Here is a 115,343-nt window from a genome sequence, read left to right as displayed (position 1 = left end):
TTTGAGAAAACAGAAGATTCTTCAATAAAAACACTCCCTATAGAAAAAATATCAAATGGGAGCTTAGAAACTAAAGGCCATATCTCTTTAGATTTAATTACGCTAGAAAAATATGGCTTGGAAGAATCAACAACAACAGTTGTAGAGCAAGATCATAATTTCTATTTTGTGAATACATTTGAGACTAATCCGACATCAGGTAGATACTTAATCGATATAGATGGTTCACTATCGATTAACCATCTTCAGCGCTTACCCGGAAAAAAACTGGCTATGGATTTAGGAAGCTCAACAATTGAGGTTGCACAAGAAGATATTAAAGTAATTGGTCGTGTTGCAATAATAATAAATAAAGAATAGAAATATAAAATGAGTTAGTCGATGATGGCTAACTCATAAATGGACAAAAACTACTTAGTTTATTTGCTCTATTTTAACTGATAGATATTAGTCAAATATGGATAACACCTTGCTAAAGTGCCGCTAACCACAACGAAGTCCAAGCAAAATCACCGTAATCACTGAACCCAACCGAACCAAAAATGCCAAAGGTTAGCTGTCACTCTTTAGCAATTTGTTATGCCTCTGAACTTAAGAAGCTTGATCCATCTTTCAATTGAACAAAGTAATCAAACTCTTTACATACAGTGTCATCATGCTTTGCCCCGTAATCAAAAAGCTGAGCTACCAACTGCAAGTGATACTGCAAATTTTCTTTAAACTGCTCAGGAGAATCCATAGGTTTGAGTGCTTGATTTAACTCGGCAATCTTACCTTCGAGATCTGGAAGCTTTGCCCAAATAGTCGCTCGCATTTCATTAAGCATGGGAATGTTCTCGGGATCGGTGCATTTCATATACCCTAAACGACACTGAAGCCCTGACGATGTGTTAGCTACATAACTAAACATCCAGTTAGTAGTGCTTCTCCAATATTCTGGCTGATCAGCGGAGCTTTCAGAAATTTCTTTTGCCAAATCCAATATCTGATCCGAAGAGGTAATATTGGTTCGACTAAGTTTAGATTTGAGCTCACTTAGCAATGGAACATATCCACTTCCCGTAACAATACCTGCTCCCCAATTAACCAATTTATTCACGCTATCACTTATAACTGAGACAACCTGTCCATTCACAATGTACGTTTCACGTTTATCAGCAGCAACTAGGACATAATCGCCCAGATGAAGCCCTGCTATCATTGTCATTAACTAATTCTCTTTAAATTCATAGTTACTGGGAGGCATAACGCCTTGTTAAGGTAATGAGCAACGCAATACTAAAGCCGTTGCAAACTACCTTAATCACTTAAACTAACGTATTGCGAATCCCTATTGAACAGTTATAACTGCCCATCAACCTGCGCGATATACTTAACTGCACTTCTTGTTACGCGAAACATTCGACTTCCTGATCCGTTGAAATCGAGTATCAGCAAACCAAGTGAGCACAAAAGATTGAAATCATCGTCCACAAAACGGTACTCGGTAATACCTAGTGAACGACTGTCACCATCATAAACACGATAATCTGTTCCGGAGAGAGTTTTTGACTCCAAGATAAAACTACCTTGAGACTTAACTAAGTTCCTTAAAATTGTTATTGCTTGGTCAGATATTTCCGCATTTGGGTTAATAGCGCTAGCAATTTCATGAAAGCCCTCTATACCTGAAGCTAGTTGAAGTAAAGACTCATCTAAATGATTAAGTTTACTCAGTACTAAATCGTGATTTTGCTTAAGTAAACCTTTAATACTTAAGCCTAGAAGCTGATTTGTATTAAGTTCTTCAATAACATTTTTGTGCCTTTTATCGCTAAGCCAATTTATAAATTCCTGATACTCATCGTCGGATGCTGACTTTCTATCTGATTTAAAGTTATAAATAAGACCAATTATCATCGCTAAAGAACTGAATACTTCCATTTGACCTCATTAGGTTATAACAGCTTATTAATCAGCATTCTTACTTTCACGCAAAAACACACTCATAAATTTCGTCGATCATATTCCATTTAACTCATAAATATCATGATCTTGATTGCAATTTTTTGTTTCAACGTGTTTTTTGAAGATGTAGAAAGTAAGAAATGTATTAAATAAGTCTGATGAACTACAAATTGAAACTTAAAATCATTTTATTTTCATATAGTGATAAATATACCTTCGTTTTTAATAAGAAAAATTTCTTATTAAAAATGAAACCAAAGCGATAAAATCACCATTCTTTGTTATAACAGGTCAAATACACAGTAAATAAAACTAATGCAAAATCACGTAAACAAGATATGAATGAGTAATTGGTCTAACTCTTTTTGGGGCAGAAATTAGTTACATACTGTAAGTGTATAAAAACACACTAGGTGGTTAAGTGTGTTCTTATTTATGAGCGTTAAGAGAATGACGATATGTCTGTTTCCATAGATTTCACTTCTCTATTGATGATATTCCAAAATTTATTTTCTATATCTTGTTCTGATAATTTTAATTTGTGTACTGGAATTCCTTTATCGTATGAAATTACTTCTTTCATATTTTTATAATTATATGTATCAAAGTTTGGGAAGTAGTTATTATTCCATTTATTATGCTTAATTTCATGTATAGCTCTGGTTAATTTTTTTACGCCTTTGTACTCAACATGATGTCTTATGCATAGTTTTTTTATCATGTTATCCAAATTAAAGAGCATTAGCATATCGTCAATTTCTGAAAAGAAGAATAACCATCCTTTACATTTCTTGTTGGCAATACAACCTGTGATTCTTAAGTTTAGTTTCCAGAAGAGCAAAGCTTTTGAACGTTGCTTTCCAGCATTGGAATATGAGGTGAACAGCGCTGCTATAGCATCTTGAAATTTTTTTCTACTAGAATGCCTAATTGAAGTAGTAATCTTACTAGAAGATTTAATTGGTATGGTTTTCTTACTGTCATCCATCTTCGGATTATATATATACCCCAGATAAGAAAATTCATCATTTATAGGTTGCATTATAGTTTTATCAGAGTTGTCGCTTACTTCATGCGTTTTAAGTTTTAGTGCGTTAACTTCTTTTATAAAATGACTGTAAATATTTGTATCTTCATTTTTTTTACAGAATATAAGTACATCATCAACATACCTTTTATAAAAAATGTTGTATTTACTTATTTTTTCATCTATTTCATTCATGTATATTTCAGCAAGTATATTTGAAATAGATAATCCCTGTGGGATACCGATAATATTTTTTTTATCTTTTTCGAAACCGGTTGAAATTGCATTTCTAATTAAAGTAATAGCAGTATTTTCAATCCCTAGCGTTTTTAGTTTTTCTTCTAAAATTTGGTGGGAAATTGTTGGATAAAAGTCTTTTATATCTATTTTTATTACAGTTTCAAACTTACCTGTTTTTAAAGCAGACTTAACATCTCTTGTCGCTTGTTGTGGTACTTGAATGTTTAGGTGATCAGAAAGTTTTTTTTGGAGATAATTATTCAATGCCTTTAAGGCTATCCTATCTCTCAATGTAGGTATGGCAATTTGTCTTGGGTATTTATTAGCGCCTTTAGATATTAGTTTTTCTTTGTATCTAGTAAATTCATATTCTTCAAAAAACACTTTTGTGACTATAGTATTAATATCTTTACTTTGATTTTTAGCGAAGTGCCTTGGTTGTATACTATCAATACCAGTCACTTTAGATAAAGCAAAGTTGGAAATATATATTTTTCTTAGGTTATCAGGTGTGAATGTAGAGTTCATAGTTTTACTATTTGTATGAGAAGTAAATTATTAATACTGGTATAGATAATATTGCAATTATTAGAATTACATTAATGACTTTGATTGAATAATATAATACAAAATCGTACCATCGAGCTTTTATGGTTAAGTCATCTTTATTATTAGTATTATTGTAAACATTAACTTTTGCATTAAGAAAATCAATCCAAGAGTGGTTTTCACAAGATTCAAGTATTTTACTATATTTTTTTGAATCCTCGATACTCAAACAGTTTTGATCTTTAACTTTGATATAAAGAGATTGTAATTCAATATATCCACATTTAAATTTATTGGCTCTTTCGTTATGACGGCCTAGAGAAATAAATAAAGACATACAGAAAACAAAAACTGAAAAGCAAATAAATACCTTTGATATTACATCAGGTTGTGTTTCCCCCAGTAGTAATACAGATGCAAAAACTCCGCAAAGAGAATACCAAAATAAATACTTATTAGACCAATCAGCATAGCGGAGGAGTCTACTTTCGGCATTTATCCACGATTTTCTTGTCCACCAAATACTATCTTTATCCATTACATCTCCAAATTAGTTGCCCTGCGGGAAAATTTTAAGACTATTAACGCCCTTTTTAGGAGGCTACTTCACAAAAGAAGTAAGTGAGTAGATCACTTCATGATTAGAATCACCTCTACGAGGCTTGTATATAACACACCGACAGGGCATAACAAAGATAGCACTTCACCTTATGGCATATCATTAACTTTATAAGCAATCGATACAATCAATTACAAAAAACACTTAATTAAAACAATCAACTAACACCAATAAAACATAAGAGTAGGCAGTTCTCCACTAACTGTGAAAATATCTTTGTTATTAACGTTTCACTATACAGGTGATAGTGGATAAACCTTTATTAAGTAGTTTCCATTTTAGGTATGCTGTTAAATACTAAAGGTGAAGCTATCGCTTTTGAACGTTTTACTATGCGGGAAATTGAAGATAATTAAACGACAGGTATAAAAATGCTGACTATAGTCAGCATTTTTCACTTAGGAACCACTTTACTTTTATGTGTTAATTAGTATAATCGGCACATAAAGTGTTGCGTTATGTAGTAAGACTCTTAGTTTAAGAGTGTTAAACGAAAAAATATGGTGTTGAGATCATAATATCCATATTAATATTAACATTTACAGTACAACCAACTAACAATATACAAAAAAAGATGTTATTAAACATTTATAATCCTGTTTATTTCATTTTACAAAGTAATAATAAGAAATGTAAACTTGCAGGTCGAATTTCTTATCATGCGATAATAGCTCTGAGACTTATGTCTACAGGGCATTTTCTATTGTTAATCATGTCACATATAGAAGCAAGATTTATTTCCCAAAAGTAAACTCAATCGTTTGTTTATAAATCAATAACCATACTCTCCCTCCTTGTTTTATTCATCACAAACAAACATTGCTTTTTCCCAAAAAAATAATACTGTATATACAAACAGTATTATTGGCTTTGTTATGGCGATCCGAAATCTAAAAGACGACAACAAAAAACCATGGCTTTGTGAGTGTTATCCTCAAGGACGAGAAGGTAAACGCATACGAAAGCGGTTCTCCACTAAAGGTGAAGCTATCGCTTTTGAACGATTCACAATGCGAGAAATTGAGGATAAGCCTTGGCTTGGTCAAAAAGAAGATAATCGACGTTTAAGCGATTTAATTAAATATTGGCAACTTTCTCACGGCATGACGCTTTCTAATGGTGAGAAAATATATAGCTTATTAATGCTTATTGCTGAGGCGATGAATGACCCAATAGCCTCTCGATTAACTAGTAAACACTTTTCAGATTTTAGAAAAAAACGCTTATCTGGTGAGATTTCATTTGTTGAAGATAAATGGAATAGAGGCATAGCGAGCATTGCAACGTGTAATCTAGATTTAGCCTACCTTCGCTCAGTCTTTAATAAACTCATAGAGCTGGGCGAATGGCACTCCCCTAACCCGCTTAAAGATATAAAGCCTTTTCGTAAAAAAGATAATGTAATGGCTTTTCTTACTAAAGAACAAATTACTATCCTATTAGACAACCTAGCTACTCGTCAAAACCCCGACATAATTAAAGTAGTTAAGCTATGCCTATCTACAGGAGCGCGTTGGAATGAAGCGGCTCAACTGAAAGGTAGTCAACTAAGTAAATACAAAGTGACCTTTACCAAAACAAAAAGTGGTAAGAATAGATCGGTACCTATCAGTAAAGAACTGTATGACGAAATATATCAACCAACTTCAGGGGCTTTATTTTCGCCATGTTATAATTCATTTTGGAATCTACTTAAAACAATGGACTTTGATTTACCATCAGGACAAGCATCACATGTATTACGCCATTCATTCGCAAGCCACTTCATGATGAATGGCGGCAATATCTTGGTGTTGAAAGAAATCTTAGGGCATTCTGATATTACAATGACCATGCGTTATGCTCACTTCTCACCAGATCACTTATCAGAAGCACTCACCAAAAACCCCCTATTTAGCCTATAAAAAATGGCGACAGAATGGCGACGAACATCATTAAACGTCGCCTAATATCGCAAAAAGTCATATTTACAATCAATACAAGTCATTGATTAAAAACTTAACTCATTGTTTATAAGTGATTTTATTTTTAATCACTAACTTCTTCCATTTAACTTCGTTGCAGGTTCTGAAGGTATTCCATCATACGATGCGCGCCTTGAAAATCTTGAAAATAAATTCAAACAAGCACTATTAACAGTAACGCCAGAATTCCAAGACGAACACGGCTACGGCAAAGATAAGCCAGGCGAAGCGAATCTAACTGTGGCATCAAATTGGGTTGCAGAGCAATTTAACTGCCTGTCTTACACTGTTGAAATGCCATTTAAAGATCATAATAAACATCCAGATAGCCTATACGGCTGGTCTCCAGAGCGTAGTGTTGGCTTTGGCCATGACACCCTAGCAGCAGTACTTGCTGTTGCTGATGAGCTTCGTTAAGACTGATTATTACTACTTATAATATTAACGGCTGCCTTTGGGTAGCCGTTTTTTTAGTCGGTGATTGGGGATTTATAGCTGTCCTAGCTTTATTTTAAGCACATACCATTGATTTTAGGTGTAACGTATTGAGAAATAACCTTGGGTCGGCAATCTTATTTAATATTGATTGGGGCGGTAAGCAATCATCATCAACGTAATCAACATAATCCGCCGCTGAATCAAAGATCAAAATATCCAATGCTAAACGATCTAAGCCATACAATCCGCGGTGGATCATATCGGCTGAAAACACTAACAAATCACCCGCAGCTAACCCAATCTGTTTACCGCCAGAGATGCTGTCATTGCTCACTTTACCATTTTCTTCTTGGCGAACATTATGCTCTTCTTCATTGTCCCATCGCTTGTGCGTTCCGGGAATGATTTCCATACCTAGCTCATCAAATAAAGGCACGCGAAGATGTAACACTTGCGTTTCTAATATAACTTTCATTTGATCTTCAAGATCATAGTCATATTGACAGTCACGATGCCAAAAGTCTTTTTGTTGTGGATTTACAGGGTTGAAGAACAGTTGTGTATTCATAAATGCCGGATTTTCAGGTATCACCGCATCAACAACATCCATGATTTTCTTTGAGCTGATAAAATCAAAAAGTACGCTTCTATCATCAATCGCTAAATATTCACTCCCCGTAATTAAAGACGAGTTAAACGCTTCTTCATGATAGAACTCTTTATTGTCGGCTTTCCACAATTCATGGAATTTTAATACGACCTTTCTAAGCAATGAAATCTGAGCTGTATCGAAATAATTTCTAATCACAAAGTAACCGTGTTCATTATAACTGTTACTTAATTGTTGGCTATTTTTTATCACTGACGACCTTTACACTCTCGTACCGTTTACTGATGACGGTATTCTTTAGCGCATAATGCCAGATAGCAGATAGTCAACCAAGCAATAAAACAAACTGTCGATTTAGATCTCTATTCATCTATCTTTAACCATCTATTAAATATATTTTAATTAAATAAAGCATATTATACGAGTAACCTAATTAAACAGATTAAAACTAGAGACATTTAATAATGAAAAATATAATTTTAGAAGACAATTACTTTAAGTGTCGCTTGAATAACATAGGTTTATATTCAATATACTGTCATTTGCCGGTAAATAAGACAATCAATAAACTAGAGTCTATATTAATGAAAAACAATATGACTATTTTTAATAGTATAGATCATGCCGCAGGAGCAAAAAAGGTAGATATCATGATGCAACCTACTGAGGTTATTATTTTTGGTAACCCTAATGTAGGCTCATTATTAATGGCAGATAATCCAACCATTGCCATTGATTTACCTCAAAAAATATTAGTCACACAAAATAGAAATAACAAAGAAGAATCAATTATTTACTTCAATGATCCTTTTTACATTGCCAAACGACATAATATTTCCGATAAAAAAGACGTTTTAGTACATTTAAGAAGCATTTTATTATCATTGGTTTTATCACTATTTAAGATAAAGACGCGCATTCTATAATAGTTATTCTTTTATTATCACAGGGGAAATATAAATAATGACGACTAATATTGCCGTCATTATTTAATATTATAAAAGTAATGTATATTATTTCAAATTCTGCTCAATCAGCATTTTTGTATTATCTAACCACTCATAGCGTCGACGATACATAGCACGTTTAGGGCGCGAAATATCTTCAGGATTTCGACGAATATCTTCAAGCGTTAACTGATATAAATGTTGATCAAATTCAGTCGCGCCAAGTGCTAACCAATGCTTATCGTAATCCATCTTAATTTTGCCAGTAGCGTAACGCTTAGCAGAATAGGTATGCGCACTGTTCTTGATAGCAAGCAGTGTATCAACCTTCCAAGCATTAGCGAGCAGTGTAACCATTTTAATCATTAAATCTTTTGGACGTTGTCCGAATAATGCTTTAGTCAGTAATTTTATTTTTTGATTATTTTCAGGGCTACTTGCAGGACCTTGTAAGCCACCAATAATCAATTGACGCTGCCCTTCTACTTCTCGAATCGCAAATGTAAGTGTATAAAAGTTTGCATCAACATCATTAAAGAGCGTTAAGCTCATGTCACCCTCTTTTTGATAACGTGCGTAGAATGCTAATTTAAAGCAATACTCAACATCATCAACAGTAAAGTTACACAGCGTTAATCCATCACTATTTTTATAGATAGCATCACGGATATGGGCTGGCAATTGAGAGACAAACTTAAAATGCTCTACAACAAATTTTGCACGCTCGGTAGAATTCGTGCCATAAATTACATACGGACGAAATGGTTTTTCTAAAAAACGAGGGTTCTGTTGGCATAAAGTATCAAGCAAAGAAGGATCAATTTCAGAAGTGATATGCTTGAAAGCTTTATGATAGTACATAGCGCGAAGAATAAATTTTACGCGATAACGCCATAATGGTGAGTATTTTTTTGCTTGACTATCTGGGTAAATAATTTTTGCATGATTACTAAGAGAGATATTTGACTTTATCATACCGTTAATTCTTATGTGGTATATTGAATATGCCATTATCGAGTAGTTATATTTTTTATCAATAAATTTATCCTTTATAAAAATAATTTGATTAAATTTCGACACTTTTGATTAAAACAACCACAAAATAAGCAAGAGATTTTATATAATTTAATTTTTACACACAAAAAATCGATATATACACACCAATTTATCCGTAATAGACATGCTTGATTCGCCATAGCCATGGTATGATAACGGAATAATGTTTTTCTTTTTGGTTATTTATATGGCTGAGCAACTTCATTTTCCAAAACTACATCGCTTAATTCACTGGCTATTAGCATTTTCTATTCTGTTTATTTTATTCACTATTTTTTTACGTTCTACATGGATGGATAAAACGCACATAGCCGCTATTATCCAATCTGGACTGAATAGTGATAGCCTTACCATTACCCAGCAGCAAGCCATTACTATTGCTAAATCAATCCGTAATGAGATGTTTCAATGGCATTATATTGTCGGTTATTTAGTTGGCATATTAGTGATTTTACGGGTGTTTTATACTAAAAAAGTAGGCGTATTTATGCCTAACCCATTTAAAAAGAATAGCTTACATGATCGTCTTCAAGGATTATTATATATTGCATTCTATTTATTCCTTGCCAGCGTCGTAATAACCGGATTAGTTATTCACTTCTTAGGCCATGACTTTATTTTTTACGCGCAATGCAAAGCATTCCATAAACTATCATGGTGGGGTATTTTAGGTTTTATGCTTATCCATATTGGTGGGGTTATTTTTGCTAATGGCCGTGGTAATAAAGATACCATCACTAAAATAATTAATGGCTAGCATATCATAAAAAATAACCGCCATGACTATACAGCCAAGTATACTTTTAACTAGAAAGAGTGTGGATACTTGGCTTTTTAACGTTAAAAACCTTGTTAACATTATACCAATCACAATTAATTTCTAAGCTAATTTAATGATCTCTTTTGTCATGCCTTACTATAAATACCCACGAGAGTGATAGAGTCTAATGCTTTTAATAAATTATTACTTAATTAATGGCATTAGGATCACTCGTATTTCAATATTATTAGCTGATAATGGTCTGTTATTTAGAGGCTCATGAATCATTTCCATGATGGTGCAATTTATTAAACCATTGGAACGAAATAAGAAGCTACAACAGAAAACATGTCAAAATTAGCATATTATTCCAAATTCACCCATTTCATTTGCTAAATTACAGCCATTTCATTATCTATTTCACAAAAAATCATTTTTATTGACGGCTTTGCGACATTTATAGTGTAACTATGCTCTATCTTTTTTTTATGGTGCCTATCTATAGTGATAATTGAATTTTTAAGAAACCCTAAAAATACTGGTTCTGTTATATCAAGCAGTCAATTTTTAGTTCAAGAAATGATTTCACACATATCACCAGAAAATACGATTATTGAGTTGGGGGCAGGCTCTGGAGTGATCACTCGTAAACTTGCTGAAATTCAAGCCATTGATACGATTTATACCTATGAAAATAACCCTATATTTCACAAATCATTAGTAAAAATAGATAAAACAATCTGTGTGTCAGATCTATTTACTATGAAACAACGGCATAAAAATCAGAAAGTTAAAACCGTTATTTCTAGTATTCCTTTCGTGAATTTTTCAACGGAGACAAAAACAAAGGCACTGAATGATATTAGTACCGTGTTAGATCATGGTGGGAAATTAATTCAATATACTTATTTAAATCGTTGTCCATTTGGGAAAGATAATCTTCACCAAAACAAGCTGATGTTAACTGCCACAAAAAAAGTATGGCTTAACTTTCCTCCCGCAACTGTTTTTGTCTATGAAAAAAATGATAACTTATAATATTGTCTAGATATGATACTGAAAGGCTATCAATATATAGATAGCCTTTTTATTATTACATTTAATCTCTATTTTTTAACTTGTGAGCGAAATCAATAAGCGTTTTTTGATATAAATCTAATAATTGTGCAGCATCAACACGAATACCCACTTCTTGAGCTGGCATTGATGACCATTCATCAGTTTGATACCGTCTTTGATCCAATTTCTGAAGTGTCATACCGCTCGCTGCTCCTTCACAAACAACCCGCACTGCCCCTTTTCTTGTTATGAATAATTCCGGATTAATCACATAAGCAATTGCTGATGGATCATGCACATGGCAACCATCAAGCCCAACTTTCTGTGAATAAAAGCGTAAGTAATAACGGCTAATATCAAAAATAAATTCGCCAACATCCGCAGCATCATGACGTAATTGGTCGAGATAATGAGCACTAAAGAAACTCTCTTCAGTTACATCAAGCCCTATAATAGTCACCGGCCAAGGCGCACAAAATACCTGATCTGCCGCATGAGGATCATCATGAATATTGGCTTCAGCATAAGGTGTTACATTACCTCGATGACCATTCTCACCAAATGCACCTCCCATAATCACAACTTGAGCAACTAATGATGCTATTTCTGGTGCCGCTTGTAAGGCTAAAGCAAGGTTTGTTAGTGGACCGACAGCCACCAGCGTAATTTCATGAGGATATGCTTTTACTGTGTCAATAATATATTGATAAGCCGGACGTGGATCTGGCTGACTCACAAAGTCATTTGGTACGCGAAAATCACCTAGCCCAGTAATACCATGAACAACTTCAGTAGGACCAACAGGGGCGCGAACCAATGGCTGGCTCGCACCTTGCGCAATATCTGCCATCATCTTAAACCGTTGTTTTAGATATAAAGCATTACGAGTGCCATTTTCAATAGTTGCATTACCAAAAACCGTTGTCAGCGCAACTAATTCAATATCAGGGTGTGCTTCAGCAAATAAAATCGCCATTGCATCATCAATTCCAGGATCGGTATCTAGTATAATTTTCTTTACCATGATTTATTCTATCCACTCTTTTTTATCAACCACTACAGATTGATACAACCACATTGATATAGCTGCGGTTATGTTGTTATTTGCGAATAGGATAAATGACTACCAATATTGTTACTGTGATAATTGTAGATAAATAAGTATGGCTGTGAGCTTTCTTTTTTAACAACAGTTAGTTATATTTCGATAATAACGGAAATAAATATTATAACAAAAGGCCAGTTTTGATATGACAAATCATCAAATTGATATCAACCAAATCGCCAAATCACTTAAAGAATTAGGCCATCCGACCCGTTTAGCCATTTTTAAACGCGTTATTAAAGCCGGCTATCAAGGTATTGCTGTTGGAGATATTCAACAACAATTGACCATTCCAGGTTCAACCCTCTCCCACCATATTTCTAGTCTTGCTTCGGCTGGATTACTCACTCAACGGCGTGAAGGACGGACACTCTTTTGCGTCGCACAATATCAAGCTTTAGCCTCTGTGATCAGCTTTTTACAAGATGAATGCTGTATTGATGAACAATAATTACGTTTAATATCATTAATTTCAATAAATTAGGTTTTTTATGGTTTTTTTGATATAGATATTTCCATAAATATAGAAATATTACTTTGACTTTTATCTTGCTTGAGCTTATATTTCGACAATACTAGAAATATAGAGATTTTAGATGTTTACAATTACATCAGAGATGATAACCAATACCTTACATATGTTTGGTTTTCTTGCCGTTGAACTTACGGTTCTGTTTATTGCTATTAGTTATTTAGTTGGCCTATTACAGGTGTATATTCCACCCGCTAAAATTCAAGCCATTCTTAGTGGTAAAAACGGTAAAGGCTATTTTATTGCCGGATTACTGGGTGCGATTACGCCTTTTTGCTCATGTTCAACGATTCCATTTTTAAAAGGATTACTACGCGCTAAAGCTGGATTTGGTACTATGATGGTATTTTTATTTGCCAGCCCACTGCTTAACCCGATTATTATTGGTTTATTTGCGGTTACCTTTGGCATAAAAGTGACGGTGTTTTATTTTGTGATAGCAATGGGGGTCTCAATTATTGCAGGGTATATGCTGGAAAAATTGGGGTTTGAAAAATACATCAAAGCCGAAGCCTATAGCGAGCCTAAACCATCCTGTTGCGGATCAAGCTGTAATTCAATGTTAAAACCAACTAATAAGTGGCTTAAAATCTGGCAATCAACATGGATAGATTTTAAAAAAGTATTGCCCTATTTAATTGGCGGTATCGCATTAGGTTCGATGATTTATGGTTTTATGCCGACTGAATTTGTAGCGAAAGTTGCCAGTGAAAATAACCCATTTGCGATTCCTGTGGCAGCAGTAATTGGTATTCCGCTTTATATTCGAGCTGAAGCTGTTATTCCATTAAGTGCTGCATTGGCTGCTAAAGGTATGGGATTAGGTGCGGTAATGGCGTTAATCATTGGCAGTGCAGGTGCAAGTTTAACTGAAGTAATTTTACTTAAATCAATCTTTAAGAATCAAATGATCATCGCCTTTTTAGTGGTTATTCTTGGTATGGCGATCAGTGCTGGTTTTCTGTATCAATTTATTTTTTAAAATTATGAGCTAAAAAAAACCCTCAATCTTTATTGCTGGTTGAGGGTTTTAATATATTAAAGTTAATTATTTAACAATAGTTATTGGTAGCTATATTGCCCATGACCACTAGAGAATGTCCAGTGATTACCATTTGACCATTTTATGCCCGGTACTTGTGTACATTGACCACTCGCATTAATAAAGCCGGCTCCATAAAAACCACTGCGAGTTATACTACATAAATTAGCATCATTACCTTCAACAGCTTTTGCTCGTTGTCCAACTTGCTTGGGATTATTTAGAGATAACCACTCAAAGTGATTAATGACTGATGCTAATGGATGTTCTCCTTGTGCGTCACTTACTGTAATTTCGGTGCCACCAGTACATTGGAAATCGCCGTTACCAAAGTTTTCAACATAACCGTGCACTGTTTGCTCAACCCCATTAATGGTTAGAGGGAAACGGCAAACATTGGGTCTTTCACTGCCCACGCTTAAAGTCGCTAATGAGTTATGATCTCGAATCGACAATGTGGCAGGATCAAACCCTTCAGTGTGCGCAAACCAACCAGCAGGCATTGTCGACTCAAGTGCTTTATAGCCATACTCTTGCCCAACAATTACAGGACCTCTTAGATTAGCTACAGCAGGATTACGTGGCGTTACAACACTGTCCAGGACTGATTCTGTTCCTGACACTGATGCACATTGAATGCTCATACGTGCAGGATGGTTATTCATGGGTAAATTGATATGGAATTTATTACTTTCACCACTATTATGTCGATAGCCACTTAATGCAATATTACTAATATCACCGTTTTCACCTTCAACGATCAATTGGCACTGCTTTTGTGAAGCCAAGCTATATTGCTTAATACTACCTTGGTGAGTTGCATATGCCCAGTTCGCGCCATTAGTATGTTTAACGTTGGCAATCTGCATACACTTATTATTTTCAATAAATCCAGCACCATCATGTGATGTTCCTGACTTATCTAAGCTACACAATGTCTTCTCGCCTAATTCAGCCGTTGGAATATAGGTTACGTTACCGACAGCTTCACCTTTAGAGGCTAAAAGTTGATAATCATTAACGGCAGAAACAGGTACTTCACGAACATTATTTACCGACCAGAACATATCAGATGATACACGACACATTGCCGTTGTCATGTCTTCATAACCCACAAAATTGGCTATTTCACCATTCGTGTTAGTGTAGCTAAATTGACATAATGGTAGCCACTCGTTATCTATTTTGATGGTTTGCCATTCTGTTTGATCTCGATCTGCATCATTAATATCGGTGATCGCAACCCACCCTTCACGCTGAGGTGAAATAACACTTGGCGTTGGTAAATCAAACAAATTGCCGTAATTTGAATAGATTAATGGATAAATCTGACTCGGGTTATTTTCTGTTGGATCATAAATACCAAGTACAGTGATAACAGGAACACCTTGCTGATCAGCCGCGGAAAAACCTGTCTCTGATTCTACATAACGCTGACTAATTTGATCCCATTTAACGTAACCAGTGGTGCTATTAGTATCAATATTATTAGAACGATTAAACCAATCTTGAGTCACTCGCGTTGCTATTGGATGCTCTAGGGTATAATGACTAATTAAACCTGTTAGTGCATTTTCACCGCCGCCCATTGCTTCTCGCATAAAACGGAATTCATTCGCAAATGGCGGTACACTTTCACCGCTGTGTTCATTGGTCATTGTAATTGCAGCATTCGACCAATGGATATTACCGATGAAACGTTTATAACGCGCATCCCAACCCCAGCCAGATTCCATATCATGAATCGAAGCATTTTTAGGATGATGACCACGACCAAAGTTATGTCCCAGTTCATGTGACCATTCGTTACCACGCGTACCACTTAAGGTTACAATGCCGCCACCACCACTTAAACCATGGTTCACAACAGTCGATGTAACAACTCCTGTATCTTTATCTTTAGCTAAATAACGACCGCGGCTATTATGTGCCGTGATATGGCTAAATGGACGCGGCCAACTAGCGTCACCACCAGCAGTATCAACAATACCAAAGTTTGCATTATTAATACCAAGAGAGACTAAACGCTTACCAATGAATTCGCGCATATCACCCGCATACACTCCCGGCGTTTCATATTCACTCGCTTTGGTATAAACCTTACCATTCGGTAGCGTCACTTTGCGAAGGTGTAACGGGGTATAATCAGCCATAACCATTTTAGAAACAGGAATTTTCTGGAAATAATCAGTGGCTAACTGTTCCATATTATTGATCATGTCATATTGATTGCGAGGCTCAACTAACATGCCAATATCAATATTTTGAATCACTAACTCTGGCGCACCACCAAAGATCAACATATCTTGGCTTAATTCACCTTCACGATTGCGATTATCGCTAAACTGCAGTGATAAGCCAGGTTTCATCCATTCCCAGTTTAGTGGTAAGCTCCATGCGTAGTGAGAGAACATCACTTTACTTTTGCTCGTTTCACGCTGATCTGTATCAGGTAATGCACTTGGAGGCTGCATTGGGAAACGTCCCATGCTCACACCATCTAATGCCACATCAACCCATAATTGATTAACATTGCGTGATTGAGGTGTTACTAATAATAAGCTCTCACGATTCATCACTAAATTAGGATGTTTAAGCTCATCATTACCATAAGGTGCTACGCTGGTATGTGTTTGTGCTAATGCTACATTCGCCTTTAAATTGCCCACTAAATGGTTAACGGCTTTACGGCTATCGTTATAACTTAAACGTGATGATAATGTAGTAAAAGAAAAGGTTTTTTTATCACATCCAAGTTGATTACATTCAATCAACTTGACATCATATTGGGTATTTGGCTCAAGATCAGCAATATAATAACTTGAGTTTTTAGCTGTGTAATTATACGTAATTGAAGATTCACCTTCTCGATATGAGGTTAATTCAATCTTATAGCTATTACCTTCTACCGTATCGTTCCAAACCAATTCAACACCAATGTCAGACACTGATTTGGTTTTAAATTCTGAAATAGCAGGCATGACTAAATCACCACAGTCAGACGTTACTGCGCGCTGTACCAATTCACTTTCCCAAATGTAACTGCCGTCATCATGCTGAGAACCACGAGCGGCTGGAATATATTCAACAAAGCATCCAGTATCATCAGGATTCATGACACCAAATTGACGGTGAAGCAAATAAAAACCCCCATTATAAGCAATGTATTCCCAATCAAGACCAACAAATGGAAAAGCGGTCTTATATTCGCCATTAGCATCATTTAAAGGAAACATAGGTGACTGTTCATGATTTAGCCAATATTCTTTGCCTTTATATTGCAAATATTGTCGACCATCGCGCTCAATAACATTGCCGGGTTGCTGCGCTAATGCTTGCATCTTATTAAGTGCTTCAAAGGTATTTGTCGCCATTTCAGTTAATAAGCTTTCTGTTGCCACAACTCCTGTGCTAAACAAACTTCCACTAATAAGTACAGCCAACAGTTTAATTTTCATTTTATAACTCCCAGATATCAAGAAAGAGCAATATATCGCTTGTAATAAAATATATTACACACGCCACTCATACAAGTTTTATATATGGATATCATTAAAAATTGTTATTACAAAAACATTAAAAATTTATTGACGCAAACGTTTGCTTTAATTACATTACGCGCTGTTTTTATCTTTCATCATTCAAAGGTTCTCAATGTCTTTACTTAAACGTGGTTTTATTCTTTGCTGTCTCGTTTTATCTCCAATGAGCATTGCATCTACACCAACTTCAGCACCAATATTGATTCAAGGTGCGATGGATATTGAAACCACTACCCTTGTTAATACCCTTAAAAATAAATCACAAACAACAATAGGTGCATGGTCATTTTGGCAAGGAACCATTAACGACTACCCTGTTATCATTTCAAGAACAGAAGTCGGAATTGCCAATGCTGCCGCAGCAACAACACTTGCCATTGAACGCTTTAAACCTGCTTTAATCATTAACCAAGGCACTGCGGGCGGTCATGATCCACAGTTACAACGTGGTGATATCGTAATTGGTAAAATCAGTTTTAATATGGGCGCGTATAAATCAGAATTTACCGAAAAAGGGAAAGGTATTGCGCCAACAAAATGGCAGAATTTTGACGTCACAATGCGTTTACGTGACCAAGGTAAGCTAGTTGAGCATAATAATTTTGCTGCCGACAAAGGTTTACTGCATATAGCGACCACCATGGCGAACAGTTACACGAAAGGCAAGGTTGTGACGGGTGTCATTGGTACCGCAGATGAATGGAATCGCGAAGTTGATCGTATTAACTGGCTGCATAAAACATACAAGACCTCGGTTGAAGAAATGGAAACATCATCAGCAGCATTAGTAGCTCACGCTTATAAAGTACCTTTTATAGGTATTCGTATCTTGTCTAATACTGATCTGCACAACCAAGATTTTGATCCACAAACAGCTGTTGATTGTCAGCAATTTGTGATTGATTACACTAAAAAAATTATCATGATGCGTAATTAAAAAACATAAAAAAAACTAGCAAGGGTGATATCAATACCCTTGCTAATCTATTCATCATAATAAATTAATAAACCGTAATAAAAATTAACCTAGCATCACGCCCACACTTAACAACGCCATCACCATTGCCGTTAGAAATCCTAACAATGGTCCAATAAAGCGTAGCCATGTTGAGTAACCTATACGCCCAATCGCCAAGCCCCCCATCACAACACCCGATGTCGGCGTTACTAAATTAGGCAAACCAGAAGCTGATTGAAAAGCGGTGACAACTAACTCACGACCAACCCCTGCAAAATCTGCTAATGGTGCCAAGATTGGCATTGATAATACAGCAAGCCCAGACGATGAAGGCACCACTAAACACAATACCGCTTCTATCCAATAAATAGCGTTAATAAATAAGATTTGTGGTAAGCCAACTAATAAACCTTCTGCAAAATTTAAGATAGTATGGGTGATATTACCGTCGTCCATCACCACCACTAATCCACGAGCAATGGCAATAATTAAAGCAACACCTAATAAATCTCGCGCACCATTAATAAAGCTATCGGTAATTTCAACTTCTGATAATTTACCCACTAAACCTGCAACAATACTTGAACCAATAAATAATGCAGAAAGCTCTGCCATCCACCAGCCTTCAGCTGCAACACCCCACATCATAATCGCAAAGGTTAATCCAAAAATAGCTAACACAATTTTACGGGTTAACGTCAGTTCAGGCGCACTTTCACCACTGCCATGTAAAAAATATTCTTTATTAGCTTCACCTTGCTCTGCAACTAAAGATAATGATGGATCGCGTTTTACTTTATCTGCGTAACGCATTACATAAATAACACACGCTAGCCAACCAATAATAAGAATCGCAAGGCGTAGTCCAATGCCATCAACAAAGTTAATTTCAGCAGCATTAGACGCAATAACCGTTGCAAAAGGATTAATGGTAGAACCGAGACAACCAATCCCTGCACCCACCATAATAATCGCAACTCCCACAACGGAATCATAACCAGCCGCAATCATTACGGGGATCAGTAAGGCATAAAATGGAATTGTCTCTTCAGCCATACCATACACAGTGCCACCAAGCGCAAATAAACCCATTAAAATAGGAATCATCCAACGCTCTTTGCCCCCTAAGCGCACCATTGTTTTCGCAATACCCGCATCAATTGCACCAGTACGGGTCACAACAGCAAGATAACCACCTATTACCAATACAAATAAAGCAACATCCACCGCTCGCGCCATATAATTAGCAGGATCATAAAACCCTTGAATCGGTGCCATTAATATATCAAGAAAACCTTGAGGATTCGCTTCAACTGTTTGGTAAGAACCAACTAGTGGCACCATTTTTCCCAAGGTTTCATTATTAACCATTTGATACTGACCCGCAGGGATCAACCATGTTAATGCAGCCATTAAGACAGTAAGTAGCATTAAAATCGTGTAGGCTGACGGAAATTTAAGCGTTTTCATACAGATATCCTTAAATATTGGGACACTATTCTTAGCGTCCCATTAGAGATGGTGAATCCATCTTCTTGTTATGCAACGAAAGTCATCATGTCAGTAACCAGCATTCCGTCGAGCCCCATTTGTTTTAATGTACGCCCTTCTTTAAAATAATCCGCGTTGTTATAAGCATTATCAATATGCAGACAGGCGGTAATGATCGGTGTTTGAACTCCTGTTAATTGTGCAAATTCATAGCATGGAACCAATAAATAAGCCGCGTCCTCAGTGATATAACGATTACTTGAACAATTAGGAGCACTGTTTAATTTACCGTGAGTTTCAGAAGTCCGATTAACGTCATATACCGTTTTGCACTCCATGTCATACAGCGCATTCATCGCATCCAATTCTGTCGTTAAATGCAACCCTAATGCTTGACCAATGGCTAATCGCTCTGTTTCCATTACCGCAGCAGCGCGTGCTGTTGATACCGAACAACAGTCTTTGTAATAATTAAATTGACCGTCAAAATTCTCTAATAAACCCATATTTAAGGTAGTGAGTAATGGATGACCACCAAAATTAATATTTTCTAACCCCGCCATAATTACATTATCTAAAGCAGTTAATGGCAATGGCATCAATGGTTGTAAACGAGCAATTGCGGCTAGTGTGCGAGTGCCTGGTAAAGCCGCCACTGGAAGGTGAGTTTTCATGCCTAAAATAGCTAATTCAGCAGGACCAACAATACGGGTCGCCCATGGAATAGAAATTGCGTCAACGAAGGTAATATCGATATCCTGATAGCCTTCATCACACTTGATTTTATTTAACACTAACGACCCGTAATTGCCGGGCATAAGCATAATTAGCTGTCCGCTTTTTAAATGCGGTAACATTGAACGAAACAACGGTTCTTGAGCAAAAGAAGGGACAGGCAAAATCAATATATCAGCATAATCAACCGCTTGTTTTAAATCACGCGTGATAGTATCAATAGCTTGAAAACCTGCAAAAGATAATTCAACGTCATTACAAGAGGCTAATGCTGTGATTCCACCTTGCGCTTCTATGTCTGTTAATGGCTGATCAAATCCTGTTGCTCCATACAAGCATACTTCAGCCCCTTGCCGTGTCAGATGGTATGCAGCTGTTAGCCCTGCGTTACCTGATCCAATAATAGAAACACGCGTTGTCATGGTTATTCCTTAAGATGATGTTATAAGACAAAATCACATTAAGAAAAATAACGCCTAAAAAATAATACTATAATCAAAATAGGCTATGTCTTTAGGTTATAGACCAATCAAAAAAATAAATTTAAATATATTAAATACAAACAGTTAAAACAATAAAGAGAGTAACCATAATCAACAATACAATGTGATCTACTCCTCGATCGCTTTATGCCAAGCTATGCATAGGACCTATTTTTAGATAAATATCCATACTATCGGCCGTTAGCATAAACTGTTCAATAAACCGTTCAGCATGACGGTGAATTGGTCTTAACCCTGGATACAAGATAGTAAATTCAAACGCTAAATTAAAGGCTAACGGTCGCATCACCACATCACGAGTTTCATTAGCTAAATACGCGGTAAACGGATCAGTAATAGCGATCCCAACCCCTTCTGCGACTAAAGCGGCAGCAGTACTAGCCAATGAAACTTCAATTTGCTTATTAATTTTAATATCGTGACGGCGTAATAAATTATCAATACAACGCTGAATCATGTCTTTTTCATGCCTGATAACACATTCATTACCAAGATCGGTCACAGATATTGTTGCTTTTTGTGCTAATGGTGATGCCGCAGGAATTAATGCAACACACTCACATGTCACCGTTTGGCTATTAACCCCAGCAACATCTTCAGTCGTAAACGCAAAGCCAATATCCGTTGTTTGTGCTTGAATTTGACGCACTACATCTTCAGAACGAAAGGTCTTTAAACCAATTTTAGTTTGGCAATTATGTTGTAAAAAATTGGCTAATATCCGCGGTAAAAAAGCATGAGATAGCACAGGCATAGCCGCAATGGTTAATGAGCCTAAATGATGGGTTCGAATCGCTTCAGCGGCACTGTCTAACCCATTAACAGCATCAAAAACTTTGGCAACCTCTAAATAAAAGGCTTGGCCTTCATCACTTAATATCAACCGACTACGCTGACGAATAAATAACTTAAATTTTAATTGTTCTTCCAAACTGGATAATAAGCGGCTTACCGCAGGTTGACTAAGATTCAATAATTCTGCCGCAGCAGTAACCGTTTGACATTCAACCACAGCACGAAAAGCGTGCAAATAAGATAACTTCATAAGCATTAACACACATATTAATAACGGTGCGTCATAATAAACATTGTTATTAATAAAAACCTTGATGTGTAATGCAAACTGGAAGTTCAAATCGTTGCTAGTATAAAAAACACAATTCGATTACACTCTAATGACTTACATTAGTGCTTATTTTGTTTTTTAAAAGGAATCATTCATGGGATTTTTTAATGCTATCTTAGGTAATGCTGGCGAGATGGATCTTGCTGATGCAACTGAAGAATTATCAACGATTCTTGGTCAAGATGAGCGCATCGAATTAGCGTATAAACTTATTCGCGATATGATTGTTTTAACAGATCGTCGTCTAATTTTGATTGATAAACAAGGCATGACGGGAAGAAAAGTGGAATACCGCTCAATACCTTATAAATCTATTACCATGTATACCGTTGAGACAACCGGTCACTTTGATCTCGACGCTGAGTTAAAACTATGGATTTCAGGTCAACATGATCCAATGACTCTTGAGTTTAACGGTTCAACCAATGTTTATACCTTACAAGGTCTCTTAGCCGCTAAAATAGCAGGAAAATAGCCGTTATTGGTAATAAAAACTAAGGGCGCTTGTTGATACAAACATAAGTTATATCTATCAACAGCAATATTATGCGCCCTTCTATTATGACTTATATATTTGCTCTCTTATATATTCACGCTAGCATTATTAAGCAACTGTGATTAACGCGGTCGCTAGAGCATCTATCTGTTGTTCTTGTAGCCCTGCTACATTAATACGGCCATCACCCACCGCATAAATAGCAAATTCATCACGTAATCGCATAATTTTCTCAGGCGATAAACCTGTCATTGAAAACATACCTTTATGATCAGCAATAAAGTTAAACTGATCACAACCTTTAGCGATTAATGTTTGAACTAGATTTTGGCGTAAACCAATAATGCGTTGTTGCATCATGATCAGTTCTTGTTTCCACACCGCAGTTAACATACTTGATGTTAATATATCTGCCACTAACGCTGCACCGTGATCTGGTGGCATGGTATAGCTGGCTCGTGCTAACGTCAAAATTCGACCTTTAGCTTTTTGCGCATTTGGCAATGTATCACCCACCAATAAGGCAGCGCCGGTACGCTCGCGATATAATCCAAAGTTTTTAGAACATGAAGTGGCGATCATCATTTCTTCAATGTTATCAGCCATGAATTTCAAACCAGCACTGTCTTTCTCAAGACCATCACCAAACCCAAGATACGCCATATCAACAAACGGCAGAAAACCATTCTTATTTGCTAATGCGGTGATCGCTTGCCAAGCTTCAAAACTGATGTCAGCTCCGGTGGGGTTATGACAACACCCATGCAGTAATACCACATCATTGGCTCCTGCTTGCGCTAACGCTGATAACATCGCATCAGTATTTACTTGTTTAGTATCACGATCAAAGTAAGGATAATATTTAACTTTTAATCCAGCGGCTTCCATCACAGGTCGATGGTTAACGTAACTTAAATCAGTTAACCATACAGTTGTATTGGCATTTGCAACATGCATTAGATCAGCCAGCATGCGTAATGCACCACTACCACCAGGAGTTTGAACCCCCGCAGTGCGGCTATGCGCGGAAGTATCGGCTAATAGCAGATCAATCATGCATTGATTAAAAACTTCACTCCCCGCAAGACCCACATAAGATTTTGTGGTTTGGGTTTGAAGTAAACGTTGTTCAGCTTGAGAAATAGCGGCCATAATGGGAGTCTGGCCGTGATTATTACGATAAACACCAATACCTAGATCCATTTTATGATCGCGCTGATCAGCATTATAAATTAACGATAATGACAATATGGGATCAGGTTGTGCAGGAGAAAGTTGTGAAAACATTAAGCAAATTCCGTTTATAGAGGCATGAATTTAAATTAGCATTTCAACTTCATGGCGTCATTAGAAAAATGCCATCACACACTTTAATTATTGCGAGTAGATAAAAATTGATTAAGCTAATCCCTATAACTTAATCAATGAACAATCAATAGCAGCTATGATTACCAAATGGTCTTATTATTGGGTAAATGTAGCAATGCTTGTAATGATGGTGCTGCTTCAAGTAGACGATATAAACGTTCACTGTGTTCTTCTAATAACTGACATGATAATTCAGTATCACGTGCTAATACTGCTTTCATCAGAGCTTCATGTTCTCCATTATCATGGTACTGTTTCTCAGGCGACAAACGAGCATTTAATAAAAAATGACGATAACGTTCTTGTTGATCGTAAATATGTGAAATCATATTCCTAATAAATTCAGAACCTTCACACGAAATTAAAGATAAATGAAACTCTTTATGGCGTAATTCCCATTCATCATAATCAAATAATGCTGATTCTGGATCTAAGCGATTTAGTTTATGAAAAGCAGTTAGAATCTGTAATTCCCAAGCCTCATCCCCTTTTTTAATAGCATCTTGCAAAGCCACATGACCTAATGCTAATCGAGTTTTTAAAATTCCTCGTAATTCATCAAGCGATACTTTCGCAACCCAAAAACCTTTTTGTGGCTTCATTGTTACGTATTTTTGCCACGATAGTTGCACCATCGCTTCTCGCAAAGGTGTACCACCTACTTGGTAGCGTTCTTTTAATTCACTCAGAATAAGTTTCTGTCCAGCTTCAAATTCACCACATAAAATGTCATGCCGAATTTGATACATTACTCGATCACTTATGGTTGCAAAGTTATCTTTATCAATATCAATCACTTAATCTTTACCCCATAACGAAAACACAAGTTAATACTATAAAAGTATATTAATATACCTCACATAGATATAAACACTCTTAATCTTATACTTATGACCACAATCTTTAGAAATTGTTACTTTTATGCTTTTTTATGAGTGATATAGCGTTATTTCTACCACATAAAAAATATAATACTCGACATTGATGTCTAACTTATCATTTATTTATGACTTATCGTGTTTATTCTATTGTTAGTATATTTATTATTAATCTCATCCTATTTAATTGGCATAGCCAGCAAGGTATATTTAGTTTAGCTATCATCTTATGGGCATTAGTCCCTCTGTTTGGACTGCATTATATAATTAAACAATATGAATGTTGTCATAATAAGCCACTGACTATGATTAAGTCATATTCCGCATGGATATTATTTTTTGCGTGGGTAACCTGTCTATGTTTTTCTACAATATATCCTTATTTTCTAAATATTATTAGTGATACTAATAGTCATTATATTTCCCTCTACATTTTTTTCCCTGCTGTTACACTATTTATCACCGCGATTGCTGCGTTCATCGCAAGTATGATGATGATTATTATCACCCACTTAATACGTTAATATTGACACTTTCTATATGACAAACAAGATACTGAACGAATATTATCATGACGACAACGTTACAATTATTGATAATAGATGATTAACGAGCCATTTTTTTAAGCTTTGATTAGCATATGTTACTATTATATTAACCCATCAAAGATAATACATTTAGATGCATTAAGACAAACTAACATGACTATGTAATAGCATTGTTATTCGCAATTTAATCGCTCACATTGATTTTTCCTTATATTATTAACTGGTGATTTTTACAACGACTCCGTTACAACAATTATTTTTAATATGTTGCATCACACTGTAAAAGTGTTGACATTATGAGTCAAAAAAATGACTAGCCCCTCAAAAAAAATAACATTAATTATCTAATTGATGGTTTCTTATCCACATCACGATCCCTTGCCTATCTATACGTTTAATTAGGATTATTTGATTCATTGGCAAGCCCCTTTAAACATGGTAAAAATACCGCAGCAATTTTCTTAACAATCCTAGCCATTAATTTCTTGTCGTTACCCTTAGAAAACTTCCGTGGTAAACAACATTAAATTGAATATAATATGGCAACAAATAATATGGCATTATTTGTGGTAGAATTTATTAGTCTACAAATTATTAATAAACCAGATACTGACATTGAATAATGCCGTACCTATAAATTAAACGTAAATAAAATGATTATTGGAGAATACATGAATCATTTGAATTTAATTCAAGAGCTTAAAGATCGCGGTCTGATCGCTCAAATTACGGATGAAGAAGCTTTAAGCGAGCGTTTAGCAAAAGGTCCGATTACATTATATTGCGGCTTTGATCCAACGGCAGATAGTTTACACCTAGGTCATCTGGTACCTCTACTTTGCCTTAAGCGCTTTCAAGAAGCGGGCCATAATCCAGTAGCTTTGGTTGGCGGTGCTACCGGTATGATTGGTGATCCAAGCTTTAAAGCGACTGAGCGTTCACTTAACACTTTAGATATTGTTGCTGATTGGGTTACGAAAATCCAACGTCAAGTTTCGCCTTTCTTAGATTTTGACAACGCAACTAACCCTGCTCGCATGGTAAACAACCATGACTGGTTTGGTAATATGGATGTATTAACATTCTTACGTGACATTGGTAAGCACTTCTCTGTAAACCAAATGATCAGCAAAGAATCTGTTAAGCAACGTATTAACCGTGACGAAGTAGGTATCTCTTTTACTGAGTTCGCTTACAGCCTGTTACAGTCTTACGACTTTGCAAGCATGAATAAAGACATGGGTATGGAACTTCAAATTGGTGGTTCTGACCAATGGGGTAACATCACAGCAGGTATCGACCTAACTCGTCGTATGAACCAACAGCAAGTATTCGGTATGACTGTACCGCTAATCACGAAGTCTGATGGTACTAAGTTTGGTAAAACTGAAGGCGGCGCTGTTTGGTTAGACCCAAGCAAAACTAGCCCATACAAGTTCTACCAATTCTGGATGAATACAGCAGATGCTGACGTATACCGTTTCTTACGTTTCTTTACTTTCCTTTCTGAAGAAGAAATTCAACAGATCGAAGAAGATGATCGTAACAGCGGTAAAGCACCTCAAGCACAACGTATTCTTGCAGAAAAAGCAACAGCACTAGTACACGGTCAAGCACAATTAGAAGCAGCACAAAACATTACACGCTGTTTATTTGAAAATGACCTTGAGCACCTATCTGAATCTGATTTTGCTCAACTAGCGCAAGATGGAATGCCAACAGCACAAGCATCTGGTGAAGACGATCTTCAGCAAGTACTTGTTAACGCTGAACTTGCAACATCTCGTAGCCAAGCTAAAACACACATTACATCAAACGCTATTATGGTTAATGGCGAGAAAGTAAGTGATGCTTACTACGCATTCCAAGATGCTGACAAACTGTTTGGTCGTTACACACTTATCCGTCGTGGTAAGAAAAACTACAGCCTTATCGTTTGGGGTTAATCCTTAACGCATAATCGCTGGCTATTTATATAGGTAACCACTTATATAGCTAGAAATAAAACCATCGCTACTAATAACAGCGGTGGTTTTTTATTATCAATGGCAATCTAATTTTATCATTCCGCATCCACTCACCTCTTTTACGCTCTCCATCGCACCTAAATCCTTTCCCATAAACACGATACCGCTAACACAATTTGATATTTTTATTAATAAATCCCCATTTAATTTGATTTAGCCCCAAGTCTTAGTCAACTGTTTACGTTTACAGTCATGGTATCCAATGACAACTTAAAGCTAAAATTATGTCTACAATTAATCAGCAACGCCTTATTAACCACTTTATTGAACTGATAAAAATCAACAGCGAATCACGCAATGAGAAAGCCATTGCTGAAACGCTTGTTGAACAATTAGGCGAGTTAGGTTTTAGTGTTCATCGCCTTCCCGTACCAGAAGCTATCTCTAATGGCTTTAATATCTATGCGCGTTTAGACGGCAACATCAATGATACTATTGCACTTAGTTGCCATATGGACACCGTTAACCCAGGTAATGATATTGAACCTATTATTGAAAATGGTGTGATTCGCTCTAAAGGTGATACTATTTTAGGTGGTGATGATAAATCAGGTATTGCAGCAATAATGGAAGCAGTACGTTGTATTCAAGCTGACAACCGTGATCATAAAACAATTGAATTGGCTTTCACGGTTCATGAAGAAGGTGGCTTACAAGGCTCTAAACTGTTTGATATGAGCTACATTACAGCAAACAAGGCGATTGTATTAGATTCAGGCGGTGCAATTGGGGCAATTGTAACAACAGCACCTGGTCAGCAAAGCTTAAAAATCACTATTACAGGTAAACCTGCCCATGCGGGTTTAGCACCAGAAGAAGGCATTAATGCGTTAACTGTTGCTGCTGACGCTATTACTTCGATGCGTTTATCACGTATTGACGAAGAAACTACGGCTAACATTGGCGTTGTTCAAGGTGGACAAGTTACTAATATTGTAATGCCTTCACTATATCTTGCTGCAGAAGCGCGCTCTTTAAATGATACTAAGCTTGAACGTCAAACTGCACATATGATTGAAACCTTTGAGCAAGCAGCAACGAAACACGGTGCTCAGATCAATATCGAATCTCATCGTGCTTATAATGCTTATCATATTGAAGATACTGATCCACACGTACAAAGTATTATGGCGGCATTTAAATCTAACGGTTTAACGCCATTCACCAAATCAACGGGTGGTGGCAGTGATGCCAATGTATTTAATGGTAAAGGTTTAAAAACAGTCAATGTATCAACGGGAATGAGTAAAGTTCATACGACGGAAGAATTTATTACTGTTGATGATATGACAAAAATAACTGAATTTATGTACACTTATTTATGCAGCAATAACTAATACTTATACAAAAAAACAATAACAAACAAAATAACAACAATGTCTTACTTGTTTTTATCAATTATAATAACAGGTGAGGCATTGTATTTTAAATTATACTTATTAAGCTAAATAATAACGTTATGTACTTAACAATTAATACTATCGTGCTGCAAAAATAAGTCTCTATCAGAATAGATTTAAATAGCATATACTTCTAAAGCCAGTTTGTTATTATACTTGTTGAATAGTAAATACTATAGATAAACTCTATATTTACTATAAGAATTACTTTAGATATAGATTGCAATACTCTAAATAGAAGATTTAACGATGGATATTCAAAAGCTTACACCTACAGAAAAAGATCTATTTATTCAAATATTATCTGAGTGTTATCAGCGATTAACAGCCGCTAAAATAGAAGCAAATGAACTCACAAAAGAAGGGTTTCAATTACTCTTTCAATCTGTTTATAAAAATATTAATAGGAATTATAACTATGAGTAAGATTATTATAAACTGCTGGTTCGATATTGAGGCGTAACTACTTCTCTTGCTTGTTAAAAGTATATACGCCTTAATAAAAATTGATTATTTACCGCGATAATAATGTTGAGCAATAAAAGGCATTTGTGTCACTATCATCGGTAATCGTTTACCCCGTACCTCTGCAAATAAAACCGTATTAAGCTCACTATGCATTAGTGCAACATAGCCCATCGCTACAGGCATTGCTATTGATGGTCCAAATGTTCCACTCGTTACAACCCCCACTTGGTTATTATTACCATCAAATAATAAACTCCCTTCTCGCACTGGCGCTTTAGTTTGCCCAACTAACCCCACCCGCTTACGACTTATTTCTTTAGTTTCTATCTGAGCTAAAATAATATCGGCACCAATAAACCCCCCCGCACGATCACCATCGGTTCGACGATTTTTACTTACTCCCCATAATAAACTCGCCTCAACAGGTGTAGTGGTCTTATCAAGATCATGGCCATATAAACACAAGCCACACTCTAAACGCAGTGAGTCACGAGCGCCAAGTCCAATCCATTCAACATCGTGATCGTCAAGTAATATGGTGGCTAACGTAACAGCATGTGAATTCGGTACTGAAATTTCAAAACCATCTTCACCAGTATACCCAGAGCGGCTAACATAACACTCTTGTCCTAATAGCTCGAGACGAACAGCGTCCATAAATACCATATCACGTACATGAGGATTTATTTGAGCCAGTACATCAACCGCTTTAGGTCCTTGCAATGCTAACAACGCTCGATCATGTATCACTTCAAGTTCCACATCTGCTAATAAATGAGCCTGTAAGTGAGCAATATCTTTCGTTTTACACGCGGCATTAACCACCACAAATAGATGATCCCCGAAATTTGTCACCATTAGATCATCTTCAATACCACCACTATCATTGGTAAAAAAAGCATAACGCTGTTTTCCTTCAGGCAAATCAACAATATCAACAGGTACTAATGTTTCTAGCATTTTAGCTGCATTTTTACCACGTAACCGTAATTGTCCCATATGAGAAACATCAAATAATCCCACTGCATTGCGACAATGAAGATGCTCTTTTTTAACGCCTAATGTGTACTGTACTGGCATTTCATAACCAGCAAATGGCACCATTTTAGCGCCCATATTGACATGCATAGAATACAACGGAGTTTGTAATAAATGTTGAGACATGATGATCTACTCCCAGTAGCAACAAAGGTTATCCAATGATTGTTTTACCCTACCAAAAGCACTATAGGAACGGAAAAGCCAAAGACTTATATCTTGATCAGATCCGCAATATTGTTAAATAGCCATGACAACAAGCAAACGCTTACGTAGAATTTAAATCAATGAAATAACATTTACCCTTTAAAAATAAATAATAACAATATTAATTAACATAATGTCTCAACAATCTGCAACTAAGGAGTATAGATATGGAAATGACACTAAAATTTACAGCCAGCCATGAGTGGATTCGTGATAACGGTGACGGCACGATTACAATGGGCATTTCAGATCATGCGCAGAAATTATTAGGTGATGTCGTTTTTGTTGATCTTCCTGATATTGGTGATGTCACTGATGCAGGAAAGACCTTTTCATTGGTAGAATCGGTTAAAGCCGCCTCTGATATTTATGCTCCCGTTACTGGACAAATTCTAGAAACCAATAGCTCATTAGATGATAACCCTGAGCTAATTAATGAAGATCCTTACAATAGCGGTTGGATTGCAACCATTAAATTAGATGATCTATCGCAGCTCAACGAGTTAATCGACAGTGATACTTACCTTGCTTCCATCGTTGAAGAATAATGCCACCGCCAAGGAAAGAAAGATGACTTCGACCACACTGCTCAATACTCTCAGTGATGATACTCGTTTTGCTCAGCGCCATAATGGTCCTAGCGTATCGCAACAACAAAATATGCTAGCAAAAATTGGCGCATTGAGTATTGAACAGCTCATCCAACAAACAATTCCGGCTTCTATTGCATTACCGCAACCCATGTCGTTACCACCAGCACAAAGTGAAGCGAATATGCTCGCCTCACTCAAAAAAATAGCAGCAAAAAATATCATCAATAAAAGTTATATTGGGCAAGGATATTATAATACTCATACTCCAAATGTTATTTTACGTAATATCTTGGAAAATCCGGGGTGGTATACCGCCTACACTCCTTATCAACCTGAAATATCACAAGGTCGTTTAGAATCATTGCTTAATTTTCAGCAAGTGATTATCGATATGACAGGTATGGATCTGGCTAATGCGTCATTACTTGATGAAGCAACTGCAGCCGCAGAAGCGATGACGCTATGTCTACGTGCAGGTAAAAACAAAAGTTCACAGTTCTTTATCGCAGCCAATGTTCACCCACAAACCATTGATGTCGTTAAAACTCGTGCTCACTTTATTGATGTCGAGGTTATTGTTGGTGAACCTCAACAACTCAACGATCACCACGTCTTTGGTGCATTATTACAATACCCAGCAACTAACGGTCAGATTGATGATTTAACGGATATTATTACCAGTGCACACAATAACAAAGCCTTAGTCATCGTTGCCAGTGACCTATTAGCCCTCACTTTACTAACACCACCAAGTGAAATGGGGGCAGATGTAGTGATTGGTAGCGCACAACGGTTTGGTGTTCCAATGGGGTTTGGTGGACCACATGCTGGTTTTATGGCAACTAAAGATCAATACAAGCGCACTATGCCAGGGCGAGTCATTGGCGTATCAAAAGATACCAAAGGTAACCGCGCTCTACGCATGGCAATGCAAACTCGTGAACAACATATTCGTCGAGAAAAAGCGACCTCTAATATTTGTACAGCTCAAGCATTACTGGCTAATATGGCGGCTTTTTATGCGTTATATCATGGTGCTGAAGGCCTTAAAAAAATTGCTCGTCGAGTGCATCACCTCACGGCAATATTAGCCGCAGGTTTACGTGATAATGGCTTCATTATTGAAAATAACACCTTCTTTGATACCCTCACATTACTGACAGCTGAGCATACTGATAGCCTCTATCAACAAGCATTAGATGCAGGCATTAACCTTCGTAAATATAATCATAAACTTGGCATTAGTATTGATGAAACCACATCAACCGATGACATTGAAGTGTTATTGACCTTATTAACTGGCAAGGTTTTATCAATTGATCATTACAGCACGCTAATTGCGACAGCTGAATTTGCCGCAATTCCTCTCCGTTGCCAACGTCAAAGTGATTACCTAACGCACCCTGTTTTTCATCGCTACCATAGCGAAACCAACATGATGCGTTATATGAAACAACTTGAAAATAAAGATTATTCACTGACTCATGGCATGATCCCTCTTGGTAGTTGCACCATGAAACTCAATGCAGCTACTGAAATGATCCCTGTGACATGGCCTGAATTTGGTCAATTACACCCTTTTGCACCTGATTGTCAAACGTTGGGTTATCAAGAGTTAGCTCAAAAGCTCTCAGCGATGTTATGCACTATTACAGGTTACGATGCCATCTCACTGCAACCTAACTCAGGCGCACAAGGTGAATACGCGGGTCTAATTGCCATTCAACGTTACCACCAAGCAAATGGTGATAATCACCGTAATGTATGCTTAATTCCAAGCTCAGCACATGGCACCAACCCAGCCTCTGCAGCGATGGTGTCAATGCAAGTGGTGGTGGTAGGCTGTGATGAGAAAGGCAATATTGATCTCAATGATTTGCAAGAAAAAATAGATCAACACCGTGATAATTTATCCTGCATTATGATCACTTACCCTTCAACCCATGGTGTCTATGAAGAAGGTGTTCAACAAGTTTGTGAACGTGTCCATGCAGCGGGCGGTCAAGTCTATCTTGATGGGGCTAACATGAATGCACAAGTGGGATTAACAAGCCCGGGGTTTATCGGTTCAGATGTCTCCCATCTCAATCTTCATAAAACCTTCTGTATTCCTCATGGTGGTGGTGGCCCAGGAGTTGGTCCTATCGGAGTTAAATCACATCTAAGTCCATTTTTACCCGGACATATTGATAATCAACAATCACAGAATAATCAATATGCGGTATCAGCAGCAGCATTGGGTTCTGCCTCAATTTTACCGATTTCATACGCTTATATTTCGATGATGGGTGAAGCTGGACTAAAACAAGCTACTGAGCTAGCAATTTTAAATGCTAACTATGTCATGGAACGTTTACGACCACATTACCCTATTTTATATCGAGGAACACAAGGTCGCGTCGCCCACGAATGCATTATTGATATTCGTTCAATTAAAGCTGCCTCTGGTATTTCAGAAGAAGACATCGCTAAACGATTAATGGACTATGGCTTCCATGCACCAACAATGTCATTCCCTGTAGCTGGCACATTAATGATTGAGCCTACAGAGTCTGAAGACATTACTGAATTAGATCGTTTCTGTGAGGCGATGATCGCTATTCGCAAAGAGATTCATCAAGTACAGACAGGTGAATGGCCTTTAGATGATAATCCATTAGTGAATGCTCCCCATACTCAAGCAGATCTTCGAGTTAGTGAATGGGGACATTGTTATAGCCGTGATATTGCTTGTTTCCCATCAATACATACTCAAAATACCAAGTATTGGCCAAGTGTTAATCGAGTTGATAATGTTTTTGGGGACCGTAATTTAATTTGCTCATGTGTAAGTATTGATGCATATATGAATAAGTAATGCAACGACTCAATACCGTCATCACATTATAATAATAAAGGCGAATCTATCTTTTGATTCGCTTTGGTTATATTTAAACTGATATTTTGATAAAAACATCAAAAACCCCCCTGACAACACATATCAAACAACGTAAATATTACTCATAAATATTAATGCCAAAAGCAAACAAATCACTATACAAGTCATTCTCTTTGATCAAATATAAAGCAATATGCATATGATCATAAAAGGACTTATTGATGTATTCATTTTTAAACTCCACACATTCACTAAATGAACGATTAAATCTGTTTGTTGCTTCTACTCAAAAGCTCTATCCAGAAATTATTGGGATTGCAGTTACACGAATAGATGACTACGATAATTTATATTCTGTTTATCGCAGTCCTGATTATGGCAATAATTTTCCGACCTTTATTTCATCAATTAGCCTATCACCGCGATTAAATAATATACGTTTATCATTAGAGCCAAGTATTATTGATAACATGCTGTCTCATCAATCATCGGTGAAAGAGATCCATTTGCGATTATTACAAAGCAATTGTATTTCAAGTATGGCATGTCCAATTTATACTAATGATACTTTTATTGGGGTCTTATTCATCAATGCTAAAGTGAAGGATTTCTTTAGTGAAAAAATGGATTATTTCACTACCTTTTCAATTCTACTCACGTTACTTATCACTGATAATTTTAACAATAAAAAAGCATTCCACTCTATTGTTAAAACTGTTTTATTATTAAGTCACCATAAAGATCCAGAAACTCAAAATCATTTAAAAAGAGTGGCTGAATATAGTCGCTTAATCGGCCTTTTTTTAGCCAAAAAAGGTCAATGTCGCGGTGATTTTGTTGAGTCTGTTTATCACTTTTCAGACATGCATGATATTGGAAAATCTTTAATTCCAGAAGAGATCTTATATTCAACTGAAATATATACAGATAAAGAAAGAGCAATAATGAATCAACACACAGATTTAGGTTGCCAATTATTATCTAATATATTAACCACATTTAAATATGAAAATAATCAAGAACTTAATATTATTCTTAATATTATTCGTCATCACCATGAGCGTTATGATGGTAAAGGTTACCCTGACAAGTTGAAAGGATCAGATATTCCACTAGAAGCACGTATTGTAACCGTTGCCGATGTTATTGATGCATTATTAAGTCATCGACCATATAAAAAACCATGGTCAATTGAAGATGTCGAATTGTATTTGATTAATGGCTCAGGAACGCTATTTGATCCCCTTTGTATTGATGCAATTTTACATTCACTTGATAAAATCACACAGATCCAAAAACGCTACCCTGACATTATTAAAGAAACCCCCTCCATCTAATATTTTTTAAAAATGCTATTTACCTTACCTCAAGCTGATGATTAACAAATAGTCGAACTAAACATAGGGTTCACTATCAATCACAGCTTGAGCTGTAATTTTATCCCTGCAGCTATCACAAAACTCAATGATTATTTCCAATCTCTTTTGCCCCCTCCTACAGACTGTTACTGCTCTCACATTTTTAACTTACCAAAGACCATCAATACGTTGAATATCATTGCGACAGATAACATTTATCTATGTGATATGCATTTCATCTATGGCTACCTAAGATAAATAGTATTTCACCATATACAACCAAAGACCTATGATTATCTCAATAACATTCGCCTTATAAATGGGCAAATCTGTATCGCAGGAAACACTCGAGAGAGACTGCTTAATAACAAACATAAGCTATTGATACTAATAAGATTATATAACAACATAATTTTATTAGTTTAAACCTCTCCCCCTATTTAGGAGCAATAAAATGATTAAGAAATTATCACTTGCCGTTTCAGCAGCCCTATTACTTAGTAACACAGCAATAGCTGCAGAAAACATCGTTATTGGCGTTGAAAAAAGCTATGTTCCTTACTTCACCGAACTTGCAAAGCAGTTCAATAAAGGCAAAGACTTTAAGGTTGAAGTAGCAGCAACAAGCATGTTTGATTTACTGGCAGCGCTACCAACTCAAAAAGGCAACATTGCTGATATTTTCATGATCCCAAATGACCGTATTGGTGAACTAGCGGATCAACATTTAATTGCTCCAACCAACTTTACCGTTAATGGTTATACAGATGCTGCAACCAACGCATCAACCTATAACGGTCAAACCTACATGCTTCCAATGTCTACAGATACAACTTTGTTTCTGTATAACAAAGACATGATAAAAGAGGCACCCAAAACACTGAAAGAAATTCCACCGTCAGAATGGGCTGCAAAATTTACTGATTTCTACTTCACTGGCGGTCTATTTATGTCTAATGGCGGCTATATTTTCAAAGACAATAATCCACAAGACATTGGTTTAAATACACCAGATTCAATCAAAGCAGGTTTAGCGGCTCAAAGTTTATATAACAGCGGCGTAAGTCACTGGACACTCATGCAAGATGATACCGTTGCTTATGACATCATGATGAAATACTTCATGGAAGGAAAAGTAAAAGCCATTATCAACGGCCCATGGGCAATTGCTGATATCGAAAAAGCCGGTATTAATGTTGGTGCAGCACCGATTCCAAGTTGGGATGGCAGCCATCCATATAAAGCCTTAACCGGTACAAAAGGAATGACCGTTAACGGTTACAGTGATAACAAAGAAGGTGCTCGTGCTTTCATCAAGTTCTTAGCAACACCTGAGAATGCAAACAAATGGTACACCGACACTCGCGAAGTATCACCTAACCTATCTGTTAATTACAAAGAAGGCTCTCTACACAAAGCTATCTTTGATGCGACAAATATCGGCCAGCCTATGCCAAGTATTCCTGAGTTCATGAAGGTATGGGGACCAATGAAAACAGGTCTTGCTCAAATCGCACAAGGTCAAAATGTAAAAGCAGTACTCAATGCAACCGTTGATACTATCGAAATTGATATCGAAGACATGTAATTCACGCCACTTTAATTCTTGATCTATTTGCACGATGCGGAACCACTCAGCATCGTGCAATACAAAGACATGGCATATCTACACAACATTAATAAATAAGTAGGTTATTTACATGAGTCAACCGTTTATATTCTGGCTCTCTATGCTGATTCCAGGTAGTGGCCATTTTGCACTACATCGAACACGAGAAGCACTATTTGGATTCTCTATATTGGCTTTAGAGATATTGGTTTTTATTCAATTTACCCTGCCTAATTTCCGTCTATTGGCTGTCAAACAACCTAATGGGAAAATCACCATCGGTGCAGAGCGCTTTGTCGATGATTCTTTCCTTATTATGGTAGGTTCAACCGTTGGCGCAATGATGATCTTGGTCTTTTTCGCATTACATTACGCTTTTGCTCGTGATGCAAAAGATGTAAAAAGACAGATAGATGAATCTGGTTTTGCGATTACCTTTACTGAAAAAGTACGTGGGTTATCACACGAAATCGTACCTAATCTCATTACTGCACCTAAGTTTATCTTACTGTTTGTTTTTGCTTTATTACCTGCAATTGTTTCTATTGTCGTTGCTTTTACTAACTTTAAACGCCCTGTTTTACCACCAGCATTTCTTATTGAATGGAAAGGCTTTACCAACTTTGAACGTCTGTTCACTAATGAGCGAACAGCGGCAGCATTTCAAGAAACGTTATCTTGGACTCTTACATGGACTTTCTGTGCTTCAGCACTCACCATCGTTCTCGGTACTGTTCTTGCAGTTGTTGCAAACAATAAGCACATCAGAGGAAAGAAGTTCTTTCGCACTGTGTACATTTTACCTTGGGCGGTTCCTGCTTTTTTAACCATTCTTGTTTTCCAACTTTTCTTCTCAAAGATTGGTGGCATGAACACCATGGTTATTCCATTTTTCACAGGTAATGAATACGATGTAAGCACTGCTATTGGCTTTTTCCTAAACGCTGATTACGCCAAAATTACCATTATCTTAATCCAAGCGTGGTTAGGCTTCCCTTATGTATTTATTCTAGTAACGGGCGTATTACAAACCATTCCTGATGATTTATATGAAGCGAGTGCAATCGATGGCGGTAACGCATGGACCAATTTCTTCGATATCACTCTCCCCTTGATATTAATAAGTGTTGCTCCGGTATTTATTACCCAATTTACCTTCAACTTTAATAACGTCACCATTGTATACATGTTGGGTGAAGCGACAGTTCAAACCGTTGGGTCAATCTACAAACCGCTCGATACCATTTCATCTTTAGGTTTCCGTTTAATGATGGATGCGAAATACAACGAAGCGGCGGTATACACCTTAATCACCAGTACTGTTGTCGGTGCCGTAGTCTTGTATTCATGGCTAAAAGCAGGTGCCTTTAAAAATGAGGAGGTTATGTAATGGACAGTGCAATCCCTTTAGCGCGCCAAATCAAAGTGAAACGTTTAAACCGCCACGTTATTACTAAAAATATGGGTGTTATCTTTAGTTATGCGTTTCTAATTTCTATGGCAGTGATCATTCTGTACCCGATTTTAGTGACATTAATGAGTGCGTTTAACGTCAGTAACTCGCTCTACTCTACCTCGTTCTTTCCTGAGAATTTCAGTTTAACTGAGAATTTTATCCATCTTTTCAATAATACGCCTTATTTAAGTTGGTATCGCAATACCTTCTTAGTATCGATAATTACCATGATCCTCTCTACGTTTATCGTGACCATTTCGGGGTTTGTTTACTCTCGTTATCGTTACCAATCACGTAAGAGTGCATTAATGTCATTGCTGATCATTCAAATCATTCCATCAGGCAGTGGCTTAATTGCTCTGTATGCAATTGCGAATTCTATCGGTATTTACAGCTCAGCCAACGCCACACTATATACGTATATCTTTATGATCCTCATCTACACCACAGGTGGCATCACAATGAATACGATTTTAATGAAAGGTTATTACGATTCGATTCCTCGTGCGTTAGATGAATCCGCAAAAATTGATGGTGCAACTCAACTGCAGATCTTCAAAGAGATCCTATTACCATTAGTTAAACCAATGATCATGGTTATCGCCATCTTCTGCTTCTTAGGTCCAATTGGCGACATCATCATGCCTAAGTTCCTGATTGCAAGTATGGATTCAGAAGCGAAAACACTGGCAGTTGGTCTTATGGGTCTTATCAATAACATCAAAGAATCTAGCTACAACGTATTCGCAGCAGGCGCGGTCTTAGCAGCAATTCCGCCTGTTCTCGTTTTCTATAAATTTCAAGATTATATCGTGGGCGGCTTAACGTCTGGTGGAGTAAAAGGCTAATGAGCAAAATTTCATTAAGAAACATCAATAAAAAATACCCAAATTCTGATACCTGCTCGGTACGGGATTTCAATCTCGATATTGAAGAAGGGGAATTCATTGTTCTTGTCGGGCCATCAGGCTGTGGTAAATCCACCACCCTACGTATGATTGCTGGCTTAGAAGACATTACCGATGGCGAATTCATTATCGATGGCAAAGTAGTCAATGATGTCAGCTCAAAAGATCGTGATATTGCGATGGTATTCCAAAGCTACGCGCTGTACCCACACATGTCGGTACGAGACAACATTGGTTACGGCTTAAAATTACGTAATTACCCAAGTGATGAGATTAAAAACTCGGTTGATAATATTTCTGACGATTTATTTTTAAAAGAGTACCTAGAGCGTAAACCAAAAGAGTTGTCAGGCGGACAGCGTCAACGTGTGGCTTTAGGCCGTGCCATGGTTCGTACCCCTAAACTGTACCTAATGGATGAACCGTTAAGTAACTTGGATGCGAAGTTACGTACTACAACCCGTACTGAAATTTCTCGTATGCACAGAGCTAAGGGCGCAATCACCATTTACGTAACTCATGATCAAGTTGAAGCAATGACCATGGCGGATCGCATCGTATTAATGTCGATGGGTGAAGTTCAGCAAATTGGTTCTCCAAAAGAGCTATTTACTAACCCTAAAAACTGTTTTGTTGCGACTTTCATGGGTATGCCATCAATGAACCTTATTGAAGGAATGTACGAAGGTGGCCAGTTCATGTGTCCTTCTTTCACGATTACCTTAAATGAAAGTGACCAACAGATCTTAAACGACACAGGCTACAACGGAAAATCAGTGACGTTAGGCGCACGCTCTAGTGCCATTCGTTCTGGCAAGAAATACCGCGATGCGTTCCCTGATTGTTGTTTTGAAGTCACCGCACTTAACAGCGAATACTTAGGCGATGCGATCAACGTGTTCTTTAATGCCGCACCAATGAACATGTTTGTAGGCACACTGGGCACCGGTGAACCAGATGTAGAGATCGATGAAAAAATCACCTTAGTTATCGATAACACCAAGCTGCATTTCTTTGATACTGAGACGGAAGAGTCCATCAAGTACTCAATCAAATCTGCTGAATTTAAGAAATAGAACATAACCACTTTTATTGCCCTCTCTCCATTGAGGGCAATAAACCGTACTTGATAGCACATATTTACACCGTAAAGAAAGGAATCACATTTTGAATTTTCGCGGCCAACTTCAACGCATTCACGACTATATGCTTCATATTGCTGTCGCTGTCGTTATTTTCATTACCGGCTTTATCATTGCTTACAGCAGCCTTCCTAAGCCATCTTTTGACTACTCAACCTTTACTGAGCAGCAGCAAAATTTTAAACAATGCGTAAATAATGATGAGTTATTTGCCTCAGCACAACGGTTTGAAAATAACTATTTAAGCCTGCCGCTAGAAACCATTAATACCCAATACAAAGCCCTGCGTGATCAAATCCCAAGTGATTGCGGTTCGTTTCATGTAGAAAGCAGTTATGAACAATTGCAAGAAATGGCATTACCTGTATTAGCCGAAGCCCAGCGCTTTTATGGCACTCAAAACGTCAAAGCCGTGAATGCCGTATATACCACGCCTTCTCAATACAATGCACTGCTTACCCAGCCTCAACCTTATCTGTTTTTCATTTCTGATAGTAAGCAAGAACGCATTGCGGCATTCAAAGTAACACCAACCAAAAATGACGTCCAAATTACCTCGCTGTGGGGATATGAACAGAGCCAAGATCTCGCGTATACCCAAGGTGAAGTGCAAAAACTGTTACTCGTTTATAACGAAATTAAAAGCTAACTATAAACTCCCTCGTTAATTTAACACCTAGAGCGTGAATAAAATAAACACGGGATAACATTTGATATTTAATTGTAAGGTTCACATGAAAATCTCTCTTTCTAAAGCAAATTTTCGCGACATGGATCGCCTTGAAGAATCGAACTACCTGCTAACAAATGGACTAGGTGGTTATTCTTCTCTTACTCTTGCAGGCTCTTGCAGTCGAAGTGATCATGCGTTGTTTATGGCAAGCCTTGTTGCACCAAACAATCGCTTTAATTTTATACGTCATTTAGATGATCGCATTACATTAGCGAGTGGCGAAGCTCACCCACTGTCTTCACAAGCCAATGTCAACCCGTATGACACTGTCGATTCAACGCTATTATTTGATAATTTCAGTCAAACTTATCTTCCTGAATTTACTTATGGTATTCGCGGTATTGAAATCACCAAAACCATTGTGATGGCTCAAGGGGTAAACCGTCTTGCAGTTAAATATCAAATATTCAATCCATTGAAACAAGCATTTACGTTGAATGTAACACCAAAATACCACTTCTGTGCAAAAGGGCAGAACCTATCAAGACAGCAAGAATTTACCCATCAAGAAGGTAAAATCAGCAGTAATGGTCAGACATTAGCGTATCGTCACAACGGTGCTGATTCAGCATTAGAGAATCCTCGTTATGAAGCGGGTCTTTACTTCTCTTATGATGCTCGAGATGGTCGTCCTGCAACAGATGCTCAAATAGCGCTTCATACCATTGCCTTTGTAGGCACTGAAACGCACGAACAATTCTCGATTGTGTTTGAAGCACAAGAAGATCGCGCCGTTTCTCTAGAAGCGCAGACTGCCGATGAAATGATTAACGCAGAAATTAAGCGTCAACAAACCTACATTGAACACTCAAAACTACACAGTATTTTTGGCAAGCAATTAGTTCGTGCCAGTGAGCAATTTGTGGTAGATCGTGACTCGACTGAATCAAAATCAATCATTGCAGGCTACCCATTCTTTGCCGATTGGGGTCGTGACACCATGATTGCATTATGGGGCTGTAATTTATCGACCAATCAATTTGAAGACGCAAGACAGATCTTCCGTACCTTTATCCGTTACGAACGCCGTGGCGTTTTACCAAATCTTTTCCCTGAAGCTGGGGTTGAGCCAATGTATAACACCATTGATGCCTCGCTACTCTTCATTGTTAGCTTATATGAATATTACCAAGCGAGCGGCGATCTGGAGTTTATCCGTGATGAAGCATACGAGTGCATGACTAACATTTATCAGCATTATCGTAACGGTACTGACTTTGAGATTAAGATGCTTGATAACGGCTTGATCAGCGGCGGCAGCGGTTTTGATCAGCTTACTTGGATGGACATTCGTTACGGCGATATCGTACCAACCCCAAGACACGGATGTGCAGTAGAAATTAACGCGCTTTGGTTTAATGCGCTCTCTATTTTGAATTTCTTTAATCAAAAGCTGAATAAGCCGATGCCAGAATTACCTGCACTGGTAGAGCAAGTAAAAACCACCTTTAACGATGAGTTTTACAATGATGCAGGATACTTAAATGATTGGATTAAAGAGGGCGAAGTTAATCAACAAATCCGCCCAAATCAAGCCTATGCCGTTGGTTTACCTTTCCCTATTTTAAGCCAAGAAAGAGCACGTTCAGTCATTCTTACCATTTATAAAGAGTTGTATTCACCGTTAGGTTTACGCTCGCTTGCAATGAGTGATCCTGAATTTAAAGCAGTATGTACAGGCTCGCATTTTGACCGAGACATGGCCTACCACCAAGGCACAGTTTGGGGCTTTATGATTGGTCAATTCTTAATGGGGATCTTACGTCAATTCCCACAAGATAAAGACTTAGTTCGTATTGTGGAGCAGTTTATTGCACATAACCAAGATGGCCTATATGAAGGGTGTATTGGTCAATTGGCTGAAATCTATGATGGTTACGCACCAAGTCAATCTCGTGGTTGTTTTGCTCAAGCGTGGAGCGTCAGTGAAGTATTACGCGTTGTGAAATATTACGAACAAACGATTCAAAAGTAACATTGATTATCCATCACGTACTTATACCAATCTAGATAAATACTTGCTTAACGCTTATTTAGATTGGTTTTTTATTAAACGGAATTAGTTATGATCACAAAAGCCGCAATTTATCATCGTTCTCACTCTAGCTACTCATACATGTATGATAAAGAAACTCTTCATTTACGCATTCGTACCGCAAAAGGCGAAGTCGATAACGCCACATTACGAATTGGTGATCCATACGATTGGACATTCGGTGGCGGTGGCGGCAACCTCAATGCAGAAGATGCGATGGGTTGGAGTGGCGGCGAAAACTTTGTCATGAAAAAAGAGTGTGAAACAGAATTGTTTGATTACTGGTTCTGCGAAGCGCAACCGCGATTTTCCCGCGCTCGCTATGCTTTTCTTCTAGAAGGTAAAGACAACGAAACACTGCTCGTTACTGAAAAACAAATTTTCACTATCACCGATGATGCAGATCCTGTATTAAGCCAATTACTCAATTTTTACTGCTTCCCATACATGAACCCAACAGATGTATTTAGCCCACCACATTGGGTAAAAGAGACAGTTTGGTATCAAATATTCCCTGAGCGTTTTGCCAATGGTGATCCCTCAATCTCCCCAAGCAATGCACTTCCTTGGGGCTCTGAAGATCCAAAAATCGACAGCTTCTTTGGTGGTGATTTACAAGGCGTTATTGACCATCTTGATTACTTGCAAGATCTTGGTATTACCGGTTTATATTTCACCCCAATTACTGAAGGCAAAACCAATCACAAATACGATACTGTTGATTATTTAAAAGTTGACCCAGCCTTTGGTTACGACGACACGGTAAGAGCGCTAATTACAGAAGCTCATAAACGTGGCATGAAAGTCATGCTAGATGCCGTATTCAATCATATTGGTGCCGATTCTCTTCAATGGCAAGATGTCATTAAAAACGGTAAAGATTCAAAATACATTGATTGGTTCTATATCGATAAATTCCCTCTTGTAGACGAGTCTAAAAAAGATCAACACAGTAAAGAATATCTCAACTATCGCGCCTTTGCCTTTGCGCAAAACATGCCAAAGTTAAATACCGAAAACCCAGAAGTGATGGAATACTTACTTGAAGTTGGTCGCTACTGGGTACGTAACTTTGATATTGATGCGTGGCGTTTAGACGTCGCCAACGAAGTTGACCAACGCTTCTGGCGACGCTTTCGTAATGAGTTAAAAGCGATTAAACCTGAGATCTACATCTTAGGTGAAGCGTGGCATGATTCAATGAATTGGCTTGCTGGTGACCAATTTGATGCCGTGATGAATTACCCATTATCAGATGCAATGATAGGATTCTTTGCTCACGGAAATCTCAATGCGAGTCAATTCAAATATGCAGTCAATGATGTTAATACAAGCTACCCTATTGCAGTCAATGAAGTGGCGTTTTCATTGTTAGATAGTCATGATACAGCTCGTATTCTTCATCGTTGTAATGGCAATAAAGAGAAAGTAAAACTGGCCTATTTATTCCAATTTACCCACAGTGGCACACCGTGTATTTATTATGGCAGTGAAATTGGTTTAGATGGCGGAGCCGATCCCTTAAATCGTAAATGCATGATTTGGGATGAAAGCAAACATGATATGGGCATGAAACACCATATTATGCAGATCATCAAATTACGCAAACAACACCCTGCATTACGTGTTCATAATATTAATTGGCTAATGAGTGATGATGAGCAGCAATGCCTTATCTACCAAAAAATCTTAAAAGACGAATGCATTACGGTGGTTATCAATAACAGTGCTAATGCGGTTGATATTACACTTCCTGATGGATTATCGAATCATAATGTCTTTGATATTTATAACGAAATCGCTTGCAAATTAGAAGAAACACTAACATTGGCTCCCTTTAGCTTCGCCATGTATCAAAACGAGAAGTAATCGCTAGATATCAAATAGTAAGCCACATAAAATAGCTCTTTCTTATTCAAGCAAAGAGCTATTATGTTTAAATTAATGATTCAATTCATTCAAGTAGCTAAAACTCAAAACGTCACTCAAGCTGCTAATAATCTCTGTTTAAGTCAACCGACATTAAGTCACAACATGCAGAAGTTAGAAGAGAAGCTGGGCAGTAAATTGTTTAATCGTAACTCAAAAGGGATCACCCTAACCTCTAGTGGTGAATTACTTTACGAACAAGCAAAAATGATGCAAAACCTCTATGAGAACACCCTTAATAAACTAGAAAAGAATAAGCTTCGACATCAAACCGAACTCAAAATTGGCTGTGGTGATGCATGGTGGCAGCTGTTTATTCGAGATTGTGTGCAAGAGTTTAGAGATACCTATCCTCACAGTAATATCTCTGTTGATGTAGGTAATCACCTGCAATTAATGAACTTATTACTTAGTGATGAAATCAGCATTTTTGTCGGTCATGAAATATTAGGCCTAGCGCAATATGAAGACATACTATTCCACCCTCTTTTTCAATGCAGTGAAGAAGTCTATGTAAGAAAAGGGCATCCTTTACTTGAAATCACCTGTAGCAATGAAGATATTGCTCGCTTTCCATCGGTTGATTTAGGGGCATCTAAAAAACGATATTCACATTTAGTTCAAAAACAAAATGAAGAATTAAACACATTTCAAAAACGCCACTATTTGCAAGAAAAGGTTATCTACAATACCAACTCACTGCTAACGGCCATTGATTTACTGCAAAACAGTGATGCTATTTTGCCTTACCCAATGACAATGAGAGATTACTTCGCTGAATTTAATCTTGTTCCACTACAAATGAAAGAATGTTTTAGTAAAGCTACGATTGGCGCGTATTTACACAAAGATGGTCAGCAAAATAAACAAAGTACTGCGCTATTAGAACAATTCAAAGAAGCAATTAAAAAAGCGCCTCAAATTAATAGTAAAATTTAACGTTATATGTACTGATTATATCAATCAAAGAAAACATAAGAGCAAGATAATAAACAAAAGTAATATTGCTCTTCTTGATTCGTTTTTTTTGTTTTTAATACTAATTGTTATGCAATATTACTTATCATGACAACAAGAAAATCAAATTGATAATAATCGAATAATAATTGATATTTTATGCATACAACATCAATTAATAGTGGGTTATATTTTGCAAAATTCTATAGAACACCCAACAACAGCCGATACTAACAAATCATGGCAAGTTCCTGATACGTTAATTATTATTTTTATCGTGGGTGTGTTAGCAACCATCCTCACTTATCTCATTCCCGCGGGTAGTTTTTCACAACATGCAGTAAGCTTTATTGCCGATGGTGTAGAAAAAACACGAAATGTCATTGATCCCGCATCTTTCAAATATGCCATTGATGCTAATGGTGAAAAAATCTATAACACGGTCGGATTCTTTAGTGCTGGCGGTGGTATAGGCTTAATGAACTTTATGTTCGAGGGCTTGGTTTCTGGTAGCAAATGGGGATCAGCCGTTGGCGTCATTATGTTCATGCTGGTTATCGGTGGAGCCTTTGGTGTCGTTATGCGTACTGGAGCCATTGATGCGGGTATTTTAGCACTGATTCATAAAACAAAAGGCAATGACTTTTTATTCATTCCCGTTCTCTTTGTCTTGTTTTCATTGGGTGGTGCTGTTTTTGGTATGGGTGAAGAAGCAATAGCCTTTGCGATTATTATTGCCCCACTCATGCTGCGTCTTGGTTATGACGGTATTACAACGGTCATGGTGACTTATGTTGCAACCCAAGTTGGTTTTGCATCATCATGGATGAACCCTTTCTCAGTCGCTATTGCACAAGGTATTGCAGGCATCCCTGTACTTTCAGGCATGACAGTTCGTATTCCATTATGGGTAGGTTTCACTTTAATGGGTGTGATCTTTACCATGCGTTATGCCGCTAAAATAAAACGTAACCCTGAATTATCTTATAGTTTTAAAACCGATCAGTTTTTACGTGATAAAACAGCTGAGGTTAAACAATCACAGTGGAATATCGGTTATACCTTAGTGATCATTACTGTTGCAATCACAACAGGTTGGGTTGTTTGGGGCGTAGTTGCACACGCATGGTATATTCCTGAAATCGCATCCCAATTTTTCACGATGGGTTTTATTGCCGGTATTATTGGTATTATTTTCAAACTCAATAATATGACATTAAATGATATTGCGAGTTCATTTAAAGAAGGAGCGGGAGTCATGCTTGCTCCTGCCCTACTGGTTGGTTGTGCTAAGGGCGTCTTATTAATACTAGGTGATGGCTCTGCTGATGAACCGAGCGTACTCAATAGCATTTTAAACAGTGCTGGCGGTGCAATTAGTGGTATTCCAGATGTCGCTGCAGTATGGATCATGTACCTCTTCCAATCCGTGTTTAATTTCTTTGTAACATCAGGTTCTGGTCAAGCTGCACTTACAATGCCTTTACTCGCACCTTTAGGTGATATTGCTGGTGTTTCTCGTCAAGTAACAGTGCTTGCGTTCCAGTTAGGCGATGGTTTTACCAATATCGTGGTACCAACATCAGCATCATTAATGGGAACATTAGGAGTATGTCGTATTGACTGGGGTGATTGGATTCGTTTTAGCTGGCGCTTTATGTTGCTACTGTTCATTACTTCAAGTGTGACAGTGGTTTGTGCTCACCTAGCAGGATTTAATTAATTACATGATAACTCCGATCACGACCCAATTCACAGGCGATACTATTAATAATATTGCGGTGATTTCAGCATTGAATGTAGACGATCTCGCTATTGGTCAGCACCAATTTTGGTTTAATGTTGCAACTAATGCATTAAATCAAGATCAACATTTACCCGTGTGGGTATTTAAAGGTCAGCAAGCGGGTAAAAAAGTGATGATCACCGCTGGTATTCATGGCGATGAACTTAATGGTATTTTAACTGCGCAACAACTGGCTCGTCAGCTACAACAGACTGATATTTGTGGCTGTGTGATTATTGTTCCTGCAATTAATTTATCGGGGATTGTTCATCATCGTGATTTTCATGGCGCTGATCACGATTTATCTACCGTGAATCTTAACCGCTATTTTCCTGGTAACAACCAAGGAAATGCCGCTGAACGTTATCTTGCTCAACTATGGCAGCATTTATTGTTACCTAATGCTGACATTGCGATAGATCTTCATACTCAAACCACGGGAACCTGTTACCCGCTCTATGTATTTGCTGATTTCCGGATTGAATCAGCACTGGCGATGGCAAGGTTAATGACACCTGACGCAATTTTAAATGATCCAGGCGATCAGGGAGTATTAGAAACCGTTTGGAATCAGCATGGCGTTAGCGCGATCACTGTTGAAGTAGGTAGTGGCAAGATTACTCAACCGACGTTAATTAATCGTGCTGTCATTGGAATTATGCAAGTTATTAAAAACCAACACCATTTAACAGCTGCGACCTTAACACCTTGTGCAATAGAAGCGGATAACGTGACATCTATTCGCGCTGATGTCGGTGGACTAACACTCACAAATGTTGAGATGCTAGCAACTGTAAGCAAGGGCGATATTATCGCAACACAATATGACCTGTTTGGTAATGAGGTTAAACATTATATTGCTCCTCGTGATGGCATTGTATTAAGCCACAATACTGATGCTTTACGAGATGCAGGAGCATTAATTGTCCGTCTTATTCACGATTAATCATTAAGCCTCAAACCTCTGCTAATTTTTTAATAGAATTGAAAGAATGCTATAAACATGATAACCGTTTATAGCTTTTAATCTGATACTAAACAGTCAAAAATAATATCTAATTAGGGTGTAATGGGTAACTTTACAAATTGCCTTTACACCAATATCCACCAGCATACTATTTAAATGAATACCTTGATGATCTACAGCTCAACAAAAAACCACCGTATTAATAGCAACACCGTGGCTTTTAACAAATTGAAATTACTGCAAGTATTCTGGAATACCATTGTTTTCAAACTTGGCAAGGATCTTAGTAATAAAATCACCGCCTTCGTTATCAAAGTCTTTCATTCCAAACGGTAATGCATCATTTTGGGGTAACCATTGCGCCATCTTAATTTTAATCGCTTGATATTGTTTATCAGACGCTAAATTATGGTGTTCATCAGCATCAACGCTGCGATCATAAAGTTCTTCGCCACCATCACGATAACGAATATAAGTATAACGTTGATCACGAATCGCATGACATTGATAGCCATAAGTAGTTAGAACGGGAATTTTACGGTCAAAGTTTGGGTTTCGAAGTAACGGCACCAGTGAAATACCTTCATTAGTGGCGACTTTTGGTAAACCGCACATCTCAACAAGTGTGGGATAAACATCAAGTAAACTTACCGCTTGACGACATATCTGCCCTTGTTTCTGCCCTGCTTCACTGATTAATAATGGCACTCGCGTTGATTCTCCCCATAAGGTTTGCTTACGATAATTCATATGCTCACCAAAGTTCTGCCCGTGATCGCCCCAAAAGATAACCGTGGTATTGTGAGCATGAGGACTGGCATCTAAAGTATCAAGTAATTTACCCACTTGTGCATCAACAAAGGCAATACAAGCAAGATAGGCTTGAACTAACTCTTTTCGCATATTAATTTTTTCAACCGCAGCTGCATCACCATTAGGAATGATCCCCAATGCTAACGCTTTACCATATAATGGAATATCTGCCATTTCTTTGCTTATTATTTCTGGCACAATCACATCATCAAGCGGGAATAAATCAAAATACTCTTTTGGAGCAGTGTAAGGAACATGCGGTCGAATAAAGCCACACGCCATAAAAAACGGTTTATCATAGGTTTTCTTTAGCCGTTCAACGGTCCAATCAGCAAAATATTCATCAGGCATAACACCACCGTTGGGTATATCTCGTCGCTCTAATGCGCCACTGCACAAAGACATTCCCGGTGTACCTGGACCATAATGCTCAGATTGAATAATTTGTCCACCACCGACAGGAAACGGATAGTATTTATGATCATCTTTACCATATGATCCATAACCATAGCCATTGGCAAAAATATGCGCATCACGAGAACCAATAACATAGAGTGGTATCTCTTCATGCCACTGCTCTGCATGACGAAAGTCTGCCGTACCATGGTGAGATATTTTCCCAGATGCCATGGTGTAATAACCATTATTTTTAAAATGTTGTGGTAAAACGGGTGAGCGGCCTAAAACCGACTCAGCAACAGGTGCAAAGGGTTTAATACCTAATTCTTTATTAGTGTATAGCCCCGTAGTGGTTGGACTCATTCCCGTTAATAAAGCAGTACGTGAAGGTCCACACACTGGTACTTGGCAATGGGCATTGATAAATGCGGTCGAGCGATGAAACAAACGATCAATATTAGGTGTTTTTGCCTGTGGGTGTGCGCCTAATGCACCGATCCAATCATTGAGATCATCAATAGCAATAAACAACACATTATTTTTTTTAGGTGCTATCGGTTGCCCCATAACTCCCATGCTAGTTAATGCAGCAGCTGATACCGACGCTGAAGCAGCGTAATGAATAAATGAACGTCTAGTTACTTTCATATACTTTCTTTTGAGTTAAAATAAAAAGTAACTGAAAGTATCTATGGTCTTTAAAAACAAACAATCATAAAATTTCAAAATCCAGCAACCGTCACAAATTTGCCTGTAATCATTTTTTATCATTGCTTTATTAACATCACTCTATCGTGAATCTACTATTTTATAAAATTATAACTATGATTAAATGTCTGTTGTGTTTTATTTTTATAGCGTTGTACTAACTCAATAATATCATTAAATTGTAACTCATCATTCACACTATAATTTACAGTCACAATATCTAACGGCACTGAAATCGCCGCATAATGTTGAGCGTTGTAAGTTACTTTCGTTGATAAATGAAGAGTAATATCAGTATCAAAATAAGCTGTCGATAACTGCATTTTGGTGCCAACAGAAAGTTCGTTATTAACCTTATTAACTTCATCGCTGAGTATAGCTGTGACTTGTTTAACTATCGATGACGTCGGTGCTGTAACGGTTAACAATGTTTCGCCATCACCTGTAATAACAACAGTAGATAATAAATGTTGAGAATATACCTGCCCTAAATGTAGTGTTTTTCCATTAACATGAATCATATCGTATGGAAATAACACTCGATATAGATTCCAAGATCCAATTATTCCCACTAAAACAAGAATACTGACTGCAATAACTGTTCTTTTTTTCATTTAATTACAATTAATTAACCTATGATTTCATTCTATAATAAATAATTACTCCGTATTTTTTGTGACACCAGTCACACTTAATCAGCCATTAATATTCATTCCCGTCACCTAAGAATGCTACTATAGCCCTATTTTATAAATATGATAAAAACCAATAACTTCAGATAGATAACTCAATAATGCAATCATCAATTACGGTTCTAGTCGCTATTGCTAATTCTCACTCTCAGTCGGTGTAATCACTACCCCTTTGGTTTTATAAAACTAAGGATTGAAAAAACAATATTCGCCCCAAGATTGTTATTATCAAAGCAAATAATATTGCTGTATCTATTGGCATTACTGAGCTATTTATCTCACTCAGTAGCCACAAAAGGATCACACTTTGAATAACACAACATCAGCAACACCTCATGATAAAAATAACATTCAAGCCGTTATAGCACCCGTAGCCAAGAAGGTGCCTCATGAGATGAGCATCCATAATAATACCCGTATTGATGATTACTATTGGATGAGAGATGACAGTCGTACAGATCCTGAGATTATTGCGCACCTGAATGCCGAAAATAGTTACACTGATGCAGTAATGGCACACACCACAGCATTGCAGCAGACATTATTTGATGAACTAAAAGGACGTATTGTTAAAGATGATAATACTGTTCCTGTAAAACAAGGCAGTTATTACTATTCAAGTGAAGTTTCTGGTGATAATGAATACCCAATTTCAGTACGTGCAACTGATTTTGCTGGCACCAATAAGCAAGTATTGCTCGATCTAAACCAACTTGCTGCACAACACGATTATTATGATGTATCAAATTTAAGCATCAGCCTTGATGAAAATTTATTAGCTTATGGTGAAGACACTGTAAGTCGTCGTATTTACACCATCAAAATTAAAAATCTTACTACTGGCCAATATCTTGCTGATGAAATCACAGGTACAAGTGGCTCAGTTGCTTGGCAAAATGATAACCAAGCGTTGTACTATATCCATAAAGATCCTCAAACACTACTTGGCTATAAAGTTTATCGTCACCGCTTAGGAACACCTCAAGCTGATGATCAGTTGATTTTTGAAGAAAATGATCCAACTTTTTATACGTCAATAAGTAAAAGTAAAGACAACTCACTGATCTATATTTGGCATTCAAGCACTGAAACCAGTGCTGTCTCTTTTATTGACGCTAACGATGCTAATGCACAAGCGATCTCATTCTTAGATCGTGAAGTGGGTTTGGAATACAGTATTTCTAAGCTTGATAACTGGTTCTATATTTTAACCAACTATCAAGCCGTTAACTTCCGCTTAATGAAAGTTGCTACTACAGATATTGGCAATAAAGATCATTGGCAAGATGTGATCCCTGCTCAAGAAGGGGCAATGCTGGAAGATTATGAGATATTTAATGATTATCTAGTATATCAGCAGCGTGAAAATGGTTTAACTCGCGTCACTGTATGTGATCTTCATACTCAACAACAACAGCAATTACACTTCAATGATGAGGCATTCACGCTTTACCTATACGGTAATAAAGAGATTAATACAGATAAATTACGTCTGTATTACTCAAGCATGACTACTCCTGGTACTCACTATGATTTTAATCTTAGTGATGGCAGTAAAATTGTATTAAAACAAGCACAAGTTTTAGGTGATTTTGATGCGAACAATTACCGCTCTGAACGCATAATGGTGCCTGCTCGTGATGGTAAATCTGTTCCAGTCTCATTAGTTTATCGTAAAGATTGCTTCAAAAAAGATGGCACTAACCCGCTATATCAATACGGTTATGGTTCGTACGGCGCTATCATTGATCCCTGCTTTTCATCAACCCGTTTAAGTTTACTAGATCGTGGTTTTGTATATGCGATTGCGCATATTCGTGGCTCAGAAATGCTAGGACGTCCATGGTATGACGACGGTAAGAAACTCACCAAACAAAACACCTTTAATGACTTTATTGATGTTACCCGATCATTAGTCGAACAAGGCTATGGCGCGAAAGATAAGATCTTTGCTGTTGGTGGCTCTGCAGGCGGTTTATTAATGGGGGCAATTATCAACCAAGCACCTGAACTTTACTGTGGTGTTGCAGCCCACGTACCGTTTGTTGATATTGTTACAACAATGCTGGATGAATCAATTCCACTAACAACTAACGAGTATGACGAATGGGGTAATCCAAATTACAAAGAATACTACGACTATATGTTGAGCTATTCACCTTACGATAATATTACCGCGCATGACTACCCTCACCTATTGGTGACAACAGGATTACATGACTCACAAGTGCAGTATTTTGAGCCAATGAAATGGGTTGCTAAGCTGCGTGATATGAAGACCAATGATAACCGCTTGTTGTTTAAGGTTGATATGGAAGCAGGTCACGGCGGCGCATCAGGTCGCTTTAAAGCGCTTCATGAAGACGCACTAGAATACGCGTTCTTTATTGATCTATTGGCTGAACAGAAATAATTTATTAACCCATAACATTAGCGTTATACAAACCATGGTGGCTGTATCCGTCGCCATGGTTATTATAAAACGAATAAAATACACAACTTACGACAATTCATAATCCTCAAAATGATCCACAAACTTCTGTAGCCCAGTCAGATCCACAATAATAAGCTCTATGCCTTTTTTCTCGACTAATCCTTGTTGAATCAATGTCTTTAATGCGCGTCGATAAACACGACTTGATGTACCAAAACGTTCAGCTTCTTTATCCGCTTTATTAAAGCGCCCAAGTGTCATCGAATTACGGGCATGCTGAAGTAAATCAAAGGCAATATTGTAAGTAATTGGATGTAATAATCGATAGGTGTAAATATCAAGCGAGTCTTGGTAATCAAGCGCCAATGCAGAAGCAAAAAACAAACTAAACTCAGGCCGTTCTAGCAGTAATTTTTCTACTTTCTTTATATCAAGAATATCAATCTCTATCGCTTCTTCAACAACAACTGACCATTGGCAGGGAGTTTTAGTAAAGAACTCCATTTCACCAAAAATATTATAATTACAGTCCATCTCCCCTAATTGAAAACGACGACCATTAACGGCACAGATATGCATTGATACTCGTCCAACAGGCACTATTATTAACTGAGTAATATTCTGACCTTGTTGCATAATCGCATCGCCGATTTGGTAGCGTTTACTGCCGATTTGACAACAATATAATGCTTGACGAAAGCTCGCATAATGTTGAGTTAGATAATCACTAAAACGTGTTGAGGGAGAAGGCGTTAATTGCATTGTGCATATCACTATTATTTCATTTTGAATCAAGATAGCGGGTTTTTATGGCACTGAATAGGGGAAATTTATAGTATGCATTAAAAAAGCCCAATTTATAAAAATTGGGCTTTTTATGATATTACTAAAAAGGGTTAAGCAGCATTGATAAGAGCATTCAATGCAGTATGAGCTGCTAACTGTTCCCCTTTAATCATTTCTTCAGCTTCATTGACATAAGCACTGATCCCTTCACTTACATTCTGCTGATAAAGCACCACATTATTTAGAATTGCGGCGGTTTTTAACTGTCGTAAACGCCCTACCGTTAATAAGGCAGACGTTTCCATATCAGCCCCTAACACACCTTTTTTATGCCAATATTCGCAAATATTATCTTCATCATCGGTATAAAAACTATCGTGAGAACGTACAATACCACTATGATAATTAATATTTTGTTGTGATAAATCTGTTTTTAATAAGTGAACCAATTGATGATCCGCAATGGCCGGAAATTCACTTGGAATATACGCTTTAGAGCCACCTTCATCTCGCACCGCGCCTTCAGCAATAATTAATTCACCTAATCCAATATTTGATTGTAATGCTCCCGCAGAGCCAACACGGATAATATGTTCAGCACCACAACGTTTGAGCTCTTCTAAAGCAATAATCATTGATGGTGCCCCCATCCCCGTACTACACAATGTGACAGGTTTACCTTGATAGTCACCATTAATAATACGGTATTCACGATTTTCAGCAATTAACACACTATTTGTTAAGAAACATTCCGCAATGCGATTTACTCTATCAGGCTCACCGCAGACTAAAATATTCGTGGCAATTTGACCGTGACTAATTAATAAATGAGGTTGTTGATTCATGCGATAACCTTCTTAGCTTGTGGTTTATTTCTGTTAGCAATTGCAATCCAGCAACGCGCACCATTTGCAGCAACAAAGAGTAGAATCGCATACTGAATAGACATCGCATACACGCCTTGTACCGCATATAAACCAACACTGATGATATTAATAACTACCCACACAATCCAGTTTTCAACATATTTACGTGTCATCAGAATTTGAGCAACAATAGACAATACCGTCATAGTTGCATCCCAAAATGGGAACGCACCCGGTTGCAATGCTGGAGCCGCTAAATTAGCACCAAAAACATTCAATATATCAACGGCGAAATTAGCTAGTGCAAAAAATACTGGGTTGATATAAACCGTGAGTAAACCAATCGCAATCACACTTAATGTCACCGTCATGGCTAATTTTTGCTTACTTAACCATCGAACTTCTAAGTGGTCTCCCTCACTGGTTGGTCTTGTCCATGCGAACCAACCATAAATATTGGCAACAAAGAAGAATACTTGCAGTAACAACAATCCATACAATTGAATTTGGAAGAAAATAATACAAAATAAGGTGACATTAATAAGACCAAAAAAGAAATTTATCGTTTTTTCTTTACTGGCAAACCAAATACATAGCAGACCAAAAACAGTACCAATTGCTTCAATCCATGACATTGCATAACCGTCACCGATTGGAAAATTGACAAGGGTGTTATTGATATCAAACCAAGAAAGAAAATCCATCAGTTAATCCTTTTGTTCTTATTAATAATTTGAAGTAATTGTAAAAGGTATATTTACTAAAGATGAGGACATTTGTCCCATCGCACGTGAGGGGGATCAACTTTTAAATAATTACCCTATCAGTTTCTAACTCAAGTACGAAATTATGTAATGACGTTAGGGTTATTCCCAGAGAAAGCAGTTCCGCATTAGTTAGAAGCAACTAACGCGGACAATAAGGAGGAATTTAGCGTAATAAAACAATCAAGTCCAAATCGCCACTACAGCCATTAATAGAAAGCCAACCACAACGAAAGTAAAATTCTTTAAATCACAGCATTTATCAACCATGGTTGACTGTTTTAAACCATGCAATGTACCGAGATATAAAAAGGTACCTGCAGCTAACGAATAAAAGATAGGCTCTAATAACGGATAACTGTTGGTGTATTCTAAAATACCTGAGCCTAACGCAACCCCGAGTGGCAACATTAACGTAAATAACCCAAACATTAATAACGATTGACGTAATGATAAACGGCTTTTGCTTAATTGGACTGCCAGTGAAAAACTTGCGGCCCATTTATGCGCTAAAATAGCAATGAGGATCATGACCATCATTGTAATTGAACCACTTAATCCAAGTACTGTACCCGCAAGTAACGAATGGATAGATAAAATAACCATCGCTAAAATAGCAAACGCTGGGCTATTACTATCACCATGTTCGTCTAAGCGACGACCTAAGTGTTCAAACCATAATAATAATAAAAATACACAACCAGCCAATACAAAAGCTATCGGGTATTCAATACCATGATCTAAGAATGATTTTGAAGCATCACCCAGCATATGAATAAGACCCGCCCCAAGAAAAACACCCGATGCTAAAGCTTCTGCCGCGGGTGATTCTAATGGTCGTGTCGTTTTAAATTTACGTAGAAACGGATACAATCCAGCAAGAACAGTAGTCACAAAAATAAGCACTACTGATAATATTTTAAATTCATCGAGATTCATGGTGTATTCCGCATCGTTAAACAGCCGACTTTATAGCACTTACTGTGTGACTCTGCGAACGATTTGAATGTAAAACATTAATTCCATATAGCAATAATATTCACCATTTCTCATTTTTACGCTTCATCAACGTAACCGCAGTACATTACTCATTAGTGAAACCAACAAAAAAAAACATATTAATCATATAATTAACAAAAAATAGATTCTTATATAAATCTTAACAGCCAGAACAATCCCCATCATTACAATAATCAATGATGATAATTTAAAATCCTAAAATATACTGATAACATTCTGTCTTATTAAAGTATGTTCGCATTTTTATTTTTGTTCATTACCCTTTCATAACAAGATATTAATTGTCATTTCATTTATAATCTTCATTTTACAAATTATTATTTAAAGCACTCTTATTATATGAACCAGTTTATTATTACATGTCTATTTTGTTTATCATTAGTCGGATGTGTAACTGAAAGTATACGTACGATTCCAACAAGAGTAAGTGTCGATGCCGGAGTTGGGTTTAATCCCTGTGGTAGCGACGTTGAAGGTTATCATTTTGAACCAAATGGTGTTATTTCAATTAATTGCACTAATGGCAATATTTATTCTGTCCGTGATCATACCGAACTCAACCAAATGAAAAAGAATGTGATTGAATGCCAACAAAAAGGCTTTAAGAATTACACTGACTGCTTATCCAGTAAAAATACAGCGAAAAAATAATAATTACCGTTCTTCTCATTCTAATATTATCTAGCCATAACTATTAAAATAAAAACGGCTGCAAATATGCAGCCGTTAATGATTAATTTTTAGTATAGATAGTCCACTTATAATCTATTTTTTTATCAAGCCCACTAACAGCAGCGACAATACGTCTATTTTTTTGATGAGCTAGTTCTGTTGTGCCATTATCTAATAAATGTGCATAGCCATAGCCAATAGCCTTAATGCGATTAGCCGTAATACCAAAATGGTTTTCTAAATCAGAGGCAACATTATTTGCTCGTCGTTGAGATAACGCAATATTATAATCATAACCTCCAACTTTACTGCTATACCCTTCAATCGTTACTTTCGATTTCGGATATTTATCCATAAAATCAGCTAATTGAGAAATTTGACCTTGATATTGAGGAGCAATTGTTGCTGAATCATTTATGAAGTTAATATGTAAATCTTGGCGTACAATAAATTTAGATTTAGAACCACAACCATCATTATCAACAGACGATCCTAAAATAGTATTGCTACAATGTTCACGAGCTTCAATCACACCATCATGATCTAAATCACGAAGATCGTTTACTTGATGGCTATCATTCATTGATATAATTTTATTACTGCAACCAGCTAATGACAAACCTAATACAACAGCTGTTACTGAATACTTAATGCTCTTATTCATGCTTTTTTCACTCCACCTTCATACGTTTTTTCGCCATACCATGCTTTAGGCTGAGTTACTCGTAATGAAGATAGCAACTGACCCGTCGCGTTTAATACTCGATATTGTGCAATAAGTTCATCATATTCAGCTTTCAAATAATCTTTACGTGCTTGAAATAACTCATTTTCTGAATCTAATACATCAAGTAATGAACGTTGACCCAATTTAAACTGTTGAGCATAAGATGACTGGGTTTCTTCAGCAGCTATAACATGATCGTGAATATAACCTTTTTGCTCATTAACAAATTGATATGCATTCCAAGCTAATGTTGTACCATCAATTACTTCTCGGTATGAACGTTGTTGTAGTGCTTGAGCATTTACAAGCTTGTATGCTGCTTCTCTATCACGAGAAACATCTTTACCACCTGCAAACAGATTGTATTTCATCCGTACCATTGCCTGAAGATCATTATTATGACCACTAACACCACCGACGTTTTCATCCCAATTACCACCAAGATCAAGGCTCACTGTAGGGTAATAGTTTGATTGCGTTGATTTACGCTCATATTTAGCTGCTTCAATATCATTTGAAGCTACTTTTAATGTCGGATTATTCGCCTTTGCTTGTGCCAACGCAGCATCTAAAGATTTAGGTAGCATAACCGCATCTGGCACAGGTTGACGTAAATCTTCAGGCTCTTCATTAACCACTTTAATAAACTGACTACGAGCATCTGCATAGTTATTTTTAGCAGCAACTAAATTTGATTGTGCTCGAGCTAAACGGCCTTTGCTCTGTGATAAATCAGCAATTGATCCTAAACCTGATGCTGTTTTTTGCTTAATTTGTTCAAATATATGCTGATGTCTACCTAAGTTTTTTTCAGCCAACTGCACATCTTGATCAGCTTCCATCAAATGTAAATATACTTTAATGGCTTCTAAGCCACTATCTTCTGCTGCTGCAAATAAGTTCCATTGATCAGAACTTGTTTCATGGTTAAATCGATGAACTTCACTACTTGTTAAAAAACCATCAAATAATGTTTGACGAAGACTTAAACCTACTTCTCGGCGATTTAAGTCTGTTTTTTCGTCACCATTTGTTGCTCTAGCTTGTGCTCGACTTGATGGTGTATCAGTTTGTTCCCAACCATAACCAGCAGTTAAATCTAAAGAAGGCAAATAACCTGCTTTTGCTTGTACTACTTGTTCTTCACGCACTTTAAAGCGCGTATAAGCTTGACGAATAGTCGGATTTGTTGTGATTGTAGATGCAACTGCTTGCTCTATTGTTTGAGCTTCACTTGTTGCAGGCACTAATACCGAGACTACTGCCATTGCCGTAAATGTTCTTTTCAACGACTGAGCAATCGGTGTCTTCATTTATTATCTCCTTAAGTGAAAATTATCGTTCTTTAAATGCTGTATCTTTAGCTCTTAAAATAGGGTTTAAGATATAATCCAATACTGTTCTTTTCCCTGAAATAATATCAACAGTTGTCAACATTCCTGGAATTATAGGCATTGGCGTACCATCTTTTTTAATAAGCTGAGAATGTTTTGTTCTAATACGAACTAAATAAAAACTATTACCCTTTTTATCTTGTGAAGTATCAGCGCTAATATGCTCTAATGTTCCATCTAAACCACCATAACGTGTAAAATTATAAGCTGTGATTTTAACAACAGCAGGTAATCCTGGATGTAAAAAAGCAATATCTTTAGGTTTTATTTTTGCTTCAATAACTAATTGATCTTCTGTTGGTACAATTTCAATAATATCGGCACCAGGCTTAACCACACCACCAATAGTATTAATATGAATCGATTTAATAGTGCCATTTACAGGTGAAGTAATAACCGTACGATCTACTTTATCTTGTGATCCAACTTGAGCTTCAACTAATCGTGATAATCGACTTTCTAGTTCATTTAATTTTGCTCGAGCATCTTTATTATAACTAAGTGCAGCATCTCTGCGCTTAAATATAGCTTCATCTCGTGCAGCTAACGTTTTTGGTTGCTGTAAATAAAGTTTTGATAAATCACCTTTAATATCGTTAACCTGACGTTGAAGTTTTAATAATTCAACTTCGGATACAATACCTTTCTCTGCCATTGGTTTAGTCATTGTTAATTCTTTAACAACTAAACTTAAACTATTTTTTAATGTTCTAATTTGAGAATTAATTGATTCATTCTCTTGTTCTTTTTGAACAATTTGTGCTGCTAAAATTGATAATTGATTATTTAATTCAGAAAGACGCCCATGATATTCTTCCTGTTGTCGAGTTAATAATACAGATTCAATTTTTAATAAATTTTGGGGATAAACTAATGGCTTATCATCCACGATTATTTGTTTATGCCAATCAAGTGATGTTGAATTTAAATGTATGTCTGCTATTTCTTGTTGTAATCGAATAATATTTGCTCGCAAACTTCCTTCTTCATCTTCTTGTTGAGCAAGGTCAGATCGAAAACGAGTTGCATCAATACGAGCTAAAGGTTGTCCTTTCTTAACAGCCATACCTTCTGTTACGTACATATTTTGTAATATCCCTCCATCCAAACTTTGAATTATTTGAATTTGAGACGAAGGAATAACTTTTCCTGTACCTCGAGTAACTACATCGAGAGAAGCAAAATAAGCCCAGACAAAAAAGCAAATAATAAAAGCCATCAATGCTCGAATAACTATACGATGTTTTTTAGGCGACGATAACATCATCGCACCATACACATCATCAACCATGCTTAGTTCTTCAGAATTTAATTGCTTAGGCATGATCTGCTCCTGTACTTATACCACGACTTAATGATTTTAATACCTGATCGCTTGGGCCATCTAAAATAATTCGTCCTTTTTCAAGAACAATAATTCGATCAACCAATGGCAGTAATGACATTTTATGTGTTATTAAAATAACCGTTTTATTATGAGTCGCGCTTGCCATAGAACGCATAAACTGCTTCTCAGCAAAAGCATCCATACTGGCTGTTGGTTCATCCATTAATAAAATTGCAGGATCATTTAAAATAGCTCGTGCAAGTGCAACTGATTGACGTTGGCCGCGCGATAGCGAAAAACCACCCTCGCCAACTTGTTTATCTAACCCTTCTGAATCACTCGATGTAAAGACATCAACACCTGATAACTTAACTGCTCGAATTAATTGATGTTCAGTAACTTGACGCGTACCGAACATAATATTATCGCGGATAGTTCCATGAAATAACGTAATATCCTGTGGCATATAACCAATATTTCTGCGTAAATCTGCCGGATGAATTTGTTTGCTATCTATACCATCAAAACGTAAATGTCCTGCTGTTGGTTGGTATAATCCAGCTAACATTTTTGCTAACGATGTTTTCCCTGACCCATTTTTACCAATAATAGCAATACGCTCACCAGCATTAATAATAAAAGAGGCTGTATTTAATGCAGGATATTCACTTGATGGATAACTAAATTGAATATGATCGGCTTGAATATCACCTTTTAATTGAGATCGACTAATTAAATGACCTTTATCTTCAAATTCATCTTCACCTTGCATTAAGGTATCTAATTGACGTAATGAACTGGCAGTTTGGTTTCCTCGTGTCAGTAAATTTGCCAGCTGCGCCATTGGTGATACAACACGACCAGAAAGCATTACCGCAGCAATAATTCCACCCATAGAAATTTCACTATCAGCGACACGATAAACACCTAAAATAACCACAGCAATAGCAGTTAGTTGCGTAATATATGTTGCAAAATAACTAACAGAATTAGAAAGTTCTTTAACTTTTAATTGCCAATTCGCAGTATGTGAAATCATTTGTTGCCAAGAACGCTGAACTATACCTTCAGCAACATTTGATTTAATCGCTTCGGTTGCTGATAAACATTCAATTAAATGGCCATGTTTAACACTAGAGAATTTATTACTTTCATCTACCGCCGTTTTTAAACGTGGTTGCAAATATAAGGTATAGCCTATAATAAGCAATCCTGAACATAGAGGGATTACCGCAAGATCACCGGCAACAAAATAAATTATAGCCAGGAAAAAAATAGCAAAAGGTAAATCAACGAGTGTCGTTATTGTTGCAGACGTTAACATGTCACGAATACTATCAAATTCACCTAATTGCCGCGCCATTCCACCAATACTTGTGGCTCGTTTTTCTAATGGTAAGCCCATAACTTTAGCAAACAGCTTTGATGAGACGACAATATCAATTTTTTTACCTGCAATATCAATTAAATGACTACGCATATGTCGCATAATAAAATCAAAGGTAAACGCAATTGCAGCACCGCTAGCCAGTACCCATAACGACTCATAAGCTAAATTTGGTAAAATTTTATCGTAGATATTCATCATAAATAATGGTGAAATCAAAGCAAACAGATTCACTAATATCGAGGCTATTAATGCATCTTTATAAATTGGAGCTGCATTTTTAATCATCGACCAGAGCCAATGACCTTGTTGTTCATGTTGGTATAAATCGAGACTCTGATCACCACGGTATTGTTTCTTTATTAAGAAAACATACCCAACAAATAATTGTGATAATTCCTCAATCGATAATTCAGATTCGCCACCATTTTCAGGTAACTGAATAATTGCCATTTGCGTATCATGGTCTATTTTACGTAATAAACAAGCACGCTTATCTTTTAATAATAAAATACATGGCATTAATAATGATGATATATCATTTAATTCTTTTCGAATTAATTTTGCAGATAATCCTGCTCTATCTGCTGCTTGTGGTAATAACTCTGCGGTTAACCAAGCATCAGATAAAGGCAATCCAACAGTTAATGCATCAGCACTGCAAGGATTGCCATAATATTCGGACAATAAGACTAAACAATCTAATAATGGATCTTCCGTTGCTTTAAATGATGCCGGAATCGTCCATTGTTCAGGCTGAGACTTATTTACTGTTGTCACTACATATATCTCTAATATAGAAATTAAAAAATTAATGAGGCTAGACGACTCTAGCCTCTATTTAATTACCGACTCATTTAATTATTATGTTCATCGATCAACTGATGAGGTAATACCATTGGTTCATAGACTGAATTAACATGCTCACTATGATGTTCTAATATTAATTTATCACCATCGAAATGTAATAAGTTATTAGTAATCACGCCAAGATTCGCTTTCACATCACCAAGTTTTGTATTATCTAAAACAATATTTTGCTCAACGTCATTTCTCGCATCTACATTTACAGAAAGAACGGTATCATTACCATCTTGATGAAGAGTTAAATAATGATCAATTGTATTTTCAGTCGTATTATGTAATAAGTCACTTAGATTTAATTTATCTTCATGGATATTAAAATCTTTTATATGATCAGTATCATGATTAGACAAATTATGATTCCAAGAGAAAGTATCTTTCCCTTCTCCACCCCATAATTCATCATTTCCTTGACCACCGATAAGTACATCATTACCAGTATCACCTTTCAATAAATCATTACCTGATCCACCCAGTAATATATCATTACCTAGCCCACCAAATAATTGGTCATCACCACCTTGACCAAAAATCAAATCATTACCGTTATCACCATGAAGAATATCATTACCATCATGAGAATGAGAGAGATCAAATTCCCCAATATGTATTTGAATATATTTATCAACATTATAAGTACTAACGTTAGATACTGAAGTTTCTTCTTGCTGTGCAATATACTCTTTTAATGCATCAAACCCTTGGAGATCTGATGTACTATTAAATTTAATAATGTCACCGAAAATAATATCATGCCCATCATTACCATGAATATTATCATTACCTTGAGTTAGCTGAGTTTCTGTACCTAGAACAATATTTGCAATTTGATCTGCATTAATATGAGCATGTACATGACCATCAGTATCATAGGTTTCTAAATCAGAAGCATTAACATCTTGTTCCATACCAATAGCATCAACAATTGGAGACACTACTTTTAATTTATCAAATGCAGCTAATGATTCTTTTGTAATATCACCCTCTTTAGATGTGTAACCATTACTATCGGTAATGACATTAGGTCTGCCATCAGTAAAGAAATATGTTGAATTATTACCATGATTATTAATTATATCTTTCGATTCAAACCACTTTGTTGTAGCTTCAAATGCCGCTTTATAATTAGTATTACTACCTTTCGGAATTTTATCATCCAGGTACATTTTAACTAAATCACCTGACTGATACTTCCCTAAATCTATCGACAATGATAATGCTGTATCACTAAAATCAATTAATCCTACATTAATATGACCAGAATGTTCATCCATCGTGTCATTTTTTAATTTAGTCAATACAATATCAATCTGCTTTAAAGCTTCATTTACACTATCAAACGCACTTTTATCATCTCTATAGAACATGCTACCAGAGGTATCAAGTATAAATGCAATATTATAATTTTCACCTTGAGTAATTTGTAATCCCGTTGTATCACCAACAACAATATTATTATTTTGATCACCTTCAATTTGGTTATCGCCATAACTACCATCTTGGTGAGTATAATGGTTCAAGGTTGTCGTATCAGAACCAATTGCTGATTGTGTAGTTCCTTTTTCATGTCCAGTTGCTGTTACAGTTAATGCAATATTACTCGCGCGATCTGCAGCAACTTCTAAATGTAAATTATTTAATTTAACATGAATATGATCAGGGCTTTGTAAGCCCCAATCTGAAGGCATTAATACAATATGGCCATCAGCATCAGCAACACCAAGCTGGTTATGAGCATCATCATAAAGTACAGAGTCTTTAGGGATTCCTGAAATATCAATTCTTGTGATTTCTTCGCTGCCATCAGTATCTGTAAGTGCCGCATCAATATTAATTGGATAAGTCACTGTAATAGCTTCAGGTTCCCATGATTGAGAGCCTTCATTCCAATAATAAGTACCGTCAGAAAATTGTAAACGCTCGATATTATATAATTGATCTTGACCTTCATTGTCTAACTTTGAGCTATGCGGATTATACAATTTATCCGTTACTGTAAATTTATGATCACCACCACGATTCGATGTATCAATAATATTCGCCGTAATATTATAATCACTGAATTTTCTAGAATAAACAGCAGTATCTATACCTCTGTTGCCATATAAAGCATCATTACCTTGTTCACCAACCAAAATATCATTGCCGTAGCCACCGTAAAGTGAATCTTGCCCGTCACCTGTTACCTTATGATTATTCGTTAAATCACCGTCACCACCAATTAAAACACTGCCTTTTCCTTGGTCGGTTGCTTGCCATGCCGATAAATTATCGTGAGATCCCATACCACGATAAGCTTCACCATCATTAATAATATTTTTCATATCCGTATTGGCAGTCAATGTATGCGCATCTTTACCATACTCTCTAACAACATAATTCCAAGATGTATAATGCTTTGTCACACCTAATGGTGACTTAATTTCCGCGCCATCAAGATCAACGGTTACTTTTACGTTAACAGGATCCACTATAGGTTTAACTACAATTGTTGCTGTTGAACTTGAAGATAACTGTCCATCAGATACTGTGTAGTCAATTTTATTCTCCACATTACTATTAGCAGTGACTTCTGAAGCATGGTAGGTCATTGCGCCATCCTCAATATGAATAGATCCACCGGCCACGTTGATAATTTGGTCTTTACCTGTTAACGCCGTGCCATTGATCTTGGTCACATGCAGCGTATCACCGTCTAAATCAGTATCATTTGTGGTCAAATCAATCGCGGTAACCGTCTCTTCATCCACATGTAGGGTATCAGGCTGTGCCACAGGAGCGGCATTCACACCGACCGTCAATGTGGATGAGGCCTCTAAGTGCCCATCACTTACCGTATAGTGAATATTATGTTCTGCACTGTCACCCGCCATGACTTTTGAGGCATGGTAGGTCATTGCGCCATCCTCAATATGAATAGATCCACCGGCCACGTTGATGATTTGGTCTTTACCTGTTAACGCCGTGCCATTGATCTTGGTCACATGCAGCGTATCACCGTCTAAATCAGTATCATTTGTGGTCAAATCAATCGCGGTAACCGTCTCTTCATCCACATGTAGGGTATCAGGCTGTGCCACAGGAGCGGCATTCACACCGACCGTCAATGTGGATGAGGCCTCTAAGTGCCCATCACTTACCGTATAGTGAATATTATGTTCTGCACTGTCACCCGCCATGACTTTTGAGGCATGGTAGGTCATTGCGCCATCCTCAATATGAATAGATCCACCGGCCACGTTGATAATTTGGTCTTTACCTGTTAACGCCGTGCCATTGATCTTGGTCACATGCAGCGTATCACCGTCTAAATCAGTATCATTTGTGGTCAAATCAATCGCGGTAACCGTCTCTTCATCCACATGTAGGGTATCAGGCTGTGCCACAGGAGCGGCATTCACACCGACCGTCAATGTGGATGAGGCCTCTAAGTGCCCATCACTTACCGTATAGTGAATATTATGTTCTGCACTGTCACCCGCCATGACTTTTGAGGCATGGTAGGTCATTGCGCCATCCTCAATATGAATAGATCCACCGGCCACGTTGATGATTTGGTCTTTACCTGTTAACGCCGTGCCATTGATCTTGGTCACATGCAGCGTATCACCGTCTAAATCAGTATCATTTGTGGTCAAATCAATCGCGGTAACCGTCTCTTCATCCACATGTAGGGTATCAGGCTGTGCCACAGGAGCGGCATTCACACCGACCGTCAATGTGGATGAGGCCTCTAAGTGCCCATCACTTACCGTATAGTGAATATTATGTTCTGCACTGTCACCCGCCATGACTTTTGAGGCATGGTAGGTCATTGCGCCATCCTCAATATGAATAGATCCACCGGCCACGTTGATGATTTGGTCTTTACCTGTTAACGCCGTGCCATTGATCTTGGTCACATGCAGCGTATCACCGTCTAAATCAGTATCATTTGTGGTCAAATCAATCGCGGTAACCGTCTCTTCATCCACATGTAGGGTATCAGGCTGTGCCACAGGAGCGGCATTCACACCGACCGTCAATGTGGATGAGGCCTCTAAGTGCCCATCACTTACCGTATAGTGAATATTATGTTCTGCACTGTCACCCGCCATGACTTTTGAGGCATGGTAGGTCATTGCGCCATCCTCAATATGAATAGATCCACCGGCCACGTTGATAATTTGGTCTTTACCTGTTAACGCCGTGCCATTGATCTTGGTCACATGCAGCGTATCACCGTCTAAATCAGTATCATTTGTGGTCAAATCAATCGCGGTAACCGTCTCTTCATCCACATGTAGGGTATCAGGCTGTGCCACAGGAGCGGCATTCACACCGACCGTCAATGTGGATGAGGCCTCTAAGTGCCCATCACTTACCGTATAGTGAATATTATGTTCTGCACTGTCACCCGCCATGACTTTTGAGGCATGGTAGGTCATTGCGCCATCCTCAATATGAATAGATCCACCGGCCACGTTGATGATTTGGTCTTTACCTGTTAACGCCGTGCCATTGATCTTGGTCACATGCAGCGTATCACCGTCTAAATCAGTATCATTTGTGGTCAAATCAATCGCGGTAACCGTCTCTTCATCCACATGTAGGGTATCAGGCTGTGCCACAGGAGCGGCATTCACACCGACCGTCAATGTGGATGAGGCCTCTAAGTGCCCATCACTTACCGTATAGTGAATATTATGTTCTGCACTGTCACCCGCCATGACTTTTGAGGCATGGTAGGTCATTGCGCCATCCTCAATATGAATAGATCCACCGGCCACGTTGATGATTTGGTCTTTACCTGTTAACGCCGTGCCATTGATCTTGGTCACATGCAGCGTATCACCGTCTAAATCAGTATCATTTGTGGTCAAATCAATCGCGGTAACCGTCTCTTCATCCACATGTAGGGTATCAGGCTGTGCCACAGGAGCGGCATTCACACCGACCGTCAATGTGGATGAGGCCTCTAAGTGCCCATCACTTACCGTATAGTGAATATTATGTTCTGCACTGTCACCCGCCATGACTTTTGAGGCATGGTAGGTCATTGCGCCATCCTCAATATGAATAGATCCACCGGCCACGTTGATGATTTGGTCTTTACCTGTTAACGCCGTGCCATTGATCTTGGTCACATGCAGCGTATCACCGTCTAAATCAGTATCATTTGTGGTCAAATCAATCGCGGTAACCGTCTCTTCATCCACATGTAGGGTATCAGGCTGTGCCACAGGAGCGGCATTCACACCGACCGTCAATGTGGATGAGGCCTCTAAGTGCCCATCACTTACCGTATAGTGAATATTATGTTCTGCACTGTCACCCGCCATGACTTTTGAGGCATGGTAGGTCATTGCGCCATCCTCAATATGAATAGATCCACCGGCCACGTTGATAATTTGGTCTTTACCTGTTAACGCCGTGCCATTGATCTTGGTCACATGCAGCGTATCACCGTCTAAATCAGTATCATTTGTGGTCAAATCAATCGCGGTAACCGTCTCTTCATCCACATGTAGGGTATCAGGCTGTGCCACAGGAGCGGCATTCACACCGACCGTCAATGTGGATGAGGCCTCTAAGTGCCCATCACTTACCGTATAGTGAATATTATGTTCTGCACTGTCACCCGCCATGACTTTTGAGGCATGGTAGGTCATTGCGCCATCCTCAATATGAATAGATCCACCGGCCACGTTGATAATTTGGTCTTTACCTGTTAACGCCGTGCCATTGATCTTGGTCACATGCAGCGTATCACCGTCTAAATCAGTATCATTTGTGGTCAAATCAATCGCGGTAACCGTCTCTTCATCCACATGTAGGGTATCAGGCTGTGCCACAGGAGCGGCATTCACACCGACCGTCAATGTGGATGAGGCCTCTAAGTGCCCATCACTTACCGTATAGTGAATATTATGTTCTGCACTGTCACCCGCCATGACTTTTGAGGCATGGTAGGTCATTGCGCCATCCTCAATATGAATAGATCCACCGGCCACGTTGATGATTTGGTCTTTACCTGTTAACGCCGTGCCATTGATCTTGGTCACATGCAGCGTATCACCGTCTAAATCAGTATCATTTGTGGTCAAATCAATCGCGGTAACCGTCTCTTCATCCACATGTAGGGTATCAGGCTGTGCCACAGGAGCGGCATTCACACCGACCGTCAATGTGGATGAGGCCTCTAAGTGCCCATCACTTACCGTATAGTGAATATTATGTTCTGCACTGTCACCCGCCATGACTTTTGAGGCATGGTAGGTCATTGCGCCATCCTCAATATGAATAGATCCACCGGCCACGTTGATGATTTGGTCTTTACCTGTTAACGCCGTGCCATTGATCTTGGTCACATGCAGCGTATCACCGTCTAAATCAGTATCATTTGTGGTCAAATCAATCGCGGTAACCGTCTCTTCATCCACATGTAGGGTATCAGGCTGTGCCACAGGAGCGGCATTCACACCGACCGTCAATGTGGATGAGGCCTCTAAGTGCCCATCACTTACCGTATAGTGAATATTATGTTCTGCACTGTCACCCGCCATGACTTTTGAGGCATGGTAGGTCATTGCGCCATCCTCAATATGAATAGATCCACCGGCCACGTTGATGATTTGGTCTTTACCTGTTAACGCCGTGCCATTGATCTTGGTCACATGCAGCGTATCACCGTCTAAATCAGTATCATTTGTGGTCAAATCAATCGCGGTAACCGTCTCTTCATCCACATGTAGGGTATCAGGCTGTGCCACAGGAGCGGCATTCACACCGACCGTCAATGTGGATGAGGCCTCTAAGTGCCCATCACTTACCGTATAGTGAATATTATGTTCTGCACTGTCACCCGCCATGACTTTTGAGGCATGGTAGGTCATTGCGCCATCCTCAATATGAATAGATCCACCGGCCACGTTGATAATTTGGTCTTTACCTGTTAACGCCGTGCCATTGATCTTGGTCACATGCAGCGTATCACCGTCTAAATCAGTATCATTTGTGGTCAAATCAATCGCGGTAACCGTCTCTTCATCCACATGTAGGGTATCAGGCTGTGCCACAGGAGCGGCATTCACACCGACCGTCAATGTGGATGAGGCCTCTAAGTGCCCATCACTTACCGTATAGTGAATATTATGTTCTGCACTGTCACCCGCCATGACTTTTGAGGCATGGTAGGTCATTGCGCCATCCTCAATATGAATAGATCCACCGGCCACGTTGATGATTTGGTCTTTACCTGTTAACGCCGTGCCATTGATCTTGGTCACATGCAGCGTATCACCGTCTAAATCAGTATCATTTGTGGTCAAATCAATCGCGGTAACCGTCTCTTCATCCACATGTAGGGTATCAGGCTGTGCCACAGGAGCGGCATTCACACCGACCGTCAATGTGGATGAGGCCTCTAAGTGCCCATCACTTACCGTATAGTGAATATTATGTTCTGCACTGTCACCCGCCATGACTTTTGAGGCATGGTAGGTCATTGCGCCATCCTCAATATGAATAGATCCACCGGCCACGTTGATAATTTGGTCTTTACCTGTTAACGCCGTGCCATTGATCTTGGTCACATGCAGCGTATCACCGTCTAAATCAGTATCATTTGTGGTCAAATCAATCGCGGTAACCGTCTCTTCATCCACATGTAGGGTATCAGGCTGTGCCACAGGAGCGGCATTCACACCGACCGTCAATGTGGATGAGGCCTCTAAGTGCCCATCACTTACCGTATAGTGAATATTATGTTCTGCACTGTCACCCGCCATGACTTTTGAGGCATGGTAGGTCATTGCGCCATCCTCAATATGAATAGATCCACCGGCCACGTTGATGATTTGGTCTTTACCTGTTAACGCCGTGCCATTGATCTTAGTCACATGCAGCGTATCACCGTCTAAATCAGTATCATTTGTGGTCAAATCAATCGCGGTAACCGTCTCTTCATCCACATGTAGGGTATCAGGCTGTGCCACAGGAGCGGCATTCACACCGACCGTCAATGTGGATGAGGCCTCTAAGTGCCCATCACTTACCGTATAGTGAATATTATGTTCTGCACTGTCACCCGCCATGACTTTTGAGGCATGGTAGGTCATTGCGCCATCCTCAATATGAATAGATCCACCGGCCACGTTGATAATTTGGTCTTTACCTGTTAACGCCGTGCCATTGATCTTAGTCACATGCAGCGTATCACCGTCTAAATCAGTATCATTTGTGGTCAAATCAATCGCGGTAACCGTCTCTTCATCCACATGTAGGGTATCAGGCTGTGCCACAGGAGCGGCATTCACACCGACCGTCAATGTGGATGAGGCCTCTAAGTGCCCATCACTTACCGTATAGTGAATATTATGTTCTGCACTGTCACCCGCCATGACTTTTGAGGCATGGTAGGTCATTGCGCCATCCTCAATATGAATAGATCCACCGGCCACGTTGATGATTTGGTCTTTACCTGTTAACGCCGTGCCATTGATCTTGGTCACATGCAGCGTATCACCGTCTAAATCAGTATCATTTGTGGTCAAATCAATCGCGGTAACCGTCTCTTCATCCACATGTAGGGTATCAGGCTGTGCCACAGGAGCATCGTTCACGGGGGTTACAACAATAGAAGTATGGCTACTTTGAGTTGAGGTACCATCAGTTACGGTATAATCAACATTAACGTCACCGTTAAAATTAGATTTAGGAATGAAGGTGATAGTGCCGTCAGTAGTAATCGAGATATGTCCATGATCAACATTAATAATTTGATCACCACCCGTTAAAGGTGTTCCATTAATTGAGCCTATCGATAAAGGATCCCCAGAAACACTGGTGTCGTTATCTAATAGGTGTAATACGATTTTATCGTCTTCAGCAACGGTATAATTATCTACTTTTGCAATAATACCTTCATGACGAATAGTGTTATTAAATAACTCATCTGATTCTAAAATAGATTTAGGCTGACCTGCTGTTGAATAATCAGTAGTCGCTAAAAGTTCATCGCCATTACGCTGAAGCGTAACAAAATCAAATCCACCAGCATGCGTTGGTGATCCTGCTGCTGTCGCTTTTGTATGAATAGTTGGATCATCGCCAGATGCGATTAATGCCTGAATATTTTCAATATCAGAACTATCATTATTAATTGGAGTTATTGTTGATTCTGATAATATTTGTTGGCTTTCACCATCGAGTAATATTTGTTGGTTATTCTCTGTGGCAAGGGTTAGTGTTGCATTATCATTAAATTGTAATTCCGCTCCCGCGGGTATTATTTGTCCTAAAACAACAGTTTCAATCGAACCATTATTATTAATAATAATTCGTCCATGAATATCTTGAACTTTACCTGTGAGAGACGTTGCAAACACTTTCATGTAAAAACCCTTACTAATGACTAAGAGATACAATAATCAAATAATCAAATAATCAAATAATCGATAAACAATAAATACTAAATAAGCATTAATCGATTATGCACTGTGATCTATATAAGTCAATTTCAAATGTTTATCTAATGAATAACATTTATTAAAAAAAACAATATTCATTATAATTTAAAACACAAGGGAAACATTTGATTACTTTTAGAGCAAATAATACAAATTAAATCTATTACTTTTTTTTAAACATATTATAATAATAATTAATTGGTTTGCTTGTTAATGCTTGTTTTTTTTATAAAACATTTATAGAAAAAGAGATGTTTTATTATTCTTATATTAAACCATACCAATCTTTAATATTATTTAGTCCTACATAAAAATTTAGATATTGTTATTTATCTAAATGTGGACGCCACCAATAATGTAATAAATAACGACAAGCTTGTTTGACATCATTCAGAATCAAATACAGAGCAGGCACTAATATTAAAGTAACTACTGTTGCAAATAAGATCCCAAATGCTAATGAGGTTGCCATCGGGATTACAATTTGTGCCTGTAAACTCGTCTCAAGTAAAATAGGCGCTAAACCAAAAAAAGTAGTTAATGATGTCAATACTATGGCACGAAAACGACAACAACCGGCATCGGTAACAGCATCATAAATAGGGGCACCTTGTTTTAATGCTCGATTGATAAATACCACCAGCACTAAAGAATCATTCACCACCACACCAGATAATGCCAAAATACCAAAAACACTCAGTAAATTAAGTGAAATATCGGCAAAATAATGTCCGGCAATCGCACCGATAATACCAAAAGGGATCACTGACATAATAATTAATGGCTGAGTATATGAACGTAATGGAATCGCCATTAATGCAAAAATAGCAAACAACGCTAATACTGCATCACGAATTAGACTGCCTTTGGTTTCAGACTCTTCTTTAGCTTGTCCATCCAATTGAATAGTAACTGTTGGATATTGTTGACGTAATAGCGGTAAATAATCTTTATTTATCGTGTTATATATGTCAGATGGAGAGGCTTTATCTTTATAAACATTTGCACTAACGATCAGTGTTCGCCGTTTATCTACACGATTAATACTGTTTAATGCCGATATAAAATCAACAGTCGCTACTTCAGAAAATGGCACTAACGTCCCGTTTGCCAATACCACTTTCATATTTTGTAAATAACCAACACTACGACGTTCATCAATGGGATAGCGAACCATTACTTTTACTTCTTCGTTATTACGTAAAATACGCTGAACTTCAATACCATGAAAAGCATGTCGAACTTGATTGGTCAGATTAGCAACGGATAAACCTAATAACTTACCGATTGGTGTTAACGTAATATTAATCTCTTGAGTTGGTGCAGATAAATCATCTTCAATATTAAAAACGCCTTGATAGCGTTCAAGTTGCTGCTTTAATTGTGCTGCTGCTTGTAAAAGTTGCCGACTATTCTCACCTTGTAATCGGTACTGAATATCACTTTTCTGACGATCAATAGATGCTTCATAAGCAATAGTTTTAACGCCAGATAATGGTGGAATATGGTGTTTCCATTTATTTAAAATTTCAAAACTGGTAATGGGTAAACTCTCACCTTTTTCTAATTCAACCAATACAAACATATTGTTATTATCTCGCATATTAACAAAACTATGCTTCACCACATGTACACCCTGCTGCTGATATATTTCGTTATCAGTTACATACAATGCCTGCTCTAATTGATTAATAACCTTAACATTATTGGCTTTTGAATTAGAGTCATTCATTTCCACCAATACTTGAATATAATCAGAGGGTAATTTAGGAAAGAATACCCAGCGTAACTGTCCACTAAACACCAATGCTAACGCTAAACATAATACGCCGACAAATGTCGCTAGGACGCTATATCGATGCATTATTGCTAAGTGAATAAAACGGCGATAATGAACATAAATAAATTGATTTACTGCCTGATTAAAACGTTGTTTCATCCGGACTATAGGATTATTCCAAGATCGTTGTTGTACTAATCGCGAGCGAGCTAAATGCGCAGGTAAAATTAATTTAGATTCAATCAAAGAAAATGTTAAACATAAAATAACCACCCATCCAATGGCCTTAAAAAATTCAGTGCGGGGACTGTCTGACAATAACATCGGCACAAATGCCGCCATGGTCGTTAATACACCAAAAGTTGCCGGAATAGCAACTCGCTTTGCCCCTTGAATAACATGATTAATTGTTTGTCCTTTTTGTTCTACCACTGAATAGACACTTTCTCCAACAACAATGGCATCATCAACCACGATGCCAAGCACTAAAATAAATCCAAATAAAGACAATAAATTAATTGATATATTAATCATTTCTAATGGCATAAACAGTAGCGTACCAAGAAAACAAAAAGGCAGCCCTAGTATTACCCAAAATGCTAATCTCACTTCAAGAAAAATCGCAAGAATAATAAACACCAACAATCCGCCATACACCATATTAGACAACATCATGTTAAGTCGCCCTTCTAGGTAATGTGACATATCAGCCCATTTATCAATATGGATACCAGCAGGTAATTGAGCTTTTTTATTCGTCACATAATTACTAATTTGTCGTGATATTCGTGTTGCGTCTTGATTAGGAAGATTGCGAATTTGTATTACGGCGGCACGTTGTTGATTAAACCGATTAAGCACTGCTTGTTCAACAAACCCATCCGTTACAGTGGCAATATCAGACAAGCGTAGTCGGCTTCCATCAGCATTAGTGCGTAATACTATATTGGCAAATTGATCGCCTTGATAAAGTTGTTCTGTAGTGCGAACTAATACATCACCATCTTGAGCTTTAATTGCTCCCGCAGGTAAATCCAGTGAGCGTTGTTGTAATACCTGCGCTATTTGTTCAATGGTAACATCATGATCACGCAGTTGTTGTGCCGCTATTTCAATTGCTATTTCATCATTTCTTATTCCGCTAACCGTTACCGCTGTCGCACTGGTTTGTTGAATAATTTCATCTTTGACAACTTGAGCATAACGTTTGAGTTGTCGATCACTCAAATCACCATATATTGATAAAAACATCACATTACTCATAAATTCCGCCCGTTGAATCAATGGCGGCTCCATTTGAGCAGGGAATGTCGTAATATTATTAACTCGCTGTTTTACCTCATCTAAAACTTTATTGAGATCGGCATCATTCTCTAGTTCAACCGTAACCGTTCCACTGCCTTGATTAGCCACCGCTGTTACTCTTTTAATATCAGCAAGATCATCAATGGCTTGTTCAATTTTAACTGTGATCCCTTGTTCTACATCCTCAGCAGCGGCCCCAGTATATTGAGTAGTAATAGTAATTTTATGAGTACCAAAAGCGGGAAATATCTCTTTATTAATAAGATTGACTGAAAATAAACCACCAACCATCACCAGTAACATCAATAAATTAGCAGCGACATGATTACGCGTAAACCAAGCAATGATCCCTGATGATTCCATTCTTTACTCTCCGTCCTCAGTACCTTTAGTATGCATCAGTGTGAGTGTTGCTTGTGCCGCAGATGAAGAGGTATTAAAGATTGGGGTAACTTCTGTACCGTCTAAATGATTATCAGGCCAAGTTAATGACACTAATTCATCTTCATCTAACCCGCCACTAATATAAGCATAATCAAGATCGGTACGTGCAATAACTACTTTTCGCATTTGAGTTAATCCATCACTATTAACCAATATTACATGATTATTTCTCACCATATGACGTTGTAACTTTATTGCATTATCAATCGGTTTAGCGGCAACATTAGCGGTAACAAACGTCCCAAATTTTAGAACCTCAGTACGCTGTGAGCGAGGTAGCTGTAATTGATAAGGGTCTATCACATCAACAATCAGGTAAACCATTCGGCTTTGCTGATCGATAATCCCTTCAGTGCCAATATAATCAGCTTGCCAATGTTGATAAGGCTGACCAAGACGCTCTGAGGCTAATATAACGTGAGTATTGAGTGAGTTTGTATCAAGGAATGAAAAAGCTTGTGGTGTTACGGGAAGGCGAACACGAGCGACATCGGTGCCAAATATACGCCCAAGTTGCTCGCCGACATTAACATGAGTACCAATATTAACCGCTTTCTCTGTAATTAAACCATCAAAGGGTGCAGTAATACTTGTACGAGCAACGTTACGTTGGGCACGTGCTAATGCTGCTTGTGCAAATTTAACGTTCGCTTGTTCTTGTTTTCGTTGTGGAATTCGTAATCCTAACGCTGACTGCTTAGCGACGGCCACATGACGTAAATTCTTTTTTGCTACGATCCCATGCGCAATTTCTTGTTCAAGTTTCGCTTGTGCTTGGGCTAACGTTGCCTGTGCCTGAGCAAGATCTGCATGGTAATCATTGTCATCTAAATACGCTAACACTTGCCCTTTTCGTACAAATTGCCCGACCGCAAAGACAGGGGATACACGGTTAACAATGCCACTTACTTGCGCAACTAATTCTGCTTGATGCTTAGGTTTAACCATCCCATAAGAATGAACAGTAAAACGCAACTGCTGTTTTTGTACTTGCATAACATCAAGCACTGGCACAATCTTTTCAATTATTTTTTGCTGAGGTTGAGGTCTATTTAATAATAACCCTGCTGATAACCCTGCAAACAGCAATAAAATCACTATCGGTAAATAGCGTCTTATGATGACACTCATGCTATTCAATCCCTTACTAGCAAACCAAAACAAACCATTGCTTTAATTTGAGTGTAGGACATGTCTGCATAGTGTGTTGCTGATAGGGAAAAAATCTCATTTATATACTAAATAATGCTTGAAAAGGTATTTTCTGCCCTCATTTCTATAAATAATAAGTAGAGAAAAAATTAAAATACGGTGAAATGCTGATGGATAATCAACAAATACATCTCTACAATAAAACACAGTACAATTTTTTGGTGTTGATAGTTTTTTAAAATCAGCAGGTTATTAAATACCACAGAAAAAGATTAGAAAAACTAATCAAAAGATGTTGACGAAGAACCACCGGAAGCATATATTAATTACACGAACTGCCGAATGGAGTTCAATCTGCTACTAAGATTCGCCTTATTAGGGAATGCCTTATTAGCACTTATATAACGAATCGATACTCTATAAAGAATTGATTCACTTAGTTCGCTGTTAAGTCCTTTAGTCAATAACGACAAACTTAACAAACAACTAAGACTATTGCTTATTATTGAGGATAGTTTTTATGCGTAATGTAGATTTCACTCCCCTATACCGCCATGCTATTGGTTTTGATCGCTTGTTTAACCTTGTTGAAGCAAGCAACACTAAAACCCAAGCTGCGGGATACCCTCCGTACAATATCGAACAAACGGATGAGAATAACTACCGTATCACTATGGCGGTTGCTGGTTTCTCTGAAGAGCGTTTAGATCTTACTCAAAACGAGAATATGCTTGTTGTGACTGGTACTCGTGCACCAGAAGAAGGCAAGAACTTTATTTACCAGGGTATTGCTGAGCGTAACTTTGAACGTAAATTCCAACTTGCTGATTACGTAAGCGTTGTTGGTGCTAATCTTGAAAATGGTCTGCTACATATTGATCTTTTCCGTGAAGTACCAGAAGCGATGCAACCACGTAAGATTGCAATTGGTCAATCAGCATCAGTAGCACCGACTGCCGAATAAACCTCGTCAGCTGTAAGTGCTCCTCTCGTAATAACGTTGAGCTATTAGCTTCATCAATATCGCCACTATTTTGGCAATGACCTAATAGCTCCATCATTATTCAACCCTATTATGGGTTATTTAAATAAATTTAGTTGGATTGATTATTGTTATTCACAAAGATCACATGAACCATTTTCATGGACCTTAACGGCATACTTAGAACTCGCCGTTCGAATAAGAAAAACTAATCAATCTGACGCACAAAGGAATTATAACTATGAGTAAGATTATCGGTATTGACTTAGGTACAACTAACTCTTGTGTTGCTGTTTTAGATGGTGATACACCACGCGTTATTGAAAATGCGGAAGGTGAGCGTACCACTGCATCAATTATTGCTTACACAGATGGTGAAACCTTAGTAGGACAACCAGCAAAACGTCAGGCAGTGACTAACCCTGAAAATACATTGTTTGCGATTAAACGTTTAATTGGTCGTCGTTTTGAAGATGATGAGATCCAACGCGATCTTGATATCATGCCTTACAAAATTGTCAAAGCAGATAATGGCGATGCATGGGTTGAAGCGAAAGGCCAAAAGATGGCTGCACCACAAGTTTCTGCTGAAATATTGAAAAAAATGAAAAAGACAGCAGAAGAATACTTAGGTGAAAAAGTAACAGGTGCTGTCATTACCGTTCCCGCTTACTTTAATGATGCTCAACGTCAAGCAACAAAAGATGCAGGCCGTATTGCAGGTCTCGATGTTAAGCGTATTATCAATGAACCAACAGCGGCAGCATTAGCTTATGGTCTTGATAAAAAAGCCGGTGACAGTGTTATTGCTGTTTACGACTTAGGTGGTGGTACATTTGATATTTCTATTATCGAAATTGATAACGTTGATGGCGAGCAAACCTTTGAAGTACTAGCAACCAATGGTGATACTCATCTTGGTGGTGAAGACTTTGATACGCGCCTAATTAACTACTTAGTAAGTGAATTTAAGAAAGATCAAGGTATCGACCTTAAACATGATCCACTAGCAATGCAACGTGTAAAAGAAGCGGCAGAAAAAGCTAAGATCGAATTATCGTCAGCACAGCAAACTGATGTCAATTTACCTTACGTTACCGCGGATGCAACTGGTCCTAAACACTTGAATGTTAAGATCACACGTGCAAAATTGGAATCACTGGTTGAAGACCTAGTACAAGGTACACTAGAGCCTGTAAAATTAGCGTTGAAAGATGCGAACTTGAACATAAGTGACATTACTGATGTTATCTTGGTTGGTGGTCAAACACGTATGCCTATGGTACAAAAAGTAGTGACTGATTTCTTTGGCAAAGAGCCACGTAAAGACGTTAACCCAGATGAAGCTGTTGCTATGGGTGCAGCTATTCAAGGTGGTGTGTTAGCGGGTGATGTTAAAGATGTGCTATTACTTGATGTAACACCGCTATCATTTGGTATTGAAACCATGGGTGGTGTGATGACAACCTTGATTGATAAGAATACGACGATTCCAACAAAAGCGAATCAAGTATTCTCTACTGCCGAAGATAACCAGAACGCAGTAACGATCCATGTCCTTCAAGGCGAGCGTAAACAAGCGGTACATAATAAATCATTAGGTCAGTTTAACCTTGAAGGTATTCAAGCTGCACCGCGTGGTATGCCGCAAATTGATGTGACATTTGATTTAGATGCGGATGGTATTTTAAATGTATCAGCCACAGACAAAGCAACAGGTAAAGCACAAAAGATCACTATTCAAGCATCTGGCGGTTTAACCGATGCTGAAATTGAAAAGATGGTACAAGAAGCAGAAGCTAACAAAGACGCAGACAAACAGTTTGAAGAGTTAGTGACTGCTCGTAACCAAGCGGATCAATTGATTCATAGCACACGTAAGCAGATGACTGAAGCGGGAGATAGCTTCCCTGCAGCAGAAAAAACGAACATTGAAGCAGCTATCACAGCACTTGAAGCGGTGAAATCTAGCGATGATAAAGCAGCGATAGATACACAAACTCAAGCGTTAATGACAGCAGCACAAAAAATAATGGAACATGCTCAGGCTCAAACCCAAGCAAATACTCAAGGACAATCTGACGCTAACCAACAACAAAAAGCGAAAGATGATGACGTTGTAGATGCTGAGTTTGAAGAAATGAAGTAAAACGTTGTTGTTGCTGTCTCAATAATCGACAGCACAAAACAAAAACTTCATAATAACAATGGGCGTAGAGATTTTTATCTCTCGCCCTTTTCGACGATCACAATAGAGAGAATCCTATTAGGCTAACTATCTGTGCCTTTTTAATTCATTAACTGTTTAAGTATGATGCTGTTTTTCGTTATCATATGCTTTAACTGTATGATTTAGAATGTTCCAGATAGTTGTCCCTATAGGGATAAGAGGTGTTACCAATGTCAAAACGCGATTTTTATGAAGTTCTTGGTGTCGCCAAAACTGCATCTGAAAAAGAAATTAAGAAAGCTTACAAAAAGCTAGCAATGAAGTTTCACCCAGATAAAAACCCTGATGATCCAACCGCAGCCGATAAATTCAAAGAAGTAAAAGCTGCCTATGAGATTCTTATGGATAAAGAAAAACGCACAGCTTACGATCAATTTGGTCATAACGCGTTTGAAAATCCAGGCATGGGTGGAGGTCATCGCGGCGGTCAGCAAGGCTTTGGTCAACAAGGGGGTTATAGCGACTTTGAGGACATGTTTGGCGGTGCATTTGGTGATATGTTCTCTAATGCACGTGGTGGTCGAGGCGGCTTCGGTGGACGTCACTCTACCCGCCCTCAAAAAGGTGAAGATCTTCAATACACCATGGAAATCGACCTTGAAGATGCGATCAATGGTGCATCACGCGTTATCGATTTACCTGTTTTTGAAGGTAGCACTCAAACTAATAAAAAACTTAACATCAAGATCCCTGCGGGTATCGAAGATGGTGGCCGTATTCGTCTGACAGGCAAAGGTCATCCTGGTGTTAATGGTGGTGCTCAAGGTGACGTTTATATTCAAATGAATATTCGTCCTCATCCACGTTATACTCGTGAAGGTAATAACTTACTTTGTAAAGCAACCACTGATTTTGTTACCGCAGCATTAGGCGGTAAAGTGGAGGTGAACACACTAGGCGGCGCTATTAGTTTGAAAATACCTGAAGGTACTCAAAACGGGCGTAAATTCCGTCTTAAAGGCAAGGGTGTTACCGATCGTAAGGGCAATACTGGTGACTTAATTGTTCAACTAGTAATTGAAACACCGCTCAACCTTAGCGAACGTCAAAAAGAATTACTGAATGAGTTTGCAGCGGCTTAACCTGCACTAAACCAAACTCAGTTTATAATAAAGCCAATACCGACGAATATTATCATTCTAACGTATTGGCTTTTTTACATTAAACGAATATTAAAAGTAGGAATAACCATGCTAAAAAAAATCATTACCACCAGCTTGTTAGTGATTACAGGCATCAGTTTTACCACTTCTTGTGCATTCGCTGCTAACATCACAGACCTCAATAGCGCAGTTGAAAATAGTCGTCATTTACTTGAAGGCGAAACATTCACTTTAGATCACCCCTGCCGTTTTTTTAATGACTACAGTTACAAACTCTATCACTGCCAAGCAATGATCGCTCCGCTCGCATTAATTAAAGACAAAACTTTAGCAGCAACAACAGAAACAGATAACCTTTTACATCGCCAAATTGCATTTGTACGAAAAGAAGGCGGATTTGCAATATTTCGATTGTTGCCAATTTCAAAGCAACCTATTACTGAAGATGGTGATAACGACAGCAGCTATACTCCACCTGCTGCAGCTAAAAAACAATTATCCTTTTTAGGCTTTAAAGGCAGTGAAAAAGAATAAAAATGAGTTAAAAATCGCTCATCTTACTCAACTAAATAGCTCAATTATTCACCATGAAAACACTTTGCTATGATCCTATAAATAATTCAATAAAATTGGTACGTCTTTAGTCAAACTCGATTTAGAATACGCAGCAATTATCCTGTTGCGTCGTTTCTAGACTAAATTGTGAGTCCAATTTTTACCCGTTATGATAGAACATAAAATTGAACAATGGGGCATTCGCCGCGTTGAAAAGCACCTTAATCGTCCACCTCTTTTTACTCATATTTCAGATAAAAGACTCTGTCAACTTTGTGTTGGCTTATCGTTTTTCATTGGTTTCATGACAACGTTTGTTATTGTTGCCTTTGAAATCTATCTTGAACTCTTAGGTGAGAATTGGCTCGCGTGGGATAACCTCGGTAGGCTAATAATAATCAATATTGTCTTCATTGGCTTAGAATTATTACTTTTATTTGAAATCGGTTTTATCACTACCGCGCTACTAATCAATCGTGCCAGTGCTAAGAACCATTTTTGTGACAAAATGAAAGCATCATTAGTTCGTGCGGTAATGGAACTCTCAGAACCCATTGATAATATTCACGGCATTAAACCTTATAAAGCACTCAGTAAATTTCGCTATATCAAAGTCGCTCTTTATTCTGGTAAAGATATTCTAAGTAACTTTGTGATCAAAGCGGTGCTACAAAAATCAATATCGCGCAGCAGCGTTCGCGTTTATATACCACTCATTTCGACCTTAATTACCGGTTTTTGGGATGCATGGGTTCAACAAAAAGCACTGCGTGAAGTAAGACTACGGATTTCAGCACGCATTTATGTGCTTAATCAAGTATCGCACCACCAGCAAAAGCCAGTATCAATAACATATCGCACTGCGCTATTACGCAGTATTGCTGTACGCCAAAGCTATAAACAAGAATGTGATGTTAATTTAGAATTATTCTATGACGAAATCTATAAACAAGCCCCAATTACACTAACAGACATTGAATCACCGACGTTGCTATTACAAAGTTTAAGCCTATTAAATCCTGCAGAATATAACGAGGTCATTACTATACTGACCACCTTGCTCTTCTTTCGACAGCGCCTAACAGCCAATGAGAAAAAGCTCTTGATTCAATGTGGGATTATTCAACGCCAGAAAATCAATCCTCTCTTAGCGTAACAGCTTCAATTACGGGTTGTTTACTGCTTAGTGTAAGAGTAAACAACCCTCTTTTTTAATTACCACTCATTTATTTATCTCTTTACAATTAAGATTAAAGCATCAGCAATACATTTTCAGACCATATTTAAATCAATTAGCTGGTAAATTAATCACAACTAAGAATAACAAAAAAAGATTTACTGTCTTTAATTGTTACATCGTCTACATAAACAAAAAAAAGCTCGATTTCGAACGTTCGAATGCTCATTTTGTATGATCTTGTCACATTTCTAAACTAACCTAAGTATTATTATCCGTCTAAATCTTCTAATACGAAAAATAGGTTAGTAATGAAAACTTTAATAGCTCATCGTGGTATGTCTTCTCTTGCTCCAGAAAATACATTATCCGCATTTTCATTATGTAAAGATAATGGTGTTCAATGGTTTGAATGCGATGTAGACATTTTACAAGACGGTACTGTTATTATTTCTCATGACGATACATTAGATCGTTGCACTGATAAAAGTGGTCGTCTATTTGATATTAGTCATGCAGATCTATCTTCTATTGATGCTGGAAGTTGGTTTAGTGATGATTACATCAATGAGCGTTTACCTACCATTCAAGAGTTAATTTCATTAGTAAACGAAAAAGAATTAAACCTTAATATTGAAATTAAATCATGCTCTGAAAGTGCAGAATTAAGTCATCTTCTCATTAAGAATTTAATCGCAGCATTAACCGAATTAAATCCAGATCGAGAACTTATTGTTTCAAGTTTTAATCATCTCGTATTATCTGAATTTAAACGTCAAAGCCCAACAACTAAGGTGGCTTGTTTATTTGAAAGCCATACGCTATGGGATGATTGGAATTCAATCATTGAATGGTGTCAGGCCGATTATATTCACCCAGAAGAAAAAGGGCTAACACGTGAAATGGTCAATAAATTCAAGGCTTCGGGTATTAAAGTAAATGTATGGACAGTAAATGATTTAGCACGAGCAAATGAATTATTTAACTGGGGTGTGGATGGAATTTGTACTGATATTGCACATAAATTTCCATCAAAATACAAATCTCAAAATTAATAAATTCTAAAATAAGAGTACGAATATGACGTTATTTGAAAAAATAGGCTTCACGAGTAGAAACCAATTATTCGGTTTCTTTTCTGTTGTAATGTCAGGGCAAATTATTTACTCGGCATTTGAAGCATTCAAAGGAACATTCTACAATTTATTATTAGAAGTTTTACAGATAGATAATACCCAAATGGGAATATTATTTACCTTGATCGGTTCTGCTATGTTTTTTTATATACCAGCAGGATGGGTCAACAACCGTTTTTCTGTAAAATCAATTTTAATGACCAGTTTAACCATCCGTTTTATAAGTATGATGGTTATTATTTTCTTAGAACCTGGATTTAGTGTTTTAGTTATCATTGCCGGTATTTGGGGGCTTGTTGATGCCGCATTTTGGCCGTCAGTTGTTAACGGCGTAACATTAATGTCAGGTGCTAAAAATAAAGGTATGGCATTTGGCTTATTAGAATCTGTTCGCCGTGCTGCTGAAATGAGTATGAACGCCGCTATTGTTGGTATCATGGCATTAGTCGGAGGTTCTATTCTAGTATTCCAAGGCGCTATTGTTTTTTATACCTTACTAATTTTACCAATGATCTTTTGTGTGTGGAAATTTGTTCCTGATAATCACATGGAGATAAAACAAGGTGAAAGTAAAAATAAACAAGCACTTAAAGGACTTTTTCATGTCTTAAAAATGCCAACAGTGTGGCTTGCTGCAATTACGTCTCTTACCGTATATTGGATTTATATCACACTAATTTATACAGTACCTTATCTACAAGCTGTATTTGGTTTAACAACAGCACAAGCCGCTATTTTTGGTATTATTAATACAGGTGCAATGGGTGTTATTGCTGGGTTAGTTGCTGGCTCTATTGCTGACTTTGTATTTAAATCATCCATTAAAATGATGTTTTGTGCATTAGGACTAACAGTAATTTGTTTAGGTATAACCATTTTATTACCTAAAACAGAAGGCATGCTTATGATTAACATGGTGTTATTAATGTGTTTCTCATTTAGTATATTTCTTGCAAAAGGCATCATTCTTGCCCCTGTTGCAGAAGCTGGTGTACCTAAAGATTATAGCGGTTCAGCGATGAGTGTTGGCTCTTTTGCGGCTTATGCTTCTGTTTTTTGGGCGTACGCTCTAAATGGCTGGATCATTGATACTTACCCTGCAGTTCAAGCCTACCAGATGATTTTTGGTATAGGGCTAACTGTTGCTATCCTTGGCATGATTTGTTCACTCATTCTGATTTCAATGAAGAAGAAAAATGAAGGTAAACTTATTCATGCAGAAGCATAAATAATACAGCAAAAACCTCCAATTAAAGTCTCAATATATTTTTATATATTGAGACTTTGTCATTTTTACTATTACAAAATAAAATGAATTAACTCATCAATATTGCTAGCAGTATTTTATTCTTCTTTACTTTGCATTTGCTTTTTAAGACGAGCTAAGTTGATTGGGTTTGAGCGAACAGTAAAAGTAATATGTTCATACTCATACTCTTCTTTGGTCACACTCATGCTTGAGCGAATTTCACCAATAATTCCGTTGGCAGTGTATGGCACGATGATTTCATCTTCGATCATCTCATCTTGTGCAATATTAACGATATATTGATGTAATTTAGTAATATCCGCCGGATTACGAGTCGATGTCATGATCGCATCAGGGAACTCAGCCATCAATGCTTGTTGTTGCTCGATACTCAATTGGTCTGATTTATTTAACACCAATTGTTTCGGAATATCATCCACACCGACTTCGTGTAGCACTTCATGAACCACATCAAGCTGTGAACGAAAAGAAGGATCAGAGGCATCAACCACATATAGCAATAATGAAGCATCATGCGCTTCTGCCAATGTTGAATGGAATGACGCGACTAAATCGTGCGGAAGCTTCTTAATAAAACCGACGGTATCAGAAACTAAAATACGTGGTTGAGTAATTGGCTGTAATGCACGTACAGTAGTATCTAGCGTCGCAAACAATTTGTTTTCAACTAATACTTCACTGCCTGTTAAGGCACGCATCATTGATGACTTACCCGCATTGGTATAACCCACTAACGCGACACAGAACAATTCTGAACGTTGCGCACGACGGCCTTTAAGTTCATCTTGCACACTAGCAAGTTCACGTCTTAACTCTGCGAGTTGGTCACGGATTTTACGACGATCAAGTTCAAGTGTGGTTTCACCTGCACCTTTACCCATTTGACGTTCTTTGTTACCACTGGTTGATTCACGTAAACGTGGCGCTAGATAGTTCAGGCGGGCAATTTCAACTTGTAGTCGTGCTGTTCGAGTACGCGCATGGCGACTAAAAATTTCAATAATAATACCGGTGCGATCAAATACCTCGACACCTAATTGATTTTCAACATTACGTAATTGTGATGGACTTAAATCACAATCAAAAACGACGACATCAGCACTACCAAAAGGTAAATCTTCAGAAGGTAGTTCGCTAAAAAGCATCTCATCAACAATGTCATCATCATCATCATCGAAATCATCCACAAAGCCTTGGTTACCCGTAAGATGCGCTATTTCAGCCATCTTGCCAGAGCCAAGTACATTCATACGTTGGGTTGAACTGAGTTTTTGTGATTGTGTTCCCACAACTTTAAAACCAAGCGTGGTAACAAGACGAGCTAATTCAGCCAGTGATGCTTTGGCTTCATCACCTTTAAATTGCGGTGTTTGGATTGAAATAAGTAATGCACGGTTTTGTGAGGCTTTTGCTGTTAATTGCATAATTTTCTATACGTGCACATACGCGCACCCTATTTTTATATTTGTTTCATCCTACGCTGTTATCAATCAGCTTTATATAAAAATAGACTGTCGTTTAGGTTATCACTTAACCATCTTCACCTTTTTCTCCTCTTTTCGAAGATAACGCTGAGTATTAGCCGCTAATATTGCTGTTAATTGCGCTATCGGCATTTGATGGTGTTTAGCCAAAGCTGCAATCACCGTAACCACCATATTTGGTTCACCAACCTCTCCGTTATATTTACATGGCGCATCAGATTCAACTAACATCATTGATAACGGTATAGTTTGCACAAATAGCCAATAGTGATCATCAACAAAAATCCACGGACTCACCGAGATAAAATGTCCCAGTTGATATAACAGTGCTAATTGTGATGCTGAGCCTTCATACCAATGGAATAAAGCCCCCGTTACACCATATCGTTGTAATATTGGCAGTGCTAGCGCAATATCGTCCTCCACAACATGCAAATTGATCGGTAAATTATAATCCGCAGCAATAGCAACAAAACGAGCCATTAATTGTGCGCCCTGCTGTTTTAGCTGTCGCTTTTCGATCGTCGTTTTGTGATCAAGATAAAAAAACGGTATCCCAATTTCACCAATACCACTTAACAAACCATGATGCTGATGAATCAAAGCTATCACCGCTTCTATCATCGTTTCATCACAATTTACTTCAGGGTGAACGCCTAAAAATAATTCAACCCCATCAGGATACTGCTGCTTTAATCTCAATAACTGTTGAGCACTATCAAGAGTCATTGATACCGCCCCTATTTTATTACCAGCAGCAATAAAAGCAGCAATATTTTCAGGTGTAACAGATTCTAAATGGCAATGGATATCAGTGATCATTATTTATATCTATCAAGTAAAACACATACCATACGCAAAATATTATTAAGTAGCTATCTCAACCAAATGCATAAAAAGTAAATAATAAAAAACCCTCTATTAACTTAAATATTAATAAAGGGTTTCCTCGTTATATTATTCATTTATTTTCACTGGATAATACAATGTGTTTATTTAGCGGTAGCAACGACACCTGTAGAAGGAGCAACCGCAGGTGTCGTCTCTTTTGCTGGTGTTACAACATGATCACTTAGTTTAACTTGCGTTGGCGAAGTAATCCCAGCGTGCTGAAATTGCTGTTGCATTGCTAACATTTGCTGTTGTTGCTGCTGCATTAACTTCGCCATATTAACTTGCATGGTATTAAAATCACTTGGGCTACCCATTGTATTCCAAGAATTAGCAAACGCTTGATTCATTTCAAGTTGTTGTTTCTGCATCGCATCAAAAAAACGCTTATCTACTTTTTGATTATGGCCATGACCTTGAAATTGAACAATTTCGTAATGGAATGGCCCTTGTGGTGTTTGCAATACACCCTTAGTTACACTTTTCTCACCATCTTTGGTTTTGATCGTATTGGTCGTTTGATCAGGCAACACTTTAGTATTAGCTTTTGCCATCATTTGGCGATCAACACTTTGGATCCAACCTGTATTACCATTTGTAGAATCGCCTACTTTTTCCCAGCCATTATTTTGATAAATAGTGATTAGCGGCACATCTGATTTTATTGTTTCAACAACAGGAGAAGTAACGCTTGGGTTTTCATATACCTTAATCGTTTGAATACTTGTGTCAGCCCATGCTGCAGTACTTATACAAGTCGCTGCGATAATACCTGTAATTGCCATAGCTAAACGTTTCATACCAACCTCTGCTGTATATTTATATAACTTAAAAATAATTTAAAAACTGGGTGTATAAATATATCAATTGAGCATAGCTATATTAAGCAATAAAAATGAACTCAAAATGAATAATGGCTTCTTTGGTTCATCTATAATAATACGAAAATGAAATATGACTAACTAAAAAAGATCATTACATTTTGTTTTTCTTTTATAAAAAGATTAATTATTCACAAAAAATAAATAAAGCTCTGTCACTATTTTATTTATAATGACAGAGCCTATTTTAATCTTGTTTAATAATAATTTCACGAGGATATTTTTTTTCTTTTTGATAAATATCATACTCAGAAGTCCCTTGTCCTAAATCGTCAATAGGAGCTTCAGTTGCAATTTCAACACTAACGCCAAACTCATGTTCACGCGCTTTAAATGCATCAAAAATAGCTTTTTCTGCTGGTGTTAATTGAGTAAGATCTTTACCTTCAAGTGCTAATATTTGATCAAGAAGTTTTTTATCTGCAGGAGACATAATTACTACCCTTAATAATTTAGTTATAATAAAAACAATCCGATCAAATAAGATACGCCATTAGACTTAATATACTAGTGACTTATGTTGTAGAACATGAGCAATTAATTTTCATTTGTGATCATTTATTTTGTTATATTTGAATTCATTCCTTGTGTAATTAACTGACGCAACCATTGATGACTCGAATCTAAATCAAAGTGTTTATTCCATAATAGCAGGTAACCTCCAGGCTCTAGTTCAATAGGAATAGGACGACTGACAAGCTCGGTTTGATCAATCATTGCTAATGCTGCAGCTGAGGGATAGCACATAAAAAGATCACTTTGCTCACAGAGTTTTACTGCTGCATAAAAATCGGTCATATTAACGGCATTATCGAGCTGCTTATTATCAAGCGCTAATATTTCATCAAGTAACCACCGTTTTAGTCCCCCGATGCTAACTTGCAAATGTCGATATTTTAAAAAGACTTCCAGATCCCAAGGTGCATTTAATGCAGGATGTCCTTTACGCATCAAACATACCGGATAATCCCGTGCTAACTCGATATAATTCAATGAAGGTGGCACATTACGATAATGACTAGATGAACGCTGATCCCACTCAAAAATACCGATTCCGAAATCAATTTCACACCGTAATAATCGCTGTAAACTATCATCATTCCATGTTTGACTGGTTAAGCTAATATCAGGTGCTTGCTGTAACAACTGTGGCATAAAGCGGGGATAAGTTAATGAATAAGCTGTTTCAACTAAATCAATATGAAATTGGCGTTGGCTTAACGCAGGATCAAATACTTCAGCCCGCGTTAACTGATTAATTTGTTGTAAAATATCATAAACTGAATCGGATAATGACAGCGCTTTCGGTGTCGGCCGTAAACCATAAGGTGTCCGTTCAAATAAAGGATCCGCAAATGTCTGACGTAATTTAGCTAACTGCTTACTCACCGCTGATTGACTAAGATGAAGTCGAGCTGCAGCGGCGGTAACACTTTGTTCTTCCAATAATACATTCAATATACGTAACAGGTTTATATCAAAGTTCTTCATTTACAGCGCCCTTAACAACGATCGACTTTATACATTAATCAACTCAACATCATGCCGACTATACTCGACCACGTAGATGTTGATGCGCTGCATCTGAGATATCATTACCCCATGCCTGTCGTTGTAATTGTTGCGCTGCGACTAAAGTTGAACCTGAACCAAAAAAAGGATCCGCGACAATATCTCCTTCAACAGAGCTTTGCTCGATTAATGTTTTTATCAATGTCACTGGTTTTTCTGTTGGATAACCACGATAAACACGCTTAAATTCAAGTACGTCCGGAATAGATAAATTGGTTAATTTACGCTTACCTTTTTCAAAGAAAAGAATAAATTCATAACGAGCTCGATAATGATATCCCATACCAATCGCCACTTTATCCCACACGATTGGTTTCCAAAATTTAAATCCAACCTGTTCTGCGATAGGTTTAATATAAAACATCGTTTCCTGATCGCAAAAAAGGTAAAAATGACTATTAGGCTTTAAAACACGATAAGCTTGTTCTAATAATATTTGAAAACGTTGATTGGGAAAAATATCAAACCACTGATTACTTGAGGATTTACTATTTTTAAGACGTGTGGTTGTGCCTATTTTTCGATGCTTTTCTAACGATTCATACGGAGGATCAGTAATCAAAAGATCGATACTATTATCCGCTAATGAAGACAGCCACTCGACGGCATCTTGTTGATATAATTGCATTGAGAAACCCACACTGAACATTAAAAAACAATAATGCCTACACATTATGCATAGGCATTACTTTCGCTAAGTGTTGTAGCAAAAAAAACGTAATATAGATAGCAACAAACAATTAAACGTCGGTAATTTTAATCAACTGTGCTATTTACCACCATTGTGAGTTTTCTTGCTTCACGTCGACAAAGCGGTGTTAATAATGTCATATTATTTTTTATAAAATTATCAACAAAAGTAAAATCGATTTGGCTATAAGCATTTAATACTTGCCCCATCGCTTGTTGAACCAACATTGATTTATCAGCCGCAAGATATAAAATAGTATCACTCAATAAGGCAACATCCATTTGTTGCTTATGATGTAACTGCGCTAACACTGAGGCTCGCTTTAACCATACGCTGTCTGACTCTCGCCACTGAATAAGATAGCGTTGTAAGCTTTTATCTTGCAGCATTATCTTGCCAATCAGGTTACTCACAAGACGATCCAAAATATCAACGTTATCAGCCGTTTCTAACATTTCAAGATATACATGAAAAGAGGCTATTGTTTGATATTCAGGATAATACTCACCAGCATCTAATGCTAAATAGCGTTCCTCTCGATAAACGCCCGACCATAACCATAGTAACAAACGGTGATAATCTTCAATATTATCAATACTAGTATGTGCAATCGCTAATTGAAATATTTTATGACGCTTTTCTGGACTAACACCATAAAAAGGTTGCTGACTATTAAGATCATACTGCATTTTTTTTGCAACAAGTGTGCTGCCTTCTGCCGCTAAATGCTGCTGCATAAGGATAACCATTGGTATAACTAATGACATAGCCGTTCCTCTTTGTTATCTCTCATTACTGCTGAGCATTAAGGCATGTAATGGTTAATAACTTTATTATAATCAATATTGTTATGTTTTTTGATTGATAAAAACAAGTCTTCTGACTTTTTCATATTGCGAGCTAAATCTCAAATCATTTATGCAACTTTCAAGTAATTTATACCTCTCAAATACGAACAATAATCAAAATGAATTACATTTGCATTTTAAGTTTGCATTTATTTAAGTTTAAAACGATAACGATTCTCATTAGTATTCACAAAAATTATCCTATACAGGTATCCTTGTGAAAACTAAGCTGAAATTCCTTACATTTTGTGCTGTTACTTTTTGGTCATTACACTCTTTTGCAGCCACTTATCCTGTTACCATTACCAATGTAGCAGGACGCACCATTACGTTTAACCACCAGCCTCAAAATATTGCTCTTTCAACTAGCCGTATTTTTCCATTGCTTGAAATTATTTATCAACAAAATGCAGAACAAACCTTTGAAGAAATGAATAAGCAATTTGGTCATCGCATAATTAGTGGTGATTTTGGCCAAAATAACGTTAAGGCTATGCAGTAATGACCTCAATTCTACTTGAGTTAAACACACATAACATTCGTAATCGTAATAAGAAAGTGGCTTTAGCGGCTTTCTTGGTACTTAGTATTATTTGTGTTATCGCTGATATTTTTATTGGTTCACAAGGGCTGACTTTTACTCAAGTAATCCACGCGCTTATTCATCCTCAGACCAGTAATATTGCGAGTAAAATTATTGTCTGGGATATTCGTATGCCAATGGCATTGATGGCGCCATTAATCGGGGGAGCTTTAGCCTTAGCTGGTGCACAAATGCAGACGACATTGAATAATCCCCTTGCTGATCCTTATACATTTGGTGTTTCAGCCGCAGCAGGATTTGGTGCATCTTTAGTCATCACCAATGTTGTTGTGATCCCCTTTATTCCTGCGCAATATCAAATAGCGTTAATGGCATTTTTAATGTGCTTATTAACCACTTTTTTAATTGCCGCTATTTCATCAGTAAAACGGATTTCAATTGAAGGGGTGATGTTATTTGGTATTGCCGTCATGTTTGCTTATGACAGTTTACTGACCATGATGCAATATGTTGCCAGTGAGACTCAACTACAAACTTTGGTCTTTTGGCAAATGGGATCACTCGATCGCGGCAGTTGGGCAAAAATCACTGTTCTTGCTATTGTTTTACCCATTGTGTTGTTGATCATGATGAAAGACGCTTGGCAATTATCAACCCTTAAAATTGGTCATGAACGAGCTCAAGCGATGGGAGTTAATGTTAAACGTTTACGCATTAAAACCTTATTATTGGTATCGGTGATCACATCGCTCGCGGTGTCATTTGTTGGGGCCGTTGGCTTTGTTGGGCTGGTTGCTCCTCATATTGCTCGTATGGTCTTAGGCGAAGATCAACGTTACTTCTTACCCGCCTCATTCCTTGTCGGTGCGGTATTGCTTGAGCTTGCATCTATCGCCAGTAAAAGCATTATGCCCGGCATTATTTTGCCGTTAACCGTCGTGATGTCGATCATTGGCATTCCTTTCTTTATCTATTTAATCATTAAAAAAGGTGGACGTTTTTAATGGCGCTTACAATTAATGATATTTCAGTCACATTTGACGATAAAATAATCTTAGATAACTTATCGTTACCCACTATTGGGCTAGGTGAAATGGTGGCAATTATTGGTAAAAATGGTGCGGGTAAATCAACATTACTACGTCATATTACCCAAAATCTACGTCAGCATTCACAGCAAATTTTATTACATGGTAAGCCACTCACGTTAGAAAATATTGGCTATTTACCTCAAGATCATCGCATTTCAGCGACCATTACTGTGGTTGAATTATTGATCACTACCTTAAATATGGGATCACATTCTTTATTTGCCAAAGCAAACAGCGCCGAAAAAAGCTTACAATTATTAAAGCAAATGGGAATTTTACACTTAGCGAATAAGATTTGTACGGAATTATCAGGAGGTGAAAGCCAAATGGTAGGACTTGCGCAAGCTGTTATTAACCAACCCAAAGTGCTTATACTTGATGAACCAACCTCTGCTCTTGATATGCATAACCAAATGAAACTTCTTGATTTTGTAAGGAAATATAGCCAAGAGAGCCAAGCTTGCATCTTAATGGTGATCCACGACCTCAATTTAGCCATTCAATATTCAACCAAAGTTGCAGCGTTACACCAAGGTCAACTTTTTGCTTATGGCGATCCAATAACGACTATTACACCGCCTCTAATTTGGTCGGTATTTGATGTTGACTCACACGTTGCCATTATCGATGATCGACCAATTGTTGTTGTAAAATCGTCCCAAAAAAACGTCTTTAATATAGCTCATTAGATGTATTACTCTTAAATAGCCGATATTAATGTCCTGTTCAATATCGGCTTTATTTAATAATAAAAATCAATCTAACCGTGAGTAGTGATAAGCACTTTTTTTGCCAAAGACATCGCTAAATTATTATCGTAATAAGCAGCTTCATTAATAAAGTGAGGATACGCCTCATAATCACCTTGCCAATGCACTTCAGTACCATCAAACAAAGTGAAGATCGGATCACCATTACGTAACAGTTTAAAATCATTATCTTGTACTGAATGATGTACCATACCAATACGTTGTTCTTGCTCATCAACAGGCAATGATAATGTTTCATGATAACGAAATGCTTCATAGCTTGGTATTAATGGTAAGAGTTCACCTATATTATGCAAATGAACGAAATCAAGGATATGTTTCGTCATTTCATCCATCCAATCAAGAATATCCTGCCGAATCACAGATTGTGGCTGTGGTCCTACTTCAACAATCACACCTTGAGGAGCAATAGAGCTTAAAAAATGATGGTGCTCAACTGGAGTATGATCTTCAAATACTACCACCGCTTTAGGCATTTGCATTTTAACATATGCCCCCATTTGGCGATTAAAGCTATCAGATTGCAGTAAAATTAAAGAAGGCCCCATATTACTGGTGGTATTGTGTAAATCGATAATAAAATCAACATTCGCATTGCCTTTAGGACCTATCTGTTGATTAATCGCTTTAGCGCGACTCTGCTCATAACTTGCTAACTCATTATTGGCCAAGTCCGTTACATTGAATTGGCGATTTAAATCATGATCTACATAACGTTTATTATCATTATGCGCTTTAGGATTCGCAAATACGGTTTCAACACTAAAACTGTCACGATCTAAAACAGTTGACTGCTGCCATTTGCGTAATAAGTAAATACCACTAAACTCATTGCCGTGTGTGCCACCAACAATTGCAACCTTTTTTATTTTACTCATCCTTGTGTCCTAATCTATTCACTGATGACTTTCAGTGTACTGATTTTAATCACTTTTGGAAGTCTATTTATTAGACAAAAAAGTGATTATATATCGCTAAATTGGACGCGTTTGTGCCAATTTTAAATAAGAATGAAGTTGATCATTTTTATATTCAATAGCTGAATGAATATTAGCGTGGCGATTAGCATATACAGTACAACGATAGCAGTTATCGCCTTTGATAATTTTAATCTCAATAGCACCATCAACTAACTGCCAATGTCCTTGCGTATGTAGACGATTAAACAAAGTATATTCATCTAAAGTACCATCAGCATGTAAACGTAATTCAGTGATATAGCCCGCGCTACAAGTTTTAATCCAATATTGTTGATATATTTCATCGCGTTGAAAATTACGCTTCGTCTCTAACCATTGATTCATCAACGGCTGTAGTTCGATCCCTAAAACAGGTAATTGATCAATATCCAGTAAACGTACACGTTCAGTTTCACGATAGAATAATTGTAGTAATTGTAACGTCTTTTTTTCAAACATCCTTGTTCACCTATTTATTTACTTACTACCTTGTTAGTAACATATCTTTACCTAACGGTATAACATTGTAAATATTAATAGATAGTCGCAATAACAGCCAATAAGACGATGCAATTAACAGTACATTAAAGAGGCTAAAACACCTTCAACAATAATCTTACCGATGACTTCTCGCTACATATCTACTTTGCCGCGTAATTGCTTCGTTTTACCCCGCTGATTTTTCTTATCCATTCTTCGAATTTGAGAGCCTTTAGTTGGCTTTGTTGCTCGACGGGCTTTTTGAATCGTCATTACACTTTGAATTAATTGCTTTAAACGTGACAATGCTTCTTCACGGTTCATTTCTTGCGTTCGATGCTGCTGACTTTTTAAGACAATGACACCATCTTTAGTTATTCGACTATCTGATAACTTTAGTAATCGTTCTTTATAAAATTCAGGCAGAGAAGAACGATTGATATCAAACCGTAAATGGATCGCACTCGAGACTTTATTAACATTTTGCCCACCCGCACCTTGAGCACGAATAGCCGTTAATTCAATCTCCCAATCACCTAAACTCACAGCATTAGAAATCACTAGCATCGATATTTACCTCTTTTAATGCTGTTTTTATGTCGACCAATACTACCACATTCATTACGCTAATAAGTATTAGTCAGAATCATCAATACATTAAGACAATAAATACATATAAAAATGCCTGACCTATTTATTATAGTTCAGGCATTTATTATCTTCAGGAAACGCAAATATTATGCTTATAAATAGTAATTAGTATTGTGAGTTAACAACAACCTCTTCGCCATAAATACCATTTTTAGCAATAGGACGATTGGTTGAGTTCGCTGGACGCATAATACGAATACCCACAGCGCCCGCATCACGGGCCGCTGTAATATCACCATCAGAATCGCCGTAATATACTTTAATATTTTCAGCCTTTATGTAAGGCGTTTTCGTATTAGTTGTTTTGCTAGAACCCGCAAAAATAACTTTATTCATGTGTTTAATATTAAACACATCTTTTAAATATTGCGTGGTGATTTCACATTTTGAAGGATCGCGACCAGTAATAAAATAAATATCATCGCCACGCTGTTGGTGCATAGCAATTAACTCTTGACCAATTTGTTTAGGAATACTAAATTTTTCCCACTCACAATTCATTTTATCCCAGAATTTTTGATCTTTTAAATAGCTAAAATTGTTTGGAGAAAAGACTTGTTTGCCACGATAAAAACCAGGAGAACTAAATAATACAGTATCATCAATATCAAAACCTACCGCCATTGGTGGTTTACCTTTGAGCTGTTGAGCAATTTGTTCTACTGTAACCCAGTCAACCGTTTTAGGTTGACCCATTTGTGTTAACTGAATAGTGCTATAACCTGTTTCAGTTGCTGGTACTTTTGGCTCAGCCATTACCGAACCAGAAACAAGACTAAAAGCCAATAAAGAAGAAATAGTGATCGCAGTAAATGTCTTTTTCATTTTAGAATAAATCATCAAAAAAAGTGAATGAATAATCTAACGATTCACCTTAATATATAAAGTGATAGTTATCACATTATATAATTGTTTTATTTGGAATATAAGATCCATGAAAAATAAACGTAAAAAATAACATTTAATTATTTTAAATAATGTCTCTAACTATTATTTCTATTATGCTATTTAATTATTAAAAACTAACATTTTACTAAAACAATCTGAACTAATTTATTCTATCATTACTCTAACCAATAAATATATTTATAGTGATTAATAATACAATGAAAAAATTACTTCTACCTATTCTACTCGGTGCATTACTTACAGGTTGTAATGAAACAACAACTAATAGCACTGGTGATTTTACTGCTCAACAAAAAGCACAAATTGAACAAATTGCGAGTCAATATATTATTAATCATCCAGATGTATTAGTAAAAGCGTCTCAAACATTACAACAACAACAAATGCAAGCTCAACAAGTTGAAGCTAAAAAAGTCGTTATTGCTAACGCAGCTCAACTTTTAAATGATAAAGCGACACCATTCATTGGCCCTAAAGACGCTAAAGTGAATGTAATTGAATTCTTTGATTATCAGTGCATGTATTGCTCTAAAATTGCCGATACAGTGAAACAATTAGAAGCCAAAAATCCAGATGTGAAATTTATCTTTAAAGAAACACCTATTTTTGCATCACGTTGGGAAGCATCAAAATATGCAGCAGATATGGGTAATTGGATCTACCAACAAAAAGGTGGCGCAACCTATGCTAAATACCATAATGCTGTATTCGCAACAGGTAAAGACGAAGGTAAATTAACCAAACAAGATATTAATACTATCGCAACAAGTGTTGGTGTTGATGTATCTAAATTTGATGCAAATAATACCTTCCTAAATAACTTTACACTATTTAGTAAACTGGGTTTCCAAGGTACACCAGCATTAATCGTAATGCCGACAAATAATATTACTACCGACAATATTACTATTATTAACGGTTACAATCCTGATGCACTGAAAAAAGCAATCAGTGACCTACAGGCAAGCACCAAATAATAGTCAAGTCAAAACAGTACAACACAACAAGACTTAATATTGTGTCTTGTTGTGTTGTTATTTAAATATTAAGCATTAGTAATACTGAAACATCTGTTGTACATCTTTATAGTTCTTTGTTTGTGTTAACGATAGCATTAATAAAATACGTGCTTTTTGTGGATTAAGTGTGCCCGCAGCAACAAAACCATATTTAGCATCATCAACTTCAGCTGCTAATGTTGTCGATCCTGTCGGTACACGTGAACTACGCACCACCATAATCCCTTCTTTACTTGCTTTTGCTAATTCATCAAAAATTGCTTTATACATATTACCGTTACCCACACCTGCGCTGACAATACCATCAAATTTGGCATTCACTAATGCTGTTACAGGTAATGCTGATGCATTGGAGTAATTATAAACGATGCCAACTTCGGGTAAGCTGGTTAGTTTTGATACATCAAAATGGGTTGCTGTCGTATGGTGACGTTCTGGCGCACGTTGGTAAATAACATCACTATTATGGATATAACCTAATGAACCAAAGTTAGTTGAACGGAAAGTATCAACGGCTGTGGTATTCGTTTTTGTTACATCACGCGCATCTAATACCGTATCGTTCATTGCGACCAATACTCCGCGTCCTTTTGAATCTTTATCTACCGCAGTAACAACAGCATTATATAAATTAGCAGGGCCATCAGCACTCACCGCTGTTGATGGACGCATCGCACCAACAAGTACTACTGGCTTATCACTTTTAACAGTTAGATCAAGAAAGTAAGCCGTTTCTTCCATGGTGTCAGTACCATGTGTTACTACCACGCCATCAACATCATCTTGAGCTAATAATTCATTAATACGTTTAGATAAAGTCAACCACACTTGATCATTCATATCTTGAGAACCAATATTAACCACTTGCTCACCGCTAACATCGGCAATTTTTGTCATTGCAGGTACAGCTTTAATTAATGATTCAATACCAACTTGACCTGAAGTATAAGCAGATTCAGTTGCCGATTGACCAGCCCCTGCAATGGTTCCTCCTGTGGCTAAAATTTTGATATTAGGTAAATCAGCAGCAACAGATAATGAACTCACACACAGACCAGCAACAAACATAGCAATACAAACAGGATTTTTATTCATTACTTACACCATAAGTTAAATTGTTAAGGTTTATTTATGGTAAAGATAATATTATTAATAGAATATTTTTTTGTGCTAAGTATCACTTTTTATACATAATACTAGCGACCATAGTCACACAACATAGACTGATAATAGACCAACAAACATATATAAATAGCTTATTAATAAAAAACCTATGCGATAGCTGTCATAGGATCCACACTATAACACTCCGTTATACACTCATCGCCTAGTGCAGTATAAATATATTGTTGTAGTACCTCTGTACTTTTTGCCTCCCAAAAACATTGAAAATAGCCCTCTTCTACATAAATAAATGTTGAATGCAGCACCATTTCATGCGGTAACTTATGATTAAAAGATGCAATATCATAAATATTTTGTTGCCGCTCAATGAGTTGATGGTGGCTTACATAAAACATAAAACATCTTCCTAATCAAAATAATCATTCATTAAGTGTAGACATAAAATATTCACATTTTCCATCTACTATCAAATATCGTCGTGACATTGAACCACTATAAATAAGATCTTTTTTATACCGCTAATTACTTATCTATTAGATATTATGAATAACAATATGAGAGCCTTCACATAAACGATTTCACTTATATTGAATAAATTATAACCATAAAGGTTTGGAGTACCACTTTTTATAAAGGATTTACTCATATTTTACTGTATCCTAGAATACTTTTACGTGCTCGCCGCAATAATGTGACCAGCTGAACAAATGCACCTTACTTAGATATTTTTATGTATTTCAATCAAAATATACCTGTTCGCTTCCCTAAAGGGATTTTCGCAATGTGGAGTGTTTATAGCTTCACAGGTGCTGCTATTCTTGCTTCAATTGTGTTTTCACTATTGTTGTTTTTATCCATTGATGATGATCCCCTGATGAAATTTCTCTTTGGCGGCTTAGCTGTCATTTTTGAATTGGGAAAATTTTTCGCATGGTACGAAGTTGGAGAACGTAAAGCACGCCGTAACTACAGTGGTACGTTTACTGCGTTTACGTTTTATGCAGTACTCGCTGTTATTTCCATTGGTGGCTCAGTTGGCGGCATTAATAGTGCAACAAATAAGGCTCACAGTGAAGCTAATGTACAGCAAAGTAAAATCAATGCCTTTAACATGCAGATTCAAGCCATTGAGAAACAAATAGATCTTAATAATGTTGCTGCCGAAAAATACATCCAAATGGAGCGTATTGCTTCTGGTGTAACACGTATTCAGAAAGAAAATGAAGCACTGCGTAAACAGCAACAACAAATTGCAATTGAACGTGATACTACGCCAGTTGTCGGCCAAGGATCGGTACTTGGGCTAATCGACAGCCTAGCCACAACGTTCAATGTCAGTAATCAAACGGCTCAACTTGGCTTAGTTATTTTTTTATCAGTATTACTTGATTTCTTTGCCGCCTTTTTTGTAGGTTTAATTGGTGAAGAAAATCGGTTCCGTTATCAGTTTAAGCGCCAACAGCTATTATCTGTTAATGATTATAACGACCAAGATCAAACACAATTATTAGCCCATTTTGATCCATCAACGATTGGAACATCATCCATTACTGATATCAGTGATGAAGATGAAATTATTGTTGAAGACGTTAAGCCAGAGCCACCAAAAACGGCCTATGAACAAGCTGTCGAAGCACTGACAAAAAATCAAGTAAACTGTAGCAAGCGTGCTGTTAGCAAGTTACTTAAATTAACCGCGGATGAAGTTGATGCTATTTTTAAGGAATTATTAACTCAAGGGATTGTAAGTAAAAAGCCTAATAACCATTATCAATGGCATGGTACTGATGCAGTAGCAAGTTAAGCTCTGAATATAACCATTATTTAAGCCTCAAATAACCATACTATTTGAGGCTTTTTTCTATCTTAAAAGTGTCAACAATGACATACAAATAACAACAAATACTGAATAAGCATACCCAACAATCAAAATTAATCATTCACTTATTTTTCTAAGGCACTAATTTATAATTGCAGGTAAAATCGTCGCACTTTTTCCAGAACAATGTTTTCTAATGATTACTTTTAGTCGTTTCAAGCAACTTTTTACTCACTCACTTATTGCTACCAGTGCCTTAACATTGATTGGGTGCGCACAGCCGCTATCTACTCTGAAAACAACCACTCATAGTAATGTTGATAACTTCAATACTACTTTTTATCAGCACACGCGTCCTTATACACAAGCGCATCCTGATAAAACGGGTTTTTATCCTCTTGGAGATGGTCAAGCAGCATTTCTTGCACGTCTAGCAGTTATTGAAGGTGCACAAAAAACTCTTGATGTGCAATATTATATCTATCGAGATGATGCAACCAGTAATCTACTTACATGGTATTTATATCAAGCAGCTGAGCGTGGTGTACGAGTACGTCTATTATTAGATGATATGCAAAATCGTGATGATCAAGCCTTAGCGAGCCTATCTGCGCATCCTAACGTCGAAGTACGCTTATTTAATCCATTTGGTAATCGTAGTTTTAAACCATTAAGCTTTTTGACTGATTTTGATCGTCTTAATCGTCGCATGCACAATAAAGCCATTATTGCAGATGGTGTATTTGCAATTACTGGTGGGCGTAATATCGGTGATGAATACTTCTCGGCAAATGGTAATGTCGAGTTTGGTGATTTTGACCTATTAATGATGGGAAAAATTATTCCGCAGGTTTCACGCCAATTTGATGAGTACTGGAATAGCAAACCAGCAATGCCAATTGAAGCATTAGTATCTGAAGTACATTTACCAACTACAGCACAGCTACAACAATGGAAACATGCTCAAAAACAGTATCTAAGCTCTGATTATGCCCGCTCATTAAAACAACATCCAATGGTACAAAAACTGTTAAATCAGACACTACCGTTCTATTGGGCTGATGCTGAGCTTGTTTATGATACACCGTATAAAGTAGAAAATAGCCAAGATGATCTATTGCTTCATCAATTGTCTGCGATGATCAGTAAAGCAAAAACGGATTTTTTATTGATATCTCCATATTTTGTTCCTACAGAAGCTGGAGCAAAAACATTAGCAGCTGCGGCAAAAAATGGACTAAATATTACTATTGTAACGAACTCTCTTGCTTCAAATGATGTATTTGCCGTTCATGGTTGGTATGCCAAATACCGTCAAATAATGCTTGATGGGGGGGTAAAACTATATGAAACAAAGATTGATCCAGAACTTAAAAAGAAACATTCATGGCTAGGTAGCTCTCGTTCTAGCCTTCATGCTAAAACTTTTATTATTGATCGTAGCAAAGTGTTTGTCGGATCGTTTAATTTTGACCCGCGCTCTGCTTACCTGAATACTGAACTCGGAGTGTTTGTTGACTCTAAGCCATTTGCTGATGTTTTTTATAAGAATCTAAATAATTTATTAGAAAAAAGCGCCTATCGTTTAGCATTAAATGATAATAATGACATTATCTGGATTGATGACAATAGTGGTCAACAATTTGATTCTGAACCAGATAGTAGCGCAATGTTAAAAATGGGAGCGTGGCTTGCTGGCGCTCTACCAATAGAAAAGCACCTATAAAAAAAAGCCCTTGATGATCAAATAATCACCAAGGGCTATATATAAAAGGACTTACTTAGCCTTTGCTACGTAGTGCTGTCTTTTTAGATGCATGCTTTTCGATGTATTCGATAATCATACCGGCGATATCTTTACCCGTTGCTTTTTCGATACCCTCAAGGCCTGGTGATGAGTTAACTTCCATCACTAGTGGACCACGCTCTGAACGCAGTAAATCAACACCTGCAACGCTTAAACCCATAATTTTAGCAGCCGCAACAGCGGTTTTACGCTCTTCTGGGGTGATTTTCACCAATGCCGCACTGCCACCACGGTGAAGATTAGAACGGAATTCACCTTCTGCACCTTGACGTTTCATTGCCGCGATCACTTTATCACCAATCACAAAACAACGAATATCCGCACCACCGGCTTCTTTAATGTATTCCTGCACCATAATATTGGCTTTTAAGCCCATAAATGCTTCGATAACACTCTCTGCCGCTTTACGTGTTTCAGCAAGAACAACACCAATACCTTGTGTGCCTTCAAGTAGTTTAATTACAACTGGCGCACCACCTACCATATCAAGTAGATCTTTAACATCATCAGGCTTGCTTGCAAAACCCGTTACAGGCATACCAATACATTTGCGTGATAAAAGCTGCATTGAACGCAATTTATCACGAGAACGACTAATAGCAACGGATTCGTTGACTGTATAAACTCCCATCATTTCAAATTGGCGTAATACTGCTGTGCCGTAAAACGTCACTGATGCGCCGATACGAGGGATCACGGCATCAAAATCCACTAAATCTTCACCTTTAAAGTGAATAGAGGGTTTTTGAGAATTAATGTTCATATAGCAACGAAGTGCATCAATAACCTTGATTTCATGGCCTCGCAGCTCTGCCGCTTCAATAAGGCGAGACGTTGAATACAATGACTGATTACGAGATAAGATACCAATTTTCATTACTATTACTTTTCCTTGCGTTGAATAAGGTAAGAAGCTTCTGGATCAACAATGATACGACCATGCATAGATGTTCGTCCAAGCAACATACGAAATGCCATGTTATCACGGCTTGTTAGTGATATTTCGATTGGCCACTGTTGGCCATTAAAATCAATAGTTGAAACAATAAAGTAGCGTAATTGTTCATCGCCACCGGAGTTTCTTACAACACGCTTATCGGCTACTTTAGCCATACAAACCTGTTCAATATCAGTATTGTTATGAATAGGATGTAACCAAAATTTCACCCATAATTCATCATCTTGAGTAAATTCTTCAATTTTAAAGGTATGAAGACAAGAACTACGTGCTCCTGTGTCAATTTTAACATGAATATCATCGACACCAAGATCAGGCAAAGCGGCGACTTCACGCCAACCAACAATAAATTTATTATTTTTATTCACAATTGTTTCTTTATTAATCATTACAATAACCCAACTTCCTAAACAGCTAATTGAGGTACTCAAAAATGCAATAACTATAATCGGTATCAATGGATCTAATTATAAATAGCTGCCTGTACTTTAATTAAACTGTTATCTATAAATAAGGAAATCATTAACTAACTGAGCACTGAATAGACCTGAACCAGTGCCAATAACGATGATAAAACCACCATTAGATGATTATTTTTTAGTATCATCGTGTTTTATATTACCACATCTTCACCATATAAGATTTTTTATTCATGTCATTAGGCAATAAGTTTCAAAGCAATAGAATGAGTTAACCTCTTTTTTATCCTTATAGATACCACCAATACATCTTTATGGCTCTATTTTTATTCCTTCTTATACAAGAACAATAAAGAAGAGTATATAGAAAGCCAAATTTGATCATTTTACTGCCAATAAAAACATGCTATTCAGTAATCTTATTTAATCCTTTAGTTACAATATCTGAACATGCTACTCTTTCATCATTCCTCAATAAGAACGTATAAACATGTCAGAATTAAAACAGCAATTATTATTACTTGGCATGGCTGACTTGCCCATAAATACAACAAACACACTGCAGCTACATCAATTTATTACAGCTTCATCGGCACATTTTGACCATGTTCGCCAACAACGTCCAAACAGTTCAACATTAGATTTATTACTTGGTTTTATGACCTTACACCATCAAAAAGGTCAACAACAATGGTCCCACCAGCGTGCTACCTCGACAAAAATGAAAGCTGTTTTTAGTGATACCATTGGTGACGATTATGCTGCTAATTTTACCCATCAAGATTTGGAATATCTGCTTGTCTTAACGCATTTATGGCTAATGGTACAAGGGGCTGCTGGTATTGATTATAGTTACAGCAACGAACAAGCTAAAATTCAAAGCTTCGCTCTTGTTAGTCATGAAAATACTGTCGCACCCACACAGATTAATACTCACGTAGAATCGCTTCGATGTGAATTTATGCAGTCATACTACTTAGGAAAAAACCATAATCGCGTTTCATTCAGTACTCGTATCAAGCAATGGTTCAAAAAAGTATAGTCGCTGTATATGTTATAACTTAAAAATAACATTAACCGCGGTCTTTACTGCATAACCGACTTGTTCTAACTTCATAAATTACCGACAATATAACTGTATTTATCTTTAATGAAATAACGTTTACTTATTGTCGGTCTCATACGTAACACAATACATATTCGTCTTTTAAGTACAGAAAACACTTTATCCAGCACAAGAATTAGACATCAAACAACGGAAAACTTGCGGCCTTTGTCAGCATTGCACGTTGTTTATTTGGAGCTCTAGATTGAAAAAGTTATACCAATATTTCTATTTAGCCATTGCCTTACTAACAACATTGTTTGGCATTACCTTTTCATCAATAGCAGCAGCAACGCCACAATATAGTACGGGGTGGGTAACTAATCCTCAGCATCCTCCTGTTGAAGTTAGGTTGATGCTCACAGGTCAAAAAGATTTAGCAAAACATACTGTTCAAGGCTTACTTGAAGTTAAGCTGGATACCGATTGGAAAACCTACTGGCGATCACCCGGTGAAGGTGGCGTCGCTCCAAGTATAAATTGGGACATGTCATCGAATATTGCGAAGGTCGATTGGCAATGGCCGTTACCAAAACGCTATGAATTCCTAGGCGTTGAGACACTAGGCTACAAGCATGATGTTATATTCCCACTTTCTATCCACGTAAATGACATGAATAAGCCAGTATTTCTCTCTGGTAAATTAACCATGTCATCATGTACGAGTATTTGTGTTTTAACCGATTATGAACTTTCTTTTGATTTTATCCCTAGCAAACTCATGCCATCTACAGAAGCTATGTTTTTGTATAATAAAGGTGAAAGTCAAGTTCCAAAGTCATCACCAACCGTCACTTTAAATACCGTCTCTTATAATAAAGTTAAAAAACAAGTCACTGTTGTTGCAACCAATACTGCAGGATGGCAACAACCTGATGTAATTATTGATGGTGATACCCAAGCAGCTAAAGATACCTCGTTTCTAAAACCAATCACGACGATAAAAGACAATACACTTTATGCAACATTGCCTGTTACTAGCTGGTTTGGTCCCCCTAAACTTGTAGGACAGCCATTACATGTAACGATTGGCGATCACGATATAGCCGTTGAAGTAACCGCAACAGCGACTAATACTCCAGTCAGTATTCCCAATACAAATACCAACCTATTAAAAATCGTAGGATTAGCTTTACTAGGTGGCCTTATTCTTAACATTATGCCGTGTGTTTTACCGGTATTAGGAATGAAGTTAAGCAGTGTTATTTCAGCGCAAGGATTAGCTCGTCGCCAAATTCGAACCCAATTTTTAGCATCTGCTGCAGGGATCATTGTTTCATTTTGGTTATTAGCGGCATTTCTTGCGGTAATGAAGTTATCTGGCCAAGCACTTGGTTGGGGAATACAATTTCAAAGCCCGTGGTTTATTGGCGCGATGATTGCTATTACAGTGCTTTTTGGCGCGAATATGTTAGGTTTATTTGAAATTCGTCTCTCAAGCAATACGAATACATGGTTAGCAACCAAAGGTGATAATTCTCATCTAGGACATTTTATTCAAGGTATGTTTGCCACTTTATTAGCAACACCTTGTAGCGCCCCATTCTTAGGTACGGCCGTCGCATTTGCATTAGGTGCAGATTTAATCACTCTCTTTGCTATTTTTACAGCGCTTGCCATCGGTATGGCAGCACCGTGGTTACTGATTGCTATTTTTCCACAGTTAGCTACGTTAATGCCAAAACCTGGCTTATGGATGGATCGTATAAAAACCCTGTTCGGCTTGATGATGCTCGTAACATCTGTATGGCTACTAAGCTTAATGACTAGCTTCTTTGATTCAACTGTCGTGTGGGGGCTAGGCGCAGTTATCTTTGTTGCCATCTTATGGTTACTTGGACGCAAAAAAGGTCGTAAGGCAGTTATTGTTACTCTTGCGGTAATATTACTCGGTGCCGGTGTGAGTTTATTTACAGGAAGTTTAACTGCCAATAAATGGGCAACACCACTCCCTGCTGATCACCATTGGATTCCATTAGATACTGCTAAAATAGCAACAGAAGTAGCACAAGGAAAAACAGTCTTTGTCGATGTAACAGCACAATGGTGTATTACTTGTAAAGCCAACAAAATGGGTGTTATTTTACAACAGCCAGTGTATTCCGCTTTAGATAATAAAAATATTGTATTAATGCGTGGAGATTGGACTAAACCTTCAGATTACGTCACTGGTTTTCTACAATCTCATGGACGTTTTGGCGTACCTTTTAATATCGTCTATGGTCCTAATGCACCTAAAGGTATCGAGTTACCTGTAATTTTATCAAGTGATAATGTTCTTAATGCCTTAAAGAAGGCCAGTAAATAATTAATAATCAGCGGCACACTATGCTTTCTCTTTAAAAGTATAAACGTGTCGCTGAATTTCTTTTTAATATTTATCTAATCGTCGTATTTGCCAAAAATGGCGTTTCCAATATGGGTTATCTAATCGTGAGATAATAACGCCTTTAGATTGCGATGCATGTAAGAACTCTAAATTACCTAAATAAATTCCCACATGGCGCGAATTACGCCCAGTTCTAAAAAAGACCAAATCGCCTTCTTTTGCGTTATGACGTTTAACTTGTTTACCCTTTTTTACTAATTCTAAGGTTGTTCGAGGTAACGATTTTTGATAGACACTCGAATAACCAACCTGAACAAAAGCAGAACAATCTATTCCTTTCTTAGACGAACCACCATAACGATATGGTGTACCTTTCCAATTATGATAAACCCCATCAAACATATTATTGTGAACGGGTAATATTTTCGCAGTATCATGCTTAGGTGCAGACGTTAACGTTTTTTCGGTATTAGTCGTATCTGTTGGTGCAGATGAACATCCGACCATTGATAACAAAGTTAATAATACTAATATCGTTTTTTTTGTTAGTGATCCATTCTTCACAATTTATCCTGTAATCCTTCAGTAGTGATAAATATATTTAATACAATCAACTAAATATTATAGTGATATTTACCATATTAGCGTAAACAACAACCAATAACTGTGGTATCGATTCAATTGTTCTATATATTATTATCTAATACACACCATAATACATGAATAATTATACCATTCAAGAATATAAACTAATCAGCAACAGAGAATGAAATTATATCTATAATCAATCTACCTAAAATTAATTACTCTAAATGATATAAAAATAAGAGCAAAGATTGATATGATGAAACATTATCATTTATTGGTTTAAATATTAATTAAAAGCGACACTATTATTTTTAGTATTAATAATGTTTAGAGGTGATTTACACTATGATATGATTTTCTTTATTATCAAGAATATAAAAAACCCTATGGAAATAATAAAACATTTCATTATTACTCACAGGGTCAGTATTTTATAATATATAAAACAATTATAGGTAAAGCTTAGCCACTTCTGAAGGTTCTAATTCAACACCCTCAAGTGATTCATTCCAGTTTAAACCAACTAAAACACCGTCTTCAACTAGAGTAATCATCCAATCTTCAAGAAAAATATCTAATGGTAATTCACTTGGTTGAAACTCAGACCATTCATCAGCACATTGTACTTTAGCATCGGCTTCATTTGACCAAAATGGCATCACTTCAGAGTCTTCAAATTCAGAAGATGCAACAGATAACCAATCACCCTCTTCGTTACGAAGGCTCCAAACAACGCGAGTTGCTTGTGTTTCTGTTACGAACAAAGCTTTATTTGCTTGGATATCTGCAGTTAATTTAGTCATTATTTTCTCTCAATTAAAACGCTATAATATGGCTTTATCGGTTAAATATATCAACCTTTATCCTACCTAGATATTTTATCAAAAAAACACCCTAGCAGCATTATTATTTAGTCGTTGTGTTTTATACCGTATGCAAAAAAATAAACGGTAACATTATTGATCAGTGTTTTTTCTTCATAGCATATATTGACTTATAAAAATTCAGTGACAAAATGGCAACGAATGTTATCACTTTACACTAGGATAGTTGCTTAGGCCTGAGCGCCATTTTGATCATTCATCACTACCGCTTCTCAGTATTGCCATGATATTGAGACAACAACTACTTTTTACTTTTAGGTGTTAACATGCAATCACGTCGTGCAGGTAATATGCTAGCGGCATTTTCATTCATTCTTTGGGGAGTACTACCGCTCTATTACCAATACTTACCTCAAGCAAATACTAATGAATTACTCGCATTAAGGCTTATATTCTCTGTTCCCGTAATGCTAATCGTCATGATATTACTTCGACAACCCATACCAGCAATTAAAGAGATTGTTGCGGATAAAAAATCATTAGCGATGTGTGGTTTTGCTGGCATCATAATGAGTGTCTCTTGGTATGCATTTACATGGGCGATCACACATGGCGAAGTACTCGCAGCCAGTTTAGGTTATTTTATTAACCCATTATTTGCGATTGCATTAGCGATGTTTTTCTTAAAAGAAACACTCACTAAAGCTCAAGTTATTGCGGTTATCCTTGCAATTTTTGGCATTGGCTATCAAGTATGGCAATACGGACAATTACCGTGGCTGTCATTAATAATGGGTAGCTTTTTTGCTATTTATGGCTTAACAAAAAAATACATTAAATATGATGCACTAACCTCTGTAACAATTGAAGCTGCCGTACTTACTCCTTTTGCTATTATCTACATGGTATGGCTCTATTTCAGTGGTGATAGCGTCGCATTAACTTCTGGTACTACAACCTTCTTACTTTATGCAGGAGCAGCGCCAGTTACAGTGGCACCATTAATATTTTTTGCTTTAGCACTCAATCGAACTAGCCTTACCATGGTTGGATTAATGCAATATATTGAACCCAGTTTACAGTTTTTACTGGCCGTATTTTTATTTGGTGAAGTCTTTGATCACACGAAAGCGATTAGTTTTGGTTTAATTTGGTTAGGTTTAATCTTCTGTACCGTTGAAGCTTTACCAGCTCTATTTCGCCGAAAAAAAATTATCCTGACTCATCATTAATCAATAAATAGCCTTTCGAGCAGCTTACTCAAGCATCGTTAGGCTAGTTTTCTTGCCTGCTCTTATTAGGATAATTATACCTATGCCAACAACAAAAAAGACGCTTAATACGTCATTTAATGACATTAAGCAACTCCAACAAACATTAGCGGAATTTGCCCATCAACGTAACTGGGATCAATTCCATACGCCCAAAAATTTAGTCATGGCATTAAGTGGCGAGGTAGGAGAACTGCAAGAAATTTTTCAATGGCTAACGCCAGAGCAAAGCGAGCAATTATCGCCGGAAAAGAAACAGCATGCTAGTGAAGAAATCGCTGATGTGATGATGTATTTACTACGATTAGCCGATAAGTGTGATATTAATGTAATGCAGGCATGCCAACAAAAAATACAACAAAATGCAGCTAAATACCCAATAAGCAAGTGTTATGGTTCAGCAAAAAAATATAACGAATTAGATTAATGGTAATTTTGATGTTATAAAAAAGCTGACTTAACGTCAGCTTCTTATCTCTATTCTATTTTTCACCAACACCGCGGTTTTCTTTCTTCGCAAGTGCAATTTTACCAAAGCCTAACTTGCGGAAATAACTATCACGATATTCACGTCCAGCTTTACTGCATGTAGATACAGCTTCAACTTGCTGTTCCATTTTTAAAAAGGCCGTTAAGTCGATACCTTCAGCAGCAGCTACCGCTTCATGAATATTACGGTGTATATCAAAAGAGAAAATTAACCGCTTCTCTTCTTCTTTATAGGTATAAACAATAGTCCGTGACATAACGTCCCCAATAGAGCATAAAAGGAGAGCGAATTTACCGTATATAAGCTCAATATGGAAGTAGAACCGTCTTTCACTATAACGATTTATTTTATGGCGTATTAATTATCAACAACTTCACATTGCTGTGGCGTTAATAAATCGCGTTGAAATAATTCATCTTCTGCCATTGGTCGATAAAAATAAAAGCCTTGAATATAACGAACACCTAATGAGGCAATAAAGTCTAGCTCGGCTTGTTTTTCTACACCTTCCACAACAATTTCGGCCTGAGTAATTTTTCCCAACTGTACTGCTATTTGAAAAAGTTCTTTTCCTCGTTGACTATCAATATTTAATACTAATGATCGATCAATCTTAACTTTATCAAACTCAAACCGTGATAAATACGCTAAAGAAGAATATCCCGTACCAAAATCATCTAAAGCAACTGAAATTCCGAGACGCTGTAAGTCTGCCATTATTGTGGCAATTTTTACTTCATCTAAAATTAATAGCTCTTCGGTAAACTCCAATTCTATATGATGAAAAGATAATGAACTATTCGCAATTCGATCTTTGATAATATTAACGAAATTTTTTAAAAGTACTGTATTTGGTGAAATATTAATCGACATTTTAAAATTAGGGTTAACAATAATAATTTTTTCTGTCGCTTTTACCGCTTTATCTAATACCCACAAATCTAATTCGGGCATTAATCCCAACTGATTAAATGCTGCTAGAAATGTAGGAGGTAAAATTTTTCCTTGATTATTTTTAAAACGGATCAAGGCTTCACAGCCAACAATGCGATTATTCTTAATATCCACCTGAGGTTGGTAATAAAGAATAAACTCACCACTTGCTTGTAATTTTTCAATTTCACGCTGATCACGAAGGTTATTATGTAATGATGGTATAAAACTGGTTGAGCGAGTTCTTGATTCTATTTCATCACTGGTAAATAAACGATTTGAAAATATATCTGAAACTCCGATCCCCAAACTACGCTTATCCATCAATTTAAAAAATGGTAAATAGATAACAATACCAATTAATACTAAAAATAATTGTAAAACAGCACCAGAGATGGCTCCTCCTGTTGCCATATAACCACTCACAAACGGGGGCATTAACCAGCTATAAACCTCACTTAATGGAGGTACAATCCCGATATATATCGCACTATAAGCGATAACAAAACTCACTGTCGGCACAATTAAGAAAGGAACAATCATAATTGGATTAAAGATAACCGGAACACCATACAAAATAGGCTCATTAACATTAAACAAACATAAGACTAATGTCGCCTTAGCTAATAACTTATACCCTTTACTTTTTGCAAAGAACAACATGCAAATAACCAAGCTCAGCATATTGCCACTACCGCCGATACCCGTAAAAAAGTCATAGAAATTAGTACTTAAGATATTCAAATCAATACCAAAATTATGCCATTCAGTAATATTTGCTAACGTAACATTATAAAGTTCTGTTTTATAAGAATGTAAAATATTATGCCCATTAACACCTATAATCCAAAATAAGCCACGTAATACTTCATAAATTAATCCATCGATAAATGAAGTCGGATCTAAACGAGGAATAAATGACCAAGAAATAATAGAGGATAATTTTTCAAATAATTTATGAAATAAAACACTTATTGATAGAGCCATTAGAATAGTTACTATAGCACCAGCTAACATACTTATTGATATATCAATAAAAGATTGACCCGTTTTTACTTTAAATATTTTTATTTGTTTTAATTTATAAAAAAGTTCACAAGAAACATATGCAGTTAACAGTGATATAGTGAAATTATTCGGCAAAGGGATAATAGGTGATATTAAATTCCACTGATAAGAAACAATAAAAAAAACAGTTAATGACGTTGAGATAACCGTACTCTTTGGAATACGTTTTACAGCAGATAAATAAGTGGCAAGATAAAAATTCACTAAAATAGGAATCATAATGCTTGTCATTTGACCAACATAATGTATCGTTTTTCCTACATCACCAAAATCAAAATAATCAAAAAATAGCGCCATTAATTCACAGGAAGTGGATATTAATACCAATGGTAATGTCATTAAAAAAACATTTGAGACTGCAACAAGATATTTATTAACAGATAATTGAGACATTTTCGCAAAGATTGGCATAATATTTTCTGCTTTAAAAGCATTATATTCAATGAGTTAAATATAATGCTTTTTTAATAAAGAGCAAATAGATTTCATCTAAAAAGCAACGCCAAACACTATAATTTATAAATTTTTCGACGCAGTTGGTAAATTTTTGATTATTGATTACGACTATTAATGCGCAATCAATGACTATCCATTGTGTTTTCCCATAGTTATACACAGAAACAGTGGATAAGTTTATCCTGAACTTAAAGAATTACATTATTGCAATAAAAAATGACAAAAATATTAACCAAAATTAGCTAAATGATCTGCTTCTTCTAGTTATCAATCTTAAAATAATGAATGATTTGATTTTCACTACCTTTCCATACTAAAGAAGGATTTCGTTGTGCTTGTTCATATTTTCCATCGACCATTACATCAATGATGTCAGCAATTTGCTGCTGTTCTGCTGTAAGTTCTGATAATAAATAGCCAGTCCATAACCAAATATCTTTACCCACACACTCACGACGTACTCGCTTTACTAATTGCAGAACTGCTGCCACATTTTGAGGATGAAGCGGATCACCACCAGAAAGCGATAAACCACGACGTTTAATACGAGTATCATTAAGATCATTAATTACTTGATCTTCCATCGCTTGAGTAAACGAGTGCCCAGCATCTAAACGCCATGTGCTTTGGTTATAACATCCTTTACATTGATGCACACAACCAGAAACAAATAAAGTTACACGAGTACCTGGACCATTAACGATATCTACAGGGTAGTAATTGTGGTAATTCATAGCAGTTCTTCTTTAATAACAAAAATAACAAAAGCGCCCGAAAGCGCTTTTAACTTATTAAAACATAAAATAAATAGCTATATTAACATCTAGTTGATATTGCAAAATCAAAGCATATGCAACACAAATAGATGACATTTCTAGTTGATTATTCATAAAT

Annotated in this window: 91 protein-coding genes and 1 pseudogene (1 of these 92 cut by a window edge); 45 read left to right on the top strand and 47 right to left on the bottom strand. The window is 37.1% G+C overall.

Going from position 1 to position 115,343, the window contains the following annotated elements:
• On the top strand, positions 1 to 360 hold the final stretch of the coding sequence (locus OC457_RS19245) for a helix-turn-helix domain-containing protein (RefSeq protein ID WP_080173760.1). The gene continues 561 nt to the left of window position 1, outside the view; the window shows 360 of its 921 coding nt (coding positions 562-921); the start codon falls outside the window, past its left edge; the stop codon is at positions 358 to 360.
• A 217-nt stretch (positions 361 to 577) separates the two neighbouring features.
• On the opposite strand, the gene OC457_RS19240 is transcribed toward OC457_RS19245, so the two are convergent.
• The 4 genes from OC457_RS19240 to OC457_RS19225 all read right to left on the bottom strand — a co-directional run bounded on the left by OC457_RS19240 (position 578) and on the right by OC457_RS19225 (position 4,301).
• Entirely contained in the window at positions 578 to 1,207 is a 630-nt protein-coding gene (locus OC457_RS19240) for a hypothetical protein (RefSeq protein ID WP_080173762.1), read from the bottom strand.
• Between the two features lie 134 nt (positions 1,208 to 1,341).
• On the bottom strand, positions 1,342 to 1,923 hold the full coding sequence (locus tag OC457_RS19235) for a hypothetical protein (RefSeq protein WP_080173763.1): 582 nt from the start codon (positions 1,921 to 1,923) through the stop codon (positions 1,342 to 1,344).
• Between the two features lie 466 nt (positions 1,924 to 2,389).
• Positions 2,390 to 3,742 (bottom strand): reverse transcriptase/maturase family protein, encoded by a 1,353-nt coding sequence (locus tag OC457_RS19230; RefSeq protein ID WP_080173765.1) that lies wholly within the window; start codon positions 3,740 to 3,742, stop codon positions 2,390 to 2,392.
• A 7-nt stretch (positions 3,743 to 3,749) separates the two neighbouring features.
• The gene (locus tag OC457_RS19225) at positions 3,750 to 4,301 is read right to left on the bottom strand and encodes an SLATT domain-containing protein (RefSeq protein WP_080173767.1); all 552 of its coding nucleotides are present in this window, start codon (positions 4,299 to 4,301) and stop codon (positions 3,750 to 3,752) included.
• Positions 4,302 to 5,257: 956 nt separating this feature from the next.
• Here OC457_RS19225 and OC457_RS19220 point away from each other — a divergent pair.
• On the top strand, positions 5,258 to 6,286 hold the full coding sequence (locus OC457_RS19220) for a phage integrase (RefSeq protein ID WP_080173768.1): 1,029 nt from the start codon (positions 5,258 to 5,260) through the stop codon (positions 6,284 to 6,286).
• Positions 6,287 to 6,424: 138 nt separating this feature from the next.
• Positions 6,425 to 6,763, top strand: a pseudogene (locus OC457_RS19215) (hypothetical protein); the annotation flags it as partial.
• A 94-nt stretch (positions 6,764 to 6,857) separates the two neighbouring features.
• Here OC457_RS19215 and OC457_RS19210 read toward each other — a convergent pair.
• Positions 6,858 to 7,646, bottom strand: a complete 789-nt coding sequence (locus OC457_RS19210; RefSeq protein WP_080173770.1) for a phytanoyl-CoA dioxygenase family protein — start codon at positions 7,644 to 7,646, stop codon at positions 6,858 to 6,860.
• A gap of 212 nt (positions 7,647 to 7,858) precedes the next feature.
• Here OC457_RS19210 and OC457_RS19205 point away from each other — a divergent pair, with 212 nt between their 5' ends.
• Positions 7,859 to 8,320 carry a DUF302 domain-containing protein gene (locus OC457_RS19205; protein WP_080173771.1) on the top strand — a complete coding sequence of 154 codons (462 nt, stop codon included), beginning with the start codon at positions 7,859 to 7,861 and terminating at the stop codon, positions 8,318 to 8,320.
• 87 nt (positions 8,321 to 8,407) lie between these two features.
• Here the strand turns inward: OC457_RS19205 and OC457_RS19200 are convergent, their stop codons facing one another.
• Positions 8,408 to 9,313 carry a VirK/YbjX family protein gene (locus OC457_RS19200; protein WP_096777818.1) on the bottom strand — a complete coding sequence of 302 codons (906 nt, stop codon included), beginning with the start codon at positions 9,311 to 9,313 and terminating at the stop codon, positions 8,408 to 8,410.
• Positions 9,314 to 9,584: 271 nt separating this feature from the next.
• On the opposite strand from OC457_RS19200, the gene OC457_RS19195 reads away from it, so the two are divergent.
• Positions 9,585 to 10,154 carry a cytochrome b/b6 domain-containing protein gene (locus OC457_RS19195; RefSeq protein WP_159447839.1) on the top strand — a complete coding sequence of 190 codons (570 nt, stop codon included), beginning with the start codon at positions 9,585 to 9,587 and terminating at the stop codon, positions 10,152 to 10,154.
• A gap of 507 nt (positions 10,155 to 10,661) precedes the next feature.
• The gene (locus OC457_RS19190; protein ID WP_080173776.1) at positions 10,662 to 11,195 is read left to right on the top strand and encodes a class I SAM-dependent methyltransferase; all 534 of its coding nucleotides are present in this window, start codon (positions 10,662 to 10,664) and stop codon (positions 11,193 to 11,195) included.
• A 61-nt stretch (positions 11,196 to 11,256) separates the two neighbouring features.
• On the opposite strand, the gene OC457_RS19185 is transcribed toward OC457_RS19190, so the two are convergent.
• Entirely contained in the window at positions 11,257 to 12,240 is a 984-nt protein-coding gene (locus OC457_RS19185) for a nucleoside hydrolase (RefSeq protein ID WP_080173778.1), read from the bottom strand.
• A 226-nt stretch (positions 12,241 to 12,466) separates the two neighbouring features.
• Here OC457_RS19185 and OC457_RS19180 point away from each other — a divergent pair, with 226 nt between their 5' ends.
• On the top strand, positions 12,467 to 12,772 hold the full coding sequence (locus tag OC457_RS19180) for an ArsR/SmtB family transcription factor (protein ID WP_370737957.1): 306 nt from the start codon (positions 12,467 to 12,469) through the stop codon (positions 12,770 to 12,772).
• Between the two features lie 145 nt (positions 12,773 to 12,917).
• Entirely contained in the window at positions 12,918 to 13,835 is a 918-nt protein-coding gene (locus OC457_RS19175; RefSeq protein ID WP_080173780.1) for a permease, read from the top strand.
• Positions 13,836 to 13,915: 80 nt separating this feature from the next.
• Here OC457_RS19175 and OC457_RS19170 read toward each other — a convergent pair whose 3' ends face one another.
• The gene (locus tag OC457_RS19170) at positions 13,916 to 17,353 is read right to left on the bottom strand and encodes a M66 family metalloprotease (RefSeq protein WP_080173782.1); all 3,438 of its coding nucleotides are present in this window, start codon (positions 17,351 to 17,353) and stop codon (positions 13,916 to 13,918) included.
• Positions 17,354 to 17,549: 196 nt separating this feature from the next.
• On the opposite strand from OC457_RS19170, the gene OC457_RS19165 reads away from it, so the two are divergent.
• Positions 17,550 to 18,374, top strand: coding sequence for a 5'-methylthioadenosine/S-adenosylhomocysteine nucleosidase (locus tag OC457_RS19165; RefSeq protein ID WP_080173784.1), 825 nt, complete (start codon positions 17,550 to 17,552; stop codon positions 18,372 to 18,374).
• A gap of 84 nt (positions 18,375 to 18,458) precedes the next feature.
• Here the strand turns inward: OC457_RS19165 and OC457_RS19160 are convergent, their stop codons facing one another.
• From OC457_RS19160 to OC457_RS19150, 3 genes are all read right to left on the bottom strand, one after another.
• Entirely contained in the window at positions 18,459 to 19,865 is a 1,407-nt protein-coding gene (locus OC457_RS19160; protein ID WP_080173786.1) for a YfcC family protein, read from the bottom strand.
• A 68-nt stretch (positions 19,866 to 19,933) separates the two neighbouring features.
• A complete protein-coding gene (locus OC457_RS19155; RefSeq protein WP_080173788.1) occupies positions 19,934 to 21,043 on the bottom strand; it encodes an NAD/NADP octopine/nopaline dehydrogenase family protein in 1,110 nt (369 codons plus the stop codon).
• 205 nt (positions 21,044 to 21,248) lie between these two features.
• On the bottom strand, positions 21,249 to 22,169 hold the full coding sequence (locus OC457_RS19150) for a LysR family transcriptional regulator (RefSeq protein WP_080174001.1): 921 nt from the start codon (positions 22,167 to 22,169) through the stop codon (positions 21,249 to 21,251).
• Between the two features lie 175 nt (positions 22,170 to 22,344).
• On the opposite strand from OC457_RS19150, the gene OC457_RS19145 reads away from it, so the two are divergent.
• Positions 22,345 to 22,725, top strand: a complete 381-nt coding sequence (locus OC457_RS19145) for a PH domain-containing protein (RefSeq protein WP_080173790.1) — start codon at positions 22,345 to 22,347, stop codon at positions 22,723 to 22,725.
• Between the two features lie 129 nt (positions 22,726 to 22,854).
• On the opposite strand, the gene OC457_RS19140 is transcribed toward OC457_RS19145, so the two are convergent.
• The gene (locus OC457_RS19140) at positions 22,855 to 24,033 is read right to left on the bottom strand and encodes an amino acid aminotransferase (protein ID WP_080173792.1); all 1,179 of its coding nucleotides are present in this window, start codon (positions 24,031 to 24,033) and stop codon (positions 22,855 to 22,857) included.
• A 161-nt stretch (positions 24,034 to 24,194) separates the two neighbouring features.
• Positions 24,195 to 24,911, bottom strand: coding sequence for a GntR family transcriptional regulator (locus tag OC457_RS19135; protein WP_080173794.1), 717 nt, complete (start codon positions 24,909 to 24,911; stop codon positions 24,195 to 24,197).
• A 1,300-nt stretch (positions 24,912 to 26,211) separates the two neighbouring features.
• Here OC457_RS19135 and tyrS point away from each other — a divergent pair.
• The 3 genes from tyrS (at position 26,212) to OC457_RS19120 (ending at position 29,393) form a co-directional block, all read left to right on the top strand.
• Positions 26,212 to 27,486, top strand: coding sequence for a tyrosine--tRNA ligase (gene tyrS, locus OC457_RS19130; protein ID WP_080173796.1), 1,275 nt, complete (start codon positions 26,212 to 26,214; stop codon positions 27,484 to 27,486).
• 305 nt (positions 27,487 to 27,791) lie between these two features.
• Positions 27,792 to 28,904, top strand: a complete 1,113-nt coding sequence (locus OC457_RS19125; protein WP_080173798.1) for a M20/M25/M40 family metallo-hydrolase — start codon at positions 27,792 to 27,794, stop codon at positions 28,902 to 28,904.
• A 312-nt stretch (positions 28,905 to 29,216) separates the two neighbouring features.
• Positions 29,217 to 29,393, top strand: a complete 177-nt coding sequence (locus OC457_RS19120) for a hypothetical protein (RefSeq protein WP_162841680.1) — start codon at positions 29,217 to 29,219, stop codon at positions 29,391 to 29,393.
• Positions 29,394 to 29,477: 84 nt separating this feature from the next.
• Here OC457_RS19120 and gcvT read toward each other — a convergent pair whose 3' ends face one another.
• Positions 29,478 to 30,599, bottom strand: a complete 1,122-nt coding sequence (gcvT, locus tag OC457_RS19115) for a glycine cleavage system aminomethyltransferase GcvT (RefSeq protein ID WP_080173799.1) — start codon at positions 30,597 to 30,599, stop codon at positions 29,478 to 29,480.
• 248 nt (positions 30,600 to 30,847) lie between these two features.
• On the opposite strand from gcvT, the gene gcvH reads away from it, so the two are divergent.
• The 13 genes from gcvH (at position 30,848) to OC457_RS19050 (ending at position 49,010) form a co-directional block, all read left to right on the top strand.
• Entirely contained in the window at positions 30,848 to 31,228 is a 381-nt protein-coding gene (gcvH, locus tag OC457_RS19110) for a glycine cleavage system protein GcvH (protein ID WP_080173801.1), read from the top strand.
• A 22-nt stretch (positions 31,229 to 31,250) separates the two neighbouring features.
• Entirely contained in the window at positions 31,251 to 34,130 is a 2,880-nt protein-coding gene (gene gcvP / locus OC457_RS19105) for an aminomethyl-transferring glycine dehydrogenase (RefSeq protein ID WP_080173803.1), read from the top strand.
• 242 nt (positions 34,131 to 34,372) lie between these two features.
• On the top strand, positions 34,373 to 35,488 hold the full coding sequence (locus tag OC457_RS19100; protein ID WP_080173805.1) for an HD-GYP domain-containing protein: 1,116 nt from the start codon (positions 34,373 to 34,375) through the stop codon (positions 35,486 to 35,488).
• A gap of 475 nt (positions 35,489 to 35,963) precedes the next feature.
• Positions 35,964 to 37,097, top strand: coding sequence for a sugar ABC transporter substrate-binding protein (locus OC457_RS19095; RefSeq protein ID WP_080173806.1), 1,134 nt, complete (start codon positions 35,964 to 35,966; stop codon positions 37,095 to 37,097).
• Between the two features lie 112 nt (positions 37,098 to 37,209).
• A complete protein-coding gene (locus OC457_RS19090) occupies positions 37,210 to 38,508 on the top strand; it encodes an ABC transporter permease subunit (protein WP_080173808.1) in 1,299 nt (432 codons plus the stop codon).
• Positions 38,508 to 39,422: a sugar ABC transporter permease gene (locus OC457_RS19085; protein WP_080173809.1), complete on the top strand. Its 915-nt coding sequence runs from the start codon at positions 38,508 to 38,510 to the stop codon at positions 39,420 to 39,422. The genes OC457_RS19090 and OC457_RS19085 overlap by 1 nt, the downstream gene beginning before the upstream one ends.
• Positions 39,422 to 40,558: an ABC transporter ATP-binding protein gene (locus OC457_RS19080; RefSeq protein WP_080173811.1), complete on the top strand. Its 1,137-nt coding sequence runs from the start codon at positions 39,422 to 39,424 to the stop codon at positions 40,556 to 40,558. Before OC457_RS19085 ends, OC457_RS19080 begins: the two co-directional genes overlap by 1 nt.
• Before the next feature lie 91 nt (positions 40,559 to 40,649).
• Positions 40,650 to 41,273 carry a hypothetical protein gene (locus tag OC457_RS19075; RefSeq protein ID WP_080173813.1) on the top strand — a complete coding sequence of 208 codons (624 nt, stop codon included), beginning with the start codon at positions 40,650 to 40,652 and terminating at the stop codon, positions 41,271 to 41,273.
• Between the two features lie 85 nt (positions 41,274 to 41,358).
• The gene (locus OC457_RS19070) at positions 41,359 to 43,332 is read left to right on the top strand and encodes an amylo-alpha-1,6-glucosidase (RefSeq protein ID WP_080173815.1); all 1,974 of its coding nucleotides are present in this window, start codon (positions 41,359 to 41,361) and stop codon (positions 43,330 to 43,332) included.
• 90 nt (positions 43,333 to 43,422) lie between these two features.
• Complete coding sequence (locus tag OC457_RS19065; RefSeq protein WP_080173816.1) at positions 43,423 to 45,261, top strand: glycoside hydrolase family 13 protein; 1,839 nt, start codon at positions 43,423 to 43,425, stop codon at positions 45,259 to 45,261.
• 63 nt (positions 45,262 to 45,324) lie between these two features.
• Positions 45,325 to 46,260 carry a LysR family transcriptional regulator gene (locus tag OC457_RS19060; RefSeq protein ID WP_080173818.1) on the top strand — a complete coding sequence of 312 codons (936 nt, stop codon included), beginning with the start codon at positions 45,325 to 45,327 and terminating at the stop codon, positions 46,258 to 46,260.
• 211 nt (positions 46,261 to 46,471) lie between these two features.
• The gene (gene yfcC / locus OC457_RS19055) at positions 46,472 to 48,001 is read left to right on the top strand and encodes a putative basic amino acid antiporter YfcC (RefSeq protein WP_080174002.1); all 1,530 of its coding nucleotides are present in this window, start codon (positions 46,472 to 46,474) and stop codon (positions 47,999 to 48,001) included.
• Between the two features lie 16 nt (positions 48,002 to 48,017).
• Positions 48,018 to 49,010 (top strand): succinylglutamate desuccinylase/aspartoacylase family protein, encoded by a 993-nt coding sequence (locus tag OC457_RS19050; protein WP_080174003.1) that lies wholly within the window; start codon positions 48,018 to 48,020, stop codon positions 49,008 to 49,010.
• Between the two features lie 255 nt (positions 49,011 to 49,265).
• On the opposite strand, the gene OC457_RS19045 is transcribed toward OC457_RS19050, so the two are convergent.
• Together OC457_RS19045 and OC457_RS19040 are read right to left on the bottom strand one after the other, a co-directional pair.
• Positions 49,266 to 50,891 carry a sulfatase gene (locus OC457_RS19045; protein ID WP_080173820.1) on the bottom strand — a complete coding sequence of 542 codons (1,626 nt, stop codon included), beginning with the start codon at positions 50,889 to 50,891 and terminating at the stop codon, positions 49,266 to 49,268.
• Between the two features lie 155 nt (positions 50,892 to 51,046).
• Positions 51,047 to 51,565 carry a hypothetical protein gene (locus tag OC457_RS19040; RefSeq protein WP_144379581.1) on the bottom strand — a complete coding sequence of 173 codons (519 nt, stop codon included), beginning with the start codon at positions 51,563 to 51,565 and terminating at the stop codon, positions 51,047 to 51,049.
• A gap of 385 nt (positions 51,566 to 51,950) precedes the next feature.
• On the opposite strand from OC457_RS19040, the gene OC457_RS19035 reads away from it, so the two are divergent.
• A complete protein-coding gene (locus OC457_RS19035) occupies positions 51,951 to 54,056 on the top strand; it encodes a S9 family peptidase (protein ID WP_080173823.1) in 2,106 nt (701 codons plus the stop codon).
• 87 nt (positions 54,057 to 54,143) lie between these two features.
• Here OC457_RS19035 and OC457_RS19030 read toward each other — a convergent pair whose 3' ends face one another.
• The 4 genes from OC457_RS19030 to OC457_RS19015 form a co-directional block, all read right to left on the bottom strand.
• Positions 54,144 to 54,839, bottom strand: a complete 696-nt coding sequence (locus OC457_RS19030) for a Crp/Fnr family transcriptional regulator (RefSeq protein ID WP_080173824.1) — start codon at positions 54,837 to 54,839, stop codon at positions 54,144 to 54,146.
• A gap of 134 nt (positions 54,840 to 54,973) precedes the next feature.
• On the bottom strand, positions 54,974 to 55,708 hold the full coding sequence (locus OC457_RS19025) for a nucleoside phosphorylase (protein ID WP_080173826.1): 735 nt from the start codon (positions 55,706 to 55,708) through the stop codon (positions 54,974 to 54,976).
• Positions 55,705 to 56,433 (bottom strand): nicotinamide riboside transporter PnuC, encoded by a 729-nt coding sequence (gene pnuC, locus OC457_RS19020; RefSeq protein WP_080173827.1) that lies wholly within the window; start codon positions 56,431 to 56,433, stop codon positions 55,705 to 55,707. Before pnuC ends, OC457_RS19025 begins: the two co-directional genes overlap by 4 nt.
• A 243-nt stretch (positions 56,434 to 56,676) precedes the next feature.
• Positions 56,677 to 57,432 carry a ZIP family metal transporter gene (locus OC457_RS19015; protein ID WP_080173828.1) on the bottom strand — a complete coding sequence of 252 codons (756 nt, stop codon included), beginning with the start codon at positions 57,430 to 57,432 and terminating at the stop codon, positions 56,677 to 56,679.
• 420 nt (positions 57,433 to 57,852) lie between these two features.
• Here OC457_RS19015 and OC457_RS19010 point away from each other — a divergent pair, with 420 nt between their 5' ends.
• The gene (locus OC457_RS19010; protein WP_235866903.1) at positions 57,853 to 58,164 is read left to right on the top strand and encodes a hypothetical protein; all 312 of its coding nucleotides are present in this window, start codon (positions 57,853 to 57,855) and stop codon (positions 58,162 to 58,164) included.
• Between the two features lie 82 nt (positions 58,165 to 58,246).
• Here OC457_RS19010 and OC457_RS19005 read toward each other — a convergent pair whose 3' ends face one another.
• From OC457_RS19005 to OC457_RS18975, 7 genes are all read right to left on the bottom strand, one after another.
• Positions 58,247 to 58,849, bottom strand: coding sequence for an OmpA family protein (locus OC457_RS19005; protein ID WP_080173829.1), 603 nt, complete (start codon positions 58,847 to 58,849; stop codon positions 58,247 to 58,249).
• Positions 58,846 to 60,225: a TolC family outer membrane protein gene (locus OC457_RS19000; protein WP_080173830.1), complete on the bottom strand. Its 1,380-nt coding sequence runs from the start codon at positions 60,223 to 60,225 to the stop codon at positions 58,846 to 58,848. The genes OC457_RS19005 and OC457_RS19000 overlap by 4 nt, the downstream gene beginning before the upstream one ends.
• Positions 60,226 to 60,247: 22 nt before the next feature.
• Complete coding sequence (locus tag OC457_RS18995) at positions 60,248 to 61,630, bottom strand: HlyD family type I secretion periplasmic adaptor subunit (protein ID WP_080173831.1); 1,383 nt, start codon at positions 61,628 to 61,630, stop codon at positions 60,248 to 60,250.
• Positions 61,623 to 63,800 carry a type I secretion system permease/ATPase gene (locus OC457_RS18990; RefSeq protein ID WP_080173832.1) on the bottom strand — a complete coding sequence of 726 codons (2,178 nt, stop codon included), beginning with the start codon at positions 63,798 to 63,800 and terminating at the stop codon, positions 61,623 to 61,625. Before OC457_RS18990 ends, OC457_RS18995 begins: the two co-directional genes overlap by 8 nt.
• A 77-nt stretch (positions 63,801 to 63,877) precedes the next feature.
• A complete protein-coding gene (locus OC457_RS18985) occupies positions 63,878 to 73,258 on the bottom strand; it encodes a retention module-containing protein (RefSeq protein WP_262054082.1) in 9,381 nt (3,126 codons plus the stop codon).
• 400 nt (positions 73,259 to 73,658) lie between these two features.
• Positions 73,659 to 76,781, bottom strand: coding sequence for an efflux RND transporter permease subunit (locus OC457_RS18980; RefSeq protein ID WP_080173834.1), 3,123 nt, complete (start codon positions 76,779 to 76,781; stop codon positions 73,659 to 73,661).
• Between the two features lie 3 nt (positions 76,782 to 76,784).
• Complete coding sequence (locus OC457_RS18975) at positions 76,785 to 77,993, bottom strand: efflux RND transporter periplasmic adaptor subunit (protein ID WP_080173835.1); 1,209 nt, start codon at positions 77,991 to 77,993, stop codon at positions 76,785 to 76,787.
• Positions 77,994 to 78,534: 541 nt separating this feature from the next.
• On the opposite strand from OC457_RS18975, the gene OC457_RS18970 reads away from it, so the two are divergent.
• The 7 genes from OC457_RS18970 to OC457_RS18940 all read left to right on the top strand — a co-directional run bounded on the left by OC457_RS18970 (position 78,535) and on the right by OC457_RS18940 (position 86,425).
• Positions 78,535 to 78,978, top strand: a complete 444-nt coding sequence (locus OC457_RS18970) for an Hsp20 family protein (RefSeq protein ID WP_080173836.1) — start codon at positions 78,535 to 78,537, stop codon at positions 78,976 to 78,978.
• Positions 78,979 to 79,237: 259 nt separating this feature from the next.
• The gene (gene dnaK / locus OC457_RS18965) at positions 79,238 to 81,145 is read left to right on the top strand and encodes a molecular chaperone DnaK (RefSeq protein WP_080173837.1); all 1,908 of its coding nucleotides are present in this window, start codon (positions 79,238 to 79,240) and stop codon (positions 81,143 to 81,145) included.
• Positions 81,146 to 81,396: 251 nt separating this feature from the next.
• Complete coding sequence (locus OC457_RS18960) at positions 81,397 to 82,308, top strand: DnaJ C-terminal domain-containing protein (protein ID WP_080173838.1); 912 nt, start codon at positions 81,397 to 81,399, stop codon at positions 82,306 to 82,308.
• A 108-nt stretch (positions 82,309 to 82,416) separates the two neighbouring features.
• Positions 82,417 to 82,863 (top strand): hypothetical protein, encoded by a 447-nt coding sequence (locus OC457_RS18955; RefSeq protein WP_080173839.1) that lies wholly within the window; start codon positions 82,417 to 82,419, stop codon positions 82,861 to 82,863.
• Between the two features lie 190 nt (positions 82,864 to 83,053).
• Positions 83,054 to 84,040 (top strand): LBF_2804 family protein, encoded by a 987-nt coding sequence (locus tag OC457_RS18950; protein WP_080173840.1) that lies wholly within the window; start codon positions 83,054 to 83,056, stop codon positions 84,038 to 84,040.
• 332 nt (positions 84,041 to 84,372) lie between these two features.
• Positions 84,373 to 85,116, top strand: coding sequence for a glycerophosphodiester phosphodiesterase family protein (locus OC457_RS18945; RefSeq protein ID WP_080173841.1), 744 nt, complete (start codon positions 84,373 to 84,375; stop codon positions 85,114 to 85,116).
• 25 nt (positions 85,117 to 85,141) lie between these two features.
• Positions 85,142 to 86,425 carry an MFS transporter gene (locus OC457_RS18940; RefSeq protein WP_080173842.1) on the top strand — a complete coding sequence of 428 codons (1,284 nt, stop codon included), beginning with the start codon at positions 85,142 to 85,144 and terminating at the stop codon, positions 86,423 to 86,425.
• A 116-nt stretch (positions 86,426 to 86,541) separates the two neighbouring features.
• Here OC457_RS18940 and hflX read toward each other — a convergent pair whose 3' ends face one another.
• From hflX to OC457_RS18905, 7 genes are all read right to left on the bottom strand, one after another.
• Positions 86,542 to 87,891 carry a GTPase HflX gene (gene hflX, locus OC457_RS18935; RefSeq protein WP_080173843.1) on the bottom strand — a complete coding sequence of 450 codons (1,350 nt, stop codon included), beginning with the start codon at positions 87,889 to 87,891 and terminating at the stop codon, positions 86,542 to 86,544.
• Positions 87,892 to 87,993: 102 nt separating this feature from the next.
• A complete protein-coding gene (locus OC457_RS18930; protein ID WP_080173844.1) occupies positions 87,994 to 88,773 on the bottom strand; it encodes a TatD family hydrolase in 780 nt (259 codons plus the stop codon).
• Between the two features lie 170 nt (positions 88,774 to 88,943).
• Entirely contained in the window at positions 88,944 to 89,642 is a 699-nt protein-coding gene (locus OC457_RS18925) for an SH3 domain-containing protein (protein ID WP_080173845.1), read from the bottom strand.
• 268 nt (positions 89,643 to 89,910) lie between these two features.
• The gene (locus tag OC457_RS18920; RefSeq protein ID WP_080173846.1) at positions 89,911 to 90,156 is read right to left on the bottom strand and encodes a hypothetical protein; all 246 of its coding nucleotides are present in this window, start codon (positions 90,154 to 90,156) and stop codon (positions 89,911 to 89,913) included.
• Positions 90,157 to 90,281: 125 nt separating this feature from the next.
• Complete coding sequence (locus tag OC457_RS18915; RefSeq protein ID WP_080173847.1) at positions 90,282 to 91,214, bottom strand: LysR family transcriptional regulator; 933 nt, start codon at positions 91,212 to 91,214, stop codon at positions 90,282 to 90,284.
• 58 nt (positions 91,215 to 91,272) lie between these two features.
• On the bottom strand, positions 91,273 to 91,923 hold the full coding sequence (locus OC457_RS18910) for a DNA-methyltransferase (RefSeq protein ID WP_080174005.1): 651 nt from the start codon (positions 91,921 to 91,923) through the stop codon (positions 91,273 to 91,275).
• Positions 91,924 to 92,051: 128 nt separating this feature from the next.
• A complete protein-coding gene (locus tag OC457_RS18905) occupies positions 92,052 to 92,753 on the bottom strand; it encodes a DNA alkylation repair protein (protein ID WP_080173848.1) in 702 nt (233 codons plus the stop codon).
• 298 nt (positions 92,754 to 93,051) lie between these two features.
• On the opposite strand from OC457_RS18905, the gene OC457_RS18900 reads away from it, so the two are divergent.
• From OC457_RS18900 to OC457_RS18890, 3 genes are read left to right on the top strand one after another with little or no spacing between them, the layout of a single operon-like run.
• Positions 93,052 to 93,336, top strand: coding sequence for a hypothetical protein (locus tag OC457_RS18900; RefSeq protein ID WP_306341381.1), 285 nt, complete (start codon positions 93,052 to 93,054; stop codon positions 93,334 to 93,336).
• The gene (locus OC457_RS18895) at positions 93,336 to 94,382 is read left to right on the top strand and encodes a FecCD family ABC transporter permease (RefSeq protein WP_080173849.1); all 1,047 of its coding nucleotides are present in this window, start codon (positions 93,336 to 93,338) and stop codon (positions 94,380 to 94,382) included. Before OC457_RS18900 ends, OC457_RS18895 begins: the two co-directional genes overlap by 1 nt.
• Complete coding sequence (locus tag OC457_RS18890) at positions 94,382 to 95,158, top strand: ABC transporter ATP-binding protein (RefSeq protein ID WP_080173850.1); 777 nt, start codon at positions 94,382 to 94,384, stop codon at positions 95,156 to 95,158. The genes OC457_RS18895 and OC457_RS18890 overlap by 1 nt, the downstream gene beginning before the upstream one ends.
• Before the next feature lie 71 nt (positions 95,159 to 95,229).
• Here OC457_RS18890 and OC457_RS18885 read toward each other — a convergent pair whose 3' ends face one another.
• The 4 genes from OC457_RS18885 to aphA all read right to left on the bottom strand — a co-directional run bounded on the left by OC457_RS18885 (position 95,230) and on the right by aphA (position 98,154).
• A complete protein-coding gene (locus OC457_RS18885; RefSeq protein ID WP_080173851.1) occupies positions 95,230 to 96,117 on the bottom strand; it encodes an aspartoacylase in 888 nt (295 codons plus the stop codon).
• A 96-nt stretch (positions 96,118 to 96,213) separates the two neighbouring features.
• On the bottom strand, positions 96,214 to 96,657 hold the full coding sequence (locus tag OC457_RS18880; protein ID WP_080173852.1) for a hypothetical protein: 444 nt from the start codon (positions 96,655 to 96,657) through the stop codon (positions 96,214 to 96,216).
• Between the two features lie 174 nt (positions 96,658 to 96,831).
• Positions 96,832 to 97,245: an alternative ribosome rescue aminoacyl-tRNA hydrolase ArfB gene (arfB, locus tag OC457_RS18875; protein WP_080173853.1), complete on the bottom strand. Its 414-nt coding sequence runs from the start codon at positions 97,243 to 97,245 to the stop codon at positions 96,832 to 96,834.
• A gap of 189 nt (positions 97,246 to 97,434) precedes the next feature.
• On the bottom strand, positions 97,435 to 98,154 hold the full coding sequence (aphA, locus tag OC457_RS18870; protein WP_080174006.1) for an acid phosphatase AphA: 720 nt from the start codon (positions 98,152 to 98,154) through the stop codon (positions 97,435 to 97,437).
• Positions 98,155 to 98,435: 281 nt separating this feature from the next.
• Here aphA and OC457_RS18865 point away from each other — a divergent pair, with 281 nt between their 5' ends.
• Entirely contained in the window at positions 98,436 to 99,215 is a 780-nt protein-coding gene (locus tag OC457_RS18865; protein ID WP_080173854.1) for a DsbA family protein, read from the top strand.
• A 75-nt stretch (positions 99,216 to 99,290) separates the two neighbouring features.
• On the opposite strand, the gene ansB is transcribed toward OC457_RS18865, so the two are convergent.
• Complete coding sequence (gene ansB / locus OC457_RS18860) at positions 99,291 to 100,352, bottom strand: L-asparaginase 2 (RefSeq protein ID WP_080173855.1); 1,062 nt, start codon at positions 100,350 to 100,352, stop codon at positions 99,291 to 99,293.
• A 176-nt stretch (positions 100,353 to 100,528) separates the two neighbouring features.
• Positions 100,529 to 100,777, bottom strand: coding sequence for a hypothetical protein (locus tag OC457_RS18855; protein ID WP_080173856.1), 249 nt, complete (start codon positions 100,775 to 100,777; stop codon positions 100,529 to 100,531).
• A gap of 335 nt (positions 100,778 to 101,112) precedes the next feature.
• Here OC457_RS18855 and OC457_RS18850 point away from each other — a divergent pair, with 335 nt between their 5' ends.
• Both OC457_RS18850 and OC457_RS18845 read left to right on the top strand, forming a co-directional pair.
• Positions 101,113 to 102,186: a Preprotein translocase subunit SecY gene (locus OC457_RS18850; protein WP_080173857.1), complete on the top strand. Its 1,074-nt coding sequence runs from the start codon at positions 101,113 to 101,115 to the stop codon at positions 102,184 to 102,186.
• A gap of 211 nt (positions 102,187 to 102,397) precedes the next feature.
• On the top strand, positions 102,398 to 103,927 hold the full coding sequence (locus tag OC457_RS18845) for a phospholipase D family protein (protein WP_080173858.1): 1,530 nt from the start codon (positions 102,398 to 102,400) through the stop codon (positions 103,925 to 103,927).
• A gap of 55 nt (positions 103,928 to 103,982) precedes the next feature.
• On the opposite strand, the gene rimK is transcribed toward OC457_RS18845, so the two are convergent.
• Together rimK and OC457_RS18835 are read right to left on the bottom strand one after the other, a co-directional pair.
• Positions 103,983 to 104,885: a 30S ribosomal protein S6--L-glutamate ligase gene (rimK, locus tag OC457_RS18840; RefSeq protein ID WP_080155719.1), complete on the bottom strand. Its 903-nt coding sequence runs from the start codon at positions 104,883 to 104,885 to the stop codon at positions 103,983 to 103,985.
• Positions 104,886 to 104,890: 5 nt separating this feature from the next.
• Positions 104,891 to 105,355: an ATP-dependent zinc protease family protein gene (locus OC457_RS18835; RefSeq protein WP_080173859.1), complete on the bottom strand. Its 465-nt coding sequence runs from the start codon at positions 105,353 to 105,355 to the stop codon at positions 104,891 to 104,893.
• 520 nt (positions 105,356 to 105,875) lie between these two features.
• Here OC457_RS18835 and OC457_RS18830 point away from each other — a divergent pair.
• The gene (locus OC457_RS18830) at positions 105,876 to 106,427 is read left to right on the top strand and encodes a hypothetical protein (RefSeq protein WP_080173860.1); all 552 of its coding nucleotides are present in this window, start codon (positions 105,876 to 105,878) and stop codon (positions 106,425 to 106,427) included.
• 268 nt (positions 106,428 to 106,695) lie between these two features.
• Positions 106,696 to 108,798 (top strand): protein-disulfide reductase DsbD family protein, encoded by a 2,103-nt coding sequence (locus OC457_RS18825; protein ID WP_080173861.1) that lies wholly within the window; start codon positions 106,696 to 106,698, stop codon positions 108,796 to 108,798.
• A 63-nt stretch (positions 108,799 to 108,861) separates the two neighbouring features.
• On the opposite strand, the gene OC457_RS18820 is transcribed toward OC457_RS18825, so the two are convergent.
• Positions 108,862 to 109,221, bottom strand: a complete 360-nt coding sequence (locus OC457_RS18820; protein WP_235866908.1) for an NlpC/P60 family protein — start codon at positions 109,219 to 109,221, stop codon at positions 108,862 to 108,864.
• Between the two features lie 635 nt (positions 109,222 to 109,856).
• Positions 109,857 to 110,210 (bottom strand): DUF2750 domain-containing protein, encoded by a 354-nt coding sequence (locus tag OC457_RS18815; protein ID WP_080173862.1) that lies wholly within the window; start codon positions 110,208 to 110,210, stop codon positions 109,857 to 109,859.
• Between the two features lie 347 nt (positions 110,211 to 110,557).
• Between OC457_RS18815 and rarD the strand changes: the two genes are divergently transcribed.
• A complete protein-coding gene (rarD, locus tag OC457_RS18810) occupies positions 110,558 to 111,463 on the top strand; it encodes an EamA family transporter RarD (RefSeq protein WP_080173863.1) in 906 nt (301 codons plus the stop codon).
• 82 nt (positions 111,464 to 111,545) lie between these two features.
• The gene (locus OC457_RS18805) at positions 111,546 to 111,929 is read left to right on the top strand and encodes a nucleotide pyrophosphohydrolase (RefSeq protein ID WP_080173864.1); all 384 of its coding nucleotides are present in this window, start codon (positions 111,546 to 111,548) and stop codon (positions 111,927 to 111,929) included.
• Positions 111,930 to 111,984: 55 nt separating this feature from the next.
• On the opposite strand, the gene OC457_RS18800 is transcribed toward OC457_RS18805, so the two are convergent.
• The 3 genes from OC457_RS18800 to nrdG form a co-directional block, all read right to left on the bottom strand.
• Positions 111,985 to 112,248: a DUF2960 family protein gene (locus OC457_RS18800; RefSeq protein WP_060998403.1), complete on the bottom strand. Its 264-nt coding sequence runs from the start codon at positions 112,246 to 112,248 to the stop codon at positions 111,985 to 111,987.
• A gap of 101 nt (positions 112,249 to 112,349) precedes the next feature.
• A complete protein-coding gene (locus tag OC457_RS18795; protein WP_080173865.1) occupies positions 112,350 to 114,404 on the bottom strand; it encodes an EAL domain-containing protein in 2,055 nt (684 codons plus the stop codon).
• Positions 114,405 to 114,709: 305 nt separating this feature from the next.
• Positions 114,710 to 115,183 (bottom strand): anaerobic ribonucleoside-triphosphate reductase-activating protein, encoded by a 474-nt coding sequence (gene nrdG / locus OC457_RS18790; RefSeq protein WP_080173866.1) that lies wholly within the window; start codon positions 115,181 to 115,183, stop codon positions 114,710 to 114,712.
• Between the last annotated feature and the right edge of the window lie 160 nt (positions 115,184 to 115,343).

Source organism: Photobacterium toruni (genome assembly GCF_024529955.1).
Taxonomy (GTDB): Bacteria; Pseudomonadota; Gammaproteobacteria; order Enterobacterales; family Vibrionaceae; genus Photobacterium; species Photobacterium toruni.
Note: the sequence above shows the minus strand (reverse complement) of the source record. Positions and strands in the feature narration are given on the sequence as shown.

Bases quoted from the DNA above. Each gene is read 5' to 3' on its own strand.
- OC457_RS19240 (WP_080173762.1), bottom strand. From the start codon at position 1,207: ATGACAATGATAGCAGGGCTTCATCTGGGCGATTATGTCCTAGTTGCT.
- OC457_RS19235 (WP_080173763.1), bottom strand. From the start codon at position 1,923: ATGGAAGTATTCAGTTCTTTAGCGATGATAATTGGTCTTATTTATAAC.
- OC457_RS19230 (WP_080173765.1), bottom strand. From the start codon at position 3,742: ATGAACTCTACATTCACACCTGATAACCTAAGAAAAATATATATTTCC.
- OC457_RS19225 (WP_080173767.1), bottom strand. From the start codon at position 4,301: ATGGATAAAGATAGTATTTGGTGGACAAGAAAATCGTGGATAAATGCC.
- OC457_RS19220 (WP_080173768.1), top strand. From the start codon at position 5,258: ATGGCGATCCGAAATCTAAAAGACGACAACAAAAAACCATGGCTTTGT.
- OC457_RS19205 (WP_080173771.1), top strand. From the start codon at position 7,859: ATGAAAAATATAATTTTAGAAGACAATTACTTTAAGTGTCGCTTGAAT.
- OC457_RS19195 (WP_159447839.1), top strand. From the start codon at position 9,585: ATGGCTGAGCAACTTCATTTTCCAAAACTACATCGCTTAATTCACTGG.
- OC457_RS19185 (WP_080173778.1), bottom strand. From the start codon at position 12,240: ATGGTAAAGAAAATTATACTAGATACCGATCCTGGAATTGATGATGCA.
- OC457_RS19180 (WP_370737957.1), top strand. From the start codon at position 12,467: ATGACAAATCATCAAATTGATATCAACCAAATCGCCAAATCACTTAAA.
- OC457_RS19175 (WP_080173780.1), top strand. From the start codon at position 12,918: ATGTTTACAATTACATCAGAGATGATAACCAATACCTTACATATGTTT.
- OC457_RS19170 (WP_080173782.1), bottom strand. From the start codon at position 17,353: ATGAAAATTAAACTGTTGGCTGTACTTATTAGTGGAAGTTTGTTTAGC.
- OC457_RS19165 (WP_080173784.1), top strand. From the start codon at position 17,550: ATGTCTTTACTTAAACGTGGTTTTATTCTTTGCTGTCTCGTTTTATCT.
- OC457_RS19160 (WP_080173786.1), bottom strand. From the start codon at position 19,865: ATGAAAACGCTTAAATTTCCGTCAGCCTACACGATTTTAATGCTACTT.
- OC457_RS19155 (WP_080173788.1), bottom strand. From the start codon at position 21,043: ATGACAACGCGTGTTTCTATTATTGGATCAGGTAACGCAGGGCTAACA.
- OC457_RS19150 (WP_080174001.1), bottom strand. From the start codon at position 22,169: ATGAAGTTATCTTATTTGCACGCTTTTCGTGCTGTGGTTGAATGTCAA.
- OC457_RS19145 (WP_080173790.1), top strand. From the start codon at position 22,345: ATGGGATTTTTTAATGCTATCTTAGGTAATGCTGGCGAGATGGATCTT.
- OC457_RS19140 (WP_080173792.1), bottom strand. From the start codon at position 24,033: ATGTTTTCACAACTTTCTCCTGCACAACCTGATCCCATATTGTCATTA.
- tyrS (WP_080173796.1), top strand. From the start codon at position 26,212: ATGAATCATTTGAATTTAATTCAAGAGCTTAAAGATCGCGGTCTGATC.
- OC457_RS19125 (WP_080173798.1), top strand. From the start codon at position 27,792: ATGTCTACAATTAATCAGCAACGCCTTATTAACCACTTTATTGAACTG.
- OC457_RS19120 (WP_162841680.1), top strand. From the start codon at position 29,217: ATGGATATTCAAAAGCTTACACCTACAGAAAAAGATCTATTTATTCAA.
- gcvT (WP_080173799.1), bottom strand. From the start codon at position 30,599: ATGTCTCAACATTTATTACAAACTCCGTTGTATTCTATGCATGTCAAT.
- gcvH (WP_080173801.1), top strand. From the start codon at position 30,848: ATGGAAATGACACTAAAATTTACAGCCAGCCATGAGTGGATTCGTGAT.
- gcvP (WP_080173803.1), top strand. From the start codon at position 31,251: ATGACTTCGACCACACTGCTCAATACTCTCAGTGATGATACTCGTTTT.
- OC457_RS19100 (WP_080173805.1), top strand. From the start codon at position 34,373: ATGTATTCATTTTTAAACTCCACACATTCACTAAATGAACGATTAAAT.
- OC457_RS19095 (WP_080173806.1), top strand. From the start codon at position 35,964: ATGATTAAGAAATTATCACTTGCCGTTTCAGCAGCCCTATTACTTAGT.
- OC457_RS19090 (WP_080173808.1), top strand. From the start codon at position 37,210: ATGAGTCAACCGTTTATATTCTGGCTCTCTATGCTGATTCCAGGTAGT.
- OC457_RS19085 (WP_080173809.1), top strand. From the start codon at position 38,508: ATGGACAGTGCAATCCCTTTAGCGCGCCAAATCAAAGTGAAACGTTTA.
- OC457_RS19080 (WP_080173811.1), top strand. From the start codon at position 39,422: ATGAGCAAAATTTCATTAAGAAACATCAATAAAAAATACCCAAATTCT.
- OC457_RS19070 (WP_080173815.1), top strand. From the start codon at position 41,359: ATGAAAATCTCTCTTTCTAAAGCAAATTTTCGCGACATGGATCGCCTT.
- OC457_RS19065 (WP_080173816.1), top strand. From the start codon at position 43,423: ATGATCACAAAAGCCGCAATTTATCATCGTTCTCACTCTAGCTACTCA.
- OC457_RS19060 (WP_080173818.1), top strand. From the start codon at position 45,325: ATGTTTAAATTAATGATTCAATTCATTCAAGTAGCTAAAACTCAAAAC.
- OC457_RS19045 (WP_080173820.1), bottom strand. From the start codon at position 50,891: ATGAAAGTAACTAGACGTTCATTTATTCATTACGCTGCTTCAGCGTCG.
- OC457_RS19040 (WP_144379581.1), bottom strand. From the start codon at position 51,565: ATGAAAAAAAGAACAGTTATTGCAGTCAGTATTCTTGTTTTAGTGGGA.
- OC457_RS19030 (WP_080173824.1), bottom strand. From the start codon at position 54,839: ATGCAATTAACGCCTTCTCCCTCAACACGTTTTAGTGATTATCTAACT.
- OC457_RS19025 (WP_080173826.1), bottom strand. From the start codon at position 55,708: ATGAATCAACAACCTCATTTATTAATTAGTCACGGTCAAATTGCCACG.
- pnuC (WP_080173827.1), bottom strand. From the start codon at position 56,433: ATGGATTTTCTTTCTTGGTTTGATATCAATAACACCCTTGTCAATTTT.
- OC457_RS19015 (WP_080173828.1), bottom strand. From the start codon at position 57,432: ATGAATCTCGATGAATTTAAAATATTATCAGTAGTGCTTATTTTTGTG.
- OC457_RS19010 (WP_235866903.1), top strand. From the start codon at position 57,853: ATGAACCAGTTTATTATTACATGTCTATTTTGTTTATCATTAGTCGGA.
- OC457_RS19005 (WP_080173829.1), bottom strand. From the start codon at position 58,849: ATGAATAAGAGCATTAAGTATTCAGTAACAGCTGTTGTATTAGGTTTG.
- OC457_RS19000 (WP_080173830.1), bottom strand. From the start codon at position 60,225: ATGAAGACACCGATTGCTCAGTCGTTGAAAAGAACATTTACGGCAATG.
- OC457_RS18995 (WP_080173831.1), bottom strand. From the start codon at position 61,630: ATGCCTAAGCAATTAAATTCTGAAGAACTAAGCATGGTTGATGATGTG.
- OC457_RS18985 (WP_262054082.1), bottom strand. From the start codon at position 73,258: ATGAAAGTGTTTGCAACGTCTCTCACAGGTAAAGTTCAAGATATTCAT.
- OC457_RS18980 (WP_080173834.1), bottom strand. From the start codon at position 76,781: ATGGAATCATCAGGGATCATTGCTTGGTTTACGCGTAATCATGTCGCT.
- OC457_RS18975 (WP_080173835.1), bottom strand. From the start codon at position 77,993: ATGAGTGTCATCATAAGACGCTATTTACCGATAGTGATTTTATTGCTG.
- OC457_RS18970 (WP_080173836.1), top strand. From the start codon at position 78,535: ATGCGTAATGTAGATTTCACTCCCCTATACCGCCATGCTATTGGTTTT.
- dnaK (WP_080173837.1), top strand. From the start codon at position 79,238: ATGAGTAAGATTATCGGTATTGACTTAGGTACAACTAACTCTTGTGTT.
- OC457_RS18960 (WP_080173838.1), top strand. From the start codon at position 81,397: ATGTCAAAACGCGATTTTTATGAAGTTCTTGGTGTCGCCAAAACTGCA.
- OC457_RS18955 (WP_080173839.1), top strand. From the start codon at position 82,417: ATGCTAAAAAAAATCATTACCACCAGCTTGTTAGTGATTACAGGCATC.
- OC457_RS18950 (WP_080173840.1), top strand. From the start codon at position 83,054: ATGATAGAACATAAAATTGAACAATGGGGCATTCGCCGCGTTGAAAAG.
- OC457_RS18945 (WP_080173841.1), top strand. From the start codon at position 84,373: ATGAAAACTTTAATAGCTCATCGTGGTATGTCTTCTCTTGCTCCAGAA.
- OC457_RS18940 (WP_080173842.1), top strand. From the start codon at position 85,142: ATGACGTTATTTGAAAAAATAGGCTTCACGAGTAGAAACCAATTATTC.
- hflX (WP_080173843.1), bottom strand. From the start codon at position 87,891: ATGCAATTAACAGCAAAAGCCTCACAAAACCGTGCATTACTTATTTCA.
- OC457_RS18930 (WP_080173844.1), bottom strand. From the start codon at position 88,773: ATGATCACTGATATCCATTGCCATTTAGAATCTGTTACACCTGAAAAT.
- OC457_RS18925 (WP_080173845.1), bottom strand. From the start codon at position 89,642: ATGAAACGTTTAGCTATGGCAATTACAGGTATTATCGCAGCGACTTGT.
- OC457_RS18920 (WP_080173846.1), bottom strand. From the start codon at position 90,156: ATGTCTCCTGCAGATAAAAAACTTCTTGATCAAATATTAGCACTTGAA.
- OC457_RS18915 (WP_080173847.1), bottom strand. From the start codon at position 91,214: ATGAAGAACTTTGATATAAACCTGTTACGTATATTGAATGTATTATTG.
- OC457_RS18910 (WP_080174005.1), bottom strand. From the start codon at position 91,923: ATGCAATTATATCAACAAGATGCCGTCGAGTGGCTGTCTTCATTAGCG.
- OC457_RS18905 (WP_080173848.1), bottom strand. From the start codon at position 92,753: ATGTCATTAGTTATACCAATGGTTATCCTTATGCAGCAGCATTTAGCG.
- OC457_RS18895 (WP_080173849.1), top strand. From the start codon at position 93,336: ATGACCTCAATTCTACTTGAGTTAAACACACATAACATTCGTAATCGT.
- OC457_RS18890 (WP_080173850.1), top strand. From the start codon at position 94,382: ATGGCGCTTACAATTAATGATATTTCAGTCACATTTGACGATAAAATA.
- OC457_RS18885 (WP_080173851.1), bottom strand. From the start codon at position 96,117: ATGAGTAAAATAAAAAAGGTTGCAATTGTTGGTGGCACACACGGCAAT.
- OC457_RS18880 (WP_080173852.1), bottom strand. From the start codon at position 96,657: ATGTTTGAAAAAAAGACGTTACAATTACTACAATTATTCTATCGTGAA.
- arfB (WP_080173853.1), bottom strand. From the start codon at position 97,245: ATGCTAGTGATTTCTAATGCTGTGAGTTTAGGTGATTGGGAGATTGAA.
- aphA (WP_080174006.1), bottom strand. From the start codon at position 98,154: ATGAAAAAGACATTTACTGCGATCACTATTTCTTCTTTATTGGCTTTT.
- OC457_RS18865 (WP_080173854.1), top strand. From the start codon at position 98,436: ATGAAAAAATTACTTCTACCTATTCTACTCGGTGCATTACTTACAGGT.
- ansB (WP_080173855.1), bottom strand. From the start codon at position 100,352: ATGAATAAAAATCCTGTTTGTATTGCTATGTTTGTTGCTGGTCTGTGT.
- OC457_RS18855 (WP_080173856.1), bottom strand. From the start codon at position 100,777: ATGTTTTATGTAAGCCACCATCAACTCATTGAGCGGCAACAAAATATT.
- OC457_RS18850 (WP_080173857.1), top strand. From the start codon at position 101,113: ATGTATTTCAATCAAAATATACCTGTTCGCTTCCCTAAAGGGATTTTC.
- OC457_RS18845 (WP_080173858.1), top strand. From the start codon at position 102,398: ATGATTACTTTTAGTCGTTTCAAGCAACTTTTTACTCACTCACTTATT.
- rimK (WP_080155719.1), bottom strand. From the start codon at position 104,885: ATGAAAATTGGTATCTTATCTCGTAATCAGTCATTGTATTCAACGTCT.
- OC457_RS18835 (WP_080173859.1), bottom strand. From the start codon at position 105,355: ATGATTAATAAAGAAACAATTGTGAATAAAAATAATAAATTTATTGTT.
- OC457_RS18830 (WP_080173860.1), top strand. From the start codon at position 105,876: ATGTCAGAATTAAAACAGCAATTATTATTACTTGGCATGGCTGACTTG.
- OC457_RS18820 (WP_235866908.1), bottom strand. From the start codon at position 109,221: ATGTTTGATGGGGTTTATCATAATTGGAAAGGTACACCATATCGTTAT.
- OC457_RS18815 (WP_080173862.1), bottom strand. From the start codon at position 110,210: ATGACTAAATTAACTGCAGATATCCAAGCAAATAAAGCTTTGTTCGTA.
- rarD (WP_080173863.1), top strand. From the start codon at position 110,558: ATGCAATCACGTCGTGCAGGTAATATGCTAGCGGCATTTTCATTCATT.
- OC457_RS18805 (WP_080173864.1), top strand. From the start codon at position 111,546: ATGCCAACAACAAAAAAGACGCTTAATACGTCATTTAATGACATTAAG.
- OC457_RS18800 (WP_060998403.1), bottom strand. From the start codon at position 112,248: ATGTCACGGACTATTGTTTATACCTATAAAGAAGAAGAGAAGCGGTTA.
- OC457_RS18795 (WP_080173865.1), bottom strand. From the start codon at position 114,404: ATGCCAATCTTTGCGAAAATGTCTCAATTATCTGTTAATAAATATCTT.
- nrdG (WP_080173866.1), bottom strand. From the start codon at position 115,183: ATGAATTACCACAATTACTACCCTGTAGATATCGTTAATGGTCCAGGT.